The sequence below is a fragment of the Klebsiella sp. MPUS7 genome, from assembly GCF_009905335.1.
GTDB classification, from domain to species: domain Bacteria; phylum Pseudomonadota; class Gammaproteobacteria; order Enterobacterales; family Enterobacteriaceae; genus Klebsiella; species Klebsiella grimontii.
In genome coordinates, this window is sequence record NZ_CP047604.1 from 4,478,040 (window position 1) to 4,590,902 (window position 112,863).

General features: G+C 58.2%; 107 protein-coding genes and 1 pseudogene (2 of these 108 running past the window's edge). 44 read left to right on the forward strand and 64 right to left on the reverse strand.

The features are described 5' to 3' along the window. Window positions 1-95, forward strand: the final stretch of a protein-coding gene (locus GUC22_RS20910) for an aldo/keto reductase (protein WP_049088791.1). The gene continues 880 nt to the left of window position 1, outside the view; only the last 95 of its 975 coding nucleotides appear in the window; the start codon falls outside the window, past its left edge; its stop codon occupies window positions 93-95. Between the two features lie 288 nt (window positions 96-383). Here the strand turns inward: GUC22_RS20910 and pgpA are convergent, their stop codons facing one another. The 6 genes from pgpA to nrdR all read right to left on the reverse strand — a co-directional run bounded on the left by pgpA (window position 384) and on the right by nrdR (window position 4,489). Beyond that, window positions 384-851, reverse strand: coding sequence for a phosphatidylglycerophosphatase A (pgpA, locus tag GUC22_RS20915; RefSeq protein ID WP_029669799.1), 468 nt, complete (start codon window positions 849-851; stop codon window positions 384-386). Between the two features lie 25 nt (window positions 852-876). Then, window positions 877-1,854 (reverse strand): thiamine-phosphate kinase, encoded by a 978-nt coding sequence (thiL, locus tag GUC22_RS20920; RefSeq protein ID WP_024359058.1) that lies wholly within the window; start codon window positions 1,852-1,854, stop codon window positions 877-879. A gap of 74 nt (window positions 1,855-1,928) precedes the next feature. Then, window positions 1,929-2,348 carry a transcription antitermination factor NusB gene (gene nusB / locus GUC22_RS20925; protein WP_004099457.1) on the reverse strand — a complete coding sequence of 140 codons (420 nt, stop codon included), beginning with the start codon at window positions 2,346-2,348 and terminating at the stop codon, window positions 1,929-1,931. Window positions 2,349-2,367: 19 nt separating this feature from the next. Beyond that, window positions 2,368-2,838, reverse strand: a complete 471-nt coding sequence (gene ribE / locus GUC22_RS20930) for a 6,7-dimethyl-8-ribityllumazine synthase (RefSeq protein WP_004129690.1) — start codon at window positions 2,836-2,838, stop codon at window positions 2,368-2,370. 93 nt (window positions 2,839-2,931) lie between these two features. Beyond that, window positions 2,932-4,035, reverse strand: a complete 1,104-nt coding sequence (gene ribD / locus GUC22_RS20935) for a bifunctional diaminohydroxyphosphoribosylaminopyrimidine deaminase/5-amino-6-(5-phosphoribosylamino)uracil reductase RibD (RefSeq protein WP_082237541.1) — start codon at window positions 4,033-4,035, stop codon at window positions 2,932-2,934. 4 nt (window positions 4,036-4,039) lie between these two features. Further along, window positions 4,040-4,489 carry a transcriptional regulator NrdR gene (gene nrdR / locus GUC22_RS20940; RefSeq protein ID WP_004099449.1) on the reverse strand — a complete coding sequence of 150 codons (450 nt, stop codon included), beginning with the start codon at window positions 4,487-4,489 and terminating at the stop codon, window positions 4,040-4,042. Window positions 4,490-4,636: 147 nt separating this feature from the next. Between nrdR and GUC22_RS20945 the strand changes: the two genes are divergently transcribed. Beyond that, window positions 4,637-5,179: a DUF3251 domain-containing protein gene (locus GUC22_RS20945; RefSeq protein WP_160183749.1), complete on the forward strand. Its 543-nt coding sequence runs from the start codon at window positions 4,637-4,639 to the stop codon at window positions 5,177-5,179. 295 nt (window positions 5,180-5,474) lie between these two features. After that, window positions 5,475-6,359, forward strand: a complete 885-nt coding sequence (locus GUC22_RS20950; protein ID WP_004133935.1) for a nucleoside-specific channel-forming protein Tsx — start codon at window positions 5,475-5,477, stop codon at window positions 6,357-6,359. A gap of 45 nt (window positions 6,360-6,404) precedes the next feature. Here the strand turns inward: GUC22_RS20950 and GUC22_RS20955 are convergent, their stop codons facing one another. From GUC22_RS20955 to queA, 8 genes are all read right to left on the reverse strand, one after another. Then, a complete protein-coding gene (locus tag GUC22_RS20955; RefSeq protein WP_004129678.1) occupies window positions 6,405-7,094 on the reverse strand; it encodes a helix-turn-helix transcriptional regulator in 690 nt (229 codons plus the stop codon). Between the two features lie 149 nt (window positions 7,095-7,243). Further along, window positions 7,244-7,621, reverse strand: a complete 378-nt coding sequence (locus tag GUC22_RS20960) for a VOC family protein (protein WP_064342273.1) — start codon at window positions 7,619-7,621, stop codon at window positions 7,244-7,246. 64 nt (window positions 7,622-7,685) lie between these two features. After that, window positions 7,686-9,077: a M24 family metallopeptidase gene (locus tag GUC22_RS20965; protein WP_049087379.1), complete on the reverse strand. Its 1,392-nt coding sequence runs from the start codon at window positions 9,075-9,077 to the stop codon at window positions 7,686-7,688. Window positions 9,078-9,193: 116 nt separating this feature from the next. Then, window positions 9,194-10,165 (reverse strand): protein translocase subunit SecF, encoded by a 972-nt coding sequence (gene secF, locus GUC22_RS20970; protein WP_004133953.1) that lies wholly within the window; start codon window positions 10,163-10,165, stop codon window positions 9,194-9,196. 10 nt (window positions 10,166-10,175) lie between these two features. After that, the gene (secD, locus tag GUC22_RS20975) at window positions 10,176-12,023 is read right to left on the reverse strand and encodes a protein translocase subunit SecD (protein WP_004133955.1); all 1,848 of its coding nucleotides are present in this window, start codon (window positions 12,021-12,023) and stop codon (window positions 10,176-10,178) included. Window positions 12,024-12,050: 27 nt separating this feature from the next. Then, window positions 12,051-12,383, reverse strand: a complete 333-nt coding sequence (gene yajC, locus GUC22_RS20980) for a preprotein translocase subunit YajC (protein WP_004133958.1) — start codon at window positions 12,381-12,383, stop codon at window positions 12,051-12,053. A gap of 22 nt (window positions 12,384-12,405) precedes the next feature. Further along, complete coding sequence (gene tgt, locus GUC22_RS20985) at window positions 12,406-13,533, reverse strand: tRNA guanosine(34) transglycosylase Tgt (protein ID WP_004129667.1); 1,128 nt, start codon at window positions 13,531-13,533, stop codon at window positions 12,406-12,408. 53 nt (window positions 13,534-13,586) lie between these two features. Continuing rightward, window positions 13,587-14,657 carry a tRNA preQ1(34) S-adenosylmethionine ribosyltransferase-isomerase QueA gene (queA, locus tag GUC22_RS20990; protein WP_160183750.1) on the reverse strand — a complete coding sequence of 357 codons (1,071 nt, stop codon included), beginning with the start codon at window positions 14,655-14,657 and terminating at the stop codon, window positions 13,587-13,589. 91 nt (window positions 14,658-14,748) lie between these two features. On the opposite strand from queA, the gene acpH reads away from it, so the two are divergent. Further along, window positions 14,749-15,330, forward strand: a complete 582-nt coding sequence (acpH, locus tag GUC22_RS20995; protein ID WP_049088787.1) for an ACP phosphodiesterase — start codon at window positions 14,749-14,751, stop codon at window positions 15,328-15,330. A 170-nt stretch (window positions 15,331-15,500) separates the two neighbouring features. Then, the gene (locus GUC22_RS21000) at window positions 15,501-16,103 is read left to right on the forward strand and encodes a peroxiredoxin (protein ID WP_004099418.1); all 603 of its coding nucleotides are present in this window, start codon (window positions 15,501-15,503) and stop codon (window positions 16,101-16,103) included. 36 nt (window positions 16,104-16,139) lie between these two features. On the opposite strand, the gene GUC22_RS21005 is transcribed toward GUC22_RS21000, so the two are convergent. The 5 genes from GUC22_RS21005 to GUC22_RS21025 all read right to left on the reverse strand — a co-directional run bounded on the left by GUC22_RS21005 (window position 16,140) and on the right by GUC22_RS21025 (window position 23,522). Further along, the gene (locus tag GUC22_RS21005) at window positions 16,140-17,534 is read right to left on the reverse strand and encodes a DUF3999 domain-containing protein (RefSeq protein ID WP_004133962.1); all 1,395 of its coding nucleotides are present in this window, start codon (window positions 17,532-17,534) and stop codon (window positions 16,140-16,142) included. Continuing rightward, window positions 17,531-20,182 (reverse strand): DUF2339 domain-containing protein, encoded by a 2,652-nt coding sequence (locus tag GUC22_RS21010; protein WP_160183751.1) that lies wholly within the window; start codon window positions 20,180-20,182, stop codon window positions 17,531-17,533. The genes GUC22_RS21005 and GUC22_RS21010 overlap by 4 nt, the downstream gene beginning before the upstream one ends. 123 nt (window positions 20,183-20,305) lie before the next feature. Next, complete coding sequence (locus tag GUC22_RS21015) at window positions 20,306-22,174, reverse strand: amidohydrolase (RefSeq protein ID WP_049088785.1); 1,869 nt, start codon at window positions 22,172-22,174, stop codon at window positions 20,306-20,308. Between the two features lie 24 nt (window positions 22,175-22,198). Further along, on the reverse strand, window positions 22,199-22,744 hold the full coding sequence (locus tag GUC22_RS21020; protein ID WP_004133964.1) for an antibiotic biosynthesis monooxygenase: 546 nt from the start codon (window positions 22,742-22,744) through the stop codon (window positions 22,199-22,201). A 136-nt stretch (window positions 22,745-22,880) separates the two neighbouring features. Beyond that, window positions 22,881-23,522, reverse strand: a complete 642-nt coding sequence (locus tag GUC22_RS21025) for a hydrolase (RefSeq protein WP_004133965.1) — start codon at window positions 23,520-23,522, stop codon at window positions 22,881-22,883. A 291-nt stretch (window positions 23,523-23,813) separates the two neighbouring features. On the opposite strand from GUC22_RS21025, the gene GUC22_RS21030 reads away from it, so the two are divergent. Then, a complete protein-coding gene (locus tag GUC22_RS21030) occupies window positions 23,814-24,716 on the forward strand; it encodes a LysR family transcriptional regulator (RefSeq protein ID WP_004133971.1) in 903 nt (300 codons plus the stop codon). Here GUC22_RS21030 and malZ read toward each other — a convergent pair. From malZ to phoB, 5 genes are all read right to left on the reverse strand, one after another. Beyond that, complete coding sequence (gene malZ / locus GUC22_RS21035) at window positions 24,713-26,530, reverse strand: maltodextrin glucosidase (protein WP_004133972.1); 1,818 nt, start codon at window positions 26,528-26,530, stop codon at window positions 24,713-24,715. The genes GUC22_RS21030 and malZ overlap by 4 nt on opposite strands. 152 nt (window positions 26,531-26,682) lie before the next feature. Then, on the reverse strand, window positions 26,683-28,053 hold the full coding sequence (gene proY, locus GUC22_RS21040; protein ID WP_049087374.1) for a proline-specific permease ProY: 1,371 nt from the start codon (window positions 28,051-28,053) through the stop codon (window positions 26,683-26,685). Between the two features lie 121 nt (window positions 28,054-28,174). Further along, the gene (gene brnQ, locus GUC22_RS21045) at window positions 28,175-29,494 is read right to left on the reverse strand and encodes a branched-chain amino acid transporter carrier protein BrnQ (protein ID WP_049088783.1); all 1,320 of its coding nucleotides are present in this window, start codon (window positions 29,492-29,494) and stop codon (window positions 28,175-28,177) included. A gap of 418 nt (window positions 29,495-29,912) precedes the next feature. After that, window positions 29,913-31,202, reverse strand: a complete 1,290-nt coding sequence (gene phoR, locus GUC22_RS21050; protein ID WP_049087372.1) for a phosphate regulon sensor histidine kinase PhoR — start codon at window positions 31,200-31,202, stop codon at window positions 29,913-29,915. 21 nt (window positions 31,203-31,223) lie between these two features. Next, window positions 31,224-31,913, reverse strand: a complete 690-nt coding sequence (gene phoB, locus GUC22_RS21055; protein WP_004099401.1) for a phosphate response regulator transcription factor PhoB — start codon at window positions 31,911-31,913, stop codon at window positions 31,224-31,226. A gap of 294 nt (window positions 31,914-32,207) precedes the next feature. Between phoB and sbcD the strand changes: the two genes are divergently transcribed. The 3 genes from sbcD to GUC22_RS21070 all read left to right on the forward strand — a co-directional run bounded on the left by sbcD (window position 32,208) and on the right by GUC22_RS21070 (window position 37,192). Next, a complete protein-coding gene (gene sbcD / locus GUC22_RS21060) occupies window positions 32,208-33,410 on the forward strand; it encodes an exonuclease subunit SbcD (protein ID WP_160183752.1) in 1,203 nt (400 codons plus the stop codon). Continuing rightward, window positions 33,407-36,541, forward strand: coding sequence for an exonuclease subunit SbcC (gene sbcC, locus GUC22_RS21065; protein WP_160183753.1), 3,135 nt, complete (start codon window positions 33,407-33,409; stop codon window positions 36,539-36,541). Before sbcD ends, sbcC begins: the two co-directional genes overlap by 4 nt. Window positions 36,542-36,829: 288 nt before the next feature. Continuing rightward, complete coding sequence (locus GUC22_RS21070; protein ID WP_024359071.1) at window positions 36,830-37,192, forward strand: NUDIX hydrolase; 363 nt, start codon at window positions 36,830-36,832, stop codon at window positions 37,190-37,192. A gap of 37 nt (window positions 37,193-37,229) precedes the next feature. On the opposite strand, the gene mak is transcribed toward GUC22_RS21070, so the two are convergent. Beyond that, a complete protein-coding gene (gene mak / locus GUC22_RS21075; protein WP_049087368.1) occupies window positions 37,230-38,135 on the reverse strand; it encodes a fructokinase in 906 nt (301 codons plus the stop codon). Between the two features lie 90 nt (window positions 38,136-38,225). Between mak and rdgC the strand changes: the two genes are divergently transcribed. After that, window positions 38,226-39,137, forward strand: a complete 912-nt coding sequence (gene rdgC / locus GUC22_RS21080; protein ID WP_004129627.1) for a recombination-associated protein RdgC — start codon at window positions 38,226-38,228, stop codon at window positions 39,135-39,137. A gap of 45 nt (window positions 39,138-39,182) precedes the next feature. Here the strand turns inward: rdgC and ppnP are convergent, their stop codons facing one another. From ppnP to aroL, 4 genes are all read right to left on the reverse strand, one after another. Next, window positions 39,183-39,467 (reverse strand): pyrimidine/purine nucleoside phosphorylase, encoded by a 285-nt coding sequence (gene ppnP, locus GUC22_RS21085; RefSeq protein ID WP_002890284.1) that lies wholly within the window; start codon window positions 39,465-39,467, stop codon window positions 39,183-39,185. Between the two features lie 87 nt (window positions 39,468-39,554). Further along, window positions 39,555-40,235 (reverse strand): AroM family protein, encoded by a 681-nt coding sequence (locus tag GUC22_RS21090; protein ID WP_165774989.1) that lies wholly within the window; start codon window positions 40,233-40,235, stop codon window positions 39,555-39,557. A gap of 253 nt (window positions 40,236-40,488) precedes the next feature. Beyond that, complete coding sequence (locus GUC22_RS21095; RefSeq protein ID WP_004129622.1) at window positions 40,489-40,680, reverse strand: YaiA family protein; 192 nt, start codon at window positions 40,678-40,680, stop codon at window positions 40,489-40,491. A gap of 71 nt (window positions 40,681-40,751) precedes the next feature. Further along, the gene (gene aroL, locus GUC22_RS21100; protein WP_004132474.1) at window positions 40,752-41,279 is read right to left on the reverse strand and encodes a shikimate kinase AroL; all 528 of its coding nucleotides are present in this window, start codon (window positions 41,277-41,279) and stop codon (window positions 40,752-40,754) included. A gap of 334 nt (window positions 41,280-41,613) precedes the next feature. Between aroL and GUC22_RS21105 the strand changes: the two genes are divergently transcribed. After that, window positions 41,614-42,312 carry a DUF2076 domain-containing protein gene (locus tag GUC22_RS21105; RefSeq protein WP_024359073.1) on the forward strand — a complete coding sequence of 233 codons (699 nt, stop codon included), beginning with the start codon at window positions 41,614-41,616 and terminating at the stop codon, window positions 42,310-42,312. Here the strand turns inward: GUC22_RS21105 and GUC22_RS21110 are convergent. Continuing rightward, a complete protein-coding gene (locus GUC22_RS21110) occupies window positions 42,309-42,767 on the reverse strand; it encodes a YaiI/YqxD family protein (protein ID WP_004132476.1) in 459 nt (152 codons plus the stop codon). The genes GUC22_RS21105 and GUC22_RS21110 overlap by 4 nt on opposite strands. Window positions 42,768-42,883: 116 nt before the next feature. Here GUC22_RS21110 and proC point away from each other — a divergent pair, with 116 nt between their 5' ends. Then, window positions 42,884-43,693, forward strand: coding sequence for a pyrroline-5-carboxylate reductase (proC, locus tag GUC22_RS21115; protein ID WP_004132477.1), 810 nt, complete (start codon window positions 42,884-42,886; stop codon window positions 43,691-43,693). Between the two features lie 46 nt (window positions 43,694-43,739). Here the strand turns inward: proC and psiF are convergent, their stop codons facing one another. From psiF to GUC22_RS21155, 8 genes are all read right to left on the reverse strand, one after another. Then, the gene (gene psiF / locus GUC22_RS21120) at window positions 43,740-44,060 is read right to left on the reverse strand and encodes a phosphate starvation-inducible protein PsiF (protein WP_004132478.1); all 321 of its coding nucleotides are present in this window, start codon (window positions 44,058-44,060) and stop codon (window positions 43,740-43,742) included. Window positions 44,061-44,150: 90 nt separating this feature from the next. After that, entirely contained in the window at window positions 44,151-45,581 is a 1,431-nt protein-coding gene (phoA, locus tag GUC22_RS21125) for an alkaline phosphatase (RefSeq protein WP_024359074.1), read from the reverse strand. Between the two features lie 88 nt (window positions 45,582-45,669). Beyond that, window positions 45,670-45,930: an anti-adapter protein IraP gene (iraP, locus tag GUC22_RS21130; RefSeq protein ID WP_004129608.1), complete on the reverse strand. Its 261-nt coding sequence runs from the start codon at window positions 45,928-45,930 to the stop codon at window positions 45,670-45,672. Between the two features lie 226 nt (window positions 45,931-46,156). Further along, window positions 46,157-47,149 (reverse strand): DNA-binding transcriptional regulator IdnR, encoded by a 993-nt coding sequence (gene idnR / locus GUC22_RS21135; RefSeq protein ID WP_024359075.1) that lies wholly within the window; start codon window positions 47,147-47,149, stop codon window positions 46,157-46,159. A gap of 66 nt (window positions 47,150-47,215) precedes the next feature. Beyond that, window positions 47,216-48,502, reverse strand: a complete 1,287-nt coding sequence (locus tag GUC22_RS21140) for an MFS transporter (protein WP_049087362.1) — start codon at window positions 48,500-48,502, stop codon at window positions 47,216-47,218. Window positions 48,503-48,596: 94 nt separating this feature from the next. Continuing rightward, the gene (gene idnO, locus GUC22_RS21145; RefSeq protein WP_024359077.1) at window positions 48,597-49,361 is read right to left on the reverse strand and encodes a gluconate 5-dehydrogenase; all 765 of its coding nucleotides are present in this window, start codon (window positions 49,359-49,361) and stop codon (window positions 48,597-48,599) included. Window positions 49,362-49,539: 178 nt separating this feature from the next. Beyond that, window positions 49,540-50,739, reverse strand: coding sequence for a multidrug efflux MFS transporter (locus GUC22_RS21150; protein ID WP_004129587.1), 1,200 nt, complete (start codon window positions 50,737-50,739; stop codon window positions 49,540-49,542). 169 nt (window positions 50,740-50,908) lie between these two features. After that, window positions 50,909-51,592, reverse strand: a complete 684-nt coding sequence (locus GUC22_RS21155; protein ID WP_024359078.1) for an extensin family protein — start codon at window positions 51,590-51,592, stop codon at window positions 50,909-50,911. A 101-nt stretch (window positions 51,593-51,693) separates the two neighbouring features. Between GUC22_RS21155 and ddlA the strand changes: the two genes are divergently transcribed. After that, entirely contained in the window at window positions 51,694-52,791 is a 1,098-nt protein-coding gene (gene ddlA / locus GUC22_RS21160; protein ID WP_004132487.1) for a D-alanine--D-alanine ligase, read from the forward strand. 151 nt (window positions 52,792-52,942) lie between these two features. Here the strand turns inward: ddlA and GUC22_RS21165 are convergent, their stop codons facing one another. Continuing rightward, window positions 52,943-53,146: a DUF2754 family protein gene (locus tag GUC22_RS21165; protein WP_004132489.1), complete on the reverse strand. Its 204-nt coding sequence runs from the start codon at window positions 53,144-53,146 to the stop codon at window positions 52,943-52,945. A 255-nt stretch (window positions 53,147-53,401) separates the two neighbouring features. Here GUC22_RS21165 and GUC22_RS21170 point away from each other — a divergent pair, with 255 nt between their 5' ends. After that, window positions 53,402-53,704 (forward strand): DUF2755 family protein, encoded by a 303-nt coding sequence (locus GUC22_RS21170; protein ID WP_004129576.1) that lies wholly within the window; start codon window positions 53,402-53,404, stop codon window positions 53,702-53,704. On the opposite strand, the gene GUC22_RS21175 is transcribed toward GUC22_RS21170, so the two are convergent. The 3 genes from GUC22_RS21175 to GUC22_RS21185 all read right to left on the reverse strand — a co-directional run bounded on the left by GUC22_RS21175 (window position 53,701) and on the right by GUC22_RS21185 (window position 56,676). After that, complete coding sequence (locus GUC22_RS21175) at window positions 53,701-54,807, reverse strand: DUF1615 domain-containing protein (RefSeq protein WP_024359080.1); 1,107 nt, start codon at window positions 54,805-54,807, stop codon at window positions 53,701-53,703. The two genes, GUC22_RS21170 and GUC22_RS21175, sit on opposite strands and share 4 nt — an antisense overlap. Window positions 54,808-54,825: 18 nt before the next feature. Then, complete coding sequence (gene sbmA / locus GUC22_RS21180) at window positions 54,826-56,046, reverse strand: peptide antibiotic transporter SbmA (RefSeq protein WP_004132492.1); 1,221 nt, start codon at window positions 56,044-56,046, stop codon at window positions 54,826-54,828. A gap of 117 nt (window positions 56,047-56,163) precedes the next feature. Further along, complete coding sequence (locus GUC22_RS21185) at window positions 56,164-56,676, reverse strand: cysteine hydrolase family protein (protein WP_165774997.1); 513 nt, start codon at window positions 56,674-56,676, stop codon at window positions 56,164-56,166. Window positions 56,677-56,897: 221 nt separating this feature from the next. Between GUC22_RS21185 and ampH the strand changes: the two genes are divergently transcribed. Next, a complete protein-coding gene (gene ampH / locus GUC22_RS21190) occupies window positions 56,898-58,058 on the forward strand; it encodes a D-alanyl-D-alanine-carboxypeptidase/endopeptidase AmpH (protein WP_004132496.1) in 1,161 nt (386 codons plus the stop codon). A 106-nt stretch (window positions 58,059-58,164) separates the two neighbouring features. Beyond that, on the forward strand, window positions 58,165-59,139 hold the full coding sequence (gene hemB / locus GUC22_RS21195; protein ID WP_004132498.1) for a porphobilinogen synthase: 975 nt from the start codon (window positions 58,165-58,167) through the stop codon (window positions 59,137-59,139). A gap of 85 nt (window positions 59,140-59,224) precedes the next feature. Here hemB and GUC22_RS21200 read toward each other — a convergent pair. After that, window positions 59,225-59,358, reverse strand: a pseudogene (locus GUC22_RS21200) (transposase); the annotation flags it as partial. Window positions 59,359-59,543: 185 nt separating this feature from the next. Here GUC22_RS21200 and GUC22_RS21205 point away from each other — a divergent pair. Then, complete coding sequence (locus GUC22_RS21205; protein WP_004133711.1) at window positions 59,544-61,262, forward strand: lysophospholipid acyltransferase family protein; 1,719 nt, start codon at window positions 59,544-59,546, stop codon at window positions 61,260-61,262. Window positions 61,263-61,344: 82 nt separating this feature from the next. On the opposite strand, the gene tauD is transcribed toward GUC22_RS21205, so the two are convergent. The 4 genes from tauD to tauA are packed head-to-tail and all read right to left on the reverse strand — an operon-like array spanning window position 61,345 to window position 64,758. Continuing rightward, complete coding sequence (tauD, locus tag GUC22_RS21210) at window positions 61,345-62,196, reverse strand: taurine dioxygenase (protein ID WP_004133713.1); 852 nt, start codon at window positions 62,194-62,196, stop codon at window positions 61,345-61,347. After that, complete coding sequence (gene tauC / locus GUC22_RS21215) at window positions 62,193-63,020, reverse strand: taurine ABC transporter permease TauC (protein ID WP_024359084.1); 828 nt, start codon at window positions 63,018-63,020, stop codon at window positions 62,193-62,195. Before tauC ends, tauD begins: the two co-directional genes overlap by 4 nt. Next, entirely contained in the window at window positions 63,017-63,784 is a 768-nt protein-coding gene (gene tauB / locus GUC22_RS21220; RefSeq protein ID WP_098140382.1) for a taurine ABC transporter ATP-binding subunit, read from the reverse strand. The genes tauC and tauB overlap by 4 nt, the downstream gene beginning before the upstream one ends. A gap of 11 nt (window positions 63,785-63,795) precedes the next feature. Next, entirely contained in the window at window positions 63,796-64,758 is a 963-nt protein-coding gene (gene tauA, locus GUC22_RS21225) for a taurine ABC transporter substrate-binding protein (RefSeq protein ID WP_004129543.1), read from the reverse strand. Between the two features lie 252 nt (window positions 64,759-65,010). On the opposite strand from tauA, the gene GUC22_RS21230 reads away from it, so the two are divergent. The 6 genes from GUC22_RS21230 (at window position 65,011) to fbpC (ending at window position 72,804) form a co-directional block, all read left to right on the forward strand. Next, window positions 65,011-65,640, forward strand: coding sequence for a response regulator transcription factor (locus GUC22_RS21230; RefSeq protein ID WP_160183754.1), 630 nt, complete (start codon window positions 65,011-65,013; stop codon window positions 65,638-65,640). Then, window positions 65,640-67,181 carry an MASE1 domain-containing protein gene (locus GUC22_RS21235; protein ID WP_064371480.1) on the forward strand — a complete coding sequence of 514 codons (1,542 nt, stop codon included), beginning with the start codon at window positions 65,640-65,642 and terminating at the stop codon, window positions 67,179-67,181. The genes GUC22_RS21230 and GUC22_RS21235 overlap by 1 nt, the downstream gene beginning before the upstream one ends. Before the next feature lie 84 nt (window positions 67,182-67,265). Further along, window positions 67,266-68,567: an MFS transporter family glucose-6-phosphate receptor UhpC gene (gene uhpC, locus GUC22_RS21240; protein ID WP_024359087.1), complete on the forward strand. Its 1,302-nt coding sequence runs from the start codon at window positions 67,266-67,268 to the stop codon at window positions 68,565-68,567. Then, the gene (locus GUC22_RS21245; protein WP_131930400.1) at window positions 68,567-69,598 is read left to right on the forward strand and encodes an ABC transporter substrate-binding protein; all 1,032 of its coding nucleotides are present in this window, start codon (window positions 68,567-68,569) and stop codon (window positions 69,596-69,598) included. The genes uhpC and GUC22_RS21245 overlap by 1 nt, the downstream gene beginning before the upstream one ends. A 69-nt stretch (window positions 69,599-69,667) precedes the next feature. After that, window positions 69,668-71,746, forward strand: coding sequence for an ABC transporter permease (locus tag GUC22_RS21250; protein WP_160183755.1), 2,079 nt, complete (start codon window positions 69,668-69,670; stop codon window positions 71,744-71,746). Window positions 71,747-71,757: 11 nt separating this feature from the next. Beyond that, the gene (gene fbpC / locus GUC22_RS21255; protein WP_160183756.1) at window positions 71,758-72,804 is read left to right on the forward strand and encodes a ferric ABC transporter ATP-binding protein; all 1,047 of its coding nucleotides are present in this window, start codon (window positions 71,758-71,760) and stop codon (window positions 72,802-72,804) included. 89 nt (window positions 72,805-72,893) lie between these two features. Here the strand turns inward: fbpC and mmuM are convergent, their stop codons facing one another. After that, complete coding sequence (mmuM, locus tag GUC22_RS21260; protein WP_004133731.1) at window positions 72,894-73,826, reverse strand: homocysteine S-methyltransferase; 933 nt, start codon at window positions 73,824-73,826, stop codon at window positions 72,894-72,896. Beyond that, window positions 73,813-75,219: an S-methylmethionine permease gene (gene mmuP / locus GUC22_RS21265; RefSeq protein ID WP_024359090.1), complete on the reverse strand. Its 1,407-nt coding sequence runs from the start codon at window positions 75,217-75,219 to the stop codon at window positions 73,813-73,815. The genes mmuM and mmuP overlap by 14 nt, the downstream gene beginning before the upstream one ends. A gap of 229 nt (window positions 75,220-75,448) precedes the next feature. On the opposite strand from mmuP, the gene GUC22_RS21270 reads away from it, so the two are divergent. The 4 genes from GUC22_RS21270 to eutC all read left to right on the forward strand — a co-directional run bounded on the left by GUC22_RS21270 (window position 75,449) and on the right by eutC (window position 80,692). Further along, window positions 75,449-76,831, forward strand: a complete 1,383-nt coding sequence (locus tag GUC22_RS21270) for a glycoside hydrolase family 28 protein (RefSeq protein WP_082237555.1) — start codon at window positions 75,449-75,451, stop codon at window positions 76,829-76,831. A 308-nt stretch (window positions 76,832-77,139) separates the two neighbouring features. Further along, on the forward strand, window positions 77,140-78,519 hold the full coding sequence (gene eat / locus GUC22_RS21275; RefSeq protein WP_004133736.1) for an ethanolamine permease: 1,380 nt from the start codon (window positions 77,140-77,142) through the stop codon (window positions 78,517-78,519). Window positions 78,520-78,530: 11 nt separating this feature from the next. Continuing rightward, window positions 78,531-79,919: an ethanolamine ammonia-lyase subunit EutB gene (locus GUC22_RS21280; RefSeq protein ID WP_049087353.1), complete on the forward strand. Its 1,389-nt coding sequence runs from the start codon at window positions 78,531-78,533 to the stop codon at window positions 79,917-79,919. Continuing rightward, window positions 79,916-80,692: an ethanolamine ammonia-lyase subunit EutC gene (eutC, locus tag GUC22_RS21285; RefSeq protein ID WP_024359091.1), complete on the forward strand. Its 777-nt coding sequence runs from the start codon at window positions 79,916-79,918 to the stop codon at window positions 80,690-80,692. Before GUC22_RS21280 ends, eutC begins: the two co-directional genes overlap by 4 nt. Before the next feature lie 259 nt (window positions 80,693-80,951). Here eutC and GUC22_RS27320 read toward each other — a convergent pair whose 3' ends face one another. Next, window positions 80,952-81,095 (reverse strand): hypothetical protein, encoded by a 144-nt coding sequence (locus GUC22_RS27320; protein WP_162685300.1) that lies wholly within the window; start codon window positions 81,093-81,095, stop codon window positions 80,952-80,954. On the opposite strand from GUC22_RS27320, the gene GUC22_RS21290 reads away from it, so the two are divergent. The 5 genes from GUC22_RS21290 to GUC22_RS21310 are packed head-to-tail and all read left to right on the forward strand — an operon-like array spanning window position 81,088 to window position 85,620. After that, window positions 81,088-82,194, forward strand: a complete 1,107-nt coding sequence (locus tag GUC22_RS21290; protein ID WP_024359092.1) for an ABC transporter substrate-binding protein — start codon at window positions 81,088-81,090, stop codon at window positions 82,192-82,194. The genes GUC22_RS27320 and GUC22_RS21290 overlap by 8 nt on opposite strands. Before the next feature lie 20 nt (window positions 82,195-82,214). Then, on the forward strand, window positions 82,215-83,114 hold the full coding sequence (locus tag GUC22_RS21295; protein WP_004129493.1) for a branched-chain amino acid ABC transporter permease: 900 nt from the start codon (window positions 82,215-82,217) through the stop codon (window positions 83,112-83,114). Next, window positions 83,114-84,163, forward strand: a complete 1,050-nt coding sequence (locus tag GUC22_RS21300; protein WP_004133743.1) for a branched-chain amino acid ABC transporter permease — start codon at window positions 83,114-83,116, stop codon at window positions 84,161-84,163. The genes GUC22_RS21295 and GUC22_RS21300 overlap by 1 nt, the downstream gene beginning before the upstream one ends. Further along, entirely contained in the window at window positions 84,150-84,932 is a 783-nt protein-coding gene (locus tag GUC22_RS21305) for an ABC transporter ATP-binding protein (RefSeq protein WP_024359093.1), read from the forward strand. The genes GUC22_RS21300 and GUC22_RS21305 overlap by 14 nt, the downstream gene beginning before the upstream one ends. Then, the gene (locus GUC22_RS21310) at window positions 84,925-85,620 is read left to right on the forward strand and encodes an ABC transporter ATP-binding protein (protein WP_004129484.1); all 696 of its coding nucleotides are present in this window, start codon (window positions 84,925-84,927) and stop codon (window positions 85,618-85,620) included. Before GUC22_RS21305 ends, GUC22_RS21310 begins: the two co-directional genes overlap by 8 nt. Before the next feature lie 107 nt (window positions 85,621-85,727). Here GUC22_RS21310 and GUC22_RS21315 read toward each other — a convergent pair whose 3' ends face one another. Continuing rightward, complete coding sequence (locus tag GUC22_RS21315) at window positions 85,728-85,910, reverse strand: hypothetical protein (protein ID WP_004129481.1); 183 nt, start codon at window positions 85,908-85,910, stop codon at window positions 85,728-85,730. A 313-nt stretch (window positions 85,911-86,223) separates the two neighbouring features. Here GUC22_RS21315 and GUC22_RS21320 point away from each other — a divergent pair, with 313 nt between their 5' ends. The 4 genes from GUC22_RS21320 to GUC22_RS21335 are packed head-to-tail and all read left to right on the forward strand — an operon-like array spanning window position 86,224 to window position 89,287. Continuing rightward, window positions 86,224-87,033, forward strand: a complete 810-nt coding sequence (locus GUC22_RS21320) for an ABC transporter substrate-binding protein (protein WP_004099328.1) — start codon at window positions 86,224-86,226, stop codon at window positions 87,031-87,033. 13 nt (window positions 87,034-87,046) lie between these two features. Next, on the forward strand, window positions 87,047-87,865 hold the full coding sequence (locus tag GUC22_RS21325; RefSeq protein WP_049130850.1) for an amino acid ABC transporter ATP-binding protein: 819 nt from the start codon (window positions 87,047-87,049) through the stop codon (window positions 87,863-87,865). Beyond that, complete coding sequence (locus GUC22_RS21330; RefSeq protein WP_004133751.1) at window positions 87,862-88,614, forward strand: amino acid ABC transporter permease; 753 nt, start codon at window positions 87,862-87,864, stop codon at window positions 88,612-88,614. The genes GUC22_RS21325 and GUC22_RS21330 overlap by 4 nt, the downstream gene beginning before the upstream one ends. Then, window positions 88,604-89,287: an amino acid ABC transporter permease gene (locus GUC22_RS21335; RefSeq protein WP_049087351.1), complete on the forward strand. Its 684-nt coding sequence runs from the start codon at window positions 88,604-88,606 to the stop codon at window positions 89,285-89,287. Before GUC22_RS21330 ends, GUC22_RS21335 begins: the two co-directional genes overlap by 11 nt. A gap of 27 nt (window positions 89,288-89,314) precedes the next feature. Here GUC22_RS21335 and GUC22_RS21340 read toward each other — a convergent pair whose 3' ends face one another. The 6 genes from GUC22_RS21340 to ecpR all read right to left on the reverse strand — a co-directional run bounded on the left by GUC22_RS21340 (window position 89,315) and on the right by ecpR (window position 96,183). Continuing rightward, window positions 89,315-90,019 carry a fimbria/pilus periplasmic chaperone gene (locus GUC22_RS21340; RefSeq protein ID WP_049087350.1) on the reverse strand — a complete coding sequence of 235 codons (705 nt, stop codon included), beginning with the start codon at window positions 90,017-90,019 and terminating at the stop codon, window positions 89,315-89,317. Continuing rightward, on the reverse strand, window positions 89,988-91,601 hold the full coding sequence (gene ecpD / locus GUC22_RS21345) for a fimbrial adhesin EcpD (RefSeq protein ID WP_223226924.1): 1,614 nt from the start codon (window positions 91,599-91,601) through the stop codon (window positions 89,988-89,990). The genes GUC22_RS21340 and ecpD overlap by 32 nt, the downstream gene beginning before the upstream one ends. Window positions 91,602-91,620: 19 nt before the next feature. Beyond that, window positions 91,621-94,146 carry a fimbrial biogenesis outer membrane usher protein gene (locus tag GUC22_RS21350; RefSeq protein WP_024359098.1) on the reverse strand — a complete coding sequence of 842 codons (2,526 nt, stop codon included), beginning with the start codon at window positions 94,144-94,146 and terminating at the stop codon, window positions 91,621-91,623. A 25-nt stretch (window positions 94,147-94,171) separates the two neighbouring features. Next, entirely contained in the window at window positions 94,172-94,840 is a 669-nt protein-coding gene (locus GUC22_RS21355) for a hypothetical protein (protein WP_004133761.1), read from the reverse strand. Window positions 94,841-94,900: 60 nt separating this feature from the next. After that, on the reverse strand, window positions 94,901-95,488 hold the full coding sequence (gene ecpA / locus GUC22_RS21360) for a common pilus major fimbrillin subunit EcpA (RefSeq protein ID WP_004133763.1): 588 nt from the start codon (window positions 95,486-95,488) through the stop codon (window positions 94,901-94,903). Window positions 95,489-95,640: 152 nt separating this feature from the next. Continuing rightward, entirely contained in the window at window positions 95,641-96,183 is a 543-nt protein-coding gene (gene ecpR / locus GUC22_RS21365) for an ECP biosynthesis operon DNA-binding transcriptional regulator EcpR (RefSeq protein WP_004133765.1), read from the reverse strand. 926 nt (window positions 96,184-97,109) lie between these two features. Here ecpR and phnC point away from each other — a divergent pair. From phnC to phnE (GUC22_RS21385), 4 genes are all read left to right on the forward strand, one after another. Continuing rightward, window positions 97,110-97,952 carry a phosphonate ABC transporter ATP-binding protein gene (gene phnC / locus GUC22_RS21370; protein ID WP_024359099.1) on the forward strand — a complete coding sequence of 281 codons (843 nt, stop codon included), beginning with the start codon at window positions 97,110-97,112 and terminating at the stop codon, window positions 97,950-97,952. Between the two features lie 23 nt (window positions 97,953-97,975). Further along, window positions 97,976-98,917, forward strand: coding sequence for a phosphonate ABC transporter substrate-binding protein (gene phnD / locus GUC22_RS21375; RefSeq protein ID WP_029669800.1), 942 nt, complete (start codon window positions 97,976-97,978; stop codon window positions 98,915-98,917). Between the two features lie 69 nt (window positions 98,918-98,986). Beyond that, window positions 98,987-99,859 carry a phosphonate ABC transporter, permease protein PhnE gene (gene phnE, locus GUC22_RS21380; protein WP_004132516.1) on the forward strand — a complete coding sequence of 291 codons (873 nt, stop codon included), beginning with the start codon at window positions 98,987-98,989 and terminating at the stop codon, window positions 99,857-99,859. Continuing rightward, window positions 99,856-100,737 (forward strand): phosphonate ABC transporter, permease protein PhnE, encoded by an 882-nt coding sequence (gene phnE, locus GUC22_RS21385; RefSeq protein ID WP_004132520.1) that lies wholly within the window; start codon window positions 99,856-99,858, stop codon window positions 100,735-100,737. The genes phnE (GUC22_RS21380) and phnE (GUC22_RS21385) overlap by 4 nt, the downstream gene beginning before the upstream one ends. A 144-nt stretch (window positions 100,738-100,881) precedes the next feature. On the opposite strand, the gene GUC22_RS21390 is transcribed toward phnE (GUC22_RS21385), so the two are convergent. After that, on the reverse strand, window positions 100,882-101,544 hold the full coding sequence (locus tag GUC22_RS21390; protein WP_004132522.1) for an HAD family hydrolase: 663 nt from the start codon (window positions 101,542-101,544) through the stop codon (window positions 100,882-100,884). Between the two features lie 214 nt (window positions 101,545-101,758). Next, a complete protein-coding gene (locus GUC22_RS21395; protein WP_148854843.1) occupies window positions 101,759-102,568 on the reverse strand; it encodes a sulfite exporter TauE/SafE family protein in 810 nt (269 codons plus the stop codon). A gap of 100 nt (window positions 102,569-102,668) precedes the next feature. Here GUC22_RS21395 and GUC22_RS21400 point away from each other — a divergent pair, with 100 nt between their 5' ends. Next, on the forward strand, window positions 102,669-103,466 hold the full coding sequence (locus GUC22_RS21400; RefSeq protein WP_154932273.1) for an AraC family transcriptional regulator: 798 nt from the start codon (window positions 102,669-102,671) through the stop codon (window positions 103,464-103,466). Between the two features lie 7 nt (window positions 103,467-103,473). Here GUC22_RS21400 and GUC22_RS21405 read toward each other — a convergent pair whose 3' ends face one another. Genes GUC22_RS21405 through GUC22_RS21415 form a run of 3 tightly spaced genes read right to left on the reverse strand, consistent with a single transcriptional unit; the run spans window position 103,474 to window position 107,593 of the window. After that, window positions 103,474-105,261: an aryl-sulfate sulfotransferase gene (locus GUC22_RS21405; protein ID WP_004132528.1), complete on the reverse strand. Its 1,788-nt coding sequence runs from the start codon at window positions 105,259-105,261 to the stop codon at window positions 103,474-103,476. A 23-nt stretch (window positions 105,262-105,284) separates the two neighbouring features. Further along, window positions 105,285-106,028, reverse strand: a complete 744-nt coding sequence (locus GUC22_RS21410) for an ABC transporter ATP-binding protein (protein WP_160183757.1) — start codon at window positions 106,026-106,028, stop codon at window positions 105,285-105,287. Further along, a complete protein-coding gene (locus GUC22_RS21415; protein WP_160183758.1) occupies window positions 106,025-107,593 on the reverse strand; it encodes an ABC transporter permease in 1,569 nt (522 codons plus the stop codon). The genes GUC22_RS21410 and GUC22_RS21415 overlap by 4 nt, the downstream gene beginning before the upstream one ends. A 222-nt stretch (window positions 107,594-107,815) precedes the next feature. On the opposite strand from GUC22_RS21415, the gene GUC22_RS21420 reads away from it, so the two are divergent. Beyond that, window positions 107,816-108,883 carry an ABC transporter substrate-binding protein gene (locus GUC22_RS21420; RefSeq protein ID WP_024359105.1) on the forward strand — a complete coding sequence of 356 codons (1,068 nt, stop codon included), beginning with the start codon at window positions 107,816-107,818 and terminating at the stop codon, window positions 108,881-108,883. Here GUC22_RS21420 and GUC22_RS21425 read toward each other — a convergent pair. Next, on the reverse strand, window positions 108,880-109,824 hold the full coding sequence (locus GUC22_RS21425; protein WP_004132534.1) for a LysR family transcriptional regulator: 945 nt from the start codon (window positions 109,822-109,824) through the stop codon (window positions 108,880-108,882). The two genes, GUC22_RS21420 and GUC22_RS21425, sit on opposite strands and share 4 nt — an antisense overlap. Before the next feature lie 330 nt (window positions 109,825-110,154). Between GUC22_RS21425 and GUC22_RS21430 the strand changes: the two genes are divergently transcribed. Further along, window positions 110,155-110,718: a C40 family peptidase gene (locus tag GUC22_RS21430; protein WP_004099299.1), complete on the forward strand. Its 564-nt coding sequence runs from the start codon at window positions 110,155-110,157 to the stop codon at window positions 110,716-110,718. 53 nt (window positions 110,719-110,771) lie between these two features. Here GUC22_RS21430 and phoE read toward each other — a convergent pair whose 3' ends face one another. Further along, the gene (gene phoE / locus GUC22_RS21435) at window positions 110,772-111,824 is read right to left on the reverse strand and encodes a phosphoporin PhoE (protein ID WP_004129421.1); all 1,053 of its coding nucleotides are present in this window, start codon (window positions 111,822-111,824) and stop codon (window positions 110,772-110,774) included. 290 nt (window positions 111,825-112,114) lie between these two features. Between phoE and proB the strand changes: the two genes are divergently transcribed. Then, a protein-coding gene (gene proB / locus GUC22_RS21440) for a glutamate 5-kinase (RefSeq protein ID WP_004099297.1) crosses the window boundary here: on the forward strand, window positions 112,115-112,863 show its 5' portion. The gene runs 355 nt beyond the window's last position; the window shows 749 of its 1,104 coding nt (coding positions 1-749); the start codon lies at window positions 112,115-112,117; the stop codon falls past the right edge of the window.

Consider the following 112,863-nt stretch of genomic DNA (forward strand, 5'->3'; position numbering starts at 1 on the left):
AGCTGCTGCATGCGGTCGATTTAACGCTGACACCGGAGCAGATTGAAAAGCTGGAGACGCCGTATAAACCGCACCCGATCGTCGGGTTCAAGTAACGCGCGGTTCCCTACCAGATTCCCGGCTCGCGCTGCGCTTAGCCGGGCTACAGGTACACCAACCTCTGCGGACGACGGGTTCACCCACGCCTGCAGGCCGGTAGCCCGGACAGGTGCGCAGCGCCGTCTCCGGGAATGGTGCCACTCTGCTCCCGGGGGCGACGCAAAGCGTCTGCCCGGGCTACTGACTCACCCACGCCTGCGGGCCGGTAGCCCGGACAGGTGCGCCAGCACCGCCTCCGGGAAACGCCTGCCTGCTCGATTTCCCAGGGGCGGGCCGGATTTTATTTAGAAAAGTCCAATCGGCCAGTGGTGGCCAATCACATACAGCACCCCGGCGGAAATCACCCCGGCGACAATATCGTCGACCATGATCCCCATCCCGCCGTGAATATTGCGGTCGAACCAGCGGATAGGCCACGGCTTCCACATATCAAAGAGACGGAAAATCACAAAGCCGGCGGCGACCCACTGCCAGTCCATCGTCGGTAAAGCCATCAGGGTAATCCACATCCCCACGAACTCATCCCAGACGATGCTGCCGTGATCGTGGGTGCCCATATCTTTCGCCGTACGGTGGCAAATATAGACGCCAATGCAGATGCTCATCATCACCGCCAGCGAATAGAGCTGCCAGGGGAGTAAGGTGAGCAGATACCAGAAGGGGATCGACGCCAGCGATCCCATGGTGCCGGGAACCACCGGGCTAAGGCCGCTGCCGAATCCCGTTGCCAGCAGATGCCAAGGGTTGCTCATCTTCAGGCGGCTTTTCGCCACATCTCTACTCCGCGCCAAAATGATCGTATCCCTTAAAATCGAACGTAACGGGCTTACCTTCGCGCATGAACTGCAGACCTTCCGATTGCGGAAGTATCTGTCCAATACAGGTAAAGCGCGCGCCGAGATTGGCAAGGGCCACGTCCAGCGCCCCGCGATTGAGTTCAGGCACGGTAAAGCACAGCTCATAATCCTCACCGCCGGAGAGCGCCCAGCGCAGCGCCTGTTCCGTCTCAACCTGGCGCAGCATCGCATCCGAGAACGGCATCGCATCGAGATCGACGCGCGCGCCGCAGCCGCTGGCGTTAAGAATATGCCCGAGGTCGGAAATCAGACCGTCGGAGAGATCGATGGCGGAGTTCGCCAAATCGCGCAGCGCCTGCCCCTGTAGAACCCGCGGCAGCGGACGCAGATGGCGCGCCAGGAAATAATCCGCGTCGGCGTTATCTTGAACGTGCAGCCGATCCTGCAAAATCGCCAGACCCGCGGCGCTGTCTCCGGGCGTGCCGGTGACGTAAATCCAGTCTCCCGGCTTCGCCCCGGAACGCTTCAGACCGCGTCCCGTCGGCACAAAGCCATGGATACCCAGCGTCATCGACAGCGGTCCGCGCGTGGTATCGCCGCCAATGAGTTGCATATCATAATAGTTGAGCTGCACAAACAGGCTGTCGCTAAAGGCTTCAAGCCAGGCTTCGTCTGCTTCCGGCAGGGTCAGGGCCAGGGTTAACCACGCCGGTTCAGCGCCCATTGCCGCCAGGTCGCTCAGGTTGACCGCCAGCGCTTTATAGGCGAGGTCTGCAGGGTCGATATCGGGTAAAAAATGGTTTCCCGCCACCAGGGTGTCGGTGCTGATTGCCAGCGTTTTTTTCTCGGGGATGTTCAGGAGCGCGCAGTCGTCGCCAATGCCGGTTTCAACATCAAGACGAGCGCTTTTTACGCGATCAAAATAACGGGCAATCAGGGAAAATTCGCCGCATGCCATACGTTATGCCTCAGAAAAAGAAAAGAATAAGGCCGGTTTGCAAGAGTGAGACTCTACAAAACCGGCCCTGGAGTTTACTTTTTGTTAGGACGAATTACCGGGGCAGCTTTGTCCAGCACGCCGTTGACAAACTTATGGCTATCTTCAGCGCCAAAGGTTTTCGCCAGTTCGATGGCTTCGTTAATCGCAACTTTGTACGGGACATCGCTACGCTTTGACAGCTCAAACAGTGCGATACGCAGCACCGCTTTTTCCACCTGACCCAGCTCGTCCAGCAGACGAGAAAGATACGGCTTCATCAGGCCGTCGAGATACGCGCTGTTAGTCGCCACTCCGGACAGCAGTTCGCGGAAATACAGAACGTCTACATCTTTCACATCCTGTTCCGCCAGGAACTGGTATTCGACATCAGCGATGTCGTTTTTGGACAACTGCCAGGAGTAAAGCGCCTGGACAGCACACTCACGGGCGCGGCGACGAGCAGCAGGTTTCACGGAATTCCCCTTACAAAAATCAGGCCTTGATGGCTTTCAATACGTTAATCATTTCCAGCGCGGTCAGCGCTGCTTCAGCGCCTTTGTTACCGGCTTTGGTGCCAGCGCGTTCGATGGCTTGCTCAATACTTTCTGTGGTCAGAACACCGAAGGCTACCGGGATTCCGCTGTCCTGAGCGACGTGCGCCAGGCCATTGCTTGCACCGCCAGCCACATATTCAAAGTGCGCAGTGCCGCCACGGATAACGGTACCCAGCGCGATCACCGCGTCATACTTACCGGTTTTCGCCAGTGCGTCAGCCGCCAGCGGCAGCTCATACGCGCCTGGAACCCAAACAACGGTAATGTTTTCATCTTTGACCTGGCCAATACGCTTCAGGGCGTCAATCGCGCCATCCAGCAGGCTGTCGTTGATAAAGTTGTTGAAACGCGCAATGGTGATGGCGACGCGAGCGTCCGGGGTAGCAACGTTAGCTTCAATAATGTTCATACTCTTCCTTCGGGTTCAGTTCATTTGGCCCCGCAAGGGGGGCGGATTCTATCATAATAATCGGCGCACTGCTTTCCCTTTTGTCCGGGGAAATCAAGCGTTCACTAAATGCAGGCAAATATCCGGGCCTACATGACGTATCTCATTGAATTTGAAATGGGGGGCTTGCTCAAGTTTCTCAAGCCCCGGCAGTACACATAATCCGCGCGCATCGCTGCCTAACAGTTTAGGCGCAATATAGACGATAAGCTCGTCCACCAGCCCGGCCTCCAGCAGCGCGCCGGCAAGGGTGGGGCCTGCTTCCACCCAAATCGAATTAATTTGCTGTTTGCCCAGCAGCATCATCAGTACCACCAGATCCAGGCGACCATTATGCTCCGGCACCAGCAGCGTGCGTACGTTCTCCGGCCACTGGCGTTCATCTTCACGGGTACGGGCAAATAGCGTTTCACCCGCCTGCTCCACGATACGATGCTGCGGCGTGACGCGATTCTGACTATCGATAACGATGCGCAAAGGCTGACGCAGGTTTTCCTGCGGGTACAGCGCCTGGGTGTCGGCGTTGAGCTCGTCCCAGCGTACGGTTAGCGCCGGGTCATCCGCCAGCACCGTCGCGCTGCTGGTCAGGATGGCGTGGCTTTGCGCGCGCAGGCGCTGCACATCGCGCCGCGCCTGCGGCGAGGTGATCCACTGGCTCTCCCCGCTGGCCATCGCCGTACGCCCATCCAGCGATGCGCCCATTTTTAACTGGATCCAGGGAAAGCCGGTGCGCATCCGCTTAAGAAAGCCTTTATTCAGCGCTTCGGCTTCGTTCATCATCAGCCCATGGCTGACGTCGACCCCTTCCTGCTGCAAACGGTACAAACCGCGCCCCGCGACCTGCGGGTTCGGGTCCTGCATCGCCGCGACCACGCGGCTCACCCCCGCGGCAATCAGCGCTTCGCAGCACGGCGGCGTGCGACCGTGATGGCTACAGGGTTCCAGCGTGACGTACGCCGTCGCACCTTGCGCTTTTTCGCCCGCCATGCGCAGCGCGTGCACTTCCGCGTGCGGTTCACCGGCGCGATAGTGAAAACCTTCGCCGACGATCTCGCCATCTTTAACGATCACGCAGCCGACATTCGGATTGGGGTGAGTGGTGAAGCGTCCGCGCGCCGCCAGCTTCAGCGCTCGCGCCATGTACAATTCGTCCTGCATGGGCTCAGTCCTGTAAGCGGGCGATCTCTTCGCCAAACTCTTTGATATCTTCGAAGCTGCGGTAAACGGAAGCAAAGCGGATGTAGGCGACTTTATCGAGCTTTTTCAGCTGCTCCATCACCAGGTTGCCGATCATTTTGCTCGGCACTTCGCGCTCGCCGGTCCCACGCAGATGGGTTTTTATGTGGTTAAGCGCCATCTCGACGTCGTCCGAGCTAACCGGACGCTTCTCCAGCGCTTTCAGCATTCCGCTGCGCAGTTTGTCCTCATTAAAAGGCTCGCGCACGTCGTTGCTTTTTACGACCCGCGGCATCACCAGTTCCGCCACTTCAAACGTCGTAAAACGTTCATTACAAACCAGACACTGACGACGACGACGCACGGAAGAGCCCTCGCCCACCAGACGAGAGTCGATAACTTTGGTATCTACGGCGAAACAGAAAGGGCAATGCATAGCGCGTCCTGACATGTAGTTAAACTAACGGGTAGTTTACCGCGAAGTGACCCGACAACAAAGAAAGAGCTTTTGAGACAAAGGATCTATAGTGCGATTATCCGAACGATCTACCATTAAGCATCCTCTGTTAACGGAATCCCAACTATGACAAGACGTTATTTAAAACTGGCCATTGTGGGTAGCATTTTCACCCTCAGCGCCTGCGCGCAGCAAAGCGAAATCCGCCAGATGAACCAGAGCGTGAGCACGCTGAGCAAAGAGATGACCCAGCTCAATCAGCAGACGGTCAAAATCACCCAGCAAAACGTGCTGAATGCAAAATCGAGCAGCGGGGTTTACCTGCTGCCGGCGGCGAAAACGCCGGCCCGCCTGAAAAGCCAGACCGGTACCCTGCGCATGTCTCTGCTCAATATCACTGCGGATGGCGACGGTACCCGCCTGACGCTGCGCATCCAGGGTGAATCAAACGATCCGCTGCCGGCCTTTAGCGCGACGGTGGCCTCGGGGCAGATCAGCGGCACTACCGAGAGCTATCAGGAAGTTAACGTCCAAAATCAGCTAATTAGCGCCCCGGCAAGCGTTCTGGCGCCGAGCGACGTCGATATTCCGCTGCGCCTGAATGGCGTAACGCCCGAGCAGGTTGGCTTTGTCCGCATCCACGATATCCAGCCCGCAAACCTGCCGTAACTCCCCTCAGCCGGGTGTCGCGGACATCCGGCTTCCCCCCTCGTGCCAATCCACTTACAGATTTTCCATTCAGTTCACTAAAAATTGACAGGATTTATGAATTTCGGTGGCATTCCGTCAAGAAATGCATAAAATCGTGAACGCAATCGATTACTTTAATGTTCGTTATGTGAAACAACACATATTTTTGTGAGCAATGATTCCTATAATAGACGCCACAGAAATACGAAATATTTAGAAACGCTTCGGCGCTTCTTTTAACGCCTTCAGGCTTAATTTAAACAGTGGCATCATTATGAAAAAAACATTACTGGCAGCCGGCGCAGCTCTGGCGCTGTCCGCATCTTTCTCTGCCAGCGCGGCAGAAAACGACAAACCGCAATATCTGTCTGATTGGTGGCACCAGAGTGTGAACGTGGTGGGTAGCTACCACACTCGTTTTGGGCCGCAGATCCGTAACGATACTTATCTGGAATATGAAGCGTTCGCCAAGAAAGACTGGTTTGATTTCTATGGCTATATGGATGCGCCGGTCTTCTTCGGCGGTAACACCAACGCGAAAGGTATCTGGAACCACGGTTCGCCGCTGTTTATGGAAATTGAGCCGCGCTTCTCTATCGACAAACTGACCGGTACCGACCTCAGCTTCGGCCCGTTCAAAGAGTGGTATTTCGCCAACAACTACATCTACGACATGGGCCGCAACAAGTCCGGTCGTCAGAGCACCTGGTATATGGGTCTGGGTACCGATATCGATACCGGGCTGCCAATGAGCCTGTCGCTGAACGTCTATGCGAAATACCAGTGGCAAAACTATGGCGCGTCTAACGAGAACGAGTGGGACGGCTACCGCTTCAAAGTAAAATACTTTGTGCCGCTGACCGACCTGTGGGGCGGTTCACTGAGCTATATCGGCTTCACCAACTTTGACTGGGGCTCCGATCTGGGCGATGACAACTCTTATGATTTGAACGGTAAGCATTCACGCACCAGCAACTCCATTGCTTCCAGCCATATCCTGGCGCTGAACTACGATCACTGGCACTACTCCGTCGTGGCGCGTTATTTCCACAACGGCGGCCAGTGGGCTGACGATGCGAAGCTGAACTTCGGCGACGGCGACTTTAACGTTCGCGCGACCGGCTGGGGTGGTTACTTCGTGGTCGGTTACAACTTCTAATCGGCATCGATTTTCCCCGGCGAACAGCCGGGGAAAGTAAAAAAGCTAACGCTCCTCGCATCTCACCTTACGTAAAAAATCACTCAATGAGCGATCGGCTCGTTCGCTAAAATGACGCCCGGTGGCGGATATTTCCAGGCAGCGGTCGAGGCGAAAACAGCGATAATCTTCCCGCAGCTCGCACCAGGTCACCAGCAGCCAGCGCTCGCCCCAGAAAAAAAGCCCCAGCGGCAGCACTTCACGCTGCGACACCTTCCCCGCTTCATCGCGATAGTGCAGCGCCAGCGCCTGCTGGGCGGAGACTGCCCGATGCACTAAATCAAACTGATCTTTGCTATAGCCCTGAGCGCCAAAGTCGGGAGCAAACAGCCGCGACTGCTCCGCCTTGCGCCGGCTCTCGGCAGGCAAAATAGCCAGCACTTTTTCCTGCGCCGATTCCAGAGCCAGGGATAGCGACGCGCCGCCCCAGGTTTGCAGGAGCCGAATAGCGGCCACCAGCGCTTCCGATTCCTGGGTTGTCAGCATCAGCGGCGGTAGGTCATAGCCCGCCAGCAGCCGGTAGCCGCTTCCGGCCTCCCCCTCAACCGGGACGCCGGAGAGCGAAAGGTCGCGAATATCGCGGTAAATCGTGCGCTCCGATACGCCGAGCCGCTCGGCCAGCAGTCCGGCGGTAGTTAATCGCCTTCCGCGCAGGATCTGAACGATTTGAAAAAGGCGGTCGGCGCGTCGGCTCATTTCGGTTATCTCATTTGTCAGGGCCTGTCCCAGTATGCGTCATTGGCGGAGTCAGTCTGGACCCGGATAGCGCACAGCAACCGGAGCGTACACGTAGTACGTGAGGATTGCGAGCGCTGCCCGGGTTCAAAATGGCAAGCAAAATAGCATTAATGGGTCAGGTTCTTAGGTTGATGCAGACCAATCCGGTTACCCTCGCTATCGATAAACAGGGCAATCGTGCCGATATCGTCCGTCAGCTCAAGCGGGCCAAAAACGCAGCTTCCGCCCGCCGAGTTCACGCGTTCGAGCGCGGCCGCCAGATTGCCGGTATGCAGATAGATAATACATCCCTGATCGGAAGGCTTAACCCCGTCGAGCTTTGCCAGCGCGCCGCCGGGAGCCGGGTCCTCATACGGGAAAACGGCCATCTCGATGCAATCCATTTTTTCCCGACGCAGCGTCACCTGCATCACCAGCTCGTAAAACGCCACGGCACGATCCATCTCCACAACCGGGATCTCAAACCAGTTAATGACATTGTTCATACATCCTCCTGTCCATTGTTTGGGTTCAGGAGGAGTGTATGACAGGCCTACTGACAGCATTGTGTCAGTAGGGTGCGCACACCAGCGCGCGCTCGGGACTCAGCAGCCACGGGCGCAGATACCCCACGGTACTGGAAAACGGCAGCACCTCTTCAGGAAGCACAATGCCAAGCTGCTCGCCGATGTACAAGCGTCGGGCGACGATACGCTGCCAGAGCTGAGGGTAGCGCTGCGCCAGCGCCTGGCGCAGAGGGCCATCGGCAAGCGCCACGGTATCTTCAATGCTTGCGCCGCCGTAGCCGGAGCGGGAAGGAATGATGTCGATCTGCAGTATCATCCCGCTTTGCAGGCAGGCGGCGGAATGGGGGCCGATGGGCGAGCAGAGCCACTCCTCATCCGCGACCAGATGCCCGGGATTGAGGTGCCAGTGATATTCCGCCTTCGGCAACACCTGTTCTATCAGCGCATACATATCGCCACCGCGCATGCCGATGCGCAGATTTTCCAGCCAGTTAACCACCGCCTTAAAATAGGGCTTCGCCACCACCTCAAGATAATCGGTGACTTCCGGCGCCAGCTCGCGCTCATCGGCCACCACGTAAGCGGCGCGGCTGCTCAGGCCGCCTTTAAAGCTGGTGGTCAGCGAGAATTTATCTCCGCGCTGAATGACCTTATCGCCCGGATAAAGCCCTGCATTGGCAAAGCGATCGCCGGTGGCGGCAATCATCACCACGCTATTAGGCTGCCCTTCCGCCGCCAGCAGCGCGCCGATTTGCTTTTCCGTTTTACCCGGCGCAATGGCGTTAAGCGCGGTCAAAATCGCGGTGGAAGCCAGATTAGCGCCGTACTCATAGTGCGCCAGCTCATTGGCATTATTAGTGATTCGCGCCCCCTCTGCCGGGTCGATAAAAATACCGGTGGCATTGCTTAATTTCGCCTGCGGCCCGGCGGCCTGGCGAAGAGCGTCAACGATAAATGCCGGCAGATCGAACATCTGCGAGCGGTTATCCGCCGCGCCGGTAAAGAGCTTCCAGCCCGCCAGGCCGATACTTTTTTCCGCCGCAACGCCGGCCTCCTGGAGCAGCTGAGCCAGGGTTTTGCGGGTATCCATCGGCTGATTAGGCAGTGAAAACCACGGAGCGTGAATGACCCGATTTTCCAGCCGGGCATAGCCTGCGAGTTTGAGATTCTCGTTGCCCAGCACCAGCGCCGCCTCGCCGTCCCGATGCAGCACCAGCAGCGCCTCTTCGAAGCGGGGAATAAAGCCGGTGAGATACTCAAAATTGCCGCCATGCTCTTTATCGGCATAGACGATAAGCGTGTCTAAGCCGCGCTGAAGCATATTCGCCAGCACTTTGGCCTTGCGCAACCGCAGCGTCTCGTCGTCAAGGGTGACGGAGGGCACATCACGCCAGAGTGGGGGGTGAGGAACGGTGGAAAGCGTTACGACAGCCATCGGCATTTCTCCATGTCATTGAGTGCTAATACCGGAGAGTAACCAAAATCCGAACGGCTGTAATAAAAAAAATCCCGGCCTTGCGACCGGGATTCGTTTATCAACACGCCATTGCCTTACGGCAGAATTGACGGCTGATCCGCCCCTTCTTTCTCGACTTTCTGCTGCAGCATGTGCTCGCGCTTCATGCCCAGCTTCAGCGCCAGCGCGGACGCGACGTAGATAGAAGAAGCCGTACCGATGGAGACGCCAATCAGCATAGTCAGCGAGAAGCCAGCCAGAATCGGACCGCCGAAGAGATACAGCATCAGGATAACCATCAAGGTTGTCCCGGAGGTGATCAAGGTACGGTGCAGCGTCTGCGTCAACGACACGTTAAAGATTTCGTACGGCGTACCGCGGCGAATCTTACGGAAGTTTTCACGAATACGGTCAGATACCACGATACTGTCGTTCAGCGAGTAGCCGATAACCGACATCAACGAGGCCACGATGGTCAGGTCAATCTCGATATGCAGTAACGACAGCACGCCCATGGTGATCACCACGTCGTGCGCCAGCGCGATAACCACCCCAGCCGCCAGGCGCCACTCAAAGCGGAAACCGACGTAGATCAGGATACATACCAGCGCGGCGATCAGCGCCAGCGCGCCGGTTTGCGCAAGATCGGCGCCGACGCTCGGACCGACAAACTCAATACGCTTGACCGTGGCGTTCTGGCTGGTCGATTCGTTAATGACGCTAACGACTTTACTGCCCAGCTCCTGGCTGCCGTTGGCGTCATGCACCGGCGGCATACGCACCATGATGTCGCGGCTGCTGCCGAAGTTTTGCAGCTGCGGCTCTTCAAAGCCCGCCTTCTGCAGCGACTGGCGCACCTGGTCCATATCGACAGGTTTTTCGAGGGTAATCTCAATCACCGTACCGCCGGTGAAATCCAGACCCCAGTTAAACCCGCGCACGCCAATTATAATAATGGACAGAATCAGCAAAAAACCTGAAATGCCGAAGGCCCAGTAGTCCCAGCGCATAAAGTCCCAGACTTTACGGCCGTGGTTCAATTGTTCAACAGTATATTCCTGTGCCACAACGCACTCCTCAGATAGACAGCTTTTTAACGCGCTTGCCGCCGTACAGCAGGTTCACGATGGCACGGGTGCCGACGATAGCGGTAAACATTGAGGTCGCAATACCAATACCGGTGGTAATCGCAAACCCTTTAATGGCACCGGTACCGACCGCGTACAGGATAATGACTTTGATAAGCGTCGTAATGTTGGCATCAAAGATGGAGCTGAACGCGCCGCGATAACCTTCGTCAATCGCCTGCTGCACGGAACGCCCGTTGCTCAGCTCTTCTTTAATACGTTCGTTAATCAGAACGTTCGCATCGACCGCCACCGCAAGGGTTAAGACGATCCCCGCAATCCCCGGCATAGTCAGCGTCGCCCCCGGAATCAGGGACATAATGCCGACGATCAGCACCAGGTTCGCCACCAGCGCCGAGGTCGCAATCAGGCCGAACTTCTTGTAGAAGAAGATCATAAACAGAATTGAGACCACCAGTCCGGCCAGACACGCTTCCAGGCCCTGCTTAATGTTCTGCATCCCGAGGGTTGGACCGATAGTCCGTTCTTCAACAATCTGAATCGGCGCAATCAGCGCGCCTGCGCGCAGCAGCAGAGAGAGCTGACGCGCTTCGGTTGCGTTGCTGATACCGGTAATGCGGAAGCTGTTACCCAGACGAGACTGAATATTGGCGATGTTAATCACCTCTTCCTCTTTCGCCAGAATCGCACGACCGTTGGCATCTTTCTTACCGCTGTCTTTGTACTCCACGAACAGGGTCGCCATCGGTTTGCCGATGTTGTCCTTGGTGAAGTTAGACATGATGTTGCCGCCAGCGCTATCAAGGGAGATGTTAACCTGCGCCTGGTTGTACTCATCCATGCTCGACGTCGAGTCGGTGATGTGATCGCCGGTGAGGATAACGCGCTTGTACAGCACAACCGGCTGGCCTTCGCGGGTAAATTTCACTTCAGAGTCGCCCGGTACGCGGCCGGAAGCGGCTGCGGAGCTATCAACGTTGGTGTTAACCAGACGGAACTCCAGCGTCGCGGTCGCGCCGAGAATCTCTTTCGCACGTGCGGTATCCTGAATACCCGGCAGTTCAACCACAATACGGTCGGCGCCCTGGCGCTGAACCAGAGGTTCGGCAACGCCCAGCTGGTTTACACGGTTACGCAGGATAGTAATGTTCTGCTGAACGGCATATTCGCGGGCTTCTTTCAGACGGTCGTCGGTCATCACGGCTTTCAGGCCAGTGCTGCCCTGAGTGGAGATAACCAGATCGCGGTGGCGAGGGCTAAGGTAGGAGATAGCCTGGTCGCGCGCGGCGCTATCGCGGAAGGCGATGCTCAGACCGTAGTTGTCTTCTTTACGCACGGTGGTGTAAGGAATGCCTTTATCACGCAGTTCGCTGCGCAGGCTGTCGATATTTTGTTCCTGCAGTTTGCCCAGCGCGGTGTCCATGTCGACTTCCATCAGGAAGTGCACGCCGCCGCGCAGGTCAAGACCCAGCTTCATCGGCTCGGCATAAAGGGCCGCCAGCCAGCGCGGGGTTGCCGGAGCAAGGTTAAGCGCCACGACGTATTTGTCACCCAGCACGCCCATCAGCGCTTCGCGCGCGCGCAGCTGGATATCGGTGGTGTCGAAGCGCGCAAGAATTGCGCCCTCTTCCAGTGCCACAGACTTCGCGGTAATTTTTTCTTCTTGTAGTGTTTTCTGGACCTGGATCAGCGTTTGCTCACTGGCGGCGACGCCGCGCGCGCCAGTGATTTGAACGGCCGGATCCTCACCATACAGGTTGGGAAGCGCATACACTAAGCCGACGACAATAACGACGACCAGCATGACGTACTTCCACAAAGGATAACGGTTTAACACGGCAGTTCCCTTAGGGAAAATGGGTAATTACAGCGCCTTCATGGTGCCTTTCGGCAGAACGGCAGCTACGAAGTCACGTTTGATAACCACTTCAGTGGTATCGTTCAGCGCGATAGCGATATATCCGCTTTCCGCAACTTTAGTGACGCGCCCTACCAGGCCGCCGTTGGTCAGAACTTCATCGCCTTTGGCAATGGAGCTCATCAGGTTTTTATGTTCCTTGGTGCGTTTCTGCTGTGGACGCAGGATCATGAAGTAAAAAATCAGACCAAACACCACCAGCATCAGGATCAGAGACATCGGGCTGCCCTGCGCCGCGCCACCGGTTGCTGCTACCGCATCAGAAATAAAAAAGCTCATTGAAATTCCCTCATTATTAAAATTAGTCAACGTTCAAAGGTGGAACGGTTCGACCCTGACGTTGGTAAAAATCGGTCACGAAGCTCTCTAATTTACCCTCTTCGATAGCCTTGCGTAAACCAGCCATTAAGCGCTGATAGTAACGCAGGTTATGAATGGTATTGAGGCGCGCGCCCAATATTTCGTTGCAACGGTCCAGATGATGCAAGTAAGCGCGTGAATAGTTGCGACAGGTGTAGCAATCACATTCTGCATCCAGCGGCGAAGTATCGCTCTTGTGCTTCGCGTTGCGGATTTTCACCACGCCGTCGGTGACGAACAGGTGGCCGTTGCGCGCATTGCGCGTCGGCATGACGCAGTCGAACATATCGATCCCGCGGCGCACCCCTTCGACCAGATCTTCCGGCTTACCGACGCCCATCAGATATCGCGGCTTGTCGGCCGGGATCTGCGGGCAGACGTGCTCCAGAATACGATGCATATCTTCTTTCGGCTCGCCGACAGCCAAACCGCCGACAGCGTAGCCATCAAAGCCAATCTCTACCAGACCTTTAACAGAGATATCACGTAAATCTTCGTAAACGCTGCCCTGAATAATGCCAAACAGCGCATTTTTATTGCCCAGACCGTCAAAACGGTCGCGGCTGCGCTTCGCCCAGCGCAGGGACATTTCCATCGAGCGCTTAGCGTAATCCCAGTCCGCCGGGTATGGCGTGCATTCGTCGAAGATCATCACGATATCGGAACCGAGATCGTACTGAATCTCCATCGATTTTTCCGGATCGAGGAAAATCGGATCGCCGTTGATCGGGTTGCGGAAGTGCACGCCCTGCTCGGTGATCTTGCGAATATCGCCGAGGCTGAAGACCTGGAAGCCGCCGGAGTCGGTGAGGATCGGCCCTTTCCACTGCATAAAGTCGTGCAGGTCGCCGTGCAGCTTCATGATCTCCTGGCCCGGACGCAGCCACAGGTGGAAGGTGTTGCCGAGAATGATTTGCGCGCCGGTCGCTTCAACTTCCTCCGGCGTCATTCCTTTTACGGTACCGTAGGTGCCGACCGGCATAAACGCTGGCGTTTCAACGACGCCGCGCTCAAACACAAGACGGCCGCGACGCGCGCGACCATCGGTGGTATCTAACTCAAATTTCATTATCACTCCTGCGTCAGAAAAACAGTCTGACGTTAAACACGCGCATCGCGGACTTATTCCCCGACACGTTCAAAAATAGCCTGCGGATTGTACGTGATAAACATCGCGTCCCCGTAGCTAAAAAAGCGATATTTTTGTTCTACCGCAGCCTTATAGGCGTTCATGGTGTGCTGATAGCCGGCAAACGCGGAAACCAGCATAATCAGCGTGGATTCAGGCAGATGGAAGTTGGTCACCAGCGCATCAATGACTTTGTACTGATAGCCTGGATAGATAAAAATCTGCGTATCGCCGAAGAAAGGCTCAATCAGGTCATTTTTCGCCGCCTGCGCCGCGCTTTCCAGCGAACGCACCGAGGTCGTACCGACCGCAATCACCCGACTACCGCGCGCTTTTGCCGCCAGCACCGCATCGACCACCTCCTGCGGCACTTCCGCATATTCAGAGTGCATAATGTGGTCTTCAATGCTGTCTACGCGCACCGGCTGGAAGGTCCCCGCTCCGACGTGCAGCGTAACAAACGCCATCTCAACGCCTTTTTCGCGCAGCTTCGCCAGCAGCGGCTCGTCAAAGTGCAGGCCAGCGGTGGGCGCAGCCACGGCGCCCGGTTTTTCGCTATACACGGTCTGGTACAGCTCGCGGTCGGCCTCTTCGTCCGGACGCTCAATGTACGGCGGCAGCGGCATATGGCCGATAGCGTTGAGAATATCCAGTACGCTGCGCACGTCGTCGAACGCCACTTCAAACAGCGCGTCGTGGCGTGCCACCATGGTCGCTTTAATGCTTTCATCGTCGCCAAGCAGCAGCTCAGCGCCGGGTTTCGGCGCTTTAGAGGCGCGAATATGTGCCAGAATACGTTTATCATCCAGCATGCGCTCGACCAGCACCTCAATCTTGCCGCCGCTGGCTTTACGGCCAAACAGGCGGGCCGGGATCACGCGGGTATTATTAAAAACCAGCAGATCGCCAGGGTTGAGCTTGTCGAGTAAATCGGTGAAAGTACCGTGCGTCAGCGCGCCCGTCGGCCCGTCTAATGACAGCAAGCGGCAGCTGCTGCGCTCGGGCATGGGATAGTGGGCAATCAGGGATTCGGGTAATTCAAAGGAAAAATCGGCAACGCGCATGACGGTAACTCAGACTTAATAAAGAGGCGGGTAGTCTAGTGCCGGGAGGTTCTCCCTGCAACCGTTACCACCTCAGGACAAAGATTAAACGATGAATTTTCTTGCACACCTGCACCTTGCTCATCTCGCCGACAGTTCGCTGCCCGGTAATTTGCTGGCCGATTTCGTTCGCGGCGACCCCGCCGGCGACTGGCCGGCTGACGTTGTGGAGGGCATCTTTATGCACCGCCGGATCGATGTCCTGACGGATAACTTGCCCGAAGTCGCCGAAGCCAAAGGGTGGTTTCGCCCCGAAACGCGCCGGGTCGCGCCCATTACCCTGGACGTGATGTGGGACCATTTCTTGTCACGCCACTGGGCGCAGCTGTCGCCCGAACTGCCGCTGCCGGAGTTTGTCCGCTATGCCCACACCCAGGTCACATTTATTTTGCCCGCTTCTCCGCCGCGTTTTGTCAATCTCAACGAATACCTGTGGTCAGAGCGCTGGCTCGAACGCTACCGGGACATGGAGTTTATTCAGCGCGTGCTGAACGGGATGGCCAGCCGCCGCCCGCGGCTGGATGCCCTGCGCGACTCCTGGCAGGATCTGGATACCCACTACGATCGGCTACAGGAGCAGTTCTGGCGCTTCTACCCGCAGATGATGGCGCAGGCGAAAAAACGCGAACTGTAAAAGATTGCGCTTTTTTCAGAAAACGCTATTCTGAAAAGCGCTTTTAAATAACGATTGATAGACAAAACCTATCTCATCGATTGTCAGCGTCACGTTGAGTTCCTCCGCGCCGCTCCCTATACTTGCCCGCGTTGCGTTCCAATTAACCTTAGTATTAACAGGAGAATCATATGGTTCTGGTTACTCGTCAGGCTCCGGACTTCACCGCGGCAGCTGTTTTAGGTAACGGCGAAATCGTTGAGAAATTCAACTTCAAACAGCACACCAGCGGTAAAGCCACCGTTCTGTTCTTCTGGCCGATGGACTTCACCTTCGTTTGCCCATCTGAACTGATCGCTTTTGACAAGCGCTACGAAGAATTCCAGAAACGCGGCGTAGAAGTGGTTGGCGTTTCTTTTGACTCCGAGTTCGTCCACAACGCATGGCGTAACACCCCGGTAGACCAGGGCGGCATCGGCCCGGTTAAATACGCGATGGTTGCTGACATCAAACGCGAAATTCAGAAAGCGTACGGTATTGAGCACCCGGACGAAGGCGTTGCCCTGCGCGGTTCCTTCCTGATCGACGCCAACGGCGTTGTTCGCCACCAGGTGGTTAACGATCTGCCGCTGGGCCGTAACATCGACGAAATGCTGCGTATGGTTGACGCGCTGCAGTTCCACGAAGAGCACGGCGAAGTTTGCCCGGCGCAGTGGGAAAAAGGAAAAGAAGGGATGGCCGCTTCTCCGGAAGGCGTGGCTAAATACCTGACCGAGAACGTTTCCAGCCTGTAATCGGCAAAAGGCTCGCAGACGCGAGCCTTTTTTGTTTTATACGCCGCCGCTTTTTTTCACTTCACGCCAGATGCGCCACGCCATCAGCGCCAGCACAACGACGCCAAATATCAGCGCTCCCCATACCAGCAGCGTTTTCCAGCTGCTCTGCTGCTCGGTAGCCGTCGTCGCCGTCAACCGCGCTTCGCCGCCCAGCGTGACGTCTTCTTGCGCGACCGCCAGAGGGAGATCGTTCACCGCCTGCGTCTTACGCAGCGACGGCGGGATCAGCATGTCCAGGGCGACATCCGCCTTTTGCGCCGCCCGGTTTCCCCAGGCCAGCATATAGGGCCCTTTTCCCTGGGTATTAAAGACCAGTTGGTATTTATCGCGCGCCCCGCTTATCGCCGGCAGCGACGCCGATAAGCGGGCATTAATCGTCTTGATGCGAACCGCTTCAACCGGTTGACCTGACAGAGGAATATCGTCCGAACGCTTGCCGTCCAGCTGATACAGCACGGTTTTCGTCAGCGGCTGCCAGGGCTCATTTTCGCCGCTGCGCCAGGCGAGCTCGACCGGTAGAACCCCTTCGCCTGCCAACGATATTCTGAGCGAAGTCAGCGGCTGAGGCCGGGCCCAGCGCCAAACGGCCTCCTCATCTGAAACCCTGTGCGCCTGAGCATTAAGCTCAATGCGCGTAGACTCCGGTTCTCTGCGTTCCGCCAGGGCCGTCACGCTATTTAACGCCGGCGCCTTGCTTTGCGCATCGAGGATCAGCAGCAGGTAACGATTACCTTGCGCCGAGAGGGTCAGGCTGGCGCTAATGGTGTCCATTTTCAAACGATCGTTATCGCGCGCCAGATCCATGAGGGGCGCATCCTCCTGAACCGGATGCCAGTACTTCAAATCGCGGCTGGAATACAGCGACGCTTTCCCCTGCCAGTTAGCCGCCAACGATTCCCAGTTCAGCCGCAGTTGAGCCAGCGCGAAAGCGTCCGTCTTATCCACCGGCAGCGTCAGTAAATAGCTCTGCCCGAGCGCCTTTACATCCTCTGTTTCCAGGCGAATTTCGATCCCCGTGGTTGAGCGCAGAAGCAGCGACTCTACGCCGCGACGACTCTCCTCCCGCGGCGGAACCAGCGACATCTGCAGAGGGAATAGACGTAGCGCCATCGTCTCAGGCATCGCTGGCTGGACCTTCTGCGCCTGAAGAGCGAACGGTACGGTCTCTCCCTGATGGTTGAATACCCGCACATCGCGCAAATCAGGCCAGGCCGTCCCCTGATATATCGTCGGCGGCAGCTCAACGCGGTACCAGGGCGACGCGCCGCTGGTTTCCAGCATCAGGCCCTGCCTGTAGTCCAGAGGCTGTTCTCGCGCCTCATCGCTACTGGCTGCCGTCCCCGCCGCGCCCAACAGCACGCCGCATAACACCGCTTTCATCCATTTCATTTCTTTTCTCCTGCTTTGGGCGGCAACGGGGAAAAATACCCGACAATCAACACCAAAATCGCCACGCCGATAAACGCAACAGCCCGCGCCAGCCCGCCGCCGCCTGCGCTATCCACCAGCATGAGTTTCACAATAACAATGCCTAACAACGCCGCGCCGCATAGCCATTCGCGGCGGGAAAGTCGCCGCGTCGCGCGCAGCATGACCGTCAGCGCCACCAGCGTCCAGACCAGAGCGAAAGTGGTCTGAATTAAACGCGAATGCCACAGCGGCGTGATACTCCAGGCCACCTCGCCGTACCAGGCCAGGGCGCGCAGCAGCAGGCCATTCAGCCACCAGAAGCCGAGCGCCAGCAGAGCAACGATGGGCCAGGGACGGCATACCGATAGCTGCAGCGGAAAATAACGCCGCGAAACGCGATAAAATATCGTCAGCCCAAGCAGCGCGAAAGCGGCGCCCTCTTCCAGCGGGTTAATCAGCGGCAAATAGGTCTGACCGTAGACCGTGCCATCCTGCACATTCGTCAGCATTAACAGGCATCCCAGCGCCACCGCCACCGGTATCATCGCCTGAGAAGCATACAGCGCAGGCCATACCCGGAATGGCCATACTTGCCGATGAACGGCTTCCGAGACGAGGAAAATCAGCATCCCGCCCGCCGCCATCATTAATCCGCTCGCCCAGGCCGACATGCCCCACAGCAAATCCTGGGTAAACCAAAACAGTTCCATTGCCAGCGCCAGAAAAATCATCCACAACAGCGACAGGTGGGCCAGCTTACTCAGGCGTGGCGGCAGTGAATGCCCATCACGCCAGAGCAGGGCCGCCGCCGCGGGTAGCGCCGCGCACCAGGCCAGATTTTGCCAGCCAGCAGCGAAAATCTGCTGCTGGGAGAGCTGGTAAAACAGCACCATCAGCATCATTGGCCACAGCAGCCATTTGCTCGCATCCAGCTCTTGCCAGGCCAAACGCGCGGCGGCCGCGCGCCAGCACCACACCGATGCCGCCAGCGCCGCCAGCACGCCAAAGACAATCTGCGCGTCTTTACTCAACGCCAGCTGCGATGCGCCGACAAGCGCCACCATCCAGAACAACAGGCCGCCGATAAGCAGCCCCCAACTGCCCTGCACCTGGACGGTTCGCCACAGCCATGCGGCCGTCAGCCAGCTCAGGCTGAGTACGGCGAAAATCAGCAGCAAAGAGAGCGGCGTGGCGCCATTCGCCTGCGCCCATAGCGCGCTGCCAACCGCCAGTACCAGTAACGCCGTACCGCTGTAGCTCATGCGTCGCTGCTGCTGTTGCACCCCCAGCCAGAGGATGCCAAGACCTTCCAGCGACCAGGCCATCGCGGTCCAGCGAGCCGACAGCGCCAGCGGGATGGCCAGCGTGGTAAAGGCACCGCCGAGCGCCAGCGCCGCCAGCACCAGCGGCTTCCCTAAAGAGGGGTAGCGACGCAGCGCCAGCCAGGCCAGGGCCAGATAGAAACCGCCGTAGCCCAGCGCGCTGAGCGCCGGCCCGTATGCCATGTGCCGGGTAATGGCGTACTGCATACCAAAGCCGACCAGCGGTGGCGCAAACAGCAGCACGCCGTCAATAATCTGACGACCTTTTTCCTGCGCCCGCAGCGACAGCGCCACGCTCAATACGCCAAAAATAAGCGTATTGGCGATTAAAAACAGCTGGCAGCTCAGGTAAAACGCTGGCCGATACTCATTCAGCCCCCACAGGCCGCCGATGCCAAAGGTAAACAGCAGACCAAGCAGATTAAGCTCGCGCCAGTGCTGGCGGATGCTGATGGCAAGAATGCCGATCGACAGCAGAAGATAGAAGGAGAACAGCGCCACATGGCTGCCGCCGCCGGTAGAGAGCAGCAGCGGCGCAAGATAACCGCCGAGGCTCGCCAGCATGGCCAGGCTGAGCGCTTTTTGCACAATCGCCAGTCCTACGCTCGCCGCGCAGATCGCCACCAGCAGCGCAAACGCCAGGGTCATCGGCAGCATCTGCCACAGGCGAAAGGCGCCAAAAACCGTGAGATAGAGCGCGCCCGTTGCCCCACCCTGCAAGATCAGGGCGTACACCGGTTGCTTATGCCGCAATCGCCATCCGACAGCCAGCAGGACGACCGCGAACAGCGCCGCCGCGACCAGACGTAATTCGAGGGGGAACAGAGCGTGTTCCACGGTATAGCGCAGCAGAAAGGAGAGGCCAAGAAACAGCAGCAGGATTCCGAGCTTCGCCAGCGGGTTGCCCTGCATAAACCAGGCTACCAGTGACGATATTATTCCGCCAAACGCGGAAGGCGGTTCGCTTTCGGGGGCAGATTTTACCGTTGGCTCTGGCTGCGGCGTTGGCTGCGCGCGCCACGGATCGATGGCTTCAGCCTCCGGCTCCGGCCGAGGCTCACTGGGCTCCGCCATCATCGCGTCAGCCGCGATAGCGGCCGCTGGCGTCGTCGGCGCGACGGCGGTGGCCTCTGCCGCAGGCGCCTGTTCGGCGCCGCGTCGCTCAAGCTCCTCAACCCGACGTCGCAAAGCCGCCAGCTCAAAACGGACCGCCGCGCTGCGCCTGAGGGCGACAATCGCGACGATCGGCGCAACCACCAGCCCGCAGAATAAAATAACACCGCCAAAGATCAGCAGATCGTCCATGTTCCCACCTTCACTCGTTGAAGAGGGAGCAGAATGACATAAATTGTCTTATCAGCGCTATCCGCGACAGATGAAAAACACAAATGAGGGCGTCACGCCCTCACCGGGTAAGCGCCTGGCGTTTTAAAACGCAAAGCAGGAGCAGCCAAGCACGCCCCAGAACGCCTGCTCATCGGCAACCGGAATCGACGATTTGCGCGCAATATCATGCTGATGTCCGTGCACGCCGCAGCTGCCGCAGCACTGGTGCATTTGCACGATCGCGCCGATTTTCGCGGCCGTCGGCGGCGCGGAACGGTAATGACCCGAAACCTTCACCACCGGCGACCACTCGGGCAGCACCGGAATGGGCGGCGGCGCCAGCGGCGAGAAGTGTCCGGCGGCGTACACCACTTTGCCGTCAACCACCGTCAGCACCGACTCGATCCCCTTAATTTCCTCTTCCGCGACGCTGAAATAGTCTTTAGAGAGCACCACCAGGTCGGCAAGCTGGCCTTGTTCAATGCGCCCTTTCTTACCCTGCTCGCTGGAAAACCACGCGCTTCCCGCGGTCCACAGCTCCAGCGCCACATCGCGCGGCAGGCGGTTGCTGTCGTCGTACATCGCCATCCCGCCGACGGTACGCCCGGAAACCAGCCAGTAGAGCGCGGTCCACGGGTTGTAGCTCGCCACGCGGGTGGCATCCGTCCCCAGCCCCACCGGAACCTCCAGCTCGAGCATTTTGGCGACCGGCGGCGTATGTTTGACCGCATCTTTCCCGTAGCGATCGACAAAATATTCGCCCTGGAAAGCCATACGATGCTGCACCGCTATGCCGCCGCCCAGCGCCTTAACGCGTTCGATATTACGCTCGGTGATGGTTTCCGCATGATCGAAGAACCAGTGCAGCCCGTTGAACGGGATATCGCGATTCACCTTCTCGAAGACGTCGAGCATCCGGCTGATGGATTGATCATAGGTCGCGTGCAGGCGGAACGGCCAGCGGTGTTCAACCAGATGGCGCACCACCCGCTCCAGCTCATCTTCCATCCCTTCCGGCAGATCCGGACGCGGCTGGAGGAAGTCTTCGAAATCCGCCGCCGAGAACACCAGCATCTCCCCGGCGCCGTTGGCGCGGTAAAAATCGGTGCCCTGTCCCGGCTTGAGCATATCGGTCCAGCGCTCAAAATCTTCCAGCTCCTGCTTAGGACGCTGGGTGAACAGGTTATAGGCGATACGTACGGTCATCTGCTCTTTGGCGTGCAGCTGTTCAATAATTTCATAATCTTCCGGGTAGTTCTGGAAACCACCCCCGGCATCAATGGCGCTGGTCAGCCCCAGACGATTCAGCTCGCGCATAAACTGCCGCGTTGAGTTGACCTGAAGTTCCAGCGGCAGCTTCGGCCCTTTGGCCAGCGTCGAGTAGAGGATCATGGCGTTGGGTTTGGCGATCAGCATCCCGGTCGGATTACCGTTGCCGTCGCGAACGATCTCGCCGCCCGCCGGATCCGGCGTCTCTTTGGTGTAGCCCACCGCCTTCAGCGCCGCGCGGTTTAGCAATGCGCGATCGTACAGATGCAGGACAAATACCGGCGTATCCGGCGCCGCATCGTTAAGCTCCTCCAGCGTCGGCATCCGCCGTTCGGCGAACTGGAATTCGCTCCAGCCGCCGACCACCCGTACCCACTGCGGCGACGGCGTGCGATCGGCCTGATCTTTTAGCATCCGCAGCGCGTCCGCCAGCGAGGGAACCCCCTCCCAGCGCAGCTCCAGATTGTAGTTCAGACCGCCGCGGATCAGGTGCAGATGGGAGTCGTTCAGGCCCGGGATGACCGTATGGCCTTTAAGATCGATAATTTGCGTCCCGTCCGCGGCAAAGCTCATGATCCGATCGTGGCTACCGGCGGCGAGAATTTTACCGTCAGCGATCGCCACCGCATCGGCCAGGGGATTTTGACGATCGAGAGTATGAACCCGACCGTGGGTCAGGATCAGTGTGGCAGTTTGCGACATAACGCACTCCTTCAGGAGGCTGGCTCAGTTTTTCTTTAACCAGCCAGCAAACAGACGGGTCACGATGGGCATCCAGAACCAGACCACCAGCGCGACCACACAGGCATCATTGATCAGATGCAGCAACAGGCTTCCCTTCAGCGAGGGCAACAGTATTCCGGTTATCGACGGCACCAGGTTGGTGCTGGGGAAAATCACCAGCAGGGTGATTAAAAATTGCTTCCAGCGTCGCGGCTGGCGCACGTTCACCGCCGGCGGCGTAAACCAGAAGGCCGGTTCGGTACGGACTTCGGTTCGGTCGCCTTCGCTCAGCAGCGGCGCGATTTCCGCCACCAGCTGGCGGCGGGTCTCCGACTGGGTCCAGGCGTAAAGATGCTCAATGGTGTCGAAGCGAATAATCACGCTCCATAAATTCTGTCCGGGGGCTGGACGGATGACGTTTGCGCCAAGATGGCCGGGAAACTCTGCCGCAATCGGCATAATTTTGCCCAGCCACGCCTCATAACGTTGGCCATGCTCGGGGTCAAGCACATGGCTGATCACCAGGGTCACCGATTTCTGCTGCGCCATTAACAGTTCCTTGCTTCAGGGAATGGCGGGTTGTCCGCCGCCATTCGCTATACATGACCATACACAAAATCATTCATGCTGCTTCGGGGCGGACAAACCAAGCCAACAAAGAGGCAGCGTGAAGGATGAAGTGTATTTAAGCTTTACGCTCTGGCGCGCCGTGCACCATGGTATAAGCGTAATCCACGCCCATCCCGTAGGCGCCGCTGTGCTCGCGCACCAGATCCATTACCGCGTCATAGGTCTCTTTACGCGACCAGTCGCGCTGGTACTCAAGCAGCACCTGCTGCCAGGTCACCGGCACCGCGCCGGCCTGCACCATACGGTCAATAGAGCGCTCGTGGGCATCAACCGAGGTGCCGCCGGAGGTATCTGTCACCACGTAAACTTCATAGCCCGCATCTAGCGCCATCAGCGCCGGGAAGGTCAGACAGACTTCCGTCCACAGCGCGGAAATAATCAATTTTTTACGCCCGGTGGCTTTTACCGCGGCAACAAAAGCCGCATCTTCCCAGGAGTTCATCGAAGTACGTTCAATGGGTTTCACATCAGGATGCACGGCCAGCAGTTCCGGCCAGATATAACCGCTGAAGCTTTTAGTTTCTACGGAGGTATAAATCACCGGAACATTAAAAATCTTGCCCGCTTTGGCTAAAGCCACCGTATTATTTTTGAGGGTCTGACGATCAATATTCGCCACGCCAAAAGACATTTGCGGCTGGTGGTCAATAAAAATAAGCGCCGAGTTAGCGGGATCAATCAGTTCACGAATAGACATAACTTATCCTGTTAATCAATGAGTTAAAAAGACACTATTGTTGCCGTTGTGCTGTCTGGATCCTGACTGATAAAGTATGGTGAGTATAGTCAGTAATTTCTAACGAGTTATTAAAGATTTTTTTATTATTTATTTCCAAAGCGAAAAGTTATGGCTATTCGATTAACCATTACAAGATCAGAGAAATTATGTTTATCAAATTTTTACGGTTAACCGTTCTAAATTATTCACTGGAATTGAACAGGGCGCTCCGGTAAAACGGGAGCACTCTTTTTTATCGGAAGTTGACGCATGCGCCTGAACCTTGAGGTCCTGTTGATTCTCGACGCGCTGGACAAACATGGATCTTTTGCCAGCGCCGCAGAATCGCTATTTAAAACCCCTGCCGCGCTGAGCTACATGATTCAAAAGCTGGAAAACGATCTGAATATCACCCTGCTGGATCGCTCCGGGCACCGGGCAAAATTTACCGATACCGGCAGAATGATGCTGGAGAAGGGCCGGTTGCTGCTGAACGCCGCCAAAGATCTGGAAAAACAGGCGGTACAGCTCAGCGCGGGTTGGGAGCGGGATCTGGCTATCGCCCTGGATGACTCTTTCCCGTTCAGCGCGCTGCTGCCGCTGATCGACGCGTTCTACGCCCAGCACCCGCAAACCCGGCTTAACTTTACCCACCATACCCTTGCGGGCTCGTGGGAAGAACTGACCCACAACGGCGCGGATATTATTCTCGGGGCGATCAATGAACCGCCTACGTCCGCCGAATGGTCGTGGAAAATGCTCGGCGCCATGGACAATATTTTCGTCATCGCGCCGGGGCACCCGCTGGCGGAAACCACCCAACCGCTGACTAACAAGCAGCTCAGCCTGCATCGCGCGGTAGTCATCAGCGACAGCGCCCGCTACTGTCATCCGCTCAACAGCAACCTGCTCGACGAGCAGCCGCAAATTCGCGTGGATGATTTCGCCAGTAAAGTCGAACTCTTGCGCGCCGGGCTGGGCTGTGGCTTTTTACCGCGCCATATTGCCCGGCCGTGGCTGGAAAAGGGCGAGCTGGTCGAAAAACCCGTCATCTCCTGTCGCGTGAAAGATATCACCTACATGGCCTGGCGCAGCGGCAATGACGGACTGGCCCAGCGCTGGTGGCGCGAGGCCATTCTGCGGAGCGAAAGTCTGAACCAGCTCTATGCTTAGCGGCTAAACCAGACGCTGGCGGAGATTGCCGGTAGCGTCAGCACGCCGTCGTGCAGCGCGCCGGCGCCCTCTTTCAGCTGCCAGCCGTTGACGTCGAGCAGCGGCGAATCCTCTATCACCACCTCGCAGGCTTCGCCGCGGTTGATCGCCACCAGCACGCGCTGCTGCTTATAGACGCGCACGAACACCACCACATTATCTTCGGCATAAATCACCTGGCAGCCGCCGTAGCGCAGCGCCTGATGAGCCTTACGCAGCTTGCTCATCCGCTTGTACAGGTCGAGCAGATCGCCATCCTGCAACGCCGGATCCCATGGGAACGGTTTGCGGCAGAATGGATCGTTATTGCCGTCCACGCCCACTTCGTCGCCGTAGTAAATGCACGGTACGCCCGGCCAGCTAAATAGCCATACCACCGCCAGCGGCAGGCGCGCGACATCTTTACCCAGCAGAGACTTAAAGCGGGCGGTATCGTGGCTATCAAGCTGGTTAAACATCCGCAGCTGCTGCTGGTGCGACAATCCGGCGCGATAGTTGTCCATCCACGCCATGCAGGTCTGCGCATCAATTTTCTGCGGATCGTAGGAGATATCGGTGTTCGCGAGGAACCCCCACAGCGGGAAGGTGAAGCCGCGGTAGTTCATCGCCGAGTCTTCAACGTCGGCCTGTAGCCACTGGCGCGCGTCGCCGAAATGCTCGCCGAACACGAAAGCGTCCGGCCGCTCCAGCTTCGCCGCCTGGGTAATGCCGGCGATATGACGCAGGTTATTGCGCGCTCCGCCCCCTTCGCCCAGCATGTGCACCACGTCCAGGCGCCAGCCGTCCATGCTCCACGGCGCTTTCAGCCAGTGGCGCACCACGCTATCTTCCCCACCGTAGATTTCATCAATCAGCGTCGACGAACGGTAGTCCAGCTTCGGCAGGCTGGCGTATCCCAGCCAGTCGTGGGCAACGCCCTCGGGGGAAAAATTATACCAGTCGCGCCACGGCGAATCGGCGTTATGGCAGGCGCCGCCGCTGCCGCGCTGGTGGCGGTCGAACCAGGCATGCGAATCGCCGCTATGGTTGAACACGCCATCGAGGATCAGACGCATCCCCTCTTTTTGCGTGTTGTGACGCAGGCGCAGCAGCGCGGCATCGCCGCCAAACTGCGGATCAACGCGGCGGTAATCTTCGGTATCGTATTTATGCACGCTGGGGGCGACAAACACCGGGTTCAGGTACAGCGCCGTGACGCCAAGCTGCTTCAGATACGGCAGCTTCTCGCTGATACCATCAAGATCGCCGCCATAAAAGGTGGAGCCGCCCGCCTCGGCGGTTAACGGTTCATCCCACGCTTTACGCACGATGTCGTGACCGGCGGCGTGATGGTAGTAAGTCGCATCCTGTTCCGCTTCGCGGGACTGGCTGCGGGCAAAACGGTCAGGGAAAATTTGATAAAACACCTGATCGGCCACCCACTGCGGTCCGCTGTCCGGCAGATCGACCGCAAACTGCTCCAGCCTCGCCGGCGGAAAGCGGTTGAATCCCTGCGGCGTGAACCACAGCTGGCGATCGGCCCACAGCAGCTTGAAGCTGTAGCGTCGACGCGGCTGTCCGTTGACGAGGTTGATTTCCCCGCGCCACGCTACCACGCCCGGATGCGGCGCCTGCCGCAGGCGGTGCATCGGCAGAGACAGCTCTTCGTTATCCTCTTCCGCGCGTAGGGTCACCCGCGGCGGCAGATCGTCGCCGCTCAACCATAGCGTAATCATCAGTCGTTCCTGCTGTTCCTTGATAAACGGAGCAACCGGGAGGTGCCATGCCTTCAACATTGTTATTCCTCTCTTTGCAGAATGGGCACACCTTGCCACAGCGTACTGGCGTATGACTCATCATCGGCAGAATTATTGGGGGAGGATGGCGGGGGTGGAGGGATCGCTTGCCGGATAGCCTGAGCGTATCCGGCAAAAAGAGAAGCAAATGACTACGCTTTCGCCAGCTTTCGCTCGCGGCGGGTTTTAAACTGCCAGCCAATCAGCAGCAGGATAATCCACGCAAAGCCGACGTACAGCGAGATGCGGGTATCGGGGTGGTAGCCAATCAGCCCGATAATAAAGACCAGGAACAGCAGGCCAATCACCGTGGTCGTTACCCCTCCGGGTACCTTGAATTTAAGCGCCTTCGCCTCTTCCGGCGGCAGACGGCGGCGGAAGGCGATCTGCGACAGCAGGATCATAATCCACACCCAGACGGTGGCGAAAGTGGCCAGCGAGGCGATCACCAGGAAAACGTTCTCCGGCATAATATAGTTAAGATAGACCGCGAACAGCAGCGCGATGGTCATCACCATCACCGTCACCCACGGCACCCCGCGACGTGAAGTTTTCGCGAACATTTTCGGCGCGCTGCCCTGCTCCGCCATGCCGTGCAGCATACGCCCCACGCCAAAGACGTCGGAGTTAATCGCCGACAGCGAAGCGGTCAGCACCACAAAGTTCAGGATGCTGGCGGCAAAAGTGATGCCGAGATGCTGGAAGGTTAAGACGAACGGGCTGCCGTTGGTCCCGACCTGGTTCCACGGATAGATAGACATAATCACAAACAGCGTACCCACGTAAAACACCAGGATACGCATCGGCACCGAGTTAATGGCGCGCGGAATGGATTTCTCCGGATCTTTCGCTTCGCCGGCGGTGATACCGATAATCTCAATGCCGCCGTAAGCGAACATCACCATCTGCAGCGACATCACCATCCCCAGCCAGCCGTTGCTGAAGAAGCCGCCGTTGCTCCACAGGTTGTGGATGCCGGTCGGCTGCCCGCCGTTGCCAATACCCCAGATAATGATGCCGAAACCGGCGAGGATCATGATGATAATGGTGGCGACTTTGAAGAAGGAGAACCAGAACTCCAGCTCGCCGAAGACCTTCACGCTCATCAGGTTGACGGCGCAGATAATCAGGACCACGCTGAGCACCCAAATCCAGTGCGGTACCGCCGGAAACCAGACGCCCATATAGATGCCGAAGGCCGTGACGTCGGCGATGGCGACAATCAGAATTTCAAAACAGTAGGTCCAGCCGGTGATATAGCCCGCCAGCGGGCCAAGGTAATCCTGCGCGTAGCGCGAGAACGAGCTGGCGGCCGGGTTATGCACCGACATCTCGCCCAGCGCGCGCATAATAATGTAGGCCGCGACGCCGCCGATAATATAAGCCAACAGAACGCTCGGACCCGCCATTTTAATCGCGTCAGCCGAACCATAGAAAAGGCCGGTACCGATTGCCGACCCCAGCGCCATAAAGCGAATATGCCGGGTACTTAGCCCGCGCTTAAGCTTGTTACTACTTTCCATCGTGTTCCATGCCGTTTTTCTCCTCTGGACTTCGCGGGGCAAAGGACAAAGGAGGGTGACCAAAAAACAAAAAACCACGGGACCTGAAGTCCCGTGGTTAAACACCTGTGTAAAGCGTCGGTTAGTGCGCGCTGGAAGTCACCTGACGTCCTGCTGCGCGATCCCAGATAACGGCCAGAATCACCATCACGGCGGTTGGCATCAGCCAGGCCAGACCTTGCTCCGCCAGCGGCAGACGCGCGGTCCAGGACGGCATAATATCTGCAAACGCCGACGCTTTAATGCCGTCAATGATACCAAACATCAGGCTGATAAACATTGCCGGGGCGATAACGCGGGACGAATTATGCCACCAACCGCGGGTAAAGCTTAATACAACCAGTGCGATACACGGCGGATAGATAGCCGTCAGCACCGGAATCGAAATCTGAATCAGGTGGCTCAGACCGAGGTTGGAAACCGCCATCGAAAACAGGCCGAGGATAAACACCAGCGTACGATAGGAGAACGGCAGGTATTGGGCGAAAAACTCCGCGCAGGCGCAGGTCAGGCCCACCGCCGTCACCAGACAGGCGATAAAGATCAGCGCCGCCAGCATAAAGCTTCCCGCGCCGCCGAAAGTATGCTGGACGTAAGCATGGAGAATCGCCGCGCCGTTAGCGGATTGCTCAACCAGCGTGCCGCTATCTGAACCTAAACGGAACAGCGCCAGGTACAGCAGCGTCAGGCCCACGCCGGCCATCAGGCCAGCCCACACGGTGTAGCGGGTCAGCAGGCGGGCTTCGGTCACGCCGCGGGAACGCGCGGCGTTGACAATCACGATACCAAAGACCATCGCGCCCAGGGTATCCATAGTCAAATAGCCGTTGACGAAACCGTTCGAGAACGGCGCGGTACGGTAGGCTTCCATCGCGTGGCTCAGCGGACCGGCGGGCCAGACGATGGCCGCAACGGAAAGAATAATCAGGGCGATAATTTTCAGCGGCGCGAGGAAATTCCCCACGGTATCCAGCAGTTTGCCCGGGTAGAGCGAAACGAGGATCACCAGCGCAAAATAGATAACGCTGTAAATCAGCAGCGGCAGCGCGCCGTCACCGGTCAGCGGCGCAATCCCCACTTCAAAAGAGACGGTGGCGGTGCGCGGAGTCGCGAACAGCGGCCCAACGGCAAGATAGCAGACCACCGCCAGCAGGATACCGGCGACTTTTCCAATCGGCGTGCTCAGGCTCTCTACGCCGCCGCCGACCTTCGCCAGCGCCACGACCGTTAGCACCGGTAGACCCACGGCGGTAATCAGAAAGCCAATAGCCGCGGTCCAGACGTGTTCGCCGGCCTGTAAGCCAACCATCGGAGGAAAGATAATATTGCCTGCGCCGACGAACAGCGCGAAGGTCATAAAGCCCAACGCAATGATGTCGCGAGATTTTAACTGATGGGTCATAAATTCATTACAGCCTGTGGATGTGGTGTTGTAAAAACGGATTTATACCGCGCCTTTCCCTTGGGGATGATACAGCGGCCATTGTCAGTAAACTCAGCGGGATATGCTCCCAAAGCGGCGTGGAAAAGAATAGTTTTTTGAATTACCACGCAAAAACAGTCTGTCTGCGACCGTAGGGGGGCAATTTAAACGCTTATAACGTTTTAAAGCAAGGAGGGATCGCAAAAGCAGATGATTATGCTAACTCTATTTTAATGATTAGCATCATTAGCCAGAAGGATAGAAAACATCTGGCTTATCATGCGAACAAAAAAGCAGCTAACGTTCGTTAATTACGCAGCTGTGATGGCGCTGCAAACGAAAATGACCAGCCGAAGCTGGTCATTGGCAAGGAATGCTGACACTCACCCGTCCGGGTTTAATTTTTGGCAATTAAACGTTCCGGTAATAAGAAGCTAAAGCGGGTGCCTTTGCCGACCACGCTCTCGATCTCAAGGCGGCTATCGTGATGGCTGACGGCATGTTTGACAATCGCCAGCCCCAGCCCGCTGCCGCCGGTTTGCCGCGAACGCGCTTTATCCACCCGGTAGAAACGTTCGGTCAGGCGCGGAATATGCTCCGGCGCGATGCCTGGCCCGTTATCCTCGACGCTGAACAACGCGCCGTGCGGCGCCCGCTGCCAGGTTACGGTAATCACCGTTCCCGCCGGCGTATGGTTGACCGCGTTATACACCAGGTTGGAAATCGCGCTGCGCAGCTGTTCCTCATTACCCAGCACTTTTAGCGAGTCATCGACCGAAAAATGCAGCTCGTGCTTCTGCTGGCTTAGCGTTTGCGCCTCGCGCTCGACGACCCGCAGCATCATCGGCACGTCGATTTTATCGTTCATCGCCAGTACCGGCGCGGCTTCAATGCGCGACAGCGTCAGCAGTTGCTTCACCAGGCCTTCCATACGCTGGGTTTGTTCGCGCATGGTGTGTAACGCTTTTTCGCGCGTTCCCCCTTCCAGCACCTGCTCCTGCATCATCTCCAGATACCCCTGCAGCACCGTCAACGGCGTGCGAAGTTCATGGCTGACGTTGGCGAAAAAGTTACGCCGCGCCCCTTCCAACTGGTGCATCTGCGTGACATCGCGCGCCACCATCAGCAGCTGTTTGTCGCTATAGGGCATCATGCGAATTTCCAGATGGCGGCCATTATTCAGCACCAGATTGAGCGGCTTGGAAAAGTCGCGGTATTTCATGTAATTAGCAAATTCAGGATAGCGCAGGAGGTTGAGGATATTCTGCCCGTTATCGTCGGGCCAGCGCAGATTAAGGATCTGCTGGGCCAGGCCGTTACACCAGAACATCGCGCCTTCTTCGGTGGTCAGCACCACCGCGTCCGGCAGGGACTCCGCCCCGCTGCGAAAGCGCTTAATCAGGCTTCCCAGCTCACGGCGGCGCTTTTTATTACGCATCTGCATCTGGTGCAGACCGTACAGCAGGGGTTCCCAGCTGCCGCTACCCGGCGGCGGCGTCATGCTGCGGTCGACCCACAGCCACCACGACAGGCGCATCAGATTCCAGAAATGCCAGATAAGAAGACCGGTCACTGCCGCCAATAAAAACCACGGCAGATGACCTAAAAACGCCCCGAGGATCAGGGCCGGGATACAACATAAGAAAAGCTCAAGCGCCAGCCTTTTCCATGACAGCCGTTCCAGCACGGTTCACACTCCTGTCAGCATTCAGAAACGGGCGGAGAAACGATATCCCGTACCGCGAACCGTTTGTACCATCCGGTCATGGCCGCTATGTTCCAGCGCTTTGCGCAGACGGCGAATATGCACGTCTACCGTTCTGTCTTCTACATAAACGTTGGTGCCCCAGACGTGATTCAGCAGCTGTTCGCGGCTATAGACCCGCTCAGGGTGCGTCATGAAGAAGTGTAATAATTTAAATTCCGTCGGCCCCATATCCAGCGGATTTTCGCCGGTCATCACGCGATGCGAAGAAGGGTCGAGGCTCAGCCCCTGCATTTCAATCACCTCTTCCACCGCCATCGGCGAAATGCGCCGCATCACGGCTTTAATCCGCGCCACCAGCTCTTTCGGGGAAAACGGCTTGGTGATGTAATCATCCGCACCGGTCTCCAGGCCGCGGACGCGATCTTCCTCTTCGCCGCGGGCGGTCAGCATCACCACCGGAATGTCACGGGTCATCGCTTCTCGCTTGAGCTGTTTAATAAACTGCAGACCCGACCCCCCCGGCAGCATCCAGTCAAGGAGGATTAAATCAGGCCAGGGTTCATTGAGCTGATTGACCGCGCTGTCAAAATCTTCCGCCTCGACGGGCTGAAAGCCGTTTTGCTCCAGAACAAAGCAAACCATTTCGCGGATTGGAGCTTCATCTTCAACGACCAGAATTCTTCTCGCCATTATTTACCCTGTATTTTTTAGCCATCAGTATAGAAGTGCGCGGCCATTATGCGTCAGATTTATGACAGATTTATGAAAAAAATGACCGCCAGATGAACGCGGATTTCGCATTGTGACACGGACTTAACTCACCGAAGAGCGGCGTTATCCCCTCAATAATTCACGTGGCTTAGCGTCAGCCCCATAAGCACAGGTAACCAGATGGTTGAGGTGAGCGCGCGTAGCCAACACATAAGCAACTTGAAGTATGACGGGTATATAATGCCGCTTACGCTTTTTCGCTATGGAACAACTATGCGCATCCTTCACACCTCTGACTGGCATCTTGGGCAAAATTTTTACAGCAAAAGTCGCGCCGCCGAACATCAGGCGTTTCTCGACTGGCTGCTGGCCAGCGCGCAGGAGCATGATGTTGACGCCATTATTGTCGCGGGCGATATTTTTGATACCGGCTCGCCGCCGAGCTACGCGCGCGAGCTGTATAACCGCTTTGTCGTTCAGCTGCAGCAGACCGGCTGTCGGCTGGTGGTGCTGGCGGGAAACCACGATTCGGTCGCCACCCTCAACGAGTCGCGCGACATTCTTGCGTTCCTGAAAACCACGGTGGTGGCCAATGCCGGCCACGCGCCCTTTATTCTGCCGCTGCGCGACGGTACGCCGGGGGCGGTTTTTTGCCCGGTACCGTTCCTGCGTCCGCGTGAACTGGTGACCAGCCAGGCCGGGCACTCCAGCGGCGAGAAGCAACAGCAGTTACTCAACGCCATCAGCGACTACTACCAGCAGCAGTACCAGCAGGCCTGCGAACTGCGCGGCGACCGGGCGCTGCCGATTATCGCCAGCGGCCATTTAACCACCGTCGGCGCCAGCAAAAGCGACGCGGTTCGCGAAATTTATATCGGTACCCTCGACGCCTTCCCGGCGAACCGCTTTCCGCCCGCCGACTATATCGCGCTCGGCCATATTCACCGGGCGCAGGTGGTCGGCGGCTGCGAGCATATTCGCTACAGCGGCTCCCCGATTGCGCTGAGCTTTGACGAAACAGGGAAAAGCAAAAGCGTCAATCTGGTGACCTTTAGCGCTGGCCGCCTGACGGACGTCACGCCGCTGATCGTGCCCATCACCCAGCCTCTGGCGGTCTTAAAGGGCGATTTCGCCAGCGTTAGCGCCCAGTTGAACCAATGGCAGAATAACGACCAGCAGCCCGCGGCATGGCTAGATATCGAAATCACCAGCGATGAATATATGCATGATATCCAACGGAAAATCCAGACGCAGACCGAAACGCTGCCGGTAGAAGTGCTGCTGGTGCGCCGCAGCCGCAGCCAGCGCGATCGCATTCTGGCGGGCGTTCAGCGAGTCACCCTCAGCGAACTGCAGGTGGAGGACGTTTTCGCCCGCCGTCTGGCGCTGGAAACCCTGGAAGAGGCGCAGCAGCAGCGCCTGGAACAGCTCTTTAATGAAACGCTGCATAGTCTCAACGGTGAGGATCGCCTGTGAAAATTCTCAGCTTACGCCTGAAAAACCTCAACTCACTCAAAGGCGAATGGAAAATCGATTTCTCCGCTGAGCCCTTTGCCAGCAACGGACTGTTCGCGATTACCGGGCCAACCGGCGCCGGCAAGACCACCCTGCTGGACGCTATCTGCCTCGCGCTTTATCACGAAACGCCGCGCCTGAGCAGCGTGTCGCAATCGCAAAACGATCTGATGACCCGCGACACCGCCGAATGTCTGGCGGAAGTGGAGTTCGAAGTCAAAGGCATCGCCTACCGCGCCTTCTGGAGCCAGAACCGGGCGCGGAACCAGCCGGACGGCAATTTACAGGTTCCGCGCGTCGAGCTGGCGCGCTGCGAGGACGGCAAAATCCTCGCCGATAAGGTCAAAGATAAGCTGGAACTGACCGCCTCGCTCACCGGCCTGGACTATGGCCGCTTCACCCGCTCAATGCTGCTGTCGCAGGGGCAGTTCGCCGCCTTCCTCAACGCCAAACCGAAGGAGCGCGCCGAGCTGCTGGAAGAGCTCACCGGGACCGAAATTTACGGCCAGATTTCCGCCCAGGTCTTTGAAAAACATAAGCAGGCCCGCGTCGAGCTGGAAAAAATCCAGGCGCAGGCCTCCGGCGTCCTGCTGCTGAGCGAGGAGCAACAGCAGGCGCTCCAGCAAAGTTTGCAAGCGCTTACTTCCGACGAAAAACAGCAAGTTAGCGAACAAACCCGGTTGCAAAGCGCCCGTCAGTGGCAGATACGCCGTGAAGAGCTGACGGCAGAAGATCTGCGGGCTCAAACCGCGCTACGCGAAGCGCAATCTGCGCTGGAGCAGGCCCAGCCGCAGCTTAGCGCGCTGCTGAATGCGCAGCCCGCGGAGCGCTTGCGCCCGCAGTGGACGCGTCAGCTGGAGCAAACCGCCGCGCTGGCGCAAACCCGCCGCCAGAGAGAAGAAGTAAATACTCGCTTACATGACCGATTGCGGCTGCGGGCGGGTATTCGCCTCGCCGCCCGGCAGCAGTATGAGCAACTTCACAGCCGTCAGCAAACGCTGTCCGTATGGCTTAAAGAGCATGACCGCTTTCAGCTGTGGGGCAACGCGCTGGCCGGCTGGCGTGCCGCTTTCCAGCAGCAGGCTCGCGATACGCAGCAGCAATCCGCGGTACAACTGCGCCTGGCGGAAACCCACCGCAGGCTGGGCGAACTGCCGCCCGCCGGGCTGACGCTGGATGCCGAACAGGTTAGCGCCGGGCTCGCGCAGCACGCTGCGGCCCGCGCTCTGCGTCAGCAGCTCGCTGCGCTGCATGGTCAGCTGCAGCCGCTGGCCCAGCGGCTATTGCAGCTTGATACCGCCGGGCAGGCCAGTAAGCAGGAGCAGGAGCGGCTGGAAGCCACGCTGGCTCAGCGCCGTCAGGCCTATAAAGAAAAGCATCAGCAGTTCAGCGATGTGAAAGCCCTCTGCGAAATGGAAGCCCGTATTGCCGGTCTTGAGACCGAACGTGCTCGCCTGCAGCCCGGCTCCCCCTGCCCGCTTTGCGGTTCCGCGCAGCATCCGGCCGTCGCCGAATATCAGGCGCTGGTTCCCGGCGTAAACCAGGCGCGGCGCGATGCGCTGGAGCGCGAAGTTAAGCAGCTGGCGGAGGCCGGAGCGCTGGCGCGCGGCGAGCTTGACGCTCTGATCAAGCAGCAGCAAAAAGAGGCCGCCGAGAAAGCATCGCTTCTGCAGCAGGAGCAAGCGCTTACATCACGCTGGCAGGAGACCATCACCGGATTAAATATCGACCTGGCGCCAAAGGATGATATTCCGGGCTGGCTAAACGCGCAGCAGGAGCATGAACAGCGGCTATATCAGCATCAGCAGCGTCTGGCCTGGCAGGCTCAGCAGCAGGAGTGCCAGCAGCAGCTCCAGCAGCTACAGCGGGAACAACAGCAGCGCAGCGCTGCGCTGGCGGCGGAGCTGAGCGCATTTGCGCTGGACTTACCGGCTGTCGGGCAGGCCGCCGGCTGGCTGGCGCAGCGGGAAGAAGAGACCCGCGGCTGGCAGGCCAAACAGAATGAACGGCTCGCCCTGCAGGAACAGATCCAACAGCTGGCTCCGCTACTGGAGGCTTTGCCGGAAACGGACTTAGCGGCGGAACCCGCGCCGCTGGACGGCTGGCGCCAGGTGCATGACGACTGCCTCGCTCTCCAGAGCCAGTGGCAAACCCTGGGGCAGCAGGAGAGCCAGCAGCAGGCACAGCTGAAAGAGAGCGAAGCGCAGTTCAGCGCGGCGCTGGCCGCCAGCCCGTTCGCCGATCGGCAGGCGTTTCTCGCCGCGCTGCTTGATGAAGAGACGCGCCAGCGCCTTGAACGCCTGAAGCAGACGCTGGAAAGCGCGCTCCAGCAGAATCAGGCGCTGGCGCTGCGGGCCCGCGAGGCGCTGGTGAACCATAGCCAGCAGCCGCCGGCGGACGCGGACATCGGCCAGCCACCTGAACAGCTACAAGAAAAGCTTCAGCAGCTGACCTCGCTGCTGCGGGAAAACAGCGCCCGCCAGGGAGAGATTCGCCAGCAGCTGAAGCAGAATGCCGAAAACCAGCAGCGCCAGCAGTTGTTACGCCAGCAGATGGAACGCGCGGCCCAGGAAGTGGAAGACTGGGGATGGCTGAACTCGCTTATCGGCTCCCGAGAGGGCGACAAATTCCGTAAGTTTGCGCAAGGCCTGACGCTGGATAACCTGGTATGGCTGGCCAACCACCAGCTTAACCGCCTGCACGGCCGCTATCTGCTGCAACGCAAAGCCAGCGATGCGCTGGAGCTGGAGGTGGTCGATACCTGGCAGGCGGACGCGGTGCGCGATACACGGACCCTTTCCGGCGGCGAGAGCTTCCTCGTCAGCCTGGCCCTGGCGCTGGCGCTCTCCGACCTGGTCAGCCATAAAACGCGGATAGACTCGCTGTTTCTCGACGAGGGTTTCGGCACGCTGGACAGCGAAACCCTGGATACCGCGCTGGACGCGCTGGACGCGCTTAACGCCAGCGGCAAAATTATCGGTGTCATCAGCCACGTCGAAGCGATGAAAGAGCGCATCCCTGTGCAAATTAAAGTTAAAAAAATCAACGGGCTGGGCTATAGCCGCCTCGATAAAGCTTTCGCCGTTGAGTAATTCTCCCCCTCCACTCCTTCCCTGAAGATCTCTCCCCGCGGGGGGAGATCGCCGCACCCTGAGAAATGACGCGCTTCCAACGGCCCGGCGCAGTACTCATTGCCATCCCATTCACGATTGATCTTGATTATGCACGAATATGCATGATATTTTATCTATCAGCTTATCAAAGGTCGTCTTCATTTGCTTTCGTGCAAATTCATGCATAAAAATAGTCTATGACGGAACGGACAACGGGAAGGAAGCCTTCAATAGCATTCCCATTCACGCATCAAGAAGGTCATAAATATGCAAAGTTTACTTATTTTGATCGCCGGCCCGGTACGCAGCGGCACCAACAATCGCGCGGAACTTATCGAGGCTAATCTGCACAATATGGCCCAGGTTGCGCTACGCGTTTACCAGAAAGGGCATATTCCCGTGGTCGGCGAATGGCTGGCGTTACCCGTCGCTAAAGCGGCGGGCTCCAAAGCAATTGGCGATGCGATTAGCGAAGAGTATCTCTACCCCGTCGCTCACCGTTTAATTAGCCGCTGCGACGCTATTTTGCGCATGCCGGGCGAATCCCGGGGAGCGGACCTGGATATTGAGGAAGGCAAAAAACGAGGGCTGGCGATTTACTCTGCTCTTGAGGAGATCCCGGAGCGGTAACCCGCTGCGCCGTTGAGGCCGCGCAGCGGGTTGATGATTACAGCGGCCATAACCAGGCGGCGCCGCGTACGCCGCTGGAATCGCCATGCGCCGCTTTGCGAATCGGCGTCTCGCATTCGCCGCCAAAGACCCACGGTTTCAGCAGATTCGGCACCGTCTGATACAGTCGGTCAACGTTGCTCATTCCCCCGCCAAGCACAATAACGTCCGGGTCGAGGATGTTAATCACGTGCGCCAACGACTTCGCCAGCCGCATCTCATAGCGGCTCAGCGCCAGTTCCGCCACAGGATCCCGCTCGCCGACGCGCTGCATAATCTCGCTGCCTTTCAGCGGATGCCCGCTCAACCGACGGTAATCGGTCGCAAAGCCGGTGCCGGAGATAAAGGTTTCAATGCAGCCCTGCTTGCCGCAGTAGCACGGCACTTCAGCGCGATAGCGTAGTTCGTCTTCATCCATCCACGGCAGCGGATTATGCCCCCACTCGCCCGCCGTACCGTTGCCGCCAATATGGGCGCGACCGTTGAGCGCCACCCCTGAACCGCAGCCGGTGCCGATAATCACCGCAAATACCGTTTGCGCCCCGGCCGCCGCGCCGTCTACCGCTTCCGACACCGCGAGGCAGTTGGCATCGTTGGCCAGACGCACTTCCCGTTGCAGACGCTGGCTCAGATCTTTATCAAACGGCTGACCGTTAAGCCAGGTTGAGTTAGCGTTTTTGACCACGCCGGTATAGGGCGAAATCGACCCGGGGATGCCGATGCCGACCGTGCCGCTCTGCCCGGTGGCCTGCTCGGCCATCTCTACCAGCGAGGCAATCGTCTCTATCGTCTGGCGATAATCGCCCCCCGGCGTAGGCAGGCGATGACGAAATAGCTGCTCTCCCTGGTCGCTCAGCGCGATGACTTCCGTTTTGGTTCCGCCTAAATCAATGCCAATGCGCACTGTGAATTCCTCCCCCGATTAACAATGCAAGCATAGCGACAATTCGCTATCATGCCCGCTGGATTTAACGACTAAGCCGTGGAAATTATCATGCTGTGGTTCAAAAATTTAATGGTTTATCGTCTCAGCCGCGACATTTCCCTGCGCGCCGAGGAGATGGAAAAACAGCTGGCCGAGCTGACCTTTACCCCTTGCGGCAGCCAGGATATGGCCAAAACCGGTTGGGTACCGCCGATGGGATCGCACAGCGACGCGTTGACGCATACGTCAAACGGCCAGATCGTTATCTGCGCGCGTAAAGAAGAGAAGATCCTGCCGTCTCCGGTGATCAAACAGGCGCTGGAAGCAAAGATCTTCAAGCTGGAAGCCGAGCAGGGCCGCAAGCTGAAAAAGACCGAAAAAGACTCGCTGAAAGATGAAGTCCTGCACTCTTTGCTGCCGCGCGCCTTCAGCCGCTTCAGCCAGACCATGATGTGGATCGATACCGTCAACGGATTGATCATGGTGGACTGCGCGAGCGCCAAAAAAGCGGAAGATACCCTGGCGCTGCTGCGTAAAACCCTCGGCTCGCTGCCGGTAGTCCCGCTGGCGCTGGAAACCCCGATCGAACTGACGCTCACCGAGTGGGTGCGCTCCGGTACCGTTGCTCAGGGCTTCCAGCTGCTGGACGAAGCTGAGCTAAAAGCGATGCTGGAAGACGGCGGCGTGATCCGCGCGAAAAAACAGGATCTGGTCAGCGACGAGATCGCCGTACACATTGAAGCCGGTAAGGTCGTGACCAAGCTGGCGCTCGACTGGCAGCAGCGCATTCAGTTCCTGATGTGCGATGATGGTTCGATTAAACGCCTGAAGTTCTGCGACGAACTGCGGGACCAGAATGAAGATATCGACCGGGAAGATTTCGCTCAGCGTTTTGACGCGGACTTTATTCTGATGACCGGCGAACTGGCCGCGCTGATTCAGAATCTGGTGGAAGGGTTAGGCGGCGAAGCGCAGCGCTAATCGGGTGGTGAATTCCTTCCTGCCAGCGCAGGAAGGAAGCTGACGTTACAGGTAGCGGCAAAGATAAGACGTCGGCTCAGCCACCTGCAAATGAAACTCGCTATTCCCCGGTACGTTGAATACTTCCCCGGCGGCGTAGACTTTCCACTCGGTTTCCCCCGGCAGAAGTACGTTCAGCGCGCCGCTGACTACGGTCATCTCTTCTGGCTGCGCGGTGCCAAAGGTATATTCCCCTTCCGCCATCACGCCCACGCTCGCACGGCCGGTGCTGCTGCTGGTGAAGCCGATAGATTTTACTTTTCCGTCAAAGTATTCATTGCTTTGAAGCATAAACTCGCCCTTATGATCTTGTGTTGAAGGCACAATATAGGGGGCGCTCCTTGCCCCTGTCACGTAAAATTAACGTGTTACATCAGGTTAAACTAATAGTTCTGCCGCCAGTCGCGAAACCAGCACATTTGACAACAGAACCGGGATATCCAGCGCCTTTTGTAATATGTCGCGATGCTGCTGGTGGTAGCAAAGACAATCCAGCATCAGTACATCCGCGCCTTGCTCAATCAGCTCCCTGCCCGCAGACAGTAAATTCTCTTTACTACCGCTAACCGGGTTGGAGATGGCATACAGCGGGGTGTTCTCTAACACCTGCCATTTATCCCGCTGCATCGGCAAAATCTCTTCAACCGGCACAATGACCCCCACCTGATGACCGTCGACAATCGAGGCAACCAGCGGCGGAATAATCCTTTGCGGCTCAAGCAGGATCGCATTATTCGCCGTAAATCCACGAAAGGGATGGGTACTCATGAGTAATATCAGGTCGTAATCTTGTTTATCGAGCATCGCAATGACGCTACGTAAAACACGTTCAACCTTCTGCCGCGAGACCTGCGCGATTTCATTGTCGTTAAGCAAGGTCAATAGCATCTCATCGCCGGGCTCAATGCCGTAGTCCCGCATCACCTCTTCGCGCGCCATTTTGCCTAACAGGCTAATGTGGTCGATCTGTTCTTCCCTGATATGTTCAGTTAAAAGCGGTAACATCTCCGCCACCGGTACTACCCCAATGGTCAAAATTGCCATCGATGCACTACTCATATCATGTACCTTTTCACAACCGCTGTTTCAAAACAGGCTTCTATTGACGACTTCTGCCCCCTGGTGACCAAAAGCAACCGTCGAGAAGCGTAGCAGGTTACGGCTATTGTGGAATGTAAAGATTCCAGAAGCGTCAAAAACGCACCAGAAAATCCGTACCTTAGGTAATCATTAGTACGGTTAATAAATTAAAAATGTGATGCATGTCCGGTAGCGATCTTTTCAGAGCCAATCCCGGACATGAATGGGGGAATTAAGACTTGTCAGGATCTTCGTAGCGCCGTTTGGCGTCCAACGCTTCCTGTTCAGTAGGGTGTTCACTGATGAGGGAGTTTGGCGTCGGATGGTCAGCGCGCAGTTCATACCAGGTGACCGTTTGGCCCTGCGGGCCTTTTTCAACGGCGACAACACGCGCTTCCCTTGGATATGGAGGTCTGGTCGGCATAGCGTTTCCTTTTTTTACCTTAAGAGCTTTAAAGTATAGGCGCTGCCGATCCGTTTTCCCCAGGCAAAGTCTTAACTGGTATAGCTCACACCGCAGACGGTCGTCATAATCTGTTCCACGACCTCATCCGGCGACGCGGTGGCGTTAATAATATGATGCGCGGCCGCGCGATATAGCGCTTCCCTCTGCGCCAGCACCTCACCCACTTCCTCGCGGATGGGTTTGCCGGTCAGCGTCGGGCGCTGTTCAGCCTTCGGATAGGCTTCAAGACGGTCAATCAGCGCGGAAACCGAAGCCTCAAGATAGATCACGACACCATTTTCCCGCATAAACTGACGGTTATATTCGCTGAGTATAATGCCGCCGCCGGTGGCGATGATGGTTGCGGGTTGCGCGACTCTTTCTAACGCCTGCGTTTCCAGAGCACGAAAGCGTTCCCAACCCTCCTGCTGGACGATCGCCGCTACCGTGCGCTGCTCATGCTCCTGCAGCTCATGGTCCGTGTCGGCGAACTTAAAGCTGCGAACTTTCGCCAGCGCGTGACCGACGGTCGTTTTACCGCAGCCGCGAGGCCCGACAAGAAATATTAGCTGTGTCATTACCGAAGACCCCTTGGTTCCGCGTACCGCGGATAAATGAAAGCGAAAAGAGAAACAATGGTACCGCAAACTTACCTGACGCTAACCGTAAAATAAACGTTACACACCATCTGCAAACCCTTTTACCTTAGTATTAGAAAGGACTTTACATGTAAACTTATCATTGCATTTGGTGTTATGCCAGCTTTACTTTTGTACAAAAGTTATTTTTTGTTCGCAGTCTGGCGTAAACAGTAACACATTTCTGCACAGCTTTACGCTGCCGCATATTTACAAGACGAGTGCTTCGGAGCGAATCTGAGGCTAATCAATCAGTATGACAGAGGTATGTAGTATGCAATCTGAAGAGCAACGCCTTATCGATGGACTGTTTTCCCGGTTAAAAGAGGCCGAGAGCCGCAGCGCATCGCGCGATGCCAGCGCTGAGGAGCGGATTGCCGGGCACATCAAAGAGCAGCCGTTCGCCCCTTACTATATGGCGCAGACGATTTTGATTCAGGAAGCGGCGATCAAACAGCTTAACGACCGTATTCAGGCGCTGGAAAGCCAGGTCACTCAGCTTCAGGCCGCGAAGCCGAGCAGCGGCGGATTTCTCTCCGGCCTGTTTGGCGGCGGGCAGTCTCGCGGCTCCGACCCGATTCCTGGCGCAGAGCAGTATGGCCGACCACAGGCCGGCGCCCAGCCACAGTACGCCCCGCAGGCGCAACAGCAGAACTACGCGCCTCAGGTCTCGCGCAGCAGCGGCGGCTTTATGGCCGGCGCGCTGCAAACGGCGGCAGGCGTCGCGGGCGGCGTAGTGTTGGGCAATATGTTGACCAATATGTTTAGCGGCTCGCATCCGCAGGAGATCGTCAATATTATCGAAGATAAACCGCAGCCGGATCTCAGCCAGGCGCAGGACAGCAGCGTCGCTGACGATACCTTCCGCCAGGATGACGGGCAGTTCCTTGCCGACAACAACGACTATGACTCCGACTTTGACGCCGGTTTCGGCAACGATGATTTTGGCAGCGACGACGACAGCTGGGTTTAAGCCTGCGGGCGTTTGACCTCTAACAGCCATTTCTCCAGCGCGGCGGCAAACTGCTGGCGATCGCGCTGGGATAAGCTATCCGGGCCGCCGGTCTGCACGCCGCTGGCCCGCATCGTTTCCATAAAATCACGCATCGTCAGCCGCTCGCGAATAGTCGCCTCGCTGTAGCGTTCTCCACGCGGATTCAGCGCCGCCCCGCCTTTCTCCAGCACTTCCGCCGCCAGCGGAATATCGGCGGTAATCACCAAATCTCCCGGCTCGCATAAACGAACGATTTCGTTATCCGCCACGTCAAACCCCTGCGCCACGCGCAGCGTGCGGATAAAGCGCGACGGCGGGACGCGCAGCGGCTGGTTAGCGACCAGCGTCAGCGAGATTTGCGTGCGCTCGGCGGCGCGGAACAAAATATCTTTAATGACGTTCGGACACGCGTCCGCATCAACCCAAATAGCCATTGCGGCTCCTGTCGACCAAAAAGAGAGGCCGTATTGTCACCTGCTTTTGCCTTCCGCGAAAGCAACAAGATGATAAGCTATGTAGCTAACGATAAAACAAGCAAAGGGGATTGGTGATGGAGAAGAAAATCGGCTTTATCGGCTGCGGCAATATGGGCAAGGCCATTCTGGGCGGCCTGATCGCCAGCGGACAGGTTCAGCCGGGTCAAATCTGGGTCTACACCCCGTCGCCGGACAAAGTGGCGGCCCTGCACGACCAGTACGGCATTAATGCGGCGCAAAGCGCGCAGGAAGTGGCCCAGGTGGCGGATATCGTTTTTGGCGCCGTGAAGCCGGGCGTGATGGTTAAAGTCCTCAGCGACATCGCCTCCAGCCTGAATAAAGACTCGCTGGTGGTTTCTATCGCCGCAGGCGTGACGCTCGATCAGCTGGCGCGAGCCCTGGGTCACGATCGCAAAATAGTCCGCGCGATGCCCAACACGCCTTCGCTGGTCAACGCGGGGATGACGTCGGTCACGCCGAACGCGCTGGTGAGCGCCGAAGAAACCGCAGAAATCCTGACCATTTTCCGCTGCTTTGGCCAGGCGGAAATCATTGCCGAGCCAATGATTCACCCGGTGGTTGGCGTCAGCGGCTCCGCGCCGGCCTACGTTTTTATGTTTATCGAAGCGATGGCGGACGCCGCCGTGCTTGGTGGAATGCCGCGCGCTCAGGCCTATAAATTCGCGGCCCAGGCGGTGATGGGTTCAGCTAAAATGGTGCTCGAGAGCGGAGAGCATCCGGGCGCGCTGAAGGATATGGTGTGCTCGCCGGGCGGCACCACGATCGAAGCCGTGCGCGTGCTGGAAGAGAAAGGCTTCCGCTCGGCCGTCATCGAAGCGATGGTGAAATGCATGGAAAAATCAGAGAAGCTCAGCCGTTCCTGATTGAAATAGCGAATAGCGGGTGAGGTTTCCCTCACCCGCTTATTTCTTACACCTGTTTTTTCAGGCAGGCGCTCATAAATTTGCTGCGATCGTCTCCTTTCAGAGACTGCTGGGTCGCCTGAGCGTTGCACTCGCGCATCTTCTGCTGCTGAGGCGTTAGCCCCTTACCGTCCTGCGCGGCGCCATCTTTCTTCAGGCAGCTACTCATAAACGTTTTACGCTCATCCCCTTTCAGCGACTTCGACGACGCTTCTTTATTACACACGCTCATCTTTTGCTGCTGGGGGGTTAACTCTTTTTCCGCGGCACTCACCGCTGTCATAAATACCAGGCCAAAAAGTAGGGTCACAAGTAATGTTATTTTCATCGCACCATCCTCTATGAGTGGATCTCTGTAAGTCTGGTCGCTGATGGAGAAAAAACCAGCCGGTAACGAAAATTCGTCACCGGCGTCAGGTTATTTCAGATTAAGTGCGGCCTTCATGGTATAGAACAGGTCGGTCTGATCGGTTAGCCCCACCACGTTGGCCGCGTGCGGGCCGTAGGCGGCAATGCGCAGCTGGGTGCCGGTATGCTCCATCGAGGTTTCTTCAGAGTTGCCATAGCTCATGACCATCACCGCGCCGTCTTTGGTATTCAGCGCCTGCGTCAGGCCTGGGGCTTTGGTATCCGCCGGGATAATCTGGCTGGCGTGAGCGTGGTCAGCGGTGACGATAACCAGGGTATTGCCCTCTTTTTTGGCAAACTCCAGCGCCTTCTGTACCGCTTCATCCAGATCGACGGTTTCGCCAATCTGACCGCACGGATTCGCCGCGTGATCCTGTTTATCGATAGAAGCGCCTTCCACCTGCAGGAAGAAGCCCTTCTCACTGCTGCTCAGCAGATCGATGGCTTTTTCGGTCATCTGCGCCAGCGTCGGCACCGATGCGTCACGTTTCGGGTTCGGCGTACAGGTTACCGCCGGCTTATCGATATTGCCGTGATAAGACGCTTTTGGGCCTTCCCAACGTACCGGCATATTGCCTTCCGCGAAGAGACCGAGCAGCGGTTTGTCCTGATTGGCCTGGCTAATGGCGGCCAGCGAGCTGGCGTCAGTGACGATCTGGTAGCCGCGGGCCACCGCCTGATCGTGCAGCGTTTTGCCCTGCCATTCGCCGGCCGTCGCGGTTTCAGCGAAGGTTTTCGCTCCGCCGCCCAGCGTCACGTCCGGACGCGCGTTCAGCAGCTGTTCGGTAATGGAACCCTTACCGCCTTTTTCCAGCGCGTTGCTGGCGCATTTTTCACTGGTTACGCTCGGACCGTAGCATTTACGCGAAGTGACGTGCGCCACCAGCGCAGCTGGCGTGGCGTCCTGCAGTTCCGCCGTCGAGACGTTACCGGTAGCTAAACCCGCCGCTTTCGCCAGCTCAAGGATGGTCTGATGATCTTTTTCATGGATATCCACGCCCAGCGCGCCGTTGTAGCTTTTCACGCCGGTGGTCCAGGCCGTAGCGGAAGCGGCGGAGTCAGTCACATAATCCGGCTTGCCGGTTTTCTTATCCAGCGAATAGTGGGTGTACTGGCCGGTCAGCGGCAGCGCGTCAATCCCTTTAAAGAATCCGCCCGCCCCTTCTGCATAATTTCGCGCGGCGGTAATTTCAGAATCGCCCATTCCGTCGCCAATCAGCAAAATAATATTTTTAGCCGGTTTATTGATTAACGAAGCGCGCAGCGCCTCGGTCTGGTCGCCGCTTAAACGACGCGCTCCGCCCGGCGTGGTGATATCGCCCTGCGCGGCACGATTTTCCAGAACCGGTGCGGTTGTTGTTTCAGCGTGAATAATCGGGGAGCCCAACAGAGGTATCAGGGCAATAAACAAGGCGCTTAATTTCACTTTTATCGTCTCCATGTAAAAAATACTTTAAAAAACAAAACGAGGGAGACTGTATAAAAGCGATGTGACAGTAAAATGACAGCATCCATACCTTGTCACAAAACTAACTACGAGGATGCCGTAACAGCTTCTTTATATATTGCTGCAATAGCTGGGTATCGCGGTCGTCGACCAGCGGGCCGGGGCTGGCCTCGTCGATGGCCTGCTCAATATCGCTGATCAGCGCCTGCTGGGCGCCCTGCTCCATGTGGCGTAGCAGAGCGGTCACCACCACTTCCAGCGCCTCCACCTGCGCCGTCAGTTCCTTCGATTCTTCTTCCTTTTGGGCGAGTTTAACCAGTAGCTCAGCAATGAGATTCTTCACAGCGCTTTATCCTTATGCGAGGTCCGTAGTCTGCTATTTATGTCATAGATTAGCCGTCGGTTTCCACCATTATTTTTTAAAAAGGATCGACACGTCAATGAATAACAAGCGAAACGTTTTGCTCATTGTCAATCCCTCCAGGAGTTTACTCAACGAGGGATTAATAAGCGTCATAACCAAAATTAACAAATAAGAATAAAACGGAATATCGCTATTCTATCGATAACTATAACGTATCGCCATAATATATCTGGTAGGCCAGATTAACGCTGTCCGGCGCGTCTTTACCGGCCAGGCGCGCAATAAGTATTTCGCTCGCGGTTTTACCGATGTCATAACGTGGGGTAATGACGCTGGCTATTTTTTGTAGCCGCGCCCGGCCAATTTCGAGGCCGTGAAAACCGGCAATGGCCATCTCCTGGGGGACGGCTTTCCCCTGCGCCTGGCACTCGAGCAGCACGCCCACCGCCAGGTCGTCGTTGGTACAAAAAATGGCGTCAATATCCGGGCGCGACTGCTGCATCTGCAGGAACATCTGCCGACCCAGCGCAACCGAGGAGATCGTCTTCGGCGCCATGTGATACGCCTTCAGACCGTGCTCCGCCAGCGCCAGTTCAGTGCCGTGAAAACGGCTTAAATCGCGGGGATCGTCCATGGAGCCAAAAAAGGCGATCGCCCGTTTGCCGCTCTCAAGGAAAGCGTGGGTCATGTCCCACGCCGCCTTCTCGTTATCGAAGCCCACCTGGATATCCAGCTGCTGACCGCCAAAGTCCATCAGTTCAGCGACGGGAATACCGCTGGCGCGCACGTACTGCACCATGCGATCGCTGTGCTGCTTGCCGGTCAAAATCAGCCCGTCGATGTTGTAAGAGAGCAGGTTGAGCACTTCGCGCTCTTCGCGCTGCGGGTCATATTCATAGTTGGCAATCAGGGTCTGGTACTGGTGCGCGGAGGTCACCGACTCGATGCCGGCCAGCACATCGGCAAAAATCTGATTGCGGAAGGAGGGAATAAGCACGCCAATCGTTTTGCTGCGGGCGTTAAGCAGGATTTCCGGGGCGCGGTTGGGGATATAGTTGTTCTCTTCCATGACCTTTGAAATCAGCTCGCGGCTGCGCTCAGAAACCTGGCCGGGGTCGCGTAAATAACGGCTGACCGTCATTTTATTCAACCCCGCCAGATTAGCGATATCCTGCAATGTCATCCGGTTGTTTTTCATCAGGTTCTCTACGACAAACGACTTATGTGCTCGCAGAGAACCTTACCACAGCAGCGGCGGTTTATGTTAGCCGACAACCCTTTTTGCCACCGCCGGGGAAGAAGATTGCGGGTTAGCGCGCACGTTGAACATCAGCACGACGGACGATAACAGCGCGACGGCCATAAAGGTATAGGATACCCCCGGCCCGCCGGTAATCCCGTTCAGATACCCCACCAGCCACGCGCCAAGGAAAGCGCCGAGCGCGCCGAAGCTGTTGATTAACCCCATCGATACGCCGGAAACGTTGCGCGGCAGCAGTTCAGGAATAAGCGCGAAGAACGGCCCGTAGGGCGCATACATGCAGGCCGCGGCAATAACCAGCAGCGCATAGGATAACCAGAACGCCTGGTTGCCCACCATCCACGAGCCAAAGAAGGCGATAGCGGCAATCAGCAATAGCGGCCAGATAAACAGCTTACGATTCTGGAACTTATCCGACAGCCAGGAGACCGTCAGCATCAGGATAATCGCCGCCAGGTACGGCACCGCCGCCAGCCAGCCCACCGCCACGATATCCATCTGCGCGGCGTTTTTCAGAATCGACGGCATCCACATCATGAAACCGTAGACGCCGATGCTCCACAGCGCGTGTACGGCGCAGAGCATAATCACATTGCGCGAGCGCAGCGCTTCACCGTAGTTGCGCACCGGCTTGATATGGCTCTGCTCGCTGTCCATCACCTTCTGCAGGGTCTCTTTTTCCTGCTCGTTCAGCCAGGAAACCTCGGACGGTTTATCGCGCACCAGTATCCACCAGCATACCGCCCACAGCACCGCCGGAATGCCTTCAATGATGAACATTTCGCGCCAGCCCCACGCCTGAATCAGATAGCCGGAAACGATAGACATCCACAGCACCGTCACCGGGTTCCCGAGGATCAGAAAAGTATTAGCGCGTGAACGCTCGGTTTTAGTAAACCAGTTGCTGATATAAATCAGCATCGCCGGCATCACCGCCGCCTCCACCACGCCAAGCGTAAAGCGAATCGCCATCAGCATCGGAATATTGCTGACGAATCCGGTGGCCGCCGCGCAGAATCCCCATAAAATAAGGCTGCAGAAAATCATTTTCCGCACGCTGCGTTTTACCGCATATATCGCACCGGGAACCTGGAAAAAGAAATAACCGAGAAAAAATAATGCGCCAATCAGCGACGCCGTTCCTTTGGTAATACCCAAATCGCTTTCAATTCCCGCCGCAGCGGCAAAACCATAATTCGCGCGGTCAAGGTAGGCCAGACTATAGGTAATAAATATAATCGGCATTAAATACCACCAGCGACGCGCGGGTAATTTCGCGAGCATATGCATAAGCCATCCTCAGATATCAATATCTTCACACGAGTTAAATACGCCGTCCTTCTGGCAGCGCGGGCACGCTGCTGCCAGAAGGACGCGAAGTGATTCAGACAGCGGCGAGCATTCCGCCGTCCACAAACAGCAAATGACCGTTAACAAAGTTTGCCGCCGACGAGGCCAGATACACCGCGGCGCCAATCAGCTCTTCCGGTTTTCCCCAACGCGCCGCCGGCGTGCGCTGATACAGCCAGGCGGAAAACGCCTCATCGTTGACCAGGGCGGTCGTCATCTCGGTGGCAAAATATCCCGGCGCGATACCGTTAACCTGAATATTATATTCGGCCAGCTCAACGCACATGCCGCGGGTAAGCATTTTAACCGCCCCTTTTGAGGCCGCATAAGGCGTAATTGTTTTACGTCCCAGCTCGCTCTGCATCGAACAAATATTAATTATTTTTCCCGCGCGGCGGCCCATCATATATTTCGCCACCTGCTGCGATACCAGAAAAACGCCCTTCTGGTTGACCTCAATAACGTTGTCCCACTCCTCCTCCGGAAACTCGGTAAAAGGGAAACGCCGCTGGATCCCGGCGTTATTAATTAAAATATCAATTGCGCCGACCTCCTCTTCGATGCGGGCTATCGTCTGCTCGACCTGCGCCGCTTGGGTGACGTCAAAGGCGTACCCTACCGCGCGAAAGCCCTGCGCCACCAGCGCCTGCGCCGCCTGGTCCGCTCTTTCCTGCGTCCGGTCGTTAATGACTATCTCCGCGCCGTACTCGGCGAGGCCGCCGGCCAGCAGATGGCCTATCCCCTGAGCAGAGCCGGTGATCAGCGCGCGTTTCCCTGACAAATCGAATAAATTTCGCATAAAACCTCTTTTTCAATAACTGTTACGCGTAACTGTATACGCGTAACAGTTACGAATAGAAGAGGGTGAGAAGGGAAAATGATCGTTTTGTGATCGGTGATACATTTGAAGATTAAGGAATACAAAGGCCGGCATTGACGCTGTGACGCAAATACCGGCCAGGCAGAAGAAGAAGGGATTAAGCCGCGGTACGGCGGCTGCGGCGCAGCATGATGGCCAGCTGCCAGATATTGATCAGCACAATAATCGCCGTGGCGATAAACACCCAGCGGAAACCGGCCATGGCCGAGACCGACGCGCCGATCAGCGGCCCGGCCACGTTGCCGAGATACATAAACGACTGGTTATAACCGAAAATACGCCCGGTGACGCTGTCGCTGCAGTACTTCAGCAGAAGCGTTTGCACCGCCGGCAGCATCGCCCCATCGGCAAAACCGAGCAGAAAGCGCAGGACGCCAAGCTGGAATGGGGTCGTAACGAACGACATGGCAAAGAACATCACCACCGCGCAGCACAACGTCGCCAGCAGAATTCGCGAGGTGCCGATTCTGTCACCCAATTTCCCCAGACGGGGCGCCGAAATCAGCGCCGACACGCCCGGCACGGCGGCAATCATCCCCGCGAGAAAGGCGATGTTATTACTATCCGGCGCCATCGACTTGATAAACAGGGCCAGAATCGGGCCGATTGAGCCGTTGCAGAGCTGAATCACCAGGGTGGTGAAAAACAGGCTGATCACCAGCCCCGGATAGGGCAGCGAGGCAAACACCGCCTTACCGCTCAGCCGCTCCGCCTTGCTAACCTGCGGGCGGGCGCCCTCTTTAATCAGAAACAGCGTTACCAGGAAGCTTACGGTGAGCAAAATCGCGGTGATGATAAATACGGCGCGCAAACCGACATGGTCAGCCAGGAAACCGCCGAGCAGCGGCCCGCCAATCACGCCGCTGATCTGCGCCGTCGACAGCGTGCTCAGCGCCCAGCCGCTACGCTCGCGCGGAACCTGAGACGCCACCAGCGCCATGGCGTTAGGAATATAGCCGGAAGTCAGCCCCATCACCGCGCGCAGGATAAACAGCTGCCAGACGTTGGTGGCGAAGGCCTGGAGTAAAATGGCGATAGCCATGCCGAGCGAGGCGCGCAGCAGCATCAGCTTGCGCCCTTTGCGGTCGGCGAGGCTCCCCCACATCGGCGAGACGATCGCCGACACCAGAAAAGTGACGCTAAAGGTCAGCCCCGACCACATGGATAACGCTTCATGCGAGGTCACGCCCAGTTGGGAAACGTACAGCGGCAAAAAGGGGAGAATTTGGCTGATAGCCAGTCCGGTAAAAAAACAGCCAAACCAGACGGAGATAAGATTAACCTTCCAGGATTCCATAACTACGCGTATTCATTAGTTTTTCGACAATTATTATCTAGCTTAGCAATTTCCCTCATCCGACGTACTACCAGAGGTGCGCTGGCAGAGAGTTTGGTGTTTTATGACATGTGATTCCGTTATGACGAACAATTTCGTGGTGAAAAGCGTACAAGACAGCGAGATATGCTCAGAAACAGAATCCCTGGCCGCGCATGCCGAGGTGAAAATGGTTGGCGTGGGCCGCGTTGTAGTCCGGCCCTAAAGCGTTACCGTAATAGCCGCAGCCGCCGGTCAGTAACGCCTGCAGCCAGGGGTGATACTGCGCATCGGGCCACCCTTTCAGCACGCTGATGCGGCGGCCATCGGCCAAACGAAAGCCGCTGATATCCAGCGCCTCCGCGGTAGCATGTTCGCTGCGCCGCGCGTTCTGGCGATGGTAAATATTGCGGCAGGCATAGCTGCCAAAATGGTCAACCTGGCGGAGCTCCTGCCCCAGCATCCGGCGGGTCAGCGGTTTCGCCTGCTGTTGCAGATAAAGCGCGCTGCTCAACGCCAGCGGGCAGCTGGCGAGGAAGCTGCTGCTGAGCTTTACCGCGCCAAAATCGCGTACCCGAACCACGTTTTGCAGAGGGCACTCTCCCCCGCTATCGGCCACCGGCTGGCTGGTGATGAGATTTCGCTGATTCGCTTTTTTCAGCAGGCCGGCGCACTGCGCGGGGGTCAATCGCCGCAGCTTATAGTGAGTGATGAACCCCGGCGGATCCTCCAGGCGCAGCGGCGCCAGCGGGTTATAGTGCGCGGGAAGATAACGATAGCCGTAATATCCGGCCGCCAGCAGCGCCAACAGAACGATAAGCCCTTTTCCTTTCACGCGCTGCCTCCCAATGCTTTACCCGGTGAATATTATGGCAGCCAGGCGGCTGTTTCACATGCTATGTTATGCCCTTTGATGTAATCATGATGGAAGTTGAAATGGCTAAGATGAGGGTTGGGATCGTTTTCGGCGGTAAGTCGGCAGAACATGAAGTGTCGCTACAGTCAGCGAAAAATATCGTGGAAGCGATCGATAAAACGCGCTTCGACGTAGTTTTGCTGGGGATTGATAAGCAGGGGCAATGGCATATCAACGACGCCAGCAACTATCTGCTCAATCCGCAGGACCCCGCCCATATTGCCCTGCGCCCATCCGATATTACGCTGGCGCAAATTCCCGGACGCGAAGCGCAGCAGTTGATTAACGCCGATAGCGGCCAGCCGCTGGCGGCCATTGACGTGATCTTCCCGATTGTTCACGGCACCCTTGGGGAAGATGGTTCTCTGCAGGGCATGCTGCGGATGGCCAACCTGCCCTTCGTCGGTTCCGACGTTCTCGGCTCCGCCGCCTGCATGGACAAAGACGTCACCAAACGTCTGCTGCGCGATGCCGGGCTGTCGATTGCGCCTTTTATTACCCTGACCCGCGCCAACCGGAATCAGATGAGTTTTGCCGAGGTGCAGGCGAAGCTGGGCCTGCCGCTGTTCGTCAAACCGGCGAACCAGGGCTCCTCGGTGGGCGTCAGCAAGGTCAACAGCGAAGAGCAGTATCAGCAGGCGGTCGCCCTTGCCTTCGAATTTGACCATAAAGTGGTGGTTGAACAGGGGATTAAAGGGCGCGAGATCGAGTGTGCGGTGCTGGGCAATGATAATCCGCAGGCCAGCACCTGCGGCGAAATCGTCCTCAACAGCGAATTCTACGCCTACGACACCAAGTACATTGACGATCAGGGGGCGAAGGTGGTGGTTCCGGCGGCCATCGACAGCGACGTCAACGATAAAATTCGCCAGATCGCCGTTCGCGCCTATCAGACCCTCGGCTGCAGCGGCATGGCGCGCGTCGATGTCTTCCTGACCGCCGAGAACGACGTGGTGATTAACGAAATCAACACCCTACCGGGTTTCACCAACATCAGCATGTATCCGAAGCTGTGGCAGGCTAGCGGTCTGGACTACACCAGCCTGATTAGCCGCCTGATTGAGCTGGCGCTAGAGCGTCACGCTGCCGATCGCGCGCTGAAAACATCGATGAATTAATCCCGGTAACGGGTTCACCGCCATCTGCCGGCGGTAGCCCGGGTAAGGCGTTTACGCCGCGACCCGGGGAGTGTGCCGGATTGATGTATCAGCCCGGCCTTTTCCCGGCTCGCGCTGCGCTTAGCCGGGCTACGGCTTCACCGCCTCCGCTTTACGCTTCCTCTGCCGGGCGGCGGCGAATAATAAACCCGGCGATCCAGAAGCTAATCACCCACGTCACTAGCCCAACCGCGTAAGAACGCCAGCCTTCAGTTTCATAGCCGAGCAGCCCGACCACGCCATTCATAATAAAAATTAACCCCAGCGCAACCGCGTAGTAGTGCCAATCGCGGCGGATTTTTTCAGTGAGCTTCATAACCACTCCGACAACAAAAAAAGCATCTTCGCATAGCCGCCACCGCGGGTCTGTAGCCACGTTGAGAATTGTCGCACATTGCGATATCGGTCTAAATTTCACAAATTTGTAGCAAACTCACAACCCGATGAAATCAGGAATATTCCTGGGCGGAAATTACCAGCAATCCGATACTGAAATCCCCCCTTCGTTGCCAGAATAAACCTCTATGTAGCCGTGGAAAAAACGGCAGGCAGGTGAAGTATGGAGGTCAATATGGCAGAGTTCACCTTTGCAAAGACCGTCAACGGCGGCAAAAAGAGGGGCTCTATCACCAGCAGCAACATCGCTTACGCTCTGTTTGTGCTGTTTTGCTTCTGGGCCGGTGCGCAAATGCTGAGTATGCTAATCCACGCGCCGGGGGTTTTTGAGCATCTGATTCAAATGCAGGACAGCAGCCGCCCGCGGGTCGAGATTAGCCTGACGGTCGGTACTCTCTTCGGGCTGATTCCCTTCCTGGCAGGCTGCGTATTAATTGGTATACCAGGGCTGATTTTCCGCTGGCGCAGCCGCCGCTAACGGCGCGCCATACAGCTGGCCCGCCGGTCATCAACGCGTTTAGCAAACCAGGCGGTCGTCAGATTACGGGTAATTTTCGGGCTCTCTAGCTGAATGCCCGGCAGCACTTCCCGCGGTAGCGTTTTACCGGCTTTTTTATCGGCAATACGAAACACTTTTTTATAGAGTTCGCTCTCTTCAAACGCCAGGGTATCGCCCTTTTTCAACTGACGATGGATATCGTCATCGCTCATCGCCAGCTGTGAGGATAAACGGCGCACCGCCAGTTCGGTGGTTCCGGCCTCGTCGCTATCGTAACGAATTAAATCGCCATCTAGCGCCAGCTTCACGCCGGTCGCCCTGGAGACCGCATTCTGGAACGCGGCGTTGCGGCTGGCGTACCATCCGGCGTTGAAATCGGCGAAACGGTACAGCGGCACGCTGTAGTTCGCCGGATAGTTCAACAGATGATAAGTGCCAAACCACAGACCGCCGCGCAGGCTGAACACCTCCTGGCGCACGGTACCGTCGATTTTCCACGGATAGCCGTCGGTATGCTGCTCGGCGAAGGCGATGCTGACCTGCATCGGGCCGCCGGTATGCACCGGGTTCAGGGAGCCGAACAGCTTCTGCCCCATCGGCACCATACCGATAAAATCATCGAAAATCGCGCTCAGCTGCTTTTCGGTTTTCACGCTGTCCAGGCGTTCGCTATAGCTTTTGCCGTTGGGCGACTTGATTTTCAGCGCGGTATGCACCAGAAAAACCGGGATATGCATTTTCTCCGCCCGGCGGTCTATCTCCTGCCAGGCGATTTTGTTTAGCCCGGGCACCGCCGGGTCCGACTGATAGTTGGACTCCTGCTGCGCCACCGCCAGCACCGAACAGACATTCTCTTCCGTCGGCGCCAACTTCTGGCTGGCGAAGGTTTTGGCGATGGCCTGCGCCCAGGCCTCGCGATCTTTGACGCTGGCGGGCATTTTCTGCCGCACCACCGCGGCAACATCAATCGGCTTTTCGCCCTCCTTCAGCACCGGCTCCGGCTTGCTGGAACAGGCGCTGAGAACCAACCCGGCCACTAGCGTCAGGGTGAGCGAAACAAAACGAGATGATGCTACGGCCATATTTCTTCCTTGCAATGGTTAACTTAATGTTTGGGTCACTTCCAGCAGCTCTTTGCCATCCAGTTCGCGTTCAAAGCTGCGCAGACGTTTGTAGATGGACATCAGCTCAACCAGCGTAGTCCAGGAGCTAATCAGATACTGGAACGAACCGCGAACCTGGCCAAAGACGTTGGTTATCTGAGTCATCAGGCCCAGCGTAATCGTACCGGCAACAATCGACGGAAACAGCAGGAACAAACCGAAAACGTTATCGACCTGAAGATAAAGAATACGGGCGATATTGAAATACATGTAGTGGAAATAGAGGCGGAAATAGTTGCGGCGCACGGCGCCAAAGAGCTCACGCACCGTCGGCGGCGTCGCGCGGCTGGCGTCATCCTCGCCGTACACCAGCTCTTTACGATAGGCGGCCTCGACGCGCTGGTTTTTAAATTCCAGCCCGGGCAGCTTGATTCCCACCACCGCCAGCAGGCCGGTGCCCATTAACGACCAGACGATCGCGGCAATCACCAGGCCGTAAGGCAGATGGCCGACAATCGGTAAATCCGGGACGTGCGCGGAGAGCGTCACCAGCACCGGCAGGAAGGCGATAAGCGTCATCACCGCGTTAAGGAAGCTGACGCCCATGCTCTCCAGGGTGGAAGCAAAGCGCATGGTATCTTCCTGCACACGCTGCGCGGCGCCTTCGATATGGCGCAGATGCTGCCAGTGCGCCATATAGTGTTCGTTCATGGCGGTACGCCAGCGGAAAACGTAGTGGCTGACGAAGAAGTTGTTCATCACCCCGATAATCACCGCGATAAGCGCGATGCCGAGAAAGATGCCAATCTCATGATAAAACTGGTTAATGCTGACCTTATGCGGCGTCGCCAGCGCGGCCTGAATAAGATCGTAGAACGGGGCGTACCAGGCGTTGATCGCCACCCCGACCTCCACCAGAAACCAGGTGACGAAAATAATCAGCGAGGTACCGAGGATCGACCAGTACTGCCAGCGGTGGGGGCTGTAGATAAACCAAAAGAGGGCGAAAACGCCCACGCAGAACACATAAAAGGCGTAGAACACCAGGTAGTTAAGCGACCAAAAGCGCGCCGCGCTAATCGCCACATCCTGGGATGCGCCGGTGGCCCGCAGCAGCCAGTCGCCGCCGCCCGCCTGCCAAAAGATCACCGCCAGCAGCGACCAGATAAAGGCAGAAATAAAAAACGGCCCCGGTTTGGGGAAAAAGGATTTAAACATCATGCTCTCCTGCTAACTTCTTTTTCATTTTGCTGTGCTGTGTACCACAAAAACGCCCGCCGCAAAGCCGTCGCAGCGAAGCAAAGTGGGCGGATGATGAGACCGGATATCAGCGGCTTAGTTCGCCGACCATCCGTTCAGAATTGTTTCTGTCGATTTCACCTGTAAAGGATTGCCCGGAACGGTCAGCGTACGCCACACTTCGTTGTAGTGGGCGATCAGCGTGACGGCCTGCGCCGCCGGGCGGTTGGCGGTAGTATGGGCATCTTCAGCGACGGTAATCGCATAGCCCCGGCTGGCGCCGTTTTTGATGGTGGTATCTACGCAGTAGTCGGTGGCGCAGCCGCAAATCACAAACTCCGTGATGTGATGCTCGCGCAGCACCGCTTCCAGTCGGGTGCGGTAAAAGGCGTCGCAGGCGGTCTTGGTCACAAACAGCGCGCCAGCGGGTTGGTGCAGTTCGGGCAGCAATGCAAAACCTTCGCTCCCCTCCTCCAGACCGCCCTCTTCGCAGTGCTGGATGAAGACAACGGTATCCGCGGCGTCTATCAGGCGGTTGATTTGCGCCGCGCAGCGCTCGCGCTCAATACGCGGCGTCGCGAAAACGCCGTTTTGCATATCCACTACCATCACTACCCGTTTCGCCGCCATCGTCTCTTGCCACCCATCTTAAGCCAAAACGATCATCATACGCGCCCGCGGGCGAAAGCCGCTATCCGAAAGCTTAAAAAAGGTTTTTTTACGCCAGGTTACGTTTTTCCGCACAGAATGGCGTTAATAGCGCTTTGCTCGGCGGCGCTTCGTAGTATAAATACGCTCTATATTTTTCTTCACCATGATGGATGTCCCCGTTGAAACGTAGTCTGCTCATTTTTGCTGCGCTGTGCGCGGCGTCGTTGACATCGGCGCAGGCCGCGCAGCCGAGCGTCGACCCGGAATTCGCCGCCGATGTTGTCGACCGTTACGCTAACCATATCTACTACGGCAGCGGCGCGACCGGTATGGCGCTGGTGGTTATCGATGGTAACCAGCGCGTATTTCGCAGCTTCGGCGAAACGCGCCCGGGCAATAATGAGCACCCGCAGCTCGATTCGGTGATCCGCATCGCCTCCCTGAGCAAGCTGATGACCAGCGAAATGCTGGTCAAACTTCTCGATCAGGGCGTCGTTAAGCTCAACGATCCGCTGAGCAAATACGCCCCGCCGGGCGCGCGGGTGCCGACATATCAGGGAGCGCCCATCACGCTGGTGAATCTGGCGACCCATACCAGCGCCCTGCCGCGCGAACAGCCCGGCGGCGCGGCGCACCGGCCGGTGTTCGTCTGGCCGACGCGCCAGCAGCGCTGGAACTGGCTCACCACGGCGACGTTAAAAACCGCGCCGGGTTCGCAGGCCGCCTATTCCAATCTGGCGTTCGATTTACTGGCCGATGCGCTCTCTACCGCCGCGGGCAAGCCTTATCCGCAGCTGTTTGAAGAGCAGATCACCCGCCCGCTGGGGATGAAAGACACGACCTTTACGCCGTCTCCCGATCAGTGCCGACGCCTGATGATCCCGGAGAAAGGGGCCAGCCCGTGCAACAATACCCTGGCGGCCATCGGCAGCGGCGGCGTTTACTCCACGCCTGGCGATATGATGCGCTGGATGCAGCAGTTCCTCTCTTCCGATTTCTTCACCCGCGGGCAGCAGGCGGACCGGATGCAGACGCTGATCTATCAACGCAGCCAGCTGACGAGGGTGATCGGGATGGACGTGCCGGGCAAAGCCGATGCGCTGGGCCTCGGCTGGGTCTACATGAAGCCGAAGAACGGCCAGCCGGGCATCATTCAGAAAACCGGCGGCGGCGGCGGTTTTATCACCTATATGGCGATGAACCCGCAGGCTAACGTCGGCGCCTTCGTGGTGGTAACCCGCTCGTCATTGACGCGTTTCAATAACATGAGCGACGGGATCAACGAGCTGGTCAGCGAATTAAGCGGCGTCCGCCCGGTGATGGAAACCGCCAGCCAGTAGCCTTGTGGGATGTTTTACCGACGATGGATAAGGATCGTTTTGGCGAAACATCCCGCCGCCAATTGAGGTAAACTCGCTTTTTTCATTTCACAAAATCAGGCAAACCATGACAGATTTAATCACTCGCCCACGCCGCCTGCGCAAGTCCGCTTCGCTACGCGCCATGTTTGAAGAGACAACACTGAGTTTGAACGACCTGGTGTTGCCGATCTTTGTTGAAGAAGAAATCGATGATTACAAAGCCATCGAAGCCATGCCCGGCGTGATGCGTATTCCGGAAAGACACCTGGCGCGCGAAATCGAGCGCATTGCCAACGCCGGTATCCGTTCGGTGATGACCTTCGGGATTTCCCATCATACCGATGCCGTTGGCAGCGATACCTGGAACGAAAACGGCCTGGTGGCGCGCATGTCCCGTATCTGTAAAGAGGCGGTGCCGGAGATGATCGTGATGTCCGACACCTGCTTCTGCGAATACACCTCCCACGGCCACTGCGGCGTGCTGTGCGACCACGGCGTCGATAACGATTTAACCCTTGCCAACCTCGGTAAGCAGGCGGTGGTCGCCGCTGCCGCAGGCGCCGATTTTATCGCTCCTTCCGCGGCGATGGACGGCCAGGTGCAGGCTATTCGCCAGGCGCTGGACGCCGCCGGATTTACCGATACGGCGATTATGTCCTACTCCACCAAGTTCGCTTCATCGTTCTATGGTCCGTTCCGCGAAGCCGCGGGCACCGCGCTGAAAGGCGATCGTAAAACCTATCAGATGAGCCCGATGAACCGCCGCGAAGCGATTCGCGAATCGCTGCTGGACGAAGCCCAGGGCGCCGACTGCCTGATGGTCAAACCGGCCGGTCCGTATCTCGATATCCTGCGCGATCTGCGCGAGCGCACCAACCTGCCGCTGGGCGCGTACCAGGTGAGCGGTGAATACGCGATGATTAAGTTCGCCGCCCAGGCCGGCGCTATCGATGAAGAGAAAGTGGTGCTGGAAAGCCTCGGCGCGATCAAACGCGCCGGCGCGGATCTGATCTTCAGCTACTTCGCTCTCGATCTGGCCGAAAAGAAAATCCTGCGTTAGTTTAGCTCCCCGGGCTACGGGCTTACAGCTATCTGTGGGCTGGTAGCCCGGACAGGCGCAACGCGCCGCCTCCGGGAAAGTCACTTTAACGACGCTCGCCGCGCAATAACTCCTTCACCTCTCCCCCCAATCAATCGGATACAAACTACGGCTTACATCGCGATGAAAGGTTGAATAGGGCCAATCCCGTACCTGACTTACCCACCCGTGCTTAACCGGAGTGCAATCTGGAAACGCGTTCGCAACTTTCCGGCTTCGGCCTTCCCGGAGGCGGCGCTGCGCGCCTGTCCGGACTACCTGCTACCAACCTCCGCGGTTCCCGCCAATCCCAAATCTTCACCCAACTGTAATCTGAGCGACATCTGCGCCTTCTACTGTCTGGGCAGGACGGAGGAGGTGCCGCTATGTTTAGTCTCGACAATGTTATCGATGACCTGTGGCCTCAGGCAAAGCCAGCCCCCTGGCAGAAAAAGGTGCTGAAAAAGCTCCTGCATGAGGAAGAGTTTCAGCAGTTTGCCGCGCGTCATCATCACCTGAAAGGACTGGATACGGTCGAACAGGTGCTCGAACATCTCAATATTCGCTGTGCTATCCCGGCGCACGATCTCGAACAAATCCCTGAATATGGCCCGCTGGTCATTATCGCCAACCACCCTACCGGTACCCTCGATGGCCTGGCCCTGCTCTATGCGGTCTCCCGCGTGCGCCGCGACGTTAAAGTGGTCACCAACCGCATGCTGACCCACCTTGAACCGCTGAGCTCGCTGTTTATTCCGGTCGATAATATCAACGGCCGAACCGCCAAAGCGGCGCTGCAGCAGATGGACCAGCAGCTGCAAAACGGCGGCGTGCTGATTTTCTTCCCGGCAGGCGAAGTTTCACGCCTCACCCGACGCGGCATTCGCGATAAAAAATGGCACTCCGGATTTATTAAGCTGGCGGCGAAATATCGCGCCCCGCTGCTGCCGGCGTGGATCCGCGCGCGCAACAGCGCGCTGTTTTACGCCAGCACGTTGATTTCCGATAGCTTGCCGCTGCTGCTGCTGATGCAGCAAATGTTTCGTCGCCGCAACGGCAGCCTGCCGGTTAATTTCGGCCAACAGATTGCCTGGTCAAGCTGGTTCGATCCCCAGCGCTCTACGCGCGAGCTGACCGAGCGCTGCTATCACCACCTGCAACTGCTTTCAAAGGGGCAGCCCGGCGTATTTAAAAGCGAAAGCGCTATCGCCCGTCCCGAAGACCGCGCCCTGCTCAAGCGCGAACTGGGCCGGGCGGAAACCCTGGGGCGCACGGCGGACGGCAAAGTGATTTATCTCTGGCAGCGCCACGGCCAGGAAGATGCGCCGGTGCTGCGCGAACTGGGCCGCCTGCGGGAAATCGCCTTTCGCGCGGTGGGGGAAGGCAGCGGCAAACGACGCGACGTTGACGGCTATGACGACGACTATCTGCATCTGATTCTGTGGGATGAAGCAGACCTTGAAATCGTCGGCGCCTACCGCTTTATGCCGACCGCGATGCAGCTGGCAAAGCGCGGCCTGAACGGCATCTACAGCTACAGCCTGTTCCATTACGACGCGCGGATGGACGATATTCTGCAACACGGTATCGAGCTGGGGCGCAGCTTTATCCAGCCGCGCTACTGGGGCCGCCGCGGGCTGGACTACCTGTGGTCCGGCATCGGCGCGTATCTGGCGCGCTATCCGCACTATCGCTATCTGTTCGGCCCGGTGTCGATTTCCGGCGGGCTGCCGCCGTCGGCGCGCGATCTGCTGGTCGCGTTCTATCGACTGTGGTTCCCGGCGACGCATCCGCTGGCGGAGTCGCGCCGCCCTTATCCAGCCTCGCTGCCCGATGTGCTGGCGCAGTTTGGCGGAGAAGATTACAACGACGATCTGGCGCGGCTGAAGTCCCTGCTCGGCAACCTCGGCTGCGCGATCCCGCCGCTGTATAAGCAGTATTCAGAAGTCTGCGAGCCGGGCGGCGTGCAGTTTATCGATTTCGGCAGCGATCCGGATTTCAACAACTGCGTGGATGGGCTGGTGCTGGTGGATTTGACCTATCTGAAGGCCAACCGCTATCAGCGCTATATTGGCGCGCATTTGGACGCGCAAAAATCGGCATAAAAGCCTTTTCCCGGAGGCGGCGCGTTTATCGTAGGTTGTATCCCGGCTTGCGGCGCATTGCGCCTTAGCCGGGCTACACCCATTACCCCGCCCGGTAATAGGGTTTATCCCCGAGAATCGTCGCCCGGTGCATAATGCGCCGCTGCGGCAGGTAATCGGCGTTGGCGTAGTGCTGGGTGACGCGGTTATCCCAAATCGCCACGTCGTTCGGCTGCCAGCGCCAGCGTACCTGGAAGTCCGGTTTAGTGACGTGAGCAAACAGGAAGCCGAGCAGCGCCTCGCTCTCTTTCTCCGTCACGTCGACGATGCGGGTAGTAAAGCCCTCATTGACAAACAGCGCCTGCTTCCCGGTCACCGGATGGGTGCGCACCACCGGATGCAGCAGCGGCGGATTTTTCGCCACCGCCTCCAGCCAGCGCTGATGCTCCTCTTCGCTTTTGCGGTATTTGTACTCCTGAAACGATTTGCGGAAATCATGCTCCGCGCGCAGGCCGCTTAACAGCTGGCGCAAAGGCGCGGAGAGCGCCTCATACGCCGCAATGCCGCTGGTCCACAGGGTATCGCCGCCGGTCGAAGGCAGCTCTTTTGCCGCGAGGATCGCCCCGGCGGGCGGCGTGTCAATAAAGGTGACATCGGTGTGCCAGTTATCGTTATCCGGCGGATTATCGTCGTGGGTATCGAGAACGATAATCTCATCCACGCCGGGCGCGTGCGGATAGACCGGATGAATATGCAGGTCGCCAAAGCGCAGGGCGAGATCGCGCTGCTGCTCGGGAGTGATGTTCTGCTCGCGCAGGAACACCACCTGATGGCGCAGCACCGCGTGATACAGCTGCTCAAACTGGTTGTCGCTCAGCGGACGGGTGATGTCGACGCCGGATACCTGCGCGCCAATATACGGCCCCAGCGGGGTAATGCTTAAACGTTCGCTCATTGTACTTCTCCATGCCAGGGCGTCAGGCGACGCTGCAGCGCGCGCAGCCCCAGTTCCAGTAAAAAAGCGATGATGGCAATCACCGCGATACCGGCCAGCACCACATCGGTGGCGAGGAACTCACCGGCGGACTGCACCATAAAACCTAACCCGCGGGTGGCGGCAATCAGCTCCGCGGCCACCAGCGTCGACCAGCCCACGCCAAGCCCAATACGCAGGCCGGTGAGGATCTCCGGCAGCGCGCCGGGCAGGATCACCAGCCACAGCACCTGCGCCCGGCTGGCGCCTAAAGCCTGCGCGGCGCGAATGCGCACCTGCTGGGCGCTCTTAACCCCCGCCAGCGCCGACATCGCCACCGGCGCGAATATCGCCAGGTAGATCAGCAGGATCTTGGAGGTCTCGCCGATGCCGAACCAGATCACCATCAGCGGTAAATAGGCCAGCGGCGGCACCGGGCGATAAAGCTCGATCAGCGGGTCGAGGATCCCGCGCACCGTGGGGCTCAGCCCCATGGCGATCCCCACCGGCACGCCGAGCAGCACCGCCGCCAGCAGCGCGATGACGATACGCGTCAGGCTCGCCGCCAGGTGCTGCCAGAGGGTGGCGTCCATAAAGCCCTGCGGACCGGCAATAGCGATCAGTTTCTGCCATACCTGTCCCGGCGGCGGCAGAAACAGCGGACTAATCAACTGCAGAGCGGCAACGGCCCACCAGATAGCCAGCAGTACCGCCAGGGTCGCCACGCTCAGGCTGAGCTGACGCGAGAGCGGCCAGCGCCACTTCAGTCCCCGCTGACGCGGTTTGTCATTGATGACCACGCTCATGAGAAAGCCTCCCGTTGTTCAAATACCCGGCTGAGGACGTATTCGCGCTGTTCGATAAACCGCGGGTCCGATTTAATGCTGCGGCAGGATTCCCCGGCGACGAAGCGGCGGCCAAAATCGAGGGACAGCCGTTCGAGCACGCGCCCCGGCCCCGGCGAGAGCAGTACCAGTTCGGTGGCCATAAACACCGCCTCTTCGATATCGTGGGTGATCAGCAGCACCTTCTTACCGGTCTCATGCCACAGGCTAAGCAACAGGGTTTGCATCTGCTCGCGGGTAAAGGCATCCAGCGCGCCAAAGGGCTCGTCGAGCAGCAGCAGCTGCGGATTTGCCGCCAGCGCGCGGGCAATGCCGACCCGCTGACGCTGGCCGCCGGAGAGCTGCCAGATAAAGCGTTTTTCCGCCCCTTCAAGGCCCACTTTTTTCAGCATCCGCGCGGCGGTTGCCCGGCGCTGCGTTTTGTCGACCCCGGCCAGCTGCAGCCCGAGCGCGACGTTATCCTGCACGTTGCGCCACGGCAGCAGCCCTTCATGCTGAAAGACCACGCCGCGATCGGCTCCCGGTCCTTCAACCCGCTGGCCTTCGAGGGTGATGCTGCCATGGTGATAAGGCACGAATCCGGCAATCAGGTTCAGCAGCGTGGTTTTACCGCAGCCGGAGGGCCCCAGCACCACCAGCAGTTCGCCGCTGTCCAGCGTCAGGTTGATATCCGCCAGCGCTGGTTTACCGCCGTAGTCGGCGGAAAGATGCGAGATGTGCAGCATCATGACCCCCTTTACTTTACAAAACGGTCGGTAACGTACTGGCTGTAGTCGCTGCCGGCGGCGGGCACTTTGCCCTGCTCTTTAAGGAACTTCGCGGTGTCGATGATGGCTTTATTCACCGGCCCGTTCAGCTCCTGCGCCTGCTGGGCGGCGGTCAGGTAGGTATTGCCTTTCACCAGCCCCGGCACGTCGGCTTCCGGTACGCCGCTTAAGCGCGCCAGCTTGCTGATGTTTTCCGGCTGCTTCAGCCATTCGTCCGGGTTGGCGATATAGGGTTGCTGCGCGTCAATGGCGCTTTTGGCGAAGGCTTTGACAATATCAGGATGCTTTTCGGCAAAGTCTTTGCGTACTACCCACACGTCCAGCGTCGGCGCGCCCCACTCGCCCACCTGCGACGAGTCGGTGAGAACCGTGCCCTCTTTTTCCAGCGCGTTAACCGCTGGCGCCCAGACGTAGGCGCCGTCAATGTCGCCGCGCTGCCAGGCGGCGATAATCGCCGGCGGCTGCAGGTTAAGGATCTGCACCTGGCCCGGTTTAATCCCCCAGTGCTTCAGCGCCGACAGCAGGCTGTAGTGGGTGGTGGAGATAAAAGGAACGGCGATGCGTTTGCCGATCAGGTCCTGCGGTTTGGTGATGCTCTTCTTCACCACCAGCGCTTCGGAGTTACCGAGCTTTGAGGCCAGCAGAAACACTTCAATCGGCACCTGCTGGGTGGCGGCGACCGCCAGCGGACTGGAGCCGAGGTTGCCGATCTGCACGTCGCCGGAAGCCAGCGCCCGCACGATGCTCGCGCCGCTGTCAAACTTGCGCCAGTCGACGGTCGCCCCGCTGGCTTTAGCGAAAGTGTTGTCCGCCTGGGCGACTTTCGCCGGCTCGGCGGAGGTCTGGTACGCCACGGTGACGTTGACCGCCTGGGCCTGAAATGCTGCCAGCGCCAGCGCGGCAATGAGTGTGATACGCGATGATAGTGCCATAGTGTCTGCTTCCCATAGTTGTTATGGGTGCAGTATTTCCGGCGCGATGCGTTTGATGAAGTAATTAAAAATTCTTGCTAAGAACAAAGCGTTTTTAGAAAAAAAATGGCAATGGTTAGTTAATTTTCACAAAAACCGCGACCTGGCTTTTATTGCGATTCTGTTACTTGGATTGCATAACTGCGCCTGATTGATTGCCAGCGCAGCGGCGGCAGGCATCATAGAACCATGATGCGCTAAGAGAGAAGAAACATGATTCGAGTGGTGCTGGTCGATGACCATGTGGTGGTGCGTTCAGGCTTTGCGCAGTTACTCAGCCTCGAAGAAGATCTCGAGGTGGTTGGCCAGTTCAGCAGCTCGGCGCAAGCCTGGCCGGCGCTGCTGCGCGACGATGTCGACGTGGCGGTCATGGATATCGCCATGCCGGATGAGAACGGCCTGAGCCTGCTAAAGCGCCTGCGCGCGCAAAAGCCGCAGTTCCGCGCCATCATTCTCAGTATTTACGACACCCCCACCTTCGTGCAGAGCGCACTTGATGCCGGCGCCAGCGGCTATCTGACCAAACGCTGCGGCCCGGAGGAGCTCGTGCAGGCGGTGCGTTCCGTCGGTATGGGCGGACACTACCTGTGCGCCGATGCGCTGCGGGCGCTGCGCTGCGGAGAGCAACCGGCGCAGGTGCTGGAGGTGCTCACCCCGCGTGAACGCGAAGTCTTTGATTTGCTGGTTAAAGGCGACAGCGTCAAGGAGATCGCCTTCAAGCTCGAGCTCAGCCATAAGACGGTGCACGTCCATCGCGCCAACGTGCTGGGCAAACTGCAGTGTCACAGCACCATTGATCTGGTCCATTTCGCCCTCGACCACCAGCTGCTGGCGGGTCATTAATGTCGCGCAGCCTTCGCCACGGGGTGATTTCGCTGTTCATCGTGCTGGCCTGGGGAAGCGGCTGGCTAATGCTGTGGACGCTCGGGTTTTACCTGACCCATAACGGCCAGCAGGCGGCGCTGTTCCTGCCGCACGGCGTCTATCTGGCGCTGCTGATCCTGCTTTCGCGCCGCTACTGGCCCGCGCTGGCGCTGCCTCCCATGCTGATGCTGCTCTGGCTGCACGGCGAACAGCTGCTGAACGGCTATCTTCTGCTGGCCGCGCCCTTGATCGGCCTGCTCCCCGCCGGCATCGCCCAGCAGTTCTGGCACCGCTTCCCCCTTTACTGGCAGCGGCTGACGCTGCTGCTGGCCACGGTTACCGCCAGCGCATTACTCAACACCGCCCTGCTGTCGCCGTTTGTGAAAAGCCCGGCGATGATGCTCGGCCTGGCCTCGTTTACCGGCGGGGTGCTGCTGACGCCGTTTGTCTATCTGATCTTTGAATTCCTGCGCCAGCAGCACCGCTACCACCTGCTGGGGCTGGATACCAACAATCCGCCGCTGCGCACCTCGCTGATCATCTGGTGCAGCCTGTTCTTTATCATCGGTATCGGCACCCAAATGGTGTTGTCGCCGGAAATCGAGCGCCTGCTGCTGATTGTGGTATTTCTGCCTAACGTGGTGATGGCGTGGAAGTTCGGCTGGCAGGGCGGCGTCCTCTCCGGCCTGCTGGGCAGCATGATGATCACCATCGCCCGCCAGGTTGGCGTTGGATTCAGCAATCTGGTGGAGCTGGAGATTTTTCTGGCCACCCAGGCGCTGCTCGGCATCGGGCTGGGGATTGCCATCAGCCGCCAGCAGCACCTCGCGCAAAACCTGCACCACTATCGCCAGCGGCTGGAAGCGGAGCTGGCGGCGCGGCGGGCGCTGGCCGAAAAGCTGATCCATACCGAAGAGGATACGCGCAAAAGCCTGGCGCGCGAGCTGCACGATGAAATCGGCCAGAATATTACCGCCATTCAGATCCAGTCGCAGCTGGTAAAGCGGGCGCGCGATCCGGCGCAAACTCAGGCCGCCGCCAGCCAGATTAACGATCTCGCCCGACGCATTCACCACTCCACCCGCCAGCTGCTGCGCCAGCTGCGCCCTCCGGCCCTCGATGAGCTGTCGTTTAAAGAGGCGCTGCACCATCTGCTCAATGAGTTTGCCTTTGCCGAGCGCGGTATCCGCTGCCGCTTTGACTACCGGCTCACCGCCACGCCGGAGAGCGAAACGGTACGCTTCACCCTCTATCGGCTGCTGCAGGAGCTGCTTAATAACGTCTGTAAGCACGCCGACGCCAGCGAAGTCGCCATTGCCCTGTTTCAGCAGGGCGCGCTGCTGCGCCTGGAGGTAAAAGACAACGGCATCGGACTTCGCGCCGACCAAATGGCCGGCTTCGGCATTCAGGGCATGCGTGAACGGGTCAGCGCCCTCGGCGGAGAGCTGACGCTGGAGTCGCAGCGCGGCACACGCGTAATTGTTAACTTGCCCACAAATTTGCAACAAACAGCCGGCTAACCAGGAAAAAGTCTTAGTCACTGCGGACTTTCTCTCATCCCCTTTCGATTTCACTTTCATATAGTCAGCAAAACGGAGACGGCTATGCACGCACGCTCAGCAACCGACATCAATCACCATTACCGGACGCTGCGTCCGCAGTTGCTGATGTACATGGTCATCGGATATGCGGCGTTTTATCTGACGCGCAAAAGCGTCAACTACGTATTGCCGGCGCTGCAAACGGATCTGGGGCTGGATAAAGGCGATATTGGCCTGCTGGGGTCGCTGTTTTATCTGACCTACGGCCTGTCGAAGTTTGCCGCCGGGCTGTGGCACGACAGCCACGGGCAGCGCTGGTTTATGGGCGCGGGCCTGTTCGCCACCGGTCTACTGAACGTGGTGTTCGCCTTTGGCGAGTCGCTGACGCTGCTGCTGGCGGTCTGGACGCTGAACGGATTTTTTCAGGGCTGGGGCTGGCCTCCCTGCGCCCGCCTGCTGACCCACTGGTACTCGCGCAACGAACGCGGCTTCTGGTGGGGCTGCTGGAATATGTCGATCAATATCGGCGGGGCGATTATCCCGCTGATTAGCGCCTTTGCCGCCCACTGGTGGGGCTGGCAGGCGGCGATGCTGGCACCGGGGATGATCAGCATGGCATCAGGCATCTGGTTAACGCTACAGCTGAAAGGAACGCCCCGCGAAGAGGGATTGCCTTCAGTAGGCAGCTGGCGTAACGACCCGCTGGAGCTGCGCCAGGAGCGGCAAAGCCCGCCGATGGGGCTATGGCAGATGCTGCGCACCACGATGCTGAAGAATCCGATGATCTGGCTGCTGGGCGTCTCTTACGTGCTGGTCTACCTGATCCGCATCGCGCTCAACGACTGGGGCAACATCTGGCTGACGGAGAGCCACGGCGTCAATCTGCTCAGCGCCAACGCCACGGTGATGCTGTTTGAAGCGGGCGGTCTGCTCGGGGCGCTGTTCGCCGGATGGGGTTCGGATCTGCTGTTCAGCGGCCAGCGGGCGCCGATGATTTTATTGTTCACGCTGGGGCTGATGGTCTCCGTCGCCGCGCTCTGGCTGGCGCCGGTGCACCACTACGCGCTGCTGGCGGTCTGTTTCTTTACGGTGGGCTTCTTCGTTTTTGGCCCGCAAATGCTGATTGGCCTCGCGGCGGTGGAGTGCGGACACAAAGCGGCGGCGGGTTCCATCAGCGGATTTCTCGGCCTGTTCGCCTATTTGGGGGCAGCGCTGGCGGGCTGGCCTCTGTCGCTGGTCATTGAACGCTACGGCTGGTCGGGGATGTTCAGTTTGCTCTCGGTCGCCGCAGTTCTGATGGGTTTATTGCTGATGCCGCTGCTGATGGCGAGCATTACTACCTCTGCTGCTCAAAGGATAAAATAATGAAAAAAACGCTGGTCACTACCCTGATTGCTTCCGGCATTGCGCTGGCGACGTTAAGCGGCGCGGCGCACGCCAAAGGTCGTCTGGTGGTCTATTGCAGCGCCACCAACGAAATGTGTGAAGCCGAAACCAAAGCCTTCGGCGAAAAATATGACGTGAAAACCTCATTTATTCGCAACGGTTCCGGCAGCACGCTGGCGAAGGTCGATGCCGAGAAGAAAAACCCGCAGGCGGATGTCTGGTACGGCGGCACCCTCGACCCGCAGTCCCAGGCCGGTGAAATGGGCCTGCTGCAGCCCTATAAATCGCCGAATCTTACGCAGGTCATGGAGCAGTTCCGCGATCCGGCGAAGCTGAAAGGCAACTACTCCTCGGCGGTGTACGTTGGCATTCTCGGCTTCGGCGTAAACACCCAGCGCCTGAAAGAGAAAAATCTGCCGGTGCCGAAATGCTGGAAAGATCTGACCAAACCGGAATATAAAGGCGAAATCCAGATTGCCGACCCGCAGAGTTCCGGCACCGCCTACACCGCGCTGGCGACCTTCGCCCAGCTGTGGGGGGACGATCAGGCTTTCGATTATCTTAAACAGCTCAACGCTAACGTCTCCCAGTACACGAAATCCGGTATCGCCCCGGCGCGCAACGCCGCCCGCGGTGAAACGGCCATCGGCATCGGCTTCCTGCACGACTATTCGCTGGAAAAAGAACAGGGCGCGCCGCTGGAGCTGATCTCGCCGTGCGAAGGCACCGGCTATGAAATTGGCGGCATCAGTATCCTGAAGGGCGCGCGCAACCTCGACAACGCCAAACTGTTTGTCGACTGGGTGCTGTCGAAAGAGGCCCAGGAGCTGGCGTGGAAGAAAGGTAAGTCTTATCAGATCCTGACCAACACCACCGCCGAAACCTCGCCGAACTCGCTGAAGCTCGACGACCTGAAGCTCATCAACTATGACATGGATAAATACGGCTCAACGGACGTGCGTAAAGCGCTCATCAATAAATGGGTTAGCGAAGTGAAGATGGGTAAATAAGCCCGCATTGCGTTCATTTGCCGGGTGGCGGCATCAACGCCCTACCCGGCCTACGACACCGGAAAACTTATGTCACACACACTTGCACTCCATCCCGTGAAAAAGCGGGATGCGATATTCCTTTGGGTTTTATTCGGCTGGCTGGCGTTTGCCCTGCTGCCGAGCTGGAGCCTGGATTACGGTCTGCTGGAGTCCACGAGCGATGAAATTCTCGCGGCCTACGGCTGGTCACAGCTGAATATCAGCTGGCTGTGGTATCTGCTGCCGAGCCTGCTGCTGATTCGTCCATGGCAGGAGGCGAGGCGGGAGCAGCGCAGCCGCCACTATCTCGATGCCGGCTGGGCGTTTTTATGTATGGCGTTTATCGTCGTCAGCGCCACCGTGGAAGGCCGCGGGTTAGGCTACGCCACCATCGTGCTGTTTGTCGCGCTGGGGGCCATCATGACCCTGGCGCTCACCCGCCTGGAATGGCTGGGCGGCGACCGCTTTGTGATCGGTTCGCTGGTCGCCATCGTGGCGTTAATCGGCGTCTTTATCGTCTGGCCGAGCATCGCTATTTTTATCCCGATCTTCACCAACGACGCGGGCGAATTTGCTCCGCTGGCGTTTATGGCCGTGCTGTCGCAGGCGCATATTGTCCAGGTCATTATTAACTCGATCGGCCTGTCAATTGCGGTAGGCGTCGGCTGCACCTTCTTTGGCCTGGTGCTGGCGATTTACACCACCCGCATCGCGAAGCGCAGCGCGATTATCGGCCGCATTTTCTCGATTCTGCCGATCGTCACCCCGCCGTTTGTCGTCGGCCTCGGCGTCACCCTGATGATGGGCCGTTCCGGCTACGTTACCGAACTGATGGTCGACTGGTTCGGCTTAACCAACACCAACTGGCTGTACGGATTTACCGGCATCTGGCTGGCGCAGGTGCTGGCGTTCACCCCGATGGCGTTTATGATCCTCGACGGCGCGATTAAGACCATTCATCCATCGCTGGAGGAGGCGTCGTACACCCTGCGCGCCAGCCGCTGGCAGACCTTCAACGGCGTCTTCGTCCCGCTGCTGAAACCAGCGCTGGCGAACGCGTTTTTAATCGTCATCGTCCAGTCGCTGGCCGACTTCAGCAACCCGCTGGTGCTCGGCGGCAACTTCGACGTGCTGGCGACGCAAATCTACTTCTATATCACCGGTTCGCAGCTCGATTATCAGGCCGCCAGTACCCTCGGCGCATTCCTGCTGCTGTTCTCGCTGCTGGTGTTCTGCATTCAGTATATGTGGATCGGCAAGCGTTCGTACGTCACGGTTTCCGGCAAGTCCTATCGCGGCGACGTGCAGCCGCTGCCGGTGACCCTGGTGTGGAGCGTGATCGCCATTCTGGCGGTGTGGATCGCCTTCAATGCCCTGCTCTACGGCAGCATTTTCTACGGCAGCTTTACCGTTAACTGGGGCGTGGACTACACCCTGACGCTGGATAACTTTATCAAGCTGTTCGGCCAGGGGATGAGCGACGGCGCCTGGCCTTCGCTGCTCGATACTCTGCTGTATGCCGGGATCGCCGCGCCGATCACCGCCGCCTTCGGCCTGCTGATCGCCTGGATCGTGGTGCGTCAGCAGTTTAAAGGCAAAAAGACCATCGAGTTCACCACCATGCTGTGCTTCGCGGTGCCGGGCACCGTGGCGGGCGTCTCCTATATTCTCGCCTTTAACAGCGCGCCGGTGTACCTCACCGGAACGGCGGCGATAGTGATTATCTCGATGGTGATGCGTAACGTGCCGGTGGGCATTCGGGCGGGCATTGCCGGTTTAGGCCAGATCGACAAATCGCTCGACGAAGCCTCGCTCAGCCTGCGCGCGGGTTCCCTGCGCACCATTACGCATATCCTGCTGCCGCTGCTGCGCCCGGCGATCCTCTCGGCGCTGATCTACAGCTTTGTGCGCGCCATTACCACCGTCAGCGCCATTGTGTTCCTCGTGACGCCGGACACCCGCGTCGCTACCGCCTATATCCTCAACCGGGTGGAAGACGGCGAATACGGCGTGGCGATCGCCTACGGATCGATTCTGATCGTCGTGATGCTGGCGATTATTTTCCTCTTTGACTGGCTGATCGGGGAAGCGCGTATCTCCCGTTCAAAAGCCAAAAACCAGGCGTAATGGAGCGCTCTATGAGTCAGAAAAATTTTGTTGAGCTGCGCAACGTCACCAAGCGATTCGGCAGCAACATGGTTATCGACAATATCAACCTCACCATCCCGCAGGGGCAAATGGTGACGCTGCTCGGCCCTTCCGGCTGCGGCAAGACCACCATCCTGCGCCTGGTGGCCGGGCTGGAAAAACCGAGCGAAGGGCAGATTTACATCGACGGTGAAGACGTCACCCATCGCTCCATTCAGCAGCGCGATATCTGTATGGTGTTTCAGTCGTACGCCTTGTTCCCGCATATGTCGCTGGGGGATAACGTCGGCTACGGCCTGAAAATGCTTGGCGTGCCGCGCGGCGACGTGAAAGCGCGGGTGAAAGAGGCGCTGGCGATGGTCGATCTGGAAGGATTCGAAGACCGCTATGTCGATCAGATCTCCGGCGGCCAGCAGCAGCGCGTGGCGCTGGCGCGCGCCCTGATCCTCAAGCCGAAGGTGCTGCTGTTTGACGAGCCGTTGAGTAACCTCGACGCCAACCTGCGGCGCAGCATGCGCGATAAGATCCGCGAACTGCAAAAGCAGTTTGATATCACCTCGCTGTACGTGACCCACGATCAGAGCGAAGCCTTTGCGGTTTCCGATACCGTGCTGGTGATGAACAAGGGGCATATCATGCAGATCGGCTCGCCGCAGGAGCTTTACCGCCAGCCCGCGTCGCGCTTTATGGCGAGCTTTATGGGCGACGCCAACCTGTTCCCGGCCGCCTTCAGCGAGGATTTTGTCGATATTTATGGCTATCGGCTGCCGAGGCCGCCGCATTTTGCCGCCCACGGCGAGGGCAGCGTCGGCGTCCGCCCGGAGGCGATCACCCTGAGCGATCGCGGCGAGGAGAGCCAGCGCTGCACGATCCGCCACGTGGCCTATATGGGGCCGCAGTATGAGGTGACGGTAGAGTGGCACGGGCAGGAGATCTTATTGCAGGTTAACGCCACCCGTCTGCAGCCGGACGTCGGCGAGCACTATTATCTCGAAATCCATCCGTACGGGATGTTTGTGTTAGCGGATGCCTGGTGATTGAGGCCGGGTAGCGCTCACGCTTAGCCGGCCTACGGTTCGTGCAGGTTGTAGGCCGGGTAAGGCATCAGCCGCCACCCGGCGCAAACTCAACGCTGCGCGTTCAATTCGGCAATATCCTTCGGCGTCGTGCGGCAGCAGCCGCCAATCAGCTTCGCTCCCGCCGCCAGCCACTGGGGTAAATATCCCGCCAGCGTTGCACAGGCTTCGCCGTGGTGATGCCAGGTTTTGGAGACCGGGTCATAGTGCTCGCCGGAATTAGGATAAACCACCAGCGGCAGCGCCGTCAGGCTATGCAGATGCGCCAGCGCGGCGGTGGTGTTCTCCAGCGCGATACAGTTAATTCCCAGCGCCACCACCTGCGGATAGTTTGCCAGCACACCAATTACTTCCCGCAGCGGCGTGCCGTCGCTGAGGTGCTGCGCATCGCGCAGGGTAAACGAGAACCACGCCCGCGCGCGCGGATACGCGGTCAGCAGCTCCGCCAGCGCTTTAATCTCGGCGAAGTTGGGTAGGGTTTCGCAGGCCAGCAGATCGGCCCCGGCGTCGAGCAGCGCTTCCACGCGCGGACGATGAAACGCCTGAAATTCTTCATGGCTGCGGAGATAATCGCCGCGATACTCCGAGCCGTCCGCCAGGTAGGCGCCGTACGGCCCGACCGAACCGGCAACCAGCAGCGCGCCCGCCTGCGGGTTTTCCGCCAGGTACGCCTCCCGCGCCTTGCGGGCCAGCTCGACGCTTTTGCCGATCAGCGCTTTCGACTGCGCTTCATCCAGCCCGCGGGCGGCAAAGCCCGCCGGCGTCGCCTGATAGCTGGCGGTGATCGCCACCTGCGCGCCGGCGCGGAAATAGTCGAGGTGAACTTCGCGGATAAGCTCCGGGTTGTCGACCAGCACTTTCGCCGACCACAGGCTGTCGGCAAGATTACAGCCGCGCGCTTCCAGCTCCGTCGCCATCGCGCCGTCCAGCAGGATAAAGGGCCTTGCGTCAAGGAGGGCGGTTAACGGATTATTCTGCGACATGTTGAGGCTCCTGGGTGAGTTTCCGTGAACGAGTCAGATAATACGCACCATAACACAGGGCCACGAACGGGATCCCGCACCACAGCGCAATCCTCTGACTCGGGTCAAACGCCAGACCCACGCAGGCCACCAGGCAAAGGACAAATCCCAGCGCCGGCACCAGCGGATACCACGGCGCGCGGTAGTGCAGTTCGCTTAGCGCCTTCCCCTGCTGCAGATGACGGCGGCGGAACATAAAGTGCGAGGCGCAGATGCTCAGCCATACCGCCACCACCGCAAAGCCGGAAATCGCCGACAGCGCGACAAACACCGTATCCGGGGCCACGACGCTGGAGAACAGCGCCAGCACGCCGCCGAGCATGCTCACCGAAATCGCCGTCAGCGGCACGCCGTTCCTGGTCAATTTGGTAAAACAGGCCGGCAGCGTGTTTTCATTGGAGAGCGACCACAGCATCCGCCCGGAGGCGTAGAGGCCGGAGTTGGCCGCCGACAGAATCGCCGTCAGGATCACGAAGTTAAAAATATCCGCCGCGTAAGGAATGCCGACCTTTTCGAACACCAGCACAAACGGGCTTTTCTCTACCCCCGCCTGCTGCATCGGGATCAGCGCCGCCAGCACGAAGACGGTGCCGATAAAAAAGATAATCAGCCGGGCGATGGTGGTGCGAATGGCCACCGGAATGACTTTATGCGGATTTTCCGTTTCCCCGGCCGCAATGCCGATAAGCTCGGTGCCGGAGAAAGCGAAGTTGACCGCCACCATGGTCATCAGGATCGGCAGACCGCCGTGCGGGAACCAGCCTTCGGCGGTGATATTGCGCAGCCCCGGCGCCGGCGAGCCATCCTGCATCGGAATAATGCCAAAGATCGCCGCCCCGCCGAGAATGATAAAGGCAATAATGGTGATCACTTTCACCAGCGAGAACCAGAATTCACCTTCGGCAAAGAAGCGGGTAGAGATAACGTTGAGGGCGAAAATCACCGCGCAGAACACCACGCACCAGACCCATACCGGCACCTGCGGGAACCAGTACTGCATGCAGAATCCGGCGGCGGTGAAGCTGGAGCCAAGCGCCACGGTCCAGGTCAGCCAGTAGAGCCAGGCCACGGTATAGCCGGTCGCCGGGCCGAGATAGCGTGCGGCGTAGACGTGAAACGCCCCGGTTTCCGGCATCGCCACCGAGAGTTCGCCCAGACACTGCATCACCAGCCAGACCACCAGCGCGCCGATCAGATAGGCCAGCAGCGTGCCCGCCGCTCCGGTGGTGGAGATGATATAGCCGGTATTAAAGAATAACCCTGTGCCAATAACGCCACCCAGCGACAGCATGATCAGGTGGCGGGTCTTCATGGTGCGCTTAAGCTGCCCACCTTGTTGTTGTGTTGTTTGCATTTGACCCCATGGGCGTATAGACATCTAAACATCCAGATAAGAGATTCCTTATACCCCGCCTGTCGCCAAATTGCAAAGCCGCCGGGCCTGTCATCTATGCATTCGCCCAAATCATCATCGCCACTTATGGGCAGAATAACGACAAAAGAGAAACCGTGATCGCCGCACTCAATAAATCAAAACACTGGTGATAATTTTACAAAACAATAAACCAGAAAAGGATAATGCCATGATACCCCGCGCTTTGCCTCTGTGGGCCGCCGCTGCCGCCGTCGGCCTTCTACCGCTGCACGCCGCTCAGGCCGCGAGTTCCGTGAAGTTTCCCGATAAAGTCTGTGATATCACCCACTACGGCGCAGAGGGCCACCGGCTGCAAATCGCGCTCAACACCGATGCCATTCAAAAAGCGATTGATGACTGCGCTGCCGCCGGAGGGGGAACGGTGCGGGTGCCGAAAGGCAATTTCCTGACCAACCCGCTGTTTCTGAAAAACAATATTCAGCTTAAGCTGGAGAAAGACGCCACCCTGGTGGCCTCAACCGAAGAGGCCGCCTATCGCGGCGATGATAAAACCCGATACGCCGAAGCGGAGAACGGCTGGCTGCCGTTTATCAGCATCGCCGACGCGCAAAACGTGGCCATCGTCGGTGAAGGCACTATCGACGGCCAGGGCGCGGTATGGTGGGAGCGCTGGCGGGAAAATATCCGCGCCACCGGCAAGAAAGGCGGTACCGACCGGCCGCGGCTGATTTATATCACCCGAGCCAGCAACGTGCTTATTGACGGCGTGACCCTCACCCATTCACCCAGCTTCCACGTCGTCACCCGCTACGCGCACGATGTCGATATCAACGGCACGCGTATTCTTTCACCGTGGCATGCGCCAAACACCGACGCCATCGACCCTATCGATAGCCAGAATATCCGTATTACCAACAACTATATCGACTGTAACGACGACCATATTGCCATCAAGGCGGAGAAAGCCGACCCGCGCTTCCCGGACGGCGTGGTGGATAACATCTATATCGCCAACAACACTCTGAAGCAGGGGCGCGGGATCTCCATCGGCAGCGAGAGCGCAGGCGGCGTGAATAACGTGCTGGTGGAAAACAATACCTTCGAAGGTTCGATGTACGGCATTCGGATTAAAAGCCCGCGCGGCAAAGGCGGCGAGGTAAAAAATATCGTCTACCGCAACATCAGAATGCATAACGTTGAGGTGCCGCTGGTGTTCTCCGCTTATTACAAAGCCGCGCCGATTGTGCAGGCCGAGGTCGATAAGCTGCTGCAGGCGGGCGGCTTTACCCTCGGCGAGCAGATCTATCCGCCGGACAGCGACCCGAAACAGCCCTTCGACAAATACAAGACCCCGCACTTCAGCAATATCACCGTTGAGAATTTAACCTCCACCGGCGACAGCAAAGCGGCGGCCTATATTATCGGTACCCCGGAAGCGCCGCTCAGCGGTTTCCATTTTAGCAACGTCAATATTGAAGCCGACCGCGGCCTGCGCATTCGCAACGCCGAGCTGGAGAGTAAAGGACTTAACCTGCAGGTGAAAGCAGGCCCGGTAATTCAAAAAGACGCTGGCGCCATCGTGCACCAGTAACGCCACATTTGCGGGCAGCTGCACCACGGCGACTCTTCCGCCGGGCGCGGTCTGCCCCTTTTTTGATCCTCGTTGGCGTAGAGCCTATCCCAACAGGCGTAATCGTTGCAGACAGTTTGCACACGGACAGCGCGCAAGAACCGGAACGTACACGTAGTACGTGAGGACTCTGAGCACTGCCCAGGGCCAAACTGGCAAATAAGATAGCCCTAATGGGATAGGTTCTTAAACCGCCGCGTTTATCAGCGGTATGCCCTGGCATTCTCTTTGCAACTCTCCCGATATCTTTATCTGGCGAGGCAACGAACATGACAGAGCAAACCACAACGCTAAAAAGAACGCTCGGCAGTTTCCGCTTATGGGGGATCGCCGTTGGGCTGGTTATTTCCGGGGAGTATTTCGGCTGGAGCTACGGCTGGTCCCAGGCCGGGACGCTGGGCTTTATGATCGTCGCGCTGGCCATCGCCGCGATGTACTGCGCCTTTATTTTTAGCTTTACCGAGCTGACCACCGCCATTCCGCATGCGGGTGGGCCATTTGCCTACGCCTACCGCGCCTTTGGCCCGACCGGCGGGTTTATCGCCGGCTTCGCGACCCTGATTGAATTCGTCTTCGCCCCGCCCGCCATCGCCATGGCCATCGGCGCCTACCTTAACGTGCAGTTTCCGGCGCTCGACCCCAAATGGGTAGCCTGCGGCGCCTATATTATCTTTATGACGCTGAATATTCTCGGCGTGGGCATTGCCGCCACCTTTGAGCTGGTGGTGACGTTATTAGCGATCTTCGAGCTGCTGGTATTTATGGGCGTGGTCGCGCCGGGCTTCTCGTGGAGCCACTTTACCGCTAACGGCTGGGCGGGCGCGGAGAGCTTCAGCGGCCTGGCGCTGCCGGGCATGTTTGCCGCCATCCCGTTTGCTATCTGGTTTTTTCTGGCGATTGAAGGTGCATCGATGGCCGCCGAAGAGGCTAAAGATCCGCAGCGCACCATTCCTCGGGCGCTGGGCGGCGGCATTCTGACCCTGACCGTACTGGCGATTGGCGTGATGATCTTTGCCGGCGGCGTGGGCGACTGGCGAACCCTGGCCAATATTAACGACCCGCTGCCGCAGGCGATGAAAATGGTGGTCGGCAACAGCAGCGGCTGGCTGCATATGCTGGTGTGGCTGGGGCTGTTCGGCCTGGTGGCGTCGTTCCACGGCATTATCATGGGCTACTCGCGACAGATTTACTCGCTGGCGCGCGCGGGCTATCTCCCCGCCAGCCTGGCGACGCTGAACCGCCGCACCCGCACGCCGCATCTGGCGATCCTCGCCGGCGGCGTGGTCGGCATCGCCGCCATTTTCTCCGATTCGCTGATCACTATTAGCGGGATGCCGCTGACCGCCTGTATCGTCACGATGTCGGTATTTGGCGCTATTGTTATGTATATCACCTCGATGGCGGCGCTGTTTAAACTGCGCCGCAGCGAGCCGAAGCTGATTCGACCGTTCCGCGCGCCGCTCTATCCATGGGCGCCGGCCTTCGCCCTGGCGATGGCGGTACTCTGCCTGGTGGCGATGGTCTGGTACAACCCGCTGCTGGCGCTGATTTTCGCCGCCATGATGCTCGGCGGCTATCTGTGGTTTCGCAAGACCGCAGCGGCCCGCCAGCGCGCGGCGGTGGATCCGCAGCTGCGTACGGTCTCCTGAGGAGGCGACACATGTATAAAACTACGCTATCGGGCCAGGTATGGCGCTTTGATAGTCTGAAAACGCTGATGGCGAAAGCCTCTCCCGCGCGTTCCGGCGACGCGCTGGCGGGGGTTATCGCCGGATCCGCCGAAGAGCGGATGGCGGCAAAAATGGCGCTGGCGGAGGTTCCGCTCACCGAGATTCTCGATAATCCGCTGATCCCCTACGAGCAGGATGAGGTGACCCGGCTGATCCTCGATACCCACGACGCCCGGGGCTTCGCGGCGATTCGTCATCTGACGGTCGGCGATTTTCGCGACTGGCTGCTCGACGACGCCACCGACGAAGCGGCGCTGCGCCAGGTCGCCCGCGCGATAACCCCGGAGATGGCCGCCGCGGTCAGCAAGCTGATGCGCAATCAGGATCTGATCCTCGCCGCCAGCAAATGCCGGGTGGTGACCCGTTTTCGCAACACTATCGGCCTGCCGGGGCGCCTGAGCGTGCGCCTGCAGCCCAATCACCCGACCGATGATATGAAAGGCATCGCCGCCAGCATGCTCGACGGCCTGCTGTACGGCGCCGGGGACGCGGTGATCGGCATTAACCCGGCCAGCGACAGCCTGCCGGTGCTGGCGCAGCTTAACCATATGCTCGACGATATTATTCAGCGCTTCGCCATCCCCACCCAGTCGTGCATTTTGACCCACGTCACCAACACCCTGCAGCTGATTGAGCGCGGCGCGCCGGTGGATCTGGTGTTTCAGTCGGTGGCCGGTACCGAAGCCGCCAACAGCGGTTTCGGCATTAATCTGGCGCTGCTGCAGGAGGCCAAAGAAGCGGCGCTTAGCCTGAACCGCGGCACGCTGGGCAACAACGTGATGTATTTTGAAACCGGCCAGGGCAGCTGCCTTTCCGCCAACGCCCACCACGGCGTTGATCAGCAGACCTGCGAAGCCCGCGCCTACGCCGTCGCCCGCCATTTCGAGCCGCTGCTGGTCAATACGGTGGTGGGCTTTATCGGCCCGGAGTATCTGTACGATGGTAAGCAGATTATCCGCGCCGGGCTGGAAGATCATTTCTGCGGCAAGCTGATGGGGCTGCCTATCGGCTGCGACGTTTGCTACACCAATCACGCCGAAGCGGATCAGGACGATATGGATACCCTGCTGACGCTGCTGTGCGCCGCCGGACTGACCTTTTTGATCGGCGTGCCGGGGGCTGACGATATTATGCTCAACTACCAAAGCACCTCGTTCCACGATGCCCTTTACGCCCGCCGTCTGCTGGGTTTGCAACATGCGCCTGAGTTCGCCGACTGGCTAACGAAGATGCAGATTATTGACCGCCACGGCGCGCTGCGTCTGACCGATGCCCGCCATCCGCTGCTTTCCGTCCTGCCGCAAGGAGAACCGGTATGAACCCTCCCGACGCCTGGAACCCGCTGCGCGAATTTACCGATGCGCGGATTGCGCTGGGCCGCAGCGGCGCCAGCCTGCCAACCCGCGAAGTGCTGAATTTCGGCCTCGCCCACGCCCGGGCGCGCGACGCTATCCACCAGCCTTTCGCCAGCGACCAGTTAGTCCAGCCGCTGGCGGAGCTGGGGCTGTCGACGCTGACCGTGCGTAGCGCCGCCAGCGATCGCCATATTTATCTGAATCGCCCGGATCTCGGGCGACAGCTGAACGAGGAGAGCCGCGCCGACCTCGCCGCCAGCGGCGCACGCCCCGCCGACCTGCTGCTGGTGATTGGCGACGGGCTATCGTCGTACGCCGTGCAGCGCCAGGCGGTGCCGCTGATCCGCGCTCTGCTGCCGTACCTGAAAACCCTCGGGCTGAGCCTCGCCCCGGTGGTGCTGGCGCACCAGTCGCGAGTCGCGCTCGGCGATGATATAGGCGAAACGCTGAAGGCCAGAGCGGTGGCGATATTAATTGGCGAAAGGCCCGGGCTCTCCTCGCCGGACAGCCTCGGGGTGTATTTAACCTGGCAGCCGCATCGCCAGCGGCTGGAGTCGGAGCGCAACTGTATTTCTAATATTCGTCCGGAAGGGCTGAGCTTTGATGCCGCCGCTTTTAAGCTGGCCTGGCTGCTGGAGCAGGCCTTTTTGCGGCGGCTTACCGGGGTGCGCCTGAAAGATGAAAGCGATAATCCGGCGCTACATGGAAAAATAAAACCTTTGAGCCAATTAAAATAATAAGTCACGCGAGCAGCAGAATAGATTTTTAATATTATCGGGCGCACCTGAATATTATATTCTGGCGCGCACTGAAATTGCGGATTTCCAGGCCGGGTAAGGCGTCAGCCGCCACCCGGCAAAATGCGTTCAGCGTACCCAAAACAGGGTTGTCATCAGCCTTATGCCCTTTCCTGCAGGTAATAAGAATATTGCATGAGTAAAAATGAAACGGACGTTGTAAGGTAATTCTGCGCATTAAATATATCTCGTTATCTATTCAACATAACAGCCAATAATTCGCCGGGTACGCTGGCGAATTATTTTTCAATGTTATGCAGTCATTGATGGTTAAAGATAAATAATCGACCGACGGTGAGGTAGCAATGAACAAGTTTTCCGGGAAAGCGTCTTTAATGGCCACGCTGGTTGCCGCGTGGGTCGGTGCCAGCAGCGCGCAGGCGGCTGAAATTAAAATCGGCGTGGTATTGCCGCTGAGCGGCGCGCTGAGCGGCTACGGTCAGCCTTCGCAAAAAGGGCTGGATATTATCCAGAGCATTACGCCGACGTTAAAAAACGGCGACACCGTGAAGCTTATCGTGATTGACGATAAGAGCGACAAGGTCGAAGCCGCTAACGCCATGCAGCGCCTGGTCTCCAGCGATAAAGTCGACGCGGTGATCGGCGAAGTCACCTCCTCCAATACCCTGGCGATGACCAAAATCGCCGACGACAGCAAAACGCCGCTGGTCTCCTCAACCGCCACCAACGACCGCGTCACCCGCAACCATCCTTACGTCAGCCGGGTCTGCTTCTCCGACAGCTTCCAGGGCGTGGTCGGCGCTAACCTCGCCTCGCGCGATCTGAAGGCCAAAACCGCCGCCATCGTCTTCGACAGCAGCAACGACTACTCCGTCGGCCTGGCGAAGGCCTTCCGCACGCAGTTCCTGAAAAACGGCGGCACCATACCTATCGAAGTTCAGGCCCCTGGCGGCAGCAAAGACTTTAAGGCCCAGTTGGCCAGCGTGAAGGCGAAGAACGTCGACATGATTTATATGCCGATTTACTACACCGAAGGGGCGCTCATCGCCGTACAGGCTAAACAGCTGGGGCTGAGCAAACCGGTGGTCGGCGGCGACGGACTGGCGGCGGATCAGGTCTTTTTTGACGTTGGTAAAGACGCGGTCAACGGCTATATGACCACCGACTACTACTCGCCGAACGCCAAAGAGCAAACGCCGGCGGGCGAGGTGTTTATCAAAGCCTGGGAAGCCAAATACCAGCAGCCGACCCATACCTGGGGCGCAATGGCGGCGGACGCTTATAACGTCATTATCAACGCCATGAACCAGTGCAGCGACCCGCACGACCGGGTTTGCGTTAACGAAAAAATTCGCGCCACTAAGGACTTCCAGGGCGTGACCGGCACGCTGACGTTACAAAACGGCGACGCTATCCGCAGCGCGGTCATCAACGAAGTGAAGGATGGCAAGCTGGCGTTTCGTACCGTGGTTAATCCTTAAGGTTTTATAAGGGATATCAGATGGATGGTGCCATTTTTCTCCAGCAAGTGGTCAATGGAATGAGCCTTGGGGGCATGTACGCCCTGATTGCCATCGGTTATACGATGGTTTATGGGGTGCTGCGCCTGATCAACTTCGCCCATGCGGACGTGATGATGGTCGGGGCGTTTACCACCCTGTTTTTGTTTTCTTCCATTGGGCTACCCTTCGGGGTAGCCGTTTTCCTGACCCTCGCGCTGTGCGGCCTGTTCGGGATGCTGATCGACCGGGTAGCCTATCGCCCGCTGCGCCAGGCCTCCAAAATCTCAATGCTGATCACCGCCATCGGCGTCAGCTTCTTCCTCGAAAACCTGTTCAACGTGCTGTTTGGCGGCAGCTCGCGCTTCTTTTCCGCACCGGACTTTTTCAATAACACCCGCGCCTTTGGCGACGTGATTATCACCAACGTGGCGTGGATCGTGCCGCTGATTACCGTCCTGCTGCTGCTGGCGATCCTCTGGCTGCTGTACCGTACCCGCTACGGGATGGCGATCCGCGCGGTGGCCTTCGACGTCAATACCGTGCGCCTGATGGGTATCGACGCCAACCGCATTATCTCACTGGTGTTCGCCCTCGGCAGCAGCCTCGCGGCGCTGGGCGGGGTGTTCTACTCCATCAGCTACCCCACCATCGACCCGCTGATGGGGGTACTGATTGGCCTGAAGGCGTTCGCCGCCGCGGTACTCGGCGGGATCGGCAGCGTCACCGGCGCGGTACTCGGCGGCTTTATTCTCGGCTTTACCGAAGTGGTGGCGGTCGCCCTCTTTCCCGAGCTGGGCGGCTACAAAGACGCCTTTGCCTTTATGTTCTTGATTCTGGTCCTCTTGTTCCGCCCGGTTGGCATTATGGGCGATGAACGTCTGGAAAGGAGCCGTTTCTGATGCTCAACGCTACGACTACCGCCGGGGCGCAGCTGCGCAACCTGGTCATTATTGTTCTCTGCGTCGCGCTGCTGGCCGGGATCAACGTCGTCTTCAACGACTACATTATTCGCGTCATCAGCACTATTTTTGTCTTTATGATCCTCGCGGTCAGCTACAACCTGATCAACGGCGTGACCGGGCAGCTGTCGCTGGAGCCCAACGGCTTTGTGGCGGTCGGCGCTTACGTCACCGCCCTGCTGATCCTCTCCAGCGACAGCAAGCTGGATATGTTTGAGATGGCCGCGCCCAGCCCGTGGATCCTCGTGCTGCACGCCGGTTTCCTGCCCGCCTTGCTGATTAGCGGCCTGTGCGCGGCGGCGCTGGCGGTGTGCCTGGCTCTGCCGGTCTTCCGCGTGCGCGGCGACTACCTGGCGATTGTGACCCTCGGCTTCGGCTTTATCATTAAAATCCTCGCTATCAACAACCCGCAGATCACCAACGGCGCGATTGGCCTCAACGACATCCCGCAGCAGCCGCACCTGCTGTTCTGGTGCGGACTGTTCGCCCTGCTGGCGACCGGGATGATTCTGCAGCTGGTGTGGTCGAAGTACGGGCGAATGATGAAGGCGGTGCGCGACGACGAAGACGCCGCTATCGCCATGGGGGTGAACACGTTTCGCATTAAAACCTGCGCCTTCGCCACCAGCGCCTTCTTCGAAGGGATCGGCGGCGGCCTGCTGGCCTCGCTGCTGACCACCATCTCGCCGGGCCTGTTCGACTTTATGCTCACCTTCCAGCTGCTGATTATTATCGTGCTCGGCGGCCTGGGCAGCACTACCGGCGCGCTGCTCGGCACCGTGCTGGTGGTCGGCAGCGGCGAGTGGCTGCGCTTTCTCGACCAGCCGCTCCAGTTCTTCGGTCACGATCTGGGCGCGTATCCGGGGCTGCGAATGGTGGTGTTCTCGCTGCTGCTGCTGATCATCATGCTGTTCGCCCGCGAAGGTCTGCTGGGCAAAAAAGAGATTTGGCAAGTGGGCAAAAGGGGCCGCGGCTATGGCGCAAAATAAGGTCATTTTAGAGGTACAGGACGTGACCATGCAGTTCGGCGGCCTGCGGGCCATCGACAGCGTCAGTTTCCACGTCGACGAGGCGGAAATTTTTGGCCTGATTGGCCCTAACGGCGCGGGCAAAACCACGATGTTTAACGTGATTACCGCCAACTATAAACCGACCAGCGGCAGCGTGACCCTGGCGGGAAAATCGCTAAAAGGGCTGAAGCCGAACCGGGTGGTCAACGCCGGGATCGCCCGCACCTTTCAGAATATCCGCCTGTTTAACTCGATGACGGTATTAGAAAACGTGATGGTCGGCCTCGACAGCGCCAGCCGCTATTCGCTGCTGGAAGCGGCGCTGCATATTGGCCGCTACTTCCCCGCCGAGCGGGCGGCAAAGGCCAAAGCGATGGCGATTCTGGACGATATCGGCATCGCCCATTTCGCCGACGTGCAGGCCACCAACCTCAGCTACGGCAACCAGCGCAAGGTGGAGATCGCCCGCGCGCTGGCGACGTCGCCAAAATTACTGCTGCTCGACGAACCCGCCGCCGGAATGAACCCGAAAGAAACGGAAGATCTGGCGGATCTGATCTTCCGCATGCGCAACGACTACCGGCTCAGCGTGCTGCTGATCGAGCACGATATGCCGTTCGTCAACAAGCTGTGCGAGCGGGTGATGGTGCTGGAGTACGGCAAACCGCTGTTCAGCGGCCTGATGTCCGAAGCCATTCAGGATCCGGACGTGATTTCCGCCTACCTGGGGGACGTTCGTTATGCTTAGCGCGCGCGAGTTAAAAGTGTTTTACGGCGTGATTCAGGGGCTGAAAGGGGTGGACATTGATATTCACGACCGGGAGATTGTGACCCTTATCGGCAGTAACGGCGCGGGGAAAACCTCCACCCTCAACGGGATCGTCAACCTGGTGCGTTCCACCGGGCGGGTCAATTTTCTCAACGAGGATATTTCCCGCAGCCAGACGCATCAGATTGTGCGTAAGGGGCTGGCGCTGGTGCCCGAGGGGCGACGCATCTTCACCAACCTGACCATCGAAGAAAACCTGCGCATGGGGGCCTACAACAACCTCGCCGGCTTTCCCCGCCTGCGCGATCGCATGTACAGTCTGTTTCCCCGGCTGAAAGAGCGGCGTACCCAGATGGCGGGGACCATGAGCGGCGGCGAGCAGCAGATGCTGGCGATCGCCAGAGCGTTGATGAGCGAGCCGGTACTGCTGATGCTCGATGAGCCAAGCCTCGGACTGGCGCCGAAAATTGTCGGTGAGCTGTTCGCAACGATTAAGCAGCTGCGGGAGGAGAATATTACCGTGCTGCTGGTGGAGCAAAACGCCACGGCGGCGTTGACCATCGCCGATCGCGCCTATGTGCTGGAGAATGGGAAGATTATGCTCTCTGGCCCGGCGGCGGAGGTGCTGGCGAATCCGGAGATTAAGCGGATGTATCTTGGGGGATAAAGCTGTTCAGGGCTGCGGCATCGCTTCCTGCGTCGCCGCAACCGCAAACAGCCTCGCGCTACACAAAGCACACCTCGTTCCAGTAGGCTTCACGCGTCCTGCGCCGCTCAGTATGTTTTATCATGGCGAAACCACCTTGTTTCTACGTTGCCAAGCTCAATTCCGTAGAGACTGGCGACCGGTAATATCGCCTCCATAATGCGTTGGGTATCCTGCTGCCCGGCTTCTCCGCCAGATCCAGATAAAGAAGCCAGCCAGCCCGTTATGCGTTGCCACAGCGCCACTTTCATTTTTCTCCTCCGTCGGGAAGCGTTTTTGCCTGGGTCTATTTCAACCACAGTTGACGGCGGGCGGGAAATATCAATTCCGGATTTGTAATTCTGTGGGATGCATATTAAGGGGGAGAGGATCTTCCCGGAGGTGGTGCTGCGCACCTGTCCGGGCTACTTTCCCCAGTTTGGTAGCCCCATGCGGGTAAACAATATCCACAGATTTGTTAAGTTCTTTTTCGTTATAGATAAGAACTTTTTCTTCTTTGCCGCCGACGGGCGATTTGTGGGAGCGTGATAAACACAAAACAAAACAGGGATTCAGGGGAAAACTATGCGCATTGCAAAAACAAAAATCGCGCTGGCGCTGGGCATGCTGGTGCTCGCCGCGCAGGCTCAGGCCGATCAATTAGCCGATATCAAAGCCGCCGGGGTGGTCAAAGTCGCCACCTTCGACGCCAACCCGCCGTTCGGCTCGGTAGACCCGAAAACGCATAAAATCGTCGGCTACGACGTGGACTTCGCCGAAGCGCTGGCGAAATCTCTCGGCGTTAAGCTGGAGCTGGTCGCCACCAACCCGGCCAACCGTATTCCGCTGCTGCAGTCCGGTAAGGCCGACCTGATCGTCGCCGATATCACCATCACCCCGGAGCGCGCCCAGGTGATTGATTTCTCAACGCCTTACTTCGTGACCGGCCAGCAGTTCCTCGTCCCGGCGAAATCCCCGGATAAGCTTGATGATTACAGCAAAGCGCGCATCGGCGCGGTAAAAGGCACTACCGGCGAACAGGCGCTGCATCAGCGTTTCCCGCAATCGCGCGTACTCTCTTATGACGACATTCCGCTGGCGCTGACCGCCCTGCGCAACGGCAACGTACAGGCCATTACCCAGGACAGCACCATCCTCGCCGGACTGCTGGCGGAAGCGCCCGACAAGGCCAACTTCAAAATCATCCCCGACCTGCTGAGTAAAGAAGAGATTGGCGTCGGCGTGAAGAAAGGCGAACCGGCCCTGCTGAAAGCGGTAAATGACGAGCTGGTCAAGCTGGAAAAATCCGGTGAAGCGGCAAAAATTTACGACGTCTGGTTTGGCCCGAGCACCAAAACCCCGCAGCCGCGCGCCTTTACTATCGAAGCTAAATAAGCAGAAAAAGATTATGTTATCGGCTCTATTTTCACGCTCCGCGGCATCGTCCGCGGATTTTTCGCATCTGCAGCGCGCCAGCATTGAGTTCCGCGATGTCGCCAAAAGCTACGGCGATCATCGGGTGCTGAACGGCGTAAATTTACAGGTTGAACCCGGCGAAGTGGTGGCGATCCTTGGCCCTTCGGGATCGGGCAAATCCACCCTGATCCGCCTGATCAACCAGCTGGAGTCCCTCAGCGGCGGCGAGATTTTGATCGACGGTAAACCGACGCACCAGCTTACCGGCAGCGCCCTGCGCCAGCTGCGCAGCCGGGTCGGCTTCGTCTTTCAGCAGTTTAATCTCTACGCCCACCTGACGGCGCAGGAGAATATCACCCTCGCGCTGGAACGCGTCCACGGCTGGGGCAAAAGCGCCGCCCGCGAGCGCTCGCTGGCGCTGCTCAGCCAGGTTGGCCTCGCGGATAAAGCCGGGCAGATGCCCGCCCAGCTCTCCGGCGGCCAGCAGCAGCGGGTGGCGATCGCCCGCGCCCTCGCCTCCTCGCCGCAGATTATTCTGTTTGATGAACCTACGTCGGCGCTGGACCCGGAGATGATCGGCGAAGTGCTGCAGGTGATGAAAACCCTCGCCCACAGCGGGATCACCATGGTGGTCGTGACCCACGAAATGCAGTTCGCCCGCGAAATTGCCGATCGGGTGGTGTTTATCGACGGCGGCGATATTCTCGAAGTCGCGCCGCCGGCCGAGTTTTTCGCCCGACCGCAGCACGCCCGCACCCGCCGTTTCCTGCAGAAGGTGCTTGACCCGCTGCACCAGGAGAGTGAGGCGTGATCCCGCATCTTGACTGGCATGGCGTGCTGAGCGGGCAGCCGCTGCAGTGGATAATCTCCGGCTTTCTCACCACCGTCTGGGTCAGCGTCGCCGGGATGATTCTGGCGACCGTGCTGGCTATCCTGCTGCTGGCGCTGCGTCTCGGCGGCGGCCGGCCCGGACGCTGGCTGGTGGCGGCCTGGGTATCGCTGTTCCGCAATACGCCGCTGCTGGTGCAGCTGCTGTTCTGGTATTTTGCCGCCTGGAATCTGCTGCCGCTGGGGGCGCGCGATTTTATTAACGACGACCACAGCTGGTCGATTCTGCCGGGCAACGTCTGGTGGCTGACGCCGGAGTTTCTCTGCTCCATGTGGGGGCTTGGGGTCTTTACTTCGGCGTTTCTGATCGAAGAGATCGCCTCCGGGCTGCGCGCCGTTAGCCACGGTCAGCGGGAAGCGGCGCTGTCGCAGGGGTTTACCCCCTGGCAGGAACTGCGCCACATTCTGCTGCCGCAGGGGCTGGCAAACGCCTGGCAGCCGATTATCGGCCAGTATCTGAATCTGATGAAGCTCTCTTCGCTGGCGAGCGGCATCGGCTTCGCCGAACTCACCTACCAGGTACGGCAAATCGAGAGCTACAACGCGCATGCGCTGGAGGCGTTTGCCGTCGGCACCGCGCTGTATCTGGCGCTTGGGGTGGTGATGGGCGTGGCGCTGACGCGTCTCGGCCCGGGAAGAAATCAGCAAAGGAGAGCCGGGTATGAACGCTAATCTGGCGGTGATCGTTGATAACCTCGATTATCTGCTGTGGGGACGGCTGGCGGACGGTATTCCCGGCGGCGTGGTGCTGACGCTGCTGATGGCGATCGGCGCCGCCGCGCTGGCTTTGCCGGGCGGGGTCCTGCTGGCGGGGATCGCCTGGCGCTACGACGGGATCGTGCGGCGGCTGCTCTTCCTGTGGGCGGAGGTTATTCGCGGCATCCCGCTGATCTTCGTGATTTTCTGGCTGTGGTATCTGCTGCCCATGCTCACCGGCAGCGATCTGCCGGGCGCGGTCACCGTCACGGTGGCGCTGGCGTGGTTTACCGCCGCGTCGGTGATGCATTCGGTGCTGGCGGGCCTGCAATCGCTTCCCGGCGGGCAATACGAAGCGGCGCTGACCCAGGGTTTTACCCCTGGACAGACGCTGCGCCTGATCCTGCTGCCGCAGGCCCTGCGTAACGTTCAGCCCTCGCTGGTAGGAATATTGATCGGCCTGCTCAAAGACACGTCGCTGGCGTTTATCGTCAACGTACCGGAATTGACCACCGTTGCCGGCCAGGTCAATAACCGAGTGCAGATATACCCTCTGGCGATATTTGTCTTTACCGGCGCGGTTTATTATCTACTGTGCTGCGGCCTGAGCCTGCTGGCGAACCGTCGCTATGCCGGTCGTGCGGCTTAGCGACGAAGTGCGAAAAAAGCTGCCCGGTTACTTAACCGGGCAGTCTTTGGTCATCTTAATAAATTTATCGTTATAGATTATGTAGTGGTTCCCTGGTTGGCGCAGCGAAGCCTGGCGAACAACGTCCCCGGGCCGTAAATACCATGCGTCTCCTTCCTCTTCCGTCGTATCACACCCGGGCTTGATCAGCAGCTTAAACCAGGTATTCCCGGTATTGCTGACGGTACCCGCCGCACGATCGTAGGCCCACTTGAACTGCACCTCGCGCGGGCGAACAACGAGAATTGTGTCCATCACTACCACCGGATCCATACTCACTTCCGTCCCGCTTTGATTACGCATCACGTAATTGCGGGTGGGTATTTCACGGAACGACACCCGGTAATAGCGCTCACGGTTATCTTTCGGGCCGTGGTAGTAAAACTTAAAATATTCGCTCTCCCCCGCCTGAAGGGTGAGCTGGCGCGGGGCAAACAACAGCTCGCCGTCCGCCGGACGGGAGCGCACCTCTTTGCCGCCGGGGCGGTCGATAGCGACAATAGAGACCCGATACAATCTGGCGCTTTTATTGTTATTAATCACCCGTTTAGACGCAAAATCATCTTCCGCCGCCATCGAGAAAGTTAAATTACCGACCGAGATGGCCTGCGCCGCGGTCGCCAGTCCGAGCGACAGCAGGCAGATAAGCATCCGCAGCAAATTAGTTAATGTTACGCCACGTCGCCTGAACATGAATTTCTCCTGAAGCACTCACTTCACCAAACCAGCCGTTATCTTCCACCGTGCGCAACGATATCGGGTTATCCATCGGAATGGAAAACTTCACCGTCGTTTTGTCCATCTGCCCAACGTCGCCGGAAATATCCGTCCACGGCGTGGTTAACCACAGGGCATCGGTCATATCATGCCAGGTATCATCACATCCGGCGTCATACGTTTTGATAGCCCCGGTCTGGGTGGTAAACGCCAGGGTCGCCGGGAACGGCACTCTCGACGTACCGTCCGGTGAAGTGAAAATACAGTATGAACGTCCGCCGATCGCCTGCGTTGGTCCCTTCACTTTGATAAGCACTTCATCGGCGGCGGTCTTACCGCTGGTGGTGACAATATAGCCGAAGTCCAGCGACGGTTCGCCGCTACCCACGTAGCCCTCACGCGTCGGCGTTGAGATATACTCATCGGAAATAATGCTGATGCTGAAGTCACGCGGTTTAATGATCAGCGTGTTGGACGTCGAAAACTCATACCACCCTGACTCCGGCGAGGTGGTGTTATAGAAACGGAAATTAAACAGGTCCTTAGTGTTCACGTCGCTGATGCCCAGCGTCACCATCTGCTTAAAAAAGTTGCTTGAGAAGAAAACATACACTGAATCTGATGATTTCATCTCGTTAAACGTATAGTACTGAGCGATGCCGCTTACCGGCTTCCATGAGTTACCGTCGAGGCTGAACTGCATATCGTAGCTTCCCACCGCGGAAGCCAGCGCCGAGTTGCTGATCGCCGGGAAAATATGAATTGAGGTATTACTCAGGCCATTATGCTGCAAATTGTAGTTCACCATTTTGCAGCTCAGACCGGAACGCGTGCCAATCGTCTGCGTGCGGCAGTCGGCGTTGCCTTCACCCAGCGTCGGAACCCCGTCGCTGTTGATAAAGACTTCCGCCAGCGCATGGGTATTAATTAACCGCAGATTGGCCGCTTTAGTATGGGTGACATTACGTACGTACCAGTAACCTGAGGCCTGGTCTTTGCAGCGTGCGCCGCTGCTGGCGTCATAGCTCACCGACGTCATGCAGGAGTTGATGGTCATTGAGAAGCTGCTGCCCACCGACATCTGCTGCAGATACTGGTAGAAAGAGTCGGACATCATGCCGTGCATCCACTTTTGCCCGCCGGGTGTTACCGTTGCGCCGTAGAAGCCGCTGGCATCGCTGGTTTGCGGCTGGATCAGGCTGGTCGCCATATCGCAGCCCGCATACCAGTTGATGCAGCGCAGGCCGCTCAAAGGATGGGAAGCCGGCGAGTTATCCAGCCACATATCGAAGAACCAGTTAGCGTACAGACCGGTGTTATAGCCATTGTCGATATAGCCGAGGCTCTGCTGATAAATGGTGCCCGAGCCGTTATATTTCAGCCCGGTCCAGCGGTTAGCCCCGGTCATCCGCGGGTCCAGCGCGCCGCCTGGGGTGACGAAGAAGTTATCGTCCGAGTTGTTTTCCACAAAAACAAACTGCATGGCCGCCGCATCGGGCCAGGTGGTTTTGTTTACCGCAGCGTTGACCCGCGTCACGCACAGCGCCGCCGTTAACATGATTAAACATGCCAGCCATTTAGCTTTCATTACCTTCTCCTGTCTGCTGCACGCGGGCATAAGTGGAGAGGCCGCTGCAGACCACATCGCCCACCCACACCGCGCCGCGCGCCTGGCTCAGCTCCAGCGCCACTTCGCAGCTCTGGTTTTTACCGTAACTGAAATCGATGGTGGGATACTTTTTATCCACGTCCATCACAAACTCACCGTTCTCATCGGTGCGGGTACGACCGATGTGGTTATTAATCCGCGCGTTGGCCAGCAGCGTGCCGTCTTCCGCGCGAATCCGCCCGGAGACCGTGACCATCTGCTTCACTTCCGGCTCAATCACCGCCACGTTCCCCGGATAAAGGGTCAGTTGGCTCTTGCGCCCGGTCACGATGTCGTAGCTATCGAGCGAATTTTTGCTGTTCTGCAGCTCCACTTCATAGCGGTTGTACGGCGACAGCGGCAGGTAATTACGGTTGCCGGAGAGCTGCACAATACGGCCGTTCACCTTAGCGCTCAGCTTGCCGTCGTCTTCAAGACCGGTTTTGAAAATCACCCCGGCATTACCGTCGGTGCGGCCGCTGGCGGCGATATTTTTCCCCTGCCAGCCCACGCTGCCGTTGGCAGTCAGGTTGGTATTCACATAGCCATCCACGCCGCTATTCACATTCAGCGTACCGGTGGAGTAGCGGGTATCAAACTGGGCATACGCGCCGCCGCTGAGGGTTTTGTCATCGCCGGTGTCGCCGGAAATCGCCCGTGAAACGTTGGCGCCGATGGTGCGAATGCTGCCTTCATCAAACTGTTTACGCGCCGACAGGTTGGCCATGGTGTAGCCGTTCTGGTGCGTCATGCCGGCGCTGAACCAGTTGCCGAGCGGCAGCGAGAAGTCGAGCGCAATATATTTCCCGGTACTGGCGCTGCTGTCGCCGTTATTAAAGCGCTGCAGGCCCGCGCGCAGGCCCAGCGATCCCCACGAGCCGGTATAAAGCGTCTGATAGTAGTCCGCCGTGTAGTAGTGGCTGTTATAGCGGCGGTCGTCGTTATAGCTGATGCTGAACGTGCCCAGCTTTGACCATAATGAATTGAGATTCAGCGTGCCGCCGATAGCCCGGTTATCGGCATTGCTGCGGCGTATTCTGTCGCCAATCTGCGTTTTTTCCTGGTTGACCCATACCGAGCTGAAGCCGCCGGGGAGCGTGGCGCTGATGCTGCCGATGCTGCTCCAGGAGCTGTCGCTGGCCAGCATATTCTGCAGATTCACGCTAATGGATTCGGTCAGCGGCAGCGTCAGGCGCGTCTCGGCAACGGCGTTGTTGTCATAGCCGTAGCCGGTCGCCGCCCAGCTTAAGGTGCTGAGCGACCCGGAGGCCGAGGCGCCCGCCAGCCAGCTGTCTTTTGCCGGCAGCGTCTTTTTACCGCTTTCGGACCAGCGGTCCATATGGAAGCTGCCGCCCCAGAACTGCCAGGCCAGCGGCGCGCCGGCGCCGCGTCCGCGGCTGAACAATTTATTGACCCGCTGGGTACGCTTGCTGACCACCCGGCCGTTCACAATCACTTCAACATCGACATCATAAATCCCATACGGCAGGCCGCGGGTGTCCACTTCGTGGTTACCCATGGCAAAGTTCTGCACGCTCATCAGGCGCCCGTCGCGGGTCAGATGGACCTCCCCGGCTGCGGGTAAAAAGGCGACCACCGGCGTGGCCGACTGGCTGTTATCGAATACCGTCGAACTGGCCTGGTTGCCCCAGGAAGCGCCGTAGATCTTCCCCGCCGAAACGGCGGTCATCGGGCCAAGGGACTGTAGATTCCAGGTATCCAGCATCCCGCCCGCAAAACGGTGACCGGCAAAGTCGCGCTCATACATCGCTTTATAGACTTCGCTGTCCTGATTGCCGGAGCCAATACCGTACAGCGAGCCGTCGAGCACCAGGTGGTGCTCGCGCAGCGCGGTGACGTTGTTCAACGACAGATAGCTGGAGGTATTATTGCCGCCGTTGCGCATCTGGTTGTTATAGACCCCGAGGTTATAGTTCAGGGTGCTGCTGAGGGTGTTGACGCTGGACTGGCCGATATCTTCGCTGCGCGAACGCAGCACCGTACCCAGCGCCTCCTTCTTCACCACCAGCTGCAGCAGCAGCTGGCGCAGGCTGAGCTGTAGCTGCGCATCATCTGTGAGGCTAATATTGAGTTCTTTGCTGAAAGCTTCATTGGCCAGCGCGGTGAGCTGTTTGCGGGTCTGTTCGCTGACGGTGGCGTTATTATCGTTTTCTTCCAGCTGAATTTGCCGTACGCGCAACACGCCGTTATCCAGCCAGATAAAGGCATTGCCGATCCGCTGATCGTCCTGGGTACCGGTGCTGCCTTTAAGGTGAATAAACAGAGGAATGCTCATTCCGTCCTGCAGCGCCTGGCTGAAGGCCTGGGGGATAATCACGCCGCCGATTTGCTGTACTTTGTCGGAGGCGGCAGTGACGCTAAATGGAACCAGCAAGATGACCATGCCGGAGGCAAAGAGTGTTTTTAATCCTGGAGCGATCCCTGGTTGAGCCATAATGTTGATCCGTCATAAGAAATGTCTATTTCACGGGAACAAACTGCTCGCCCTGCCAGAGCGCGACCCGTCCTTTTTTGTCCGCAACGTTCACGCGCGTGAAGCGACGCTCTTTACCCGGCATCAGGAAGTAATTTTCCTTGCACTCTTTACCGTCAGCCGGCTTCAGACACGGGCCGTAGGCAAGAATGCGCAACGTCGCGTTACCGGTATTGACCAGCGTGCCGTTGGCGTACTGATAGCGGAAGTTTGCTTTTCTTGGCGCCACCACCAGGATAGTGCCGATGCGTGCCGAGGCCGTGGCGACCGCGCTGCGGGTCGAGCCATTGCGCTGGGCATCGCTGAGCGCCTGATCGAACCAGACGATACGGTAATAGCGCTCTTTATCGTCCGCCGGGCCTTTGTAGAAAAAGCGGATCACGTCGCTGGCTTTCGCGGGCAGCAGCAGACTGGCCGGGGTCAGTAAAATCTCGTCCTGCTTATCCATCGGGATGACCTTGCCGCCATCCAGCGGCGAAGAGAGGCGTTCCATATGGATGTTAATTAAGCGACCGCTGTCGGTCGTGTTCTTGATCTCTTTACTCAGCGTGCTGCTTTCGCTGTTCATAAATGAAGAGATATCGCCCACATCCAGCGCCAGGGCTGGCGTCATTGTGCTGAGCAACAGGCTGATGGCCAGAATGTGTTTTTTCATATGAATTCAGTCCGTGAAATAAGGCAGGGGGAATACCCCCTGCCTTGTGCTACGAGAGGATCAGCTGGTCCAGGTCGCGTCGAACTGTACGCTGACGTCACCGCTCCAGATACCTTCCGGCAGGGCGCTGTAGTCAGTGACAGCCGTAGAGCCATTGGTCGTGCCGCTGATGATGGAGAACGTGAAGCCGTCCTGAGCGGTAGTACGACCCGCAACGTTATAGCCGTTAGACAGCGCGCTGAGGTTGCCGCCCAGGATGCCCGCCGCGGTGTCGATCATGGTGGTGTCAGCCGTTTTTTCGACCGCAGCGCCATTGTAGTCAACGCCCACGCTCAGGGTGGAACCAGAGGTATCCAGCTGAGTCAGGGTGTTGGTGATCAGACGAGAGGTCAGTTTGAATGCGGTCGCGGTGGCGTCACCTTCGATAGCCACATCAAACAGGCCTTTCTGTGAGTTAAAGCCTTTAATCCCTTCGGCATACTGGAAAGCCAGGCTGCCCAGCGGAGTCACCACCAGCTTGCTGGTAGTGTCTTTTTTGGCGGTTGCGGACCAGGTAGCGACTGCCTGAGCAGTAACGTCAGCTGCCTGAGCGACACCCATACCGGCAAACGCGGTTACCAGAGCAATTGCAAGAACCTTTTTTTTCATAGCTTTTTCATCCTGAGTTTATTAAGGGACCTGATGTCCCACGTCTGTGTGCATTTCCCGCCATAGTTCAGGCCGCATAATGTTTATTGCGGCGAAAATTATTTTGGGGTTACGACCTGGTGCACAATTTTAAAATTAACGTCTATTACTAATTACAGCGCGAGCTTATATATCTTTGAATACAGTTTCGCCTCGGCATTTCGCCGATGGGTATAAACCGTTTTCACACTACAATTTTCAATTTTGGCGATAGATTTTGGATGCATTCCCTGCGCCGTCATACGAATTATCTTCATTTCCCTGTTGGTAATTTTGTCTTTCTTTATATCTTTGCGTAGAAAACGACCATTAATAACGTATGCCAGCTCCTGACGAATATCTTTCGTTAAGTCGACATAAACCACGCCACGAATAGAGCCATTGTAATACCAGTAATTGGCCAGCGCTTCCGAGCGCCTTGCGGCAATTAATACAATTTGTTTGCCTTTCATTTCAGCCAGCCACTCATTATCGCGGCGGATAAAATAGTTCAGCGAACTGGCGCTAAGATTAATAAATACAAATTCCCGGCGTACCTTTTCAAGTGACAGGTAAATTAAGTTATCGATATCAATAATTAGCTCAGCGAGTCCTTTAAGAAAATAACTGTCATGCGCTGGCCAAATGCACTGATCCAAAGAATATTTATAATCCATATAAAGTTAAACCCCATAGTCCTGGAAATCTTGAACGTATCACAACACTGCTGATAGCCCAGGCCTGCAAAGTCTAAGTCAGCAAATTCCCTCTTTAATATATTCAACCCAAAACTCAAAATAGTATTGCTTGAGACAAAGAACGCTAAATGACTTGCTTGTTTCTTGTGTTATCAAATTTAGGATTTTTCGCTATGTGTGTCAATAAGTGCTCTGAGGGCTAATTACCGAACAGGTCAATTTAAGCCAAAACAATAAAAATAAGAATATTGAGTTAAAAACAAAAAGCATTTATTTTCATAGGGTTATTGTGACTGCGTACGGGGATTCTTAAGTGAATATTATATGTTCCAGGATCTTAGCCATTATCAGTTAAGACTATTCTTAATGAGGGTTTCATTCGAAAATGCAAAAAAGTCAAACAAAGTCAAAAAATAAGAATATAATGCCAATAATCAACACAAAGTCAGTGGTTAATTCCATTAACTGGCGTAAATAATGAAATTACACGCCGCACAAAAGGCCTGGTCGCCGACTAAAAATTTATCGAGGTCAATCGTAATCAAGCACGAAAAGATTAACTATTCGGTTAAACCGACTCAGCATGAAGCCTGGCACGAACATCCTGAATGATGCCTCTGCGCCCAAGGCGGTAAATTTCCCCCGCTAATGTCGCATACAACGCCTTATCTTTATCAGAGGAAATACGTATCATTATTAATCTCATTGCCAAAGCGTATTAAAGGTAGCAGACCCTGCGCGAATTCCCGCTTGTGGATACAAAAGTGTGAGCCCTGTCGGGCTTTTTCGCCACCCACTACCCCAACTCTTGCGTCCGTTCACTATTTGTTCGTCTTACTGTCATCCGGCAGTCATATAAAACACCATTAATAGTGCCCAGTTGACTGACGAACCTGGACGCATTTATGAACAGTTCTCTGGCTGCGGTTGCAGAAACCGAGTTTCAACCGTTTACGCCCCCCTATACCGACCGGCAACGCAAGGTCCTGAGCGTACGTAACCTGAGCAAATCCTGGAACGCGCAGCAAACCGTCCTGGATAGCATCAGTTTCGATCTTCATGCGGGCGAACTGGTTGGCGTGATTGGCCGTTCCGGCGCCGGTAAATCGACGCTTCTGCACCTTCTGAACGGCACCCATAGCGCCAGCGGCGGCGAGATCCTGAGCTTCCCGGAAGTGGGGACGCCGCAGGACGTATCAAAGCTGTCAGGCCGCGCGTTAAACGCCTGGCGCAGCCGGTGCGGCATGATCTTTCAGGATTTCTGTCTGGTCCCGCGCCTCGACGTTTTGACCAACGTGCTGCTGGGGCGCCTGAGCCAGACTTCCACCCTGAAATCCTTATTCAAAGTCTTCCCCGACGCCGACCGCGCCCGCGCGATCTCCCTGCTGGAGTGGATGAATATGCTGCCGCAGGCGCTACAGCGGGCGGAAAACCTCTCCGGCGGCCAGATGCAGCGCGTGGCCATTTGCCGGGCATTAATGCAAAACCCCGGTATTTTGCTGGCCGATGAACCGGTCGCGTCTCTTGACCCGAAAAATACGCAGCGAATTATGAATGTCCTGCGCGAAATTAGCGAACAGGGCATCAGCGTAATGGTAAACCTGCATTCGGTGGAGCTGGTGCGTGAATATTGCACGCGGGTTATCGGCGTGGCCAAAGGCCAGATTATTTTTGACGACCATCCCACGCAGCTGAATCAGGAAATTCTGCACCGGCTGTACGGCGATGAAATTAGCCAATTGCATTAAATTTCACTCACACGGGCAAAATAATGAAAAAGTACATCACTGGCGCAGTTCGTTTATCCGCAGCGGTTGCAGGCATTATGATGGCGTGGCAGGCAGGCGCTGCTGAACAACCGAAGGAATTAAATCTGGGCATCCTAGGCGGTCAGAACGCAACGCAGCAAATTGGTGATAACCAGTGCGTTAAACAGTTTCTCGATAAAGAACTCAACGTCGATACGAAGTTGCGTAACTCGTCCGACTACTCCGGCGTGATTCAGGGATTGCTGGGCGGAAAAGTTGACGTCGTATTAAGCATGTCGCCGTCGTCGTACGCTTCGGTTTATATTAACAATCCTAAGGCCGTCGATATTGTCGGGATTGCCGTAGATGATAAAGACCAGTCCCGCGGCTACCACTCGGTGGTGATTGTCAAAGCCGACAGTCCGTATAAAAAGTTAGAAGATCTGAAGGGCAAAGCCTTTGGCTTCGCCGACCCGGACTCCACTTCCGGCTTTTTAATTCCGAACCACGCCTTTAAACAGCAGTTCGGCGGCACCTCGGATAACAAATATAATAACTTCTTCTCCAGCGTGACCTTCTCCGGCGGCCACGAGCAGGACATTCTGGGGGTGCTGAACGGCCAGTTTGCCGGCGCGGTGACCTGGACCTCCATGGTCGGCGACTATAACAGCGGCTACAGCGTCGGCGCCTTTAACCGCCTGATTCGCATGGATCACCCGGATTTGATGAAGCAAATTCGCATTATCTGGCAATCGCCGCTGATCCCGAACGGTCCGATCCTCGTCAGCAATGCCCTGCCGGCGGACTTTAAGGCCAAAGTCGTTACCGCGATTAAAAAGCTCGATACTGACGATCACGCCTGCTTTATCAAGGCGATGGGCGGTACTCAGCATATCGGCCCGGGCAGCGTGGCTGATTTTCAGCAGATCATCGATATGAAACGCGAGCTGGTTAGCGCGCGTTAATCCCGCCCCTGACGCCGCCGCCCGCGGGCTATCGCGGGCAGCGGCGACTCGTTGAAGACACCGCGACGCATGAATAACACCCATACCGAATTCGAACGCTATTACCAGCAGGTCCGCTCGCGACAAAAGCGCGATACCTTGAGCGGATCCCTGCTGCTGCTGGCGCTCTATTTTGCCGCCGGCAGCATGGCCGAGTTTAATCTCTTTACTATCTGGCACTCGCTGCCCAACTTTTTCGACTACATGTTTGAGACGCTGCCGACGCTGCGCGTCGCCGACCTGTTTGCCGATTCGCATACCAAAGGTTCGCTGGCTTACTGGGGCTATCGTCTGCCGATACAGCTGCCGCTGATCTGGGAGACGCTGCAGCTGGCGCTGGCGTCCACGCTGGTGGCGGTGGCGATAGCCACCCTGCTGGGGTTCGTTGCCGCCAGCAACGCCTGGTCCCCTGCCCCGCTGCGGGTTGCCGTCCGCGTGCTGGTGGCTTTTCTGCGCACCATGCCGGAGCTGGCGTGGGCGGTCATTTTCGTGATGGCTTTTGGTATCGGGGCGATACCGGGCTTTCTGGCATTGATGCTGCACACCATCGGCAGCCTGACCAAGCTGTTCTATGAAGCGGTGGAGAGCGCCCAGGATAAACCGGTGCGCGGCCTGGCCGCCTGCGGCGCGTCGCATCTGCAGCGTATTCGCTTTGCCCTGTGGCCGCAGGTGAAACCTATTTTTCTCTCCTACGGCTTTATGCGGCTCGAAATTAACTTCCGCTCCTCAACGATCCTCGGGCTGGTGGGCGCGGGCGGCATCGGCCAGGAGCTGATGACCAACATCAAACTGGATCGTTACGATCAGGTCAGCATCACGCTGCTGCTGATTATTATCGTGGTATCGCTGCTGGATATGCTGTCCGGCCGCCTGCGGCAGTGGGTTCTGGAGGGAAAAAAATGAATCAGTGGCAAAAACAACCGGATATCGCCGCCAGCCGCCGCCAGCATCGGCATTTATATCAGGCCCAGGGGCGCTATCTGCGCTATGTCGGCCTGCTGGCGCTGGCCAGCGTGCTCTATTATGTCTGGTTCTTTATGCAGTTCGGCATCAGCGGCGGGCAGCTCGCCGCCGGGCTGCAGCAAATCAGCCGCTATCTACTGCGGATGTTCGTCTGGCACGACTTTTTCAACTGGCCGTTTCGCTATTACTTCACGCAAATCGCCATTACCCTGGCGATTGTTTTCGCCGGGACGCTTACCGCAACGGTCATCGCCCTGCTGCTCTCGTTTCTCGCGGCGCGCAACATTATGCGCGGCGTTGTTCCGGGGCTCATCGCCCTGCTGATGCGCCGCCTGTTCGACGTGCTGCGCGGCATCGATATGGCTATCTGGGGGCTGATTTTTGTCCGCGCCGTTGGGCTCGGGCCGCTGGCCGGGGTGCTGGCGATTATCATGCAGGATACCGGGCTGCTGGGCCGTCTGTATGCCGAGGGGCATGAGGCGGTTGACCGTTCGCCGGGACGCGGCCTGACGGCGGTGGGGGCGAACGGTTTGCAGAAACATCGCTTCAGCATTTTTACCCAGTCCTTTCCAACGTTTCTGGCGCTCAGCCTGTATCAGATTGAATCGAATACCCGTTCCGCTGCGGTACTCGGTTTTGTCGGCGCGGGGGGCATCGGCCTGATTTATGCGGAAAATATGCGCCTGTGGAACTGGGACGTGGTGATGTTTATTACCCTGCTGCTGGTGGCGGTGGTGATGGCGATGGATACGCTGTCCGCCTGGCTGCGCCGCCGCTATATCGGCGGCAGCGCGGTGCCGCTGTTTAAAGCTGGTTAGTTTTTTCCCGGGTCGCGCTGCGCTTCCCCGGGGGGCCTGATATCGCGACATTCCCGGAGGCGGCGCATTGCGCCTGTCCAGGCTACCCAAACTGCACGAAAAAGTAGCCCGGGTAAGGCATTTACGCCGCCACCCGGGGGAAAATCACAGCCGCCACGCCAGCACCGGCCACCGGTGCTGCGCGTTCGCCGCCGCCAGCTGCGGGCAGGGATTGACCAGCCGTACGCGATCGGCGCGCAGGCACAGCGGCAGATCGTTAATCGAATCGGTGTAGAAGGTTATCTCACCCGAATAGTCGGGATGGGCCGCCAGCCACAGCTCAAGGCGCACGACTTTCCCCTGCTGATAGCTCGGCGTACCGGCAATCACGCCGCTATAGCCGCCGTCGGCCATCACGACGTCAATGCCCAGCGCCTGCTCGATGCCCAGCTCCGCCGCAACTGCCTGTACCAGCAGGCTGACCGACGCCGAGATCACCAGCATCTGCTCGCCTTTCGCCTGTAAAGTCCGAATCAAATCCCACGCCTGCGGATACACACGCGGCATAACCTCTTCGCGTACGCAGCGCGCCAGCAGCGCGTCCACATCCCGCTTTGCCACGCCAATCAGCGGCGCCTGGATCAGGGCCACGTAATCGGCGATATTCATTTCGCCGCGGTCGTAGTCCTCCATCAGCCGCGCTTCCCGCGCCAGGTAATCGGGATCGTTTACCCAGCCCTCGCGCACCATAAAGCGGCTCCACAGCGTACTGCTGTCTCCCTTAATTAACGTATTATCCAGATCGAAAATGGTCAGCGTTTTACCCATCGTTTATTTTCCCTTATCGGCCACGGCGCCTCGCGAGAGCATGCGCAAGAAAAATGACAGCAGAATGACCCGGACAAAACGTCCGAGATTCACGCATCAGTAAGGCTTTTTCCCGGGTCGCGCTGCGCTTATCCGGACTATAGCTCTACCGCCATTTGCCGAACGGTAGCCCGGACAGGTGCGCAGCACCGCCTCCGGGAAGCAGCTTCCCTTTTCACCCCCACACGCTCATCACCAGCAGGACGGCAATCAGCAATAGCGGATAAATTCGCACATGCCAGCGATCCGGTAAACGCGCCAGCCAGCGGGAGGCGATTTTTAATCCCAGCCAGCTTCCCGCCACCAGCTGCGCCGCCGCCGACAGCCAGATATTGCCGACAAACCCAGCCGGCAGCGCCACCGGCGACAGCCACGCCATTACCAGCCAGGTGAGCGTCGCCGTTGCCGCCAGCGGCAGCGTCAGGAGGTTGGCCATCGCCGCGGCTTCAGACATCAGCACGCCGCGACGGCGCATCAGAGGAACCGTCATCACGCTTCCTCCGACGCCGAGAAAAGAGGCGATCAGGCCAATGACGCCCCCTACCGTCAGCTCATGGGGCGCCGTCGGCACCACCCGGCTGGACGGCGGCGTCATAAATCCGGCGCGAAGGTAGCAATCGATAATGGTCGCCAGCAGGTAGATAACGAACAGCCAGCGGATCCACTCGCCGCTCACCTGAAGCGCCAGCAGCGCGCCGGCGATACCGCCAACGGCAATACCGGTGAGCATAGCCCATAAGCGGCGCCAGCTCAGGGTGCCGGTACGCGCGTGCCGCCAGGTCGCCAGCAGCGCTGAACAGAACATAACCAGCGCCGAGGTGGCGACGGCGATCTGCATCGCCTGCTGCCCGACGGCGCTTTGCGCCCCCCACCCGCCGGTTGCCAGTAAATAGAGCAGCGGGACGGTAACGAAACCGCCGCCGAAGCCAAAGAGCCAGGTCGTGATGCCGGAAAGTATGCCGCACAGAAAAAGCCAGTCGCTCATTGGAACGCCTCCACAAAAGGAGGTAACGATATAGAATAAGGCTATGGCCGGCTTACGCTTTAAAGCCAATCTATTACGAATTTCAGCCAGGGCTACACTTATGCGCAACGTTGCGATTAATGACGTCGACCATCTTCCTCGCTCAGTACTGGCGCTGGGTAGCGACTATCCGCCCAATACGCTGCTGGAGCGCCACAGCCACCGCCGGGCGCAGTTTCTGTACGCCATGCACGGATTAATGAAGGTCGAAACCGATGACGGCCAGTGGCTGGTGCCGCCGTTCAGCGGAGTCTGGATCCCGGCGACGAAACCGCATCGCGTCTGGATGCCCGGCGTCAGCACCCACAGCCTGTATATTGACGCGCGGGACGCCCCGCGGGAAAGCGAGCGCTGCGAGGTCTTACAGGTCTCCCCGCTGATCCATCAGCTGCTGCTGGCCGCCTGTCGGCTACCGCTGCTATATGAAGAGAGCGGGCGCGATGCCGCCCTGATTACGCTGCTGCTTCATGAACTGCGCGCCGCCGCGCCGCTGCCGATGTTTACGCCGCTTCCGCAGAATAGCCGCCTCGCCGCGCTATGCGCCGATTTTCAGCGCCAGCCGAGCATCCGCAGTACGCCGCAGCAGTGGGCGCAAAAGCTGAGTAAAAGCGTACGCACGTTTAATCGGCTATTTCGCCGCGAGACCGGGATGGCGTTTTGCGACTGGCGCCAGCAGGCATGCCTGATGTACGCCATGACGGCGCTGCGTGAAGGGAGTTCGGTTACCGAAGTCGCGCTAAGTCTGGGCTATGAGTATCCGGCCGCCTTTACCGCGATGTTCCGCAAAGCGATGGGCTATTCGCCGATGGCGTTTATCCGTCAGATAAACGGCGGACCGGCACACGCCAGTCCGCCGTAGTCGCGGATTATCCGGCTGCGCGATTCAGCCAGTCAAACAGCGTGTCCACCGAGAGCTGCGCAGGCGCGCGCAATGCTAGCTGCCCCGGTTTAATCAGCAGCAGCGTCGGCAGGCCGCGCACGCCGAGGTCGCTCGCCAGCGCCTGATGCCGGTCGGCATCCAGATAGCGCGTATCCAGTTGAGCAATTCGCGAGCTGAGTTTTCCCTGCGCCAGCAGCTGCCAGAGCTTGCGGCAGTGCACGCAGCGTTCAGCGCCAACGAACAGCAGCACCGGCCGTTCGCTCTCCAGTTCGCTCGCCGCGCCGATCGGCGTGAACGCGCTTTCCGCGACGCGGAACAGCTTCGGACTGCGGCGCAGGGTATCGTTATCGGTTGCCACGCACAGCGCATCGGCGCTTTTACTGTACGGCTGCACGCCCGCCACCCGGACCACGCTTTGCGCCGGTCCCGCTGCCGCCGCGCCGGGCTGGCGCAGGGTTCGTACATCGACCGCCGCAATCGGCGTCTCCTGCGGCTGCGCCAGCTGCGGGATCCAGCCGTAGGGAATGCGGTAGGCGCGATAGACCATATTGTTGTTCAGCGTCTTACCCCAGAACGGCGAAATATATTCCCAGACAATTTCGTGGTCGCGGGTCACTTCAAAAATGCGCCCGTTCGATCCTTCGTTAATCAGGGTATTGCCGTTTTCCAGGCGCTGCATGTTGCTGATGTACGGACTGTAAAAGCGGTACGAATCGGTCGGCTGCGGTAGATCCGCTTCATAGGGCGAGTAGCGCCATTCGATATCGAGGGTCAGCGGGTTGATCTCCAGGATCCGGGAGTAATCGCGCCAGGCGTTTTTCACCCCGTCCGTCGACGCCGGATTCGGCGCGCCGTATCCCGCCCAGCCGCCGTTATCGAAAATCAGGATATTGCCCGCGCCCGGCAGCCCCTGCGGGATCATATGCGCATGGTGCTGGCCGATGATCCAGCCGATGTGCTTCAGCTCCGGCTTGCTGTAGTCCGGGCCCAGTTGCCAGACGATCTTGCCGCTCTGTTTGTCGATAATGGCGATAACGTTGGATTCACGGGCGTCCCAGATAATATTGTCGGGATGAAAACGTTCATCGCCGGCGTCATACCACTTATTCGGCCCCAGCGCCGACATCGAGTTGATATGCATCCAGTCGCCCATTCCGCCGCCGCTGGCGCGCATGTTCGGGTTGTTGTACAGAGCGGTGCGCGCCGCATCGTCAAAGCCTAGTTCGTGAAAATGGTCGCTGCAGCGCCACTCCCACACCACGTTGCCCTGCCAGTCAACTTCAATAATGGTGTCATCCAGCAGCAGCTTGTCGGAGATCGCTTCATTGACCAGATTGGTGTGGGCGAGGATCAGGGTATTGCCGCCATCCACCTGCGGCTCTAGCCCCGGCGCGTAGTAGCCCACCGGGTTGCCCGCACGCTGATAGTCATGATGCGCGCGCGCCATCCAGCGCGTTTCATTGCCCGGATCGCTCACCTGCTCATAGCGATCGAATTTCCAGGTGACGTTGCCTTCCCAGTCCACCTGGATCAGATCGAGCATATCCTGCATGCCGTAGCGCGGGTCGCGCTCGCCGCTATGGCCAAGGATTGCGCCGCCGGGCAGGATTTTATTGGGAAAGCCGTGCAGTTCAGGCCATTCGCGCACCACGCGGCCGTTCATATCCACCAGCACCGCGCCGTGTTCGGTGGCCTGGAAAAGGGTGTAGCCGCTCCAGGCGCGCGGCGGATCGTAGAGGGTGGCGCCGGTCGGATAGACGGAAGGATGTCCCATATATTGCTCCTTAAATAAAAGAATCAGGCAGTGGTAATCAGGTTACGAATCTGGCGGCAGGCGGCGCTAAACGAAGCATCATCGCGCTGGCGCGGATGGGGCAGCGCCAGGCTCACCACTTCCCGTATCCGCCCCGGACGCGGCGAGAGCACAACGACCCGGTCGGCCAGAGCGACGGCCTCTTCCACATCGTGCGTCACCAGCAGCGTGGTGGTTCCCGCGCGCTGGTGGATCTGTAAAAGTTCCTGCTGCAGGGTGTGACGCGTCAGGGCATCCAGCGCGCCGAAAGGCTCATCGAGCATCAGGATCTGCGGACGGGCCACCAGGCCGCGGGCAATGGCCACCCGCTGGGCCATCCCGCCGGAGAGCTGCGCGGGTAGCGCGTTGGCGAATTCGCTGAGCTGCACGCGTTCCAGCATTTCCAGCGCCCGCTGGCGCTTCGCCGCCCGGCTGAGCTTTTCATCCGCCAGACCGAGCATCACGTTGTCGAGCACGTTAAGCCACGGAAACAGCCGCGGCTCCTGAAACACAATGCCGCGCTCTTTGTCCACGCCGGTGACCGGCTCGCCGTTGATGCGAATCTCCCCCTGGGTCGCTGACTCCAGGCCCACCAGCATCCGCAGCAGCGTCGATTTACCGCAGCCGCTGCTGCCCACCAGCGCCACCAGTTCACCGGCGGCGATATCCAGGCTGAAATTCTGTAGCGCCGTTACCTGTTGCCAGGATTTACGCACGTGGCGAAAAGAGACCAGAGTCGAAGAGGTCATAGCTGCTCCTGTTGGCGCCAGCGGGTGACGCGCATTTCCAGTAAACGTCCGGCTTTATCCAGCGCCGCGCCGGTGATACCGACCAGCACCATGCCGCAAAGAATGGTGGGCATATCCAGCAGCTGCTGGGCATTGATCATCAGGCTGCCGATGCCAACGCCGGAGGACATGAAATATTCCGCGCCGATATTGCCAAGCCAGGCGTAAATCAGCGCCAGCCGCAGACCGGCGAAGATCCCCGGCGCCGCGCCGGGAAGAATGACTCTGCGCAGGCGCGCTACTTCACCTAACCGCAGCACTCTGGCGACCTCATCGAGCTGCGGGTTGCGCTGGAGCACGGCCTGCCGGGTGCTAAAAAACATCGGAAAGAACGACGCCAGCGCGATAAAAACGATTTTGCCGCCGTTATCGTTGCCCACCCATGCGGTCAGCAGCGGCAGCCAGGCAAACAGGGCGATATGGCGCAGCACGTTGAGCGTAGGGGTGAAGATTTGCCCGGCGCGCGGGCGCAGCGCCAGCAGCAGTCCGCAGAGCAGGCCCCCCGCAATCCCCAGCACGCCGCCGACAAAGGCCCGCCCGAGGCTTGCCAGCATCGCCGCGGTCAGCTCTCCGCTCAGGGCGCCCTGCATAAAGCGCGTCGCCACCGCCAGCGGCGAAGAGAACAACGCGCCATCGATCCAGCCCCACTGGCTTGCCAACTGCCACAGCGCCAGCAGCACCAGCGGCAGCTGCAGCGCCCGCCAGCTGGCCTGCGGTTTCCACGCCAGGCGTCCGGCGGCTGGCTGCGGCCAGAACACCAGACGGGCACAGGCGCGGTTCGCCGCCCACTCCATCAGCATGCCGCTCAGGCCAACCACCGCAATGGTGACGAAGACGATATCCAACTGAAACAGCTGACGGCCCCAGACCATCAGGTAGCCAATGCCTTCCGAAGAAGCCAGCAGTTCGACAACGATAAGCGATACCCAGGCCTGGGACAGCGCCAGACGCAGGCCGGTAAACCAGCCCGGCAGGCTGGCCGGGATCACCAGCCAGCGCAGCCGCTGCCAGCGGGAAAAGTTCATCACCCTTGCGGCTTCGCTCAGGGTCAGCGGCACGCCGGCCACCGCCTGCTGCGTATTAATGGTCATCGGCACCACGGTGGTTTTGACGATAACCGCCAGCTTGAGGCCGTTATCAATGCCGAACAGCACCATAAACAGCGGGATCCAGCCGAGCGTCGGGATTTGCGCCATGGCGTAGAACAGCGGCTCCACGCGCTGCGCGGCGGCCGGGACCAGGCCGAACAGCGCGCCGAGCAGCGTGCCGGCAGTGGCCCCCAGCAGCAGGCCAAGCGCCAGATGCTGAAGGCTGAATCCCCACTGCGCCAGCAGGTCGCCGCTCAGCAGCGATAGCGCAGTATCGGCAACCACCGACGGCGCGGGCAAAATTTGCTCCGGCATCCATCCTTCGCGAGCGGCGACGTACCACAGCAGCAGCAGTAACGCCGGCAGCAGCCACGGCCAGCCGTTAAGCCTGAAGCCCGGCCTGGCTGGGGCATCGGTTCTTAAGATCATCTGCGACATATCGGTCCACTTTTCGGCAAGTTATGTCGCTATCAAAACGTGACTTCCCCTTCGCCGCCATTGCGTAAGGCGAATAATCCCGATGCATCGAATGCATTTCAGCCTGCCGGGCGCGCGGCGTCTGATTTAGCTTTTTTTCACCCAAGCTTGGCGAATAAAAGCATTTAACACGCGGCCCGTGGGCTCTTTAGGGTGAGAAAAAACTCAAGGGAGCAACACGTTATGATGAAAGCATTTTTTAGCCGCACCTTGCTGGCGCTGGTGGCGGTCATTGGCCTGGCGGCAAGCGCCCAGGCCGAAGCGCTGCGCACTATCCGCATCGGCGTGCCGGACCAGAGCGCGGGCAGTAAACCCTTTATTGAGGGGCCGGTCGGCATGGCGTTTATCCGCCATCAGCTGGAAGAGGTGTTTAAACCGCAGGGCGTGGAAGTACAGTGGCAGTTTTTCAAAGGTGCCGGTCCGGCGGTCAATGAAGCGTTAGCCAACCGCCAGCTGGATTTTGTCTATCTCGGCGATCTGGCGGCGATTATCGGTAAGGCCAATGGCCTGCCGACGCGCCTGCTGCTGGGCAGCCGCGGTTCGGAATCTTATCTGGCGGTGACCAAAGCCTCGGGGATTAAAACCCTGACCGATCTGCAAGGTAAACGAGTGGCGGTTTATCGCGGTACGGCGGACCAGCTGGCCTTTGACCGTGCGCTGCAAAGCGCTGGCCTCAATGAGCGCAGCCTGCAGGTGATCAATCTTGACTGGAATGCCGGCAAAGCGGCGCTGGCGGCCGGTCGCGTCGATGCGGTGTGGGGCGGCGTTTCGCTGCTGGCGCTGCGCGGCGATAAGATTGATGTGGTCGTCAAAAGCGGCGATTCCGGCCGTCAGAACACGACTCAGGCGGGATTCCTCGGCACGCAGACGTTTATTGACGCCTGGCCGCAGGCGACCCAGCAGATTATTAACGTGCTGGTGAAGAACGCCGCGGAAATCAACGACCCGGCTAATCGCGACGCCTGGTCCGCCGAGATGGCGCAGCAGAGCCAGATCCCGCAGGCGCTGTTTCTCGAAGAGCTGCAGCCGCAGGATCTGAACTTTACCACCTCGCCGCGTATCGACCCGTTCCTGACCGACAGCTTTAGCAGCAGCGTCGATCAGGCGAAATCAGGACGCCTGATCCGCAGCGCTTTTGACGTCAGCCAGTGGGTGGACGGCCAGTTTGTCGAGCAGGCGCTGAAATCCCTGCGCCTGGAAAACCGCTGGCCACAGTACGACGCCAAAGGCCTGGCGAAAGACGCCGGTTAACCTCCCTCCTCCTGCGCCAGCAGCTGCAGCTGATGCTGACGATCGGTATGAAGGATAATCTCAATCAGCTTCTCCACCAGCGGCGGCTGCGCCGCGTGAACCGGAGAGATAATGGCAAACCGGGTCTGCATCAGCCGCCACTCCTCAGGCAGATCGCTGAGCTCCAGCTTAACCAGCCGATGGCTGTGCTGGCACAGCGCGAAGCCGTCCTCGCTGGCAAAGCTAATCGCGTTGGTCTGCGCGAGGGTGGCAAGCAGCGCGTAGATATGGTCGCACTGAATCGCCGGGGTAAAGTCCTGCTGCTGGCTGAGTGTCGCCAGCACCTTGCGCACGCCCGGCGGCAAATAAGGTGCCGCAAAGGGGTAGCGCAGCATCGCCTGGATAGAGACCGGCCCCTGTTTGGCCAGCGGATGGTCGGCATGGCAGACGAAAAAGCAGCGCTGCGGGCTGAGCGGCTGAACGCGCAGCTGCGGGTCGAGCTCGGCCTGCCAGCTGTCGGCGACCACAAAAGGGTAAAGCTGGGAGTTCAGCGCCTGATGCAGCGCCAGCCAGTTATCAATCTGAAAGCGCACCCTCGCCTGCGGTAAAAGGCGATGAAACCCGCCGACGGCGGCCGGAATCAGCCTCGCGGCAGGGGCCGGGCCGCAGCCAAAGGCGACCTCGCCGTTTTGCGCATCGTCCGCTTCGCGCAGCTGGCTGCTGAGCTCCACGTTCAGCTCCTGAAAGCGGCGGGCGTAGGGCAGCAGCTTTTGCCCGTGCAGGGTGAGCGTCGGTAGCTTACTCTGGCGGTCGAATAAAGGATGGCCGACGCTCTGCTCCAGCGCCTGAATGCTGCGGCTGAAGGCCGACTGCGACAGGCACACCGCCTCCGCCGCGCGATTAAAACTGCCGTATTCAACTAGCGCCACAAAGTTGCGCAGTTGGCGAAAATCCAGATGCATTGGCCGCCCCACTCTCTCTTTTAGGCTACAAAAGTACTGGAGCGCAGCCAGGCGGCGCAATGCCGGGATGATGAGGATTTTTCACCCAGTACGGAAGCCGAGTAGGCGTCCAGCATTCGGATATTTGTGAAATATTGTTTCACGAAGAAAAAAATTATTAACATGACAGGTTCGTTTTTTGCCATAAATAATCAGCGTTAATTATCACTGCGCGAACCGGCCTATATTATTTACGTAAGGTTTCGTAAATTTTGCGTTTGGTCATTCTGAGGCCGTAGCGAATCGGCTATAAAATATCACGGCCCGTTTTCAGTGACGAAAAACAATGATATGAAGCCCAGACTCTCTCACGCGCTACTATTTGTTCCTTTTTTGCTTTTGGCAGGATGTTCATCCTCATCAAAACCGCATAAAACCGCCGCCCAGAGTAGCCACTCGACCATTGACGGAGGTTCTGACGATCTGATCCCGGTGATCGCCGCGCTGCACGATCAGATGCATACCTGGGAGGGAACGCCCTACGAATGGGGCGGGACGGAGCAAAGCGGCGTCGACTGCTCCGGGTTTGTCTGGCGTACGCTCAAAGATCGCTTCAACTTGCCGATGGAGCGCATCACCACTCGCGAACTGCTGCACATGGGCGAGCGCGTAAGCCCGCGCCAGCTGCGGCCGGGGGATTTAGTTTTCTTCCGTATTAAAGGCGGCATGCACGTCGGCTTCTATGATACCGACCGTAATTTCCTTCACGCCTCCACCAGCCAGGGCGTGATGCGCTCTTCGCTGGATAATCCGTACTGGCAATCGGTATTCTACCAGGCGCGCCGTCTGCCGAAGGAATATAACGCCCAGATAACGATGAATAACGATAATCTGCATCTGGCGAAAAACCGTTAATCACAAATAATAAAGCCGCCCTGTTACCACGGCGGCTTTATTGTCGAGAAGACTTAGAACTGGTAGGTCATACCGACAGCGACGATATCGTCATCGTTGATCCCGAGCTTATTATCGCTCTTCAGCTGGTTGATTTTATAATCAACAAAGGCGTTCATGTTTTTGTTGAAGTAATAGGTCACGCCAACATCAATGTAGTTGACCAGGTCTTCGCTTCCCACGCCCTCGATATCCTTGCCTTTTGACAGCACGTAGCCCAGGGACGGACGCAGGCCGAAGTCGAACTGGTACTGCGCCACGGCTTCAAAGTTCTGCGCTTTATTGGCAAAACCGCCGCTGATTGGCGTCATTTTGCGGGTTTCGGAGTACATGGTCGCCAGGTAGATATTGTTGGCGTCATATTTCAGGCCGGTCGCCCAGGCTTCCGCTTTTTTACCCGTACCGCGGGCCAGCAGGTTCTGATCGTTCGTACGGTCGGAGCTGGTGTAGGCCGCGCTGACGGCGAAATCGCTGCCGCCGAAGTCATAGCTTAACGCGGTGCCAAAGCCGTCGCCGTTCTGTTTTTTAGCTTCACGGCCTTCGTTTTTGCCCTGGTACTGCAGAGTCAGATCCAGGCCATCCACCACGCCGAAGAAGTCGGTATTGCGGTAGGTTGCCAGGCCGCTGGCGCGTTTGGTCATAAAGTTATCGGTCTGCGCGGAAGAGTCGCCGCCGAATTCCGGGAACATATCGGTCCAGGCTTCGACGTCGTACAGCGCGCCGAGGTTACGACCGTAGTCAAATGAACCGTAGTTTTTGACTTTCACCCCGGCGAACGCCAGGCGCGTTTTCTGCGAAGAGTCGCTTTCGGTTTTGTTGCCGGAGAACTCCGATTCCCAGCGGCCGTAGCCGGTCAGATCGTCGTTAATCTGCGTTTCGCCTTTGATGCCGAAACGAACGTAGGTCTGGTCGCCATCTTTGCTGTCATAGTCGCTCATATAGTGCATCGCTTTGACTTTGCCATAGACATCCAGTTTATTGCCGTTTTTATTATAAACTTCTGCCGCCTGGGTAGCCGAAGAAGCAATAAGACCCATCATCATTAATGCCAGTGAGCTCTTTTTCATTATCTAGTCCTGGTAATTTATTTATACGCGCTAATCAATTCCGGGCGGAAGCCCTGTCAAAAACTGCAGGTTTTTTAACGCTCTAATATTAAAAATTTATGACAACATGGAACTTTTTATAAAAAAGGGGATTTAATTATTTCCGTCATGAATGTGTCACGTTTCCCCGCCAGAATGCCCGATCCGCGCAAGGAAGTGGTTCGTCCACCACGCCAGGTGTTGGCAAGCGGGCTGACTCCTGTTACAACATCAACTCGATATCGAAACTCCTTTTTGAACGGCAGAGAATCATGAGTGATAGCCAGACGCTGGTGGTAAAACTGGGCACCAGTGTTTTAACGGGCGGATCCCGCCGCCTGAACCGCGCCCATATCGTTGAATTAGTGCGCCAGTGCGCACAGCTGCACGCGATGGGCCACCGAATTGTGATAGTGACCTCCGGGGCGATCGCCGCCGGACGTGAGCACCTCGGCTACCCGGAACTGCCCGCGACCATCGCGTCCAAACAGCTGCTGGCGGCGGTTGGCCAGAGCCGTCTTATCCAGCTGTGGGAACAGCTGTTTTCTATTTATGGCATTCACGTCGGCCAGATGCTGCTGACCCGCGCCGATATGGAAGACCGCGAGCGTTTCCTTAACGCCCGCGATACCCTGCGCGCGCTGCTGGATAACAACATCGTGCCGGTGATTAATGAAAATGACGCCGTGGCGACTGCCGAGATTAAAGTCGGTGATAACGATAATCTTTCGGCGCTGGCGGCGATTCTCGCGGGCGCAGATAAACTGCTGCTGCTGACCGATCAGCAGGGCCTATTTACCGCCGACCCGCGCAACAACCCGCAGGCCGAGCTGATTAAAGACGTGTACGGTATCGATGACGCCCTGCGCGCGATCGCGGGCGACAGCGTATCGGGTTTAGGTACCGGCGGTATGGGTACCAAGCTGCAGGCCGCCGACGTCGCCTGCCGCGCGGGCATCGACACGATCATCGCCGCCGGTAGCCGTCCGGGCGTGATTGGCGACGTGATGGAAGGGGTTTC

What these genes read in the sequence shown, in the direction of transcription:
- pgpA (WP_029669799.1), bottom strand. Translation starts at nt 851, where the DNA reads ATGAGCAACCCTTGGCATCTGCTGGCAACGGGATTCGGCAGCGGCCTT.
- thiL (WP_024359058.1), bottom strand. Translation starts at nt 1,854, where the DNA reads ATGGCATGCGGCGAATTTTCCCTGATTGCCCGTTATTTTGATCGCGTA.
- ribE (WP_004129690.1), bottom strand. Translation starts at nt 2,838, where the DNA reads ATGAACATTATTGAAGCTAACGTTGCTACCCCGGACGCTCGCGTCGCC.
- ribD (WP_082237541.1), bottom strand. Translation starts at nt 4,035, where the DNA reads ATGCAGGACGAATTGTACATGGCGCGAGCGCTGAAGCTGGCGGCGCGC.
- nrdR (WP_004099449.1), bottom strand. Translation starts at nt 4,489, where the DNA reads ATGCATTGCCCTTTCTGTTTCGCCGTAGATACCAAAGTTATCGACTCT.
- GUC22_RS20945 (WP_160183749.1), top strand. Translation starts at nt 4,637, where the DNA reads ATGACAAGACGTTATTTAAAACTGGCCATTGTGGGTAGCATTTTCACC.
- GUC22_RS20950 (WP_004133935.1), top strand. Translation starts at nt 5,475, where the DNA reads ATGAAAAAAACATTACTGGCAGCCGGCGCAGCTCTGGCGCTGTCCGCA.
- GUC22_RS20955 (WP_004129678.1), bottom strand. Translation starts at nt 7,094, where the DNA reads ATGAGCCGACGCGCCGACCGCCTTTTTCAAATCGTTCAGATCCTGCGC.
- GUC22_RS20960 (WP_064342273.1), bottom strand. Translation starts at nt 7,621, where the DNA reads ATGAACAATGTCATTAACTGGTTTGAGATCCCGGTTGTGGAGATGGAT.
- GUC22_RS20965 (WP_049087379.1), bottom strand. Translation starts at nt 9,077, where the DNA reads ATGGCTGTCGTAACGCTTTCCACCGTTCCTCACCCCCCACTCTGGCGT.
- yajC (WP_004133958.1), bottom strand. Translation starts at nt 12,383, where the DNA reads ATGAGCTTTTTTATTTCTGATGCGGTAGCAGCAACCGGTGGCGCGGCG.
- tgt (WP_004129667.1), bottom strand. Translation starts at nt 13,533, where the DNA reads ATGAAATTTGAGTTAGATACCACCGATGGTCGCGCGCGTCGCGGCCGT.
- queA (WP_160183750.1), bottom strand. Translation starts at nt 14,657, where the DNA reads ATGCGCGTTGCCGATTTTTCCTTTGAATTACCCGAATCCCTGATTGCC.
- acpH (WP_049088787.1), top strand. Translation starts at nt 14,749, where the DNA reads ATGAATTTTCTTGCACACCTGCACCTTGCTCATCTCGCCGACAGTTCG.
- GUC22_RS21000 (WP_004099418.1), top strand. Translation starts at nt 15,501, where the DNA reads ATGGTTCTGGTTACTCGTCAGGCTCCGGACTTCACCGCGGCAGCTGTT.
- GUC22_RS21005 (WP_004133962.1), bottom strand. Translation starts at nt 17,534, where the DNA reads ATGAAATGGATGAAAGCGGTGTTATGCGGCGTGCTGTTGGGCGCGGCG.
- GUC22_RS21010 (WP_160183751.1), bottom strand. Translation starts at nt 20,182, where the DNA reads ATGGACGATCTGCTGATCTTTGGCGGTGTTATTTTATTCTGCGGGCTG.
- GUC22_RS21015 (WP_049088785.1), bottom strand. Translation starts at nt 22,174, where the DNA reads ATGTCGCAAACTGCCACACTGATCCTGACCCACGGTCGGGTTCATACT.
- GUC22_RS21020 (WP_004133964.1), bottom strand. Translation starts at nt 22,744, where the DNA reads ATGGCGCAGCAGAAATCGGTGACCCTGGTGATCAGCCATGTGCTTGAC.
- GUC22_RS21025 (WP_004133965.1), bottom strand. Translation starts at nt 23,522, where the DNA reads ATGTCTATTCGTGAACTGATTGATCCCGCTAACTCGGCGCTTATTTTT.
- GUC22_RS21030 (WP_004133971.1), top strand. Translation starts at nt 23,814, where the DNA reads ATGCGCCTGAACCTTGAGGTCCTGTTGATTCTCGACGCGCTGGACAAA.
- malZ (WP_004133972.1), bottom strand. Translation starts at nt 26,530, where the DNA reads ATGTTGAAGGCATGGCACCTCCCGGTTGCTCCGTTTATCAAGGAACAG.
- proY (WP_049087374.1), bottom strand. Translation starts at nt 28,053, where the DNA reads ATGGAAAGTAGTAACAAGCTTAAGCGCGGGCTAAGTACCCGGCATATT.
- brnQ (WP_049088783.1), bottom strand. Translation starts at nt 29,494, where the DNA reads ATGACCCATCAGTTAAAATCTCGCGACATCATTGCGTTGGGCTTTATG.
- phoB (WP_004099401.1), bottom strand. Translation starts at nt 31,913, where the DNA reads ATGGCGAGAAGAATTCTGGTCGTTGAAGATGAAGCTCCAATCCGCGAA.
- sbcD (WP_160183752.1), top strand. Translation starts at nt 32,208, where the DNA reads ATGCGCATCCTTCACACCTCTGACTGGCATCTTGGGCAAAATTTTTAC.
- GUC22_RS21070 (WP_024359071.1), top strand. Translation starts at nt 36,830, where the DNA reads ATGCAAAGTTTACTTATTTTGATCGCCGGCCCGGTACGCAGCGGCACC.
- rdgC (WP_004129627.1), top strand. Translation starts at nt 38,226, where the DNA reads ATGCTGTGGTTCAAAAATTTAATGGTTTATCGTCTCAGCCGCGACATT.
- ppnP (WP_002890284.1), bottom strand. Translation starts at nt 39,467, where the DNA reads ATGCTTCAAAGCAATGAATACTTTGACGGAAAAGTAAAATCTATCGGC.
- GUC22_RS21090 (WP_165774989.1), bottom strand. Translation starts at nt 40,235, where the DNA reads ATGAGTAGTGCATCGATGGCAATTTTGACCATTGGGGTAGTACCGGTG.
- GUC22_RS21095 (WP_004129622.1), bottom strand. Translation starts at nt 40,680, where the DNA reads ATGCCGACCAGACCTCCATATCCAAGGGAAGCGCGTGTTGTCGCCGTT.
- aroL (WP_004132474.1), bottom strand. Translation starts at nt 41,279, where the DNA reads ATGACACAGCTAATATTTCTTGTCGGGCCTCGCGGCTGCGGTAAAACG.
- GUC22_RS21105 (WP_024359073.1), top strand. Translation starts at nt 41,614, where the DNA reads ATGCAATCTGAAGAGCAACGCCTTATCGATGGACTGTTTTCCCGGTTA.
- GUC22_RS21110 (WP_004132476.1), bottom strand. Translation starts at nt 42,767, where the DNA reads ATGGCTATTTGGGTTGATGCGGACGCGTGTCCGAACGTCATTAAAGAT.
- proC (WP_004132477.1), top strand. Translation starts at nt 42,884, where the DNA reads ATGGAGAAGAAAATCGGCTTTATCGGCTGCGGCAATATGGGCAAGGCC.
- psiF (WP_004132478.1), bottom strand. Translation starts at nt 44,060, where the DNA reads ATGAAAATAACATTACTTGTGACCCTACTTTTTGGCCTGGTATTTATG.
- phoA (WP_024359074.1), bottom strand. Translation starts at nt 45,581, where the DNA reads ATGGAGACGATAAAAGTGAAATTAAGCGCCTTGTTTATTGCCCTGATA.
- idnR (WP_024359075.1), bottom strand. Translation starts at nt 47,149, where the DNA reads ATGAAAAACAACCGGATGACATTGCAGGATATCGCTAATCTGGCGGGG.
- GUC22_RS21140 (WP_049087362.1), bottom strand. Translation starts at nt 48,502, where the DNA reads ATGCATATGCTCGCGAAATTACCCGCGCGTCGCTGGTGGTATTTAATG.
- idnO (WP_024359077.1), bottom strand. Translation starts at nt 49,361, where the DNA reads ATGCGAAATTTATTCGATTTGTCAGGGAAACGCGCGCTGATCACCGGC.
- GUC22_RS21150 (WP_004129587.1), bottom strand. Translation starts at nt 50,739, where the DNA reads ATGGAATCCTGGAAGGTTAATCTTATCTCCGTCTGGTTTGGCTGTTTT.
- ddlA (WP_004132487.1), top strand. Translation starts at nt 51,694, where the DNA reads ATGGCTAAGATGAGGGTTGGGATCGTTTTCGGCGGTAAGTCGGCAGAA.
- GUC22_RS21165 (WP_004132489.1), bottom strand. Translation starts at nt 53,146, where the DNA reads ATGAAGCTCACTGAAAAAATCCGCCGCGATTGGCACTACTACGCGGTT.
- GUC22_RS21170 (WP_004129576.1), top strand. Translation starts at nt 53,402, where the DNA reads ATGGCAGAGTTCACCTTTGCAAAGACCGTCAACGGCGGCAAAAAGAGG.
- GUC22_RS21175 (WP_024359080.1), bottom strand. Translation starts at nt 54,807, where the DNA reads ATGGCCGTAGCATCATCTCGTTTTGTTTCGCTCACCCTGACGCTAGTG.
- sbmA (WP_004132492.1), bottom strand. Translation starts at nt 56,046, where the DNA reads ATGTTTAAATCCTTTTTCCCCAAACCGGGGCCGTTTTTTATTTCTGCC.
- GUC22_RS21185 (WP_165774997.1), bottom strand. Translation starts at nt 56,676, where the DNA reads ATGGTAGTGGATATGCAAAACGGCGTTTTCGCGACGCCGCGTATTGAG.
- hemB (WP_004132498.1), top strand. Translation starts at nt 58,165, where the DNA reads ATGACAGATTTAATCACTCGCCCACGCCGCCTGCGCAAGTCCGCTTCG.
- GUC22_RS21205 (WP_004133711.1), top strand. Translation starts at nt 59,544, where the DNA reads ATGTTTAGTCTCGACAATGTTATCGATGACCTGTGGCCTCAGGCAAAG.
- tauD (WP_004133713.1), bottom strand. Translation starts at nt 62,196, where the DNA reads ATGAGCGAACGTTTAAGCATTACCCCGCTGGGGCCGTATATTGGCGCG.
- tauC (WP_024359084.1), bottom strand. Translation starts at nt 63,020, where the DNA reads ATGAGCGTGGTCATCAATGACAAACCGCGTCAGCGGGGACTGAAGTGG.
- tauB (WP_098140382.1), bottom strand. Translation starts at nt 63,784, where the DNA reads ATGCTGCACATCTCGCATCTTTCCGCCGACTACGGCGGTAAACCAGCG.
- tauA (WP_004129543.1), bottom strand. Translation starts at nt 64,758, where the DNA reads ATGGCACTATCATCGCGTATCACACTCATTGCCGCGCTGGCGCTGGCA.
- GUC22_RS21230 (WP_160183754.1), top strand. Translation starts at nt 65,011, where the DNA reads ATGATTCGAGTGGTGCTGGTCGATGACCATGTGGTGGTGCGTTCAGGC.
- GUC22_RS21235 (WP_064371480.1), top strand. Translation starts at nt 65,640, where the DNA reads ATGTCGCGCAGCCTTCGCCACGGGGTGATTTCGCTGTTCATCGTGCTG.
- uhpC (WP_024359087.1), top strand. Translation starts at nt 67,266, where the DNA reads ATGCACGCACGCTCAGCAACCGACATCAATCACCATTACCGGACGCTG.
- GUC22_RS21245 (WP_131930400.1), top strand. Translation starts at nt 68,567, where the DNA reads ATGAAAAAAACGCTGGTCACTACCCTGATTGCTTCCGGCATTGCGCTG.
- GUC22_RS21250 (WP_160183755.1), top strand. Translation starts at nt 69,668, where the DNA reads ATGTCACACACACTTGCACTCCATCCCGTGAAAAAGCGGGATGCGATA.
- fbpC (WP_160183756.1), top strand. Translation starts at nt 71,758, where the DNA reads ATGAGTCAGAAAAATTTTGTTGAGCTGCGCAACGTCACCAAGCGATTC.
- mmuM (WP_004133731.1), bottom strand. Translation starts at nt 73,826, where the DNA reads ATGTCGCAGAATAATCCGTTAACCGCCCTCCTTGACGCAAGGCCCTTT.
- mmuP (WP_024359090.1), bottom strand. Translation starts at nt 75,219, where the DNA reads ATGCAAACAACACAACAACAAGGTGGGCAGCTTAAGCGCACCATGAAG.
- GUC22_RS21270 (WP_082237555.1), top strand. Translation starts at nt 75,449, where the DNA reads ATGATACCCCGCGCTTTGCCTCTGTGGGCCGCCGCTGCCGCCGTCGGC.
- eat (WP_004133736.1), top strand. Translation starts at nt 77,140, where the DNA reads ATGACAGAGCAAACCACAACGCTAAAAAGAACGCTCGGCAGTTTCCGC.
- GUC22_RS21280 (WP_049087353.1), top strand. Translation starts at nt 78,531, where the DNA reads ATGTATAAAACTACGCTATCGGGCCAGGTATGGCGCTTTGATAGTCTG.
- eutC (WP_024359091.1), top strand. Translation starts at nt 79,916, where the DNA reads ATGAACCCTCCCGACGCCTGGAACCCGCTGCGCGAATTTACCGATGCG.
- GUC22_RS21290 (WP_024359092.1), top strand. Translation starts at nt 81,088, where the DNA reads ATGGCCACGCTGGTTGCCGCGTGGGTCGGTGCCAGCAGCGCGCAGGCG.
- GUC22_RS21295 (WP_004129493.1), top strand. Translation starts at nt 82,215, where the DNA reads ATGGATGGTGCCATTTTTCTCCAGCAAGTGGTCAATGGAATGAGCCTT.
- GUC22_RS21300 (WP_004133743.1), top strand. Translation starts at nt 83,114, where the DNA reads ATGCTCAACGCTACGACTACCGCCGGGGCGCAGCTGCGCAACCTGGTC.
- GUC22_RS21305 (WP_024359093.1), top strand. Translation starts at nt 84,150, where the DNA reads ATGGCGCAAAATAAGGTCATTTTAGAGGTACAGGACGTGACCATGCAG.
- GUC22_RS21310 (WP_004129484.1), top strand. Translation starts at nt 84,925, where the DNA reads ATGCTTAGCGCGCGCGAGTTAAAAGTGTTTTACGGCGTGATTCAGGGG.
- GUC22_RS21315 (WP_004129481.1), bottom strand. Translation starts at nt 85,910, where the DNA reads ATGAAAGTGGCGCTGTGGCAACGCATAACGGGCTGGCTGGCTTCTTTA.
- GUC22_RS21320 (WP_004099328.1), top strand. Translation starts at nt 86,224, where the DNA reads ATGCGCATTGCAAAAACAAAAATCGCGCTGGCGCTGGGCATGCTGGTG.
- GUC22_RS21325 (WP_049130850.1), top strand. Translation starts at nt 87,047, where the DNA reads ATGTTATCGGCTCTATTTTCACGCTCCGCGGCATCGTCCGCGGATTTT.
- GUC22_RS21335 (WP_049087351.1), top strand. Translation starts at nt 88,604, where the DNA reads ATGAACGCTAATCTGGCGGTGATCGTTGATAACCTCGATTATCTGCTG.
- GUC22_RS21340 (WP_049087350.1), bottom strand. Translation starts at nt 90,019, where the DNA reads ATGTTCAGGCGACGTGGCGTAACATTAACTAATTTGCTGCGGATGCTT.
- ecpD (WP_223226924.1), bottom strand. Translation starts at nt 91,601, where the DNA reads ATGTTAACGGCGGCGCTGTGCGTGACGCGGGTCAACGCTGCGGTAAAC.
- GUC22_RS21350 (WP_024359098.1), bottom strand. Translation starts at nt 94,146, where the DNA reads ATGGCTCAACCAGGGATCGCTCCAGGATTAAAAACACTCTTTGCCTCC.
- GUC22_RS21355 (WP_004133761.1), bottom strand. Translation starts at nt 94,840, where the DNA reads ATGAAAAAACACATTCTGGCCATCAGCCTGTTGCTCAGCACAATGACG.
- ecpA (WP_004133763.1), bottom strand. Translation starts at nt 95,488, where the DNA reads ATGAAAAAAAAGGTTCTTGCAATTGCTCTGGTAACCGCGTTTGCCGGT.
- ecpR (WP_004133765.1), bottom strand. Translation starts at nt 96,183, where the DNA reads ATGGATTATAAATATTCTTTGGATCAGTGCATTTGGCCAGCGCATGAC.
- phnC (WP_024359099.1), top strand. Translation starts at nt 97,110, where the DNA reads ATGAACAGTTCTCTGGCTGCGGTTGCAGAAACCGAGTTTCAACCGTTT.
- phnD (WP_029669800.1), top strand. Translation starts at nt 97,976, where the DNA reads ATGAAAAAGTACATCACTGGCGCAGTTCGTTTATCCGCAGCGGTTGCA.
- phnE (WP_004132516.1), top strand. Translation starts at nt 98,987, where the DNA reads ATGAATAACACCCATACCGAATTCGAACGCTATTACCAGCAGGTCCGC.
- phnE (WP_004132520.1), top strand. Translation starts at nt 99,856, where the DNA reads ATGAATCAGTGGCAAAAACAACCGGATATCGCCGCCAGCCGCCGCCAG.
- GUC22_RS21390 (WP_004132522.1), bottom strand. Translation starts at nt 101,544, where the DNA reads ATGGGTAAAACGCTGACCATTTTCGATCTGGATAATACGTTAATTAAG.
- GUC22_RS21395 (WP_148854843.1), bottom strand. Translation starts at nt 102,568, where the DNA reads ATGAGCGACTGGCTTTTTCTGTGCGGCATACTTTCCGGCATCACGACC.
- GUC22_RS21400 (WP_154932273.1), top strand. Translation starts at nt 102,669, where the DNA reads ATGCGCAACGTTGCGATTAATGACGTCGACCATCTTCCTCGCTCAGTA.
- GUC22_RS21405 (WP_004132528.1), bottom strand. Translation starts at nt 105,261, where the DNA reads ATGGGACATCCTTCCGTCTATCCGACCGGCGCCACCCTCTACGATCCG.
- GUC22_RS21410 (WP_160183757.1), bottom strand. Translation starts at nt 106,028, where the DNA reads ATGACCTCTTCGACTCTGGTCTCTTTTCGCCACGTGCGTAAATCCTGG.
- GUC22_RS21415 (WP_160183758.1), bottom strand. Translation starts at nt 107,593, where the DNA reads ATGTCGCAGATGATCTTAAGAACCGATGCCCCAGCCAGGCCGGGCTTC.
- GUC22_RS21420 (WP_024359105.1), top strand. Translation starts at nt 107,816, where the DNA reads ATGATGAAAGCATTTTTTAGCCGCACCTTGCTGGCGCTGGTGGCGGTC.
- GUC22_RS21425 (WP_004132534.1), bottom strand. Translation starts at nt 109,824, where the DNA reads ATGCATCTGGATTTTCGCCAACTGCGCAACTTTGTGGCGCTAGTTGAA.
- GUC22_RS21430 (WP_004099299.1), top strand. Translation starts at nt 110,155, where the DNA reads ATGAAGCCCAGACTCTCTCACGCGCTACTATTTGTTCCTTTTTTGCTT.
- phoE (WP_004129421.1), bottom strand. Translation starts at nt 111,824, where the DNA reads ATGAAAAAGAGCTCACTGGCATTAATGATGATGGGTCTTATTGCTTCT.